We start from the raw sequence: 115,343 nt of genomic DNA, 5'->3' as shown, positions 1-115,343 counted from the left end.
TCGACCTTAGTGAAAGAAGTAGCGCTACATCATGGTGATGTACGGCAGTTTACTGATACCCGTGTCGCGAACGCATTGAATGAAAAGATAAAATCGCTATAAGCGTGCTATATAGCGGGGTAATACGGCGCTTGAACTACCAATTTTTATGATTTCGGGTTAGAATCGCGACCCAAAATTCGTTTCTTTTTTCGTTTCTATCTTTTTGCTCAGACTAGACCCGCAGGAGTCCGCCACATGACTGATCTGGATTTAAGCCGTTACGGCATTACAGACGTCAATGAAATCATTCATAATCCTTCATACGACCAGCTCTACACCGAAGAAACTCGCAGTGATTTACAAGGCTACGAGAAGGGTGTTGTTACTCATCTTGGCGCTGTCGCAGTCGACACTGGTATTTTTACCGGTCGCTCGCCGAAGGATAAATATATTGTGCGCGATGAGACAACCAAAGACACACTTTGGTGGGCTGATCAGGGCAAAAACGACAATAAAGCGATTTCGCCAGAAATATGGGTGGACTTAAAAGCAACGGTTACCGAGCAACTTTCAGGTAAGCGGTTATTTGTCGTCGACACCTATTGTGGTGCCAATGAAGATACCCGTTTGTCTGTGCGTTTTATAACTGAAGTGGCGTGGCAAGCGCATTTCGTGAAAAACATGTTTATCCGTCCTTCGGCAGAAGAGTTGAAGACGTTCAAGCCTGACTTTGTAGTGATGAATGGTGCCAAGTGCATCAATTCAAAGTGGCAGGAGCATGGTTTAAATTCTGAGAACTTTGTCGCTTTTAACCTCACCGAGCGAATTCAGTTGATTGGTGGTACGTGGTACGGCGGCGAAATGAAGAAAGGCATGTTCTCGATGATGAACTACTTTCTGCCACTACAGGGTATTGCCTCAATGCATTGTTCGGCCAACGTTGGTGAAGACGGTGATGTCGCTATTTTCTTTGGCTTGTCAGGTACCGGAAAAACCACCTTATCTACGGATCCCAAGCGTGAATTAATCGGCGATGATGAGCATGGTTGGGACGACGACGGAGTGTTCAACTTTGAAGGCGGTTGTTACGCGAAAACCATCAATCTGTCGCAAGAAGCTGAACCAGATATCTACAATGCGATTCGCCGTGATGCCCTATTAGAAAATGTGACGGTACTTGACGATGGTAGGATAGACTTTAACGACGGCTCCAAAACTGAGAACACCCGAGTCTCGTATCCGATTGATCACATCGAGAATATTGTAAAACCTGTATCAAAAGCGGGTCATGCGAAAAAGGTTATTTTCCTGACTGCCGATGCTTTTGGTGTGCTGCCGCCAGTTTCCAAGTTAACGAAAGAGCAGACTAAATATCACTTTTTGTCCGGTTTTACCGCAAAGCTAGCAGGTACAGAGCGCGGCATTACTGAGCCAACCCCGACATTTTCCAGCTGTTTTGGTGCGGCTTTCTTAAGCTTGCATCCAACTCAGTATGCAGAAGTATTGGGTAAACGGATGGAAGATGCTGGCGCCGAAGCATACTTGGTCAACACCGGTTGGAATGGAACAGGTAAACGTATTTCGATTAAGGCTACGCGTGCGATTATCGATGCGATTTTAGATGGCAGTATTGAAGATGCGGAATTTGTAAACCTGCCTTATTTTAATTTGGCGATACCGTCTCAACTGGCAGGCGTAGAAGATACGTCAATTCTTGATCCGCGTAACACTTACGCCGACGCAACAGAATGGGATTTAAAAGCTAAAGACTTAGCCCGTCGCTTTGTCGCGAACTTTGAGAAGTTTACCGATAACGATGAAGGTAAAGCACTGGTTGCTGCTGGACCGCAACTATAAGCTAGTATTACCCAGCGCGTTAGCAATGAAGACCCGCTCATTGTGGATGATGGAGCGGGCTTTCTTTATTCTTGGTGGGCGTCACTAACGGTGCAGTTGCGGCCTTGTGCTTTGGCCTCGTAAAGAGCCTTATCGCCCCGTCTGATAATGCTGGAGGCGTCATCCTTGGCGCGATAGCTGGCGACGCCAAAACTTGCCGTTATGTGGATGCCATCGTGGAATTCAAACGCCGCGATGGTGTTACGGATACGTTCGGCATGCAGCACTGCCTGTTGACGCGTCTGCTCAGGCAGTACCAAGAGGAATTCTTCTCCACCCCAGCGCCCCGCGACATCGGTGTTACGAACATTGCCACGCAATAACTGGGCGAGCTCGATCAAGATCTTATCGCCAATCTGGTGGCCGTAGGGATCATTTACTTTTTTAAAATGATCGATGTCCAATAGTATGATGGAAAAATCGCGTTGCTCACGCTGAGCACGGCCTAGCGCACCACTTAACGCATGATCAAGTTTGGTACGATTGAAGAGACCGGTCAGGCGATCGGTAACCGCCATATATTCTAACCGTTGGCTATGTTTTTGCAGGAAGTGAAAAGCTTCAGCTCGGGTGCGTTCAATATGCCGTAGAATAATGATGAGCGCTGTTGTTGCTATCAGAATGTTCAACAATGAGTGAATAGAAAAGGGTGCAGTAGTCCAACCTGTTGATGCTTGTAAAAGGTAGAAAAAAATACCGCTAACGAAGCTTACACTGGCGATCAAACCCCATTTTCCCCCGAGTAAAAAGTAAGCAACTGGTGGGAAGGTAGCGAGCCAATAGAGAGCGTACGCTTGTCCTTGACTAAGAACTACATAAACGCAGATGACTAACGCAAAAATCCCAGTTACTAGCCAACTGATGACAACCACTGCGTTAGGCCCGCGTCGCAACCAGATGTAAAGACCGACTCCACAAACGAACAACAGGTATTCGAGTGCGACCATGATCGGATGCTGTTCGAAAAACTGATTAATGAGTGCGAGTAAAGGCGCCACCACCATGATCACCCATAGTAACGACTTTAGGAATTGGACCCGCCGGTAACGCGGGTCCAATGGTGAGTCAACGTTAGTTGATTTGTGCTGCATGTGGTAGCTCGTGTGCTGGTGCTTCAGTAGCACCCTCTTTCAAAAAACCATCCATCCAACGCATGAGGCGCATACTGTAATCGAGTTGTGCAGCCACGCGGCGGTTGCCGTGACCTTCACCCGGATAAAGCACGAGTCGGACAGGAACGTTGCCATGAGTTTTGAGATAGCGATAGAGCTCCATCGATTGACTTGGATGAACTCGGGTGTCTTCTTTACCATGCATAATCAAAATCGGCGTGCGAGCTTTTTCTGCATGATAAATTGGGCTGCGTTCCAGATACCACTGCCATTTCTCCCACGGATAACTCCGCGCGTGCACGGCATGCATTTCTTTGGCAATATCGGTGGTACCAAATTTGGAAATGTTATCGCTGATGCCAACGAACATGACGCTCGCCGCCCAGTGTTCGGTTTGTGCTGTGGCACCCCATGCTGAGGCGAAACCACCGTATGATCCGCCGGTGATACCGGCACGCTCGCCGTCAACGATGCCACGTTCTACGAGGTGACTTTTACCGTCAACAATGTCGTCAAACTCTTTACCGGCGTAATCGTTTTGGCCAAGTTTGGAAAACTCGACGCCACGACCAGTACTACCTCGGTAGTTCGGGAAGAAAAGCGCGTAACCCTGTTGCGCGGCGTACGTAACCGGGCTTGAATAACGATCCAACCAACCGTTGCTGTAATGTGATTCAGGACCGCCATGCACCACGGTGATTAGCGGATATTTTGATTCTTCCTGATAATCAGTGGGATAGACCAAAATACCTTCTAACTCGAGTCCATCACGTGCGTTATAACGGATGGTTTCCTGCTTTGGCATGGTGACTTCTGCTAACCACGGATTCGAGTCAGTGAGCCGGATCAGGTTTTGCATTTGCAAACGGAATAATTCCGTTGGATGTTCCGGTCGATGAGCTCGGGCGTAAACAGCTGACTGTCCTACGGTAGCCTCGATATCTACAACTATAGCTTTACCTGCTTCTAACAACGGTCGTGTTTCGAGCCATTGCATGGTGATTGCGTGAACTTCGGATTCGGTACCAATGTGCCCAAGATAAATAAGTTCATCATTATTGCGCCAATCGATGTCGCGTACATGACCCGGGTAATCAGGTAGAACGTTACGCACGGTGTTGGCATTTTGCAGGTCAAACACGAGTAGGCGTCCGGTCGCTGGGTCATTGTAATCAGCCGCAGCGATAACGGCCAGATAACGGCCGTCTGGAGAAAACTCGGCTTTACCTAATTTACCCACAGTAGCGAAGCTCGACTCTTCTACACCCGCGAAGGATATCAGCTGGTACTGACTACTCATGTAACTATCATCAACTAAAGATGTCGGAGCAGTTCGGAGTAACAATTGTTCTTGGTTTGGGCGGAAGGCTACCGAGAACACATGACGGTCATCGGTTAATTGCGCAGCGATTTGACTTTCAGCGCTGAGGTCAACGAACCAAGCGTGGGTAAACTCATTTTCTTCCTCGTAAACTTCAGCTTTAAAGCCCTTTTCCGCGAGCTCCTTTGCTTTTTTGTCGGCAGCGGTGCGGCCGGTAAAAGCGAGGTAGCGACCATCGGCACTCAGGGCATAGTTGTAAATGTTATTCTCATGCTCGAATACTTTTTGCGCCTCACCACCGTTCAGTGAAATTTTATACAGACTCGTGTGGTCATCATCATCGCGTTTACTGGTGAAATAAATCGTCTCACCGTGAATACTGACATCACTGATACCTTGTTTGTCAGTGATGAAAGGTACCGGCTTATTCTCGCCACGAACCACGTAAAGCTCAACGAAATTACCACCATCTTCGTCAACATAAGGGGTACGCGGTGTAACTTTGGTAAACGCGGCGACTTGACCATCTTCGCTGACCGCAAAACTACTAATCGACTGTGTGGTTACCGTTTCTTGCAGCGAGATGTCGCGCGCTGAAATGCTGAAACTTAATGCCGCACAAAGTGCTGTGAGACCTATCCGAAGGAACATCGTTTTCTCCTATACATGTTGTTTTTCTTCAACATAGTAGCAGTAAAATAGTTGACTTCCCACGAAATCAAGCCACTCTAACCTTTACCTAATTTAGTGAGGAAACATTACATGGCGGATCAAATCTGGATTGGCATTATTCTGATCACAGCTTTGGTACTTTTTGTGGTGGATCGCTGGCGCTACGACTTTGTCGCCATGGGTGCTTTGTTTGCTGCCTACATTGCTGACCTAGTGCCGCGCCAGGAGGTGTTCTCGGGGTTTGGTAACGCTGCTGTGATCACTGTGGCTGCCGTATTGGTTATTAGTCATGCACTATGGCGCTCCGGAGTCGTTGACTCGATGGCCGCTAGTGTAAAGAAAGTCGGTGACCGGGTCTGGCTACAGATGATCGTGCTTACTGGATTAACCACAATTGTGTCGGCTTTTATCAGTAACACTGGGGCTATGGCGATTATGATCCCAGTCGCCTTGCAGCTGTCGCGCAATGGCGCTGGACATGCGTCGTTGATGCTAATGCCTATGGCCTTCGGCTCACTGTTAGGTGGTACCATTACCATGATCGGTACGCCACCAAACATCATTATCGCGGATATTCGTGCCAGTCACGGGGCTGAACCCTTCGGCATTTTTGACTTCACTCCGGTTGGTTTGAGTGTTGCTGTCGCTGGTCTAGTGTTGATGTGGCTCACCGCTCACTTTTTGGTGCCGCGCAACAAGAGTCGCGACACCTCAAGTTCGCCCTATGATGTGAGTGCATATTTAACTGAGTTGTACCTACCCGAGGGCGCCAGTTTAATCGGTCATACGCTGTTTGAATTCGAATCTAAAATCAAAGAAAACTTTGCTGTGGTTGCGTTAAAACGTGGCAAACAAATGATTACTGCACCGCCACGCTATCAACGATTGAAGGCTGAAGATGTGCTTATTGTCGAGGCGGATGCAGAAACGCTGCAGCAAATAATTGATATTACTAAATTTGAACTCAACGCTGAGGAAGAGCTCGATACGCGATTTCTGGTCTCGGATGAGATAAAAGTCATCGAGGGTATCGTCGGCCACGATTCGCGGTTGATTGGTCGTTCAGCTTCAGATCTGCGCTTACGTCATCGGTTTGGCGTTAACGTTTTAGCGGTTGCGCGCGAAGGCCAACCCTTACAACCAAGCCTGTCAAATGTTCGGTTTAAACCTGGCGATGTATTGCTACTGCAGGGTGATGCCGAAGTACTCAATGATGTGTTCAATCGGTTTGGCTGTTTTCCGCTGGCACAGCGGAGCCTGCGGCTTGGCAGTAAACGAAAACTGATTTTACCCTTGGTAATTTTTGCGGCAGCAATAGGGTTAAGTGCATTTGGTTTGTTGAGTGTACCCGTCGCATTTTCGATGGCAGCAGGGGTGATGGTGTTAGCCAATGTTATCCCTATTCGTGAGCTTTACGAGCACATCGAATGGCCGATTATCGTATTATTAGCCGCGACCATTCCTCTGGGTAGCGCGTTGGAGCGGAGTGGGGCAGCAGACACCCTGGCAAATGTGGCGCTATCGATCAGTCAAGGTGCGCCCAACTTCGTAGCCTTAAGTTTGTTGTTGGTGGTCACTATGTTGCTGTCAAACATTATTAATAATGCCGCAGCTGCGGTTCTAATGGCGCCGATTGGTATCAGTATGGCCGAGACTCTTGGCGCTTCAATGGACCCATTTTTGATGGCGGTTGCAATTGGTGCGGCTTTACCGTTTTTGACCCCTATTGGTCATCAGTCGAACATTCTGGTTATGGGGCCAGGCGGTTACCGGTTTGCTGACTACTGGCGTTTGGGGTTACCACTATCGATAGTGATGTCGGTGGTCGCCGTGATTATGATTTCGTTGACTTGGCCAATGCACGGGTAGTTTCGGCACCCCGCGCGACCAGACGAACCTGAGCGATGGTCATTTCCAGTAGTTGCTGCCGCTCAGTGACTGAAGCATCGAGGACATCGGCACCAGCGCTGAATACAATACGCACAATGGCGTCCGCTTGCAGTTCAGCGAGTTCATGGCTGAACTGTTGCTCAGCCACTAAATAATCAGCGAGTTCGGCAGTAAAATGCTCAACCTCACGCTGCACAGCCAAACGGAATTCTTTGGAATTCCCTGACTTTTCCTGCAGTAATAAGCGAAAAATAGCCGTATTGTTGGCTACGAACTCCATAAAGGTTGTTACTGAGGCGCGCACTATGGAGCCGCCTTTTGCAATTTGCTGGCGCGACTGCCGCAGCAACTGACGCAGGGCTAAGCCACCTTCATCGACTAAAGTAAGTCCCAGTTCTTCCATATTTTGAAAGTGTCGATAAAACGAGGTCGGTGCAATTCCCGCTTCTCGGGTGACCTCACGCAGGCTTAGCGATGCATAGCCGTGTTCAGCACTAAGCTGATTCATCGCAGCTTGAATTAATGCGCGACGGGTTTTTTCTTTTTGCGCAGCGCGAATACCGGCCATAGATTGAACTTCCTCATCAGTTACGTTGCCTAACGTTTGCTAGCTGAATCGATTATGTCAGTGAACGTGTGTTCACGCAATTCATCGCTTTTTACCAAATAAACATTGCACCTTGAGTGGAATATCGGTAAATTCAGCGTACACATGTTCGCTAAATTAGATGATGCGCAACATGCCGATTTTTTTAGGTAGGTATTTTATGTCGAAGTCTCAGTCTGCTAAGCCAAGTATCATTTGGTTAAACACCCTCGTATTTGCCATCACCTTTACCGTCGCCGCCATCGGTGTGCCTTGGTATGGGTTGACGCACGGCTTCTCTTTCGGTTTATGGTTGGCGTTGATCGGCACCATCGGCTTCGCTGGAATCTCTATTACTGCCGGCTACCATCGCCTGTGGGCCCATCGTACCTATGACGCGCATTGGTCATTGCGCCTATTGTTCGCGTTGGGTGGTGCATTAGCTGTACAAAACAGTGCCTTGCATTGGTCATCAGACCATCGGGAACACCATAAGCACGTTGATGACAACGACAAAGACCCGTATTCGGCGAAGCGCGGATTCTGGTATTCGCACATTGGCTGGATGCTCCGTGAGTATCATGCATCGCGCTACCACGACTACAATAATGTGAAAGACTTACAAAAAGACCCGATCGTGATGTGGCAGCATCGCCACTATTTAGCACTAACGCTGCTGACCAGCATTGGTTGGCCCATTGCTATTGGCTTGATGCTGGGTGATGTCTGGGGGGCAGTCATTTTAGTCGGATTTGCCCGCTTAGTGATTAATCATCACACCACATTTTTCATTAATTCGCTGGCGCACATCTGGGGTAAGCAACCCTACACTGACCGCAACACAGCGCGCGACAACGGCTTTCTTGCTTTCCTTACCTTTGGTGAGGGCTATCACAACTTCCATCATATTTTTTCGGCAGATTACCGTAATGGTATTCGCTGGTGGCAGTTTGATCCGACCAAATGGTTAATTCGAAGTTGTTCATGGTTGGGTCTGACGCACAACTTAAAGCGCACTCATGGTTATCAAATTGAAAAAGCCAAAATCGAGATGCAGTTTAAAAAGCTGACCGCAAGAACGCCAATTCGCTGTGAAACAACCTTGCAAAAGTTACATGACGAGTACGATGCGTTGTTGCTACGTCTACGTGAGTACTATCAGGCGCGTAAACAGCTCCTCGATAATCGAACCAAGGCCTTGACTGAGCAAATGCCAACCTTGGACGAGATGCAAATCAAGGTCGCTGAATTACGTGCGGCGTTTCTTGAGCATAAGCAGCATTTCAAGATGTTATTGCGGCGTCCACAAGCAAATTAACCGTGTTATCATGCGGGCATCAGTTCCTCGTTAGACGAAATGGATGCTCGCATGGTTACAATCCGCCCCGCACAACATGATGATATTCCGGCCCTTCACGCGTTAGCAGAAAGCTGGCTGTTGAAGAACTTGCCGCATCCGGAAGATACCGGTTTTCTCATCTCGAACTTTTCTCAAGATAAATACCACGCCTACATTGATAGCGCCGAGTACTTCTGGGTTGCTGAACAAGACGGTAAACTTGGTGGTTTCCTGCTTGCGTACAGTAGTGAAGCTATTCAACCGGATGAAATCATTAACTCATGTCTACGCTATTCGGTCGCTGACCCCTTTACTTTGATTAAGCAAATTTGTGCCACGGGCGAAGTTCGGGGCGCAACGCGAGCGCTTTATGAGAAACTTTTTGCTGAGATGCGAACGGACGTGGCGTTGGCAGCGGTAGTTAACGAACCTTTGAATACACGGTCGATCGAGTTTCATCAAAAAAGTGGCTTTAACCATCTTTGGGATCTGCAGCCGCCGGCTGATTATGATGGCGTGGTACGCACCCGTTCAATCTGGTATTTCAGCAAGCAGCGCAAGCATCCACAAACCCGCATGGCGCAGTGCGATAAACATGAGTTGGTGCAGCACTTGATCGAAAAAGAGCAGGGCATTACCGCACTCTATACGCATGAGGATAATCTGAACTGGACGAAGCTGGGAATGCTGGTCACTTTTATGACAGCATTTATGACAGCCTTTGCGTTTCTGATTGAACGGCCACAAACACCGACCAACACCTGGACCGCGGTGATGCTGATCGCGTTCGGTTACGTTATCAACTTTTTGTTTTATACCAAGTTAAAATCGGGTCTGAAGTTTTTTGAGCGCCACAAGAAGACCTTGCGTCGATTTGATGAGGCTATAAATGCCATTATACCTTCGCTGCCCCACTTTCTTGACACCACCACCCGTAATCGCTCAGCGACAGTGCGGGTGATGGTGGCTTTACCTATTTTCAGTCTGGTTTTATGGACCGTATGTTCGGGCCTGCTAACCTACCGGTATTTTTTCAGCTAAGCGCTATTTCTTTGCTTTTTCGAAAGCATCAGCAAAGGCTGAGCCCATAGCTGAATTGCCTACCGGCGGCTGTTTTTTCGCTGGTGGACGCTTGCTAGCGGATTGCTGCTTCGGCTTGCTGGCGGTTTTGCCAGCGGCACCTTTGGCTTCAGTACCGGCGGCGCTGGTCACCTCGTCATGCAGACGCATGGAGAGGCTTATGCGTTTGCGTTGCACATCCACCTCAAGCACTTTTACTTTGACGATATCGCCGGCTTTCACCACTTCCCGTGGATCGCTGATAAAACTATCGGACAAAGCACTGACGTGCACTAAGCCATCCTGATGTACGCCAACGTCAACGAATGCGCCAAAGGCAGCGACGTTCGAAACAACTCCCTCAAGTGTCATGCCCGGACGTAAATCCTGCAGCGTATCAACACCGTCTTTGAAGCTTGCGGTTTTAAACTCAGGGCGTGGGTCGCGGCCTGGTTTGTCGAGTTCACGAATAATGTCGCGTACCGTAGGTAAGCCGAAGTTGTCATCGGTATAGGCTTGTGCATCGAGAGTTTTGAGAAACGCGCTATCGCCAATCAGCTGTTCAACTTGCTTGCCGTGATCAGTAGCCATGCGCTCGACCAATGGATAAGCTTCTGGGTGCACCGCAGAGCGGTCCAGAGGTTGTTGGCCATCCATAATGCGTAAAAATCCAGCAGCTTGCTCGAACGACTTTGGGCCCATGCGGCTAACTTTCAGTAGGCTTTTGCGCTCGGCAAAACGGCCGTTAGCGTCACGGTGAGTGACCATGTTCTGGGCGAGGGTTTTATTTAACCCGGCAACACGGGCGAGCAAGGCAACAGATGCAGTATTGACGTCAACACCAACGGCGTTAACACAGTCTTCAACTACAGCATCAAGGCTGTGGGCAAGCTGTGCTTGACTAACATCATGCTGATACTGGCCAACACCAATAGATTTAGGTTCGATTTTTACTAATTCAGCCAAGGGATCTTGCAAACGTCGCGCGATTGAGACCGCACCGCGTAGGGAAACGTCTAGATCAGGGAATTCCTGTGCGGCAAGTTCTGACGCCGAATAAACCGATGCTCCAGCCTCGTTGACAATAACTTTGCTGGCTTTCAGATCTTTGTCTGCTTTAAGTAAATCGGTGACCAACTTGTCGGTTTCCCGTGAATGCGTGCCGTTACCAATGGCAATAAGTTCAACTTTGTGTTGTTTACACATGCCGGCAATGGTTCGCATTGCTTTGTCGACTTGGTTTTGCGGCTGGAACGGAAATACGGTGTTGGTGCCTAGCACTTTGCCGGTGCTATCTACAACTGCAACTTTGATTCCGGTACGCACCCCAGGATCTAACCCCATGGTGGTTTTCGCGCCGGCTGGTGCGGCCATTAACAGGTCTTTCAAATTGTCGGCAAAGATCTTGATGGCATCAGCTTCGGCGCGTTCGCGCACGGTACCAAATAACTCGGTTTCCATGTGCAACAACAACTTGATGCGCCAAGTCCATTGAATGGTTTGCGTCAGCCATGCATCTGCGCCACGTGACGCCGGGCTGAACTGTAGATGGTCAGCGACGATTTGCTCACCGTAGCTACGGGCTTTTGGATCTTCCTGCTGCGGATCAGCATTTAGCTTGAGCTGCAGCATGCCTTCATTACGACCGCGGAACAGCGCCAAGGCACGATGTGAGGGGATTTTTTTAATGGCTTCACTGAACGCAAAATAGTCACGATATTTGCTGCCCTCGTGCTCTTTTTGGGGGGCGACAACGCTAGTGATTTCTGCATTATTCCACAGGTAAACGCGAACTTTCTTAAGTAAGCCAGCATCTTCCGCGAAGCGTTCCATCAAAATGAAGCGTGCGCCATCTAATACCGCTTTACTATCAGCAAAACCGGCATCAGCGTTGATATAATCAGCTGCGAGTGATTCGGGATCTTGTTCAGGGTTTGCGAACAGGCTGCTCGCTAATGGTTCTAGCCCAGCTTCGATGGCTATCTGGCCTTTGGTGCGACGCTTGGGTTTATATGGCAGATATAAATCTTCGAGTTCAGTCTTCGACTCAGTGCTGCGAATTTGTTGTTCGAGTTCTGGCGTGAGCTTTTCCTGATCACGGATGCTGGCCAAAATGACTTCACGGCGATCATTTAGCTCGCGCAAATAAGTTAAGCGCTGTGCGAGATTACGCAATTGGGTGTCGTCGAGGCCGCCGGTGGCCTCCTTCCGATAACGTGCGATAAAGGGTACGGTTGCGCCGTCATCGAGTAGCGCGATAGCAGCTTGAACCTGTTGCGAACTGACTGCTAACTCGTTCGCGATTTGCTGGGAAATCGAGCTCATGAATTCTCTCTCGTTTTGTTGAAAGCAAAAATGTGCGCGCCAGTATAGCAGTCATTGCGCGGACGGTGCGACCTCTAGATAGTCTCTGATTTGGTTCGTTGGTAAATAATAGCAGTAATGTGCCAAATACGAGTACCGGTCGGGGTGTGTACCTGAACTTCATCGTCAAGTTGTTTGCCTATGGCGGCCCGTGCCATCGGGGCATCGATTGAAATAACGAATTTATCATCGTAAATTTCATCAGGCCCGACGATGGTAAATTGTTTCTCGTTGCCGTCGTCATTCTGAATGGTAACCGTAGCGCCAAAAAATACTTTGCCTTCTTGCGCTGGTGCATAATCTACAACTTTTAAAGCTTCCAGACGTTTCCGCAAAAAGCGGATGCGTCGGTCAATTTGCCGCAACTTTTGCTTGTTGTACTTGTAGTCAGCATTTTCCGAACGGTCACCGAGACTCGCTGCCCAGGTAACTTTTTCTGTGGTTTCGCGGCGCTCGACACGCCATAAATGGTCGAGCTCCGCTTGTAATTTAAAATAACCTTTACGGCTAATCAGGTTGGTTCGCGCCATAGTGGACTTAACTTTGTGGACCAAACGCGAATATTAGCACTTATTCTTTGCCGTGCCCAAGCCGAGCAAAATGCCGAATAGCACCTAGCACGTGCAATACTAACAGGGTACTAAGAACTGGTACGGCAAGTGTTTTGTGAACAGTTTCTGCTGTTTCGTGCAGGGTCTCGAGTTCGCCGCTAAAAGGTGAGGGAATCGTGAATAACTGAAACACTGGGATACCTTCGCCTTCGGTAAACAAGTACATCGGGCCGCTAATAACCAGACCCAGTAGGGTTAGCAATAAAGCGATATGCACCACACGACTAAGAACACGTTCCCAAAATTGTTGATGTGAGGGTGCTTTGGCGAATCCTTCAAAAATTCGAACCCCAGCTCGCCAGAATACAAATACAGCAGTCAAAAAGCCAAAACTAAAATGCCAGGGCATGATGTAGTTTTCGGCTGCGTCGGTCGGTGCGTGATTGCCGACCAGTCCCAATGTCAGCATAATTGTAACCAGAATAAGTGTTATCCAGTGATTGATAATACTGTGTGTACTGTAGCGAGTTGCGGTTTTCATAACGACGTCCTTTGCGTTGGAGCATTATTTACGTGAGTTTAACCATGGCCGAATTTTTAAATTAAGCCAAACTTAACTTAGACTTTTAGTTGAATACTCACTATCTTGTTGACCTATATCAACTGGTCAGATGAGTTAAGGGTTAGTCGAGGTGATGTATGACGAATTGGCAACAAGCAGAACGTTTTATGGCAACGACTCACGAGGTTGAGAACCAGCCGCCAGCATTGGAAAACTATAATCTGTTTACTCGCGATACAGCGTTGCAAGAGGCACTAAAACGGGAAGGAGCGAGCTGGGCTGAGGCTTCGGTTTACTCGGTGGGGGAGTTGGCAGGTCGGGCGGACACCATTCGGTTAGGGTTCCAGGCCAATGCCAACACGCCACAGTTTGAGCCTCAGGATCGCTTTGGTCATCGTGTCGATCGGGTCGACTATCATGATGCCTATCACCAGTTAATGACTGTTGCGACGGAGCATGGCTTGCACGCCTCACCTTGGGCTGATCCTAAATCTGGTGCTCACGTCGCACGAGCAGCTAAGTACTATCTACATACACAGGTTGAAGCTGCCCACGGCTGTCCTATCACTATGACGTTTGCTGCGGTACCGGCATTGCAACATCAGCCGGATCTGGCGAAGTATTGGCTACCCAAAATTTTGCACAACAGCTACGATCCACGCAATGTGCCGGATACCGAGAAACAAGCGGTAACTATTGGAATGGCCATGACGGAGAAGCAGGGCGGTTCTGACGTTCGTGCGAATACCACTCGTGCCTACCCAGTGAAAAAAGGAGGACCGGGGCAGCCCTATGAGTTGGTGGGACACAAGTGGTTTGTTTCAGCTCCCATGTGCGATGCGTTTTTGGTGCTGGCGCAAACCAACGCAGGTCTCAGCTGCTTTCTATTGCCGCGTTGGCGCCCAGACGGCGGTAAGAATCCATTACAGATTCAGCAACTCAAAGACAAAATGGGCAATGTCGCCAACGCTTCCAGTGAGGCCGAGTTGCGCGGTGCCATGGCGTGGATGGTGGGTGAAGAAGGTCGGGGTGTACGGACGATTATCGAGATGGTGGCGATGACTCGCTATGACTGCATGATCGGCTCTGCTGCTGGAATGCGTCAGGCCACGGTACAAGCAATGCACCACTGCCAACATCGTGCTGCGTTTGGGGCGCAGCTAATTGATCAGCCCCTGATGCAAAATGTGCTCGCTGATCTAGCCTTAGAAAGCGAAGCCGCGATGACACTGACGATGCGCATGGCACGTGCCATGGATAATCAGCAAGATGAACATGAACGTGCATTAGCGCGTATCGCCGTGGCAGTGGGGAAATATTGGATCTGCAAGCGCACTCCGGAACATGCCTATGAAGCGATGGAAGTGATAGGCGGCAGCGGTGTCATGGAGAACTGCATTATGCCGCGCTTGTATCGGGACGCGCCAATTAACGCAATTTGGGAAGGTAGCGGTAACGTTCAGTGCTTAGATGTATTGCGTGCCGTACAAAAGCAACCCGAATGTTTCGCGGCGTTATTAACAGAGCTAAATCGTGCTAAGGGCAGCCACGCGCGACTTGATGCCGCAATAGCTGTTTTACCGCAGCGTCTGGAACAAGCGCAACAGCAACCATTTTTTGCGCGTCAATTGGTCGAGCTTATGGCCCGTTGCATGCAAGGAGCACTATTGCAGCAACATGCGCCAATTGCGGTAGCCGACGCTTTTTGCAACTCGCGCTTGGGCGCCAGCGAGCACCTGGGGTATGGCAGGTTAACTGATGCAGCAGCTGCCAAACAGATACTGGTGCGGGCCTGGCCCCAGTAACCAGCAAAGTTGAAGAGCGAGGTCCATTTGCCCAATAAAGCTGCACAGACATGGGTGTTAAGCATCGGACTAAAAAAACATTTGGATACAAAAACTAGACCGCAGCTGACCGTCGTTCGTTGGCAAAGTGTGACGCTTCTTTTATAGTTGCAACATTATTATGGCCATTGGAGCAGCTCAGGCATGGCGCAAGAGACCTTTAAAATACTAGTCGTAGATGACGATGCACGGTTACGCAGCTTATTGGAACGTTACTTAACGGAGCAAGGATTTTATGTTCGTTCAGCGGCAGAAAGTGAGCAAATGGATCGCTTGCTTGAGCGCGAAAACTTTCATCTTATGGTACTCGACCTGATGCTCCCGGGAGAGGATGGTTTATCGATTTGCAAGCGTTTACGTCATGCCAATAATGACATTCCTATCGTCATGTTGACGGCCAAGGGTGATGAAGTCGATCGAATTATCGGACTCGAATTAGGCGCTGATGACTACCTGGCGAAACCATTCAATCCGCGTGAGCTGTTAGCGCGGGTTCGTGCAGTATTGCGGCGTCGTGGAAAGTCCATTCCTGGAGCGCCATCAGCCGATGACGAAGAAATAACATTTGGCGAGTTTCGACTGAACTTAGGCACACGGGAGATGTTTCGCGGTGATGAACCTATGCCGCTTACCAGCGGTGAGTTTGCGGTGTTAAAAGCTTTGGTTACGCATCCGCGTCAGCCGATGTCGCGAGACAAGTTGATGAACCAAGCCCGCGGCCGTGACTACAGTGCACTTGAACGCAGTATTGACGTGCAAGTGTCACGTCTGCGCCGGATGTTGGAAGTGGATGCCGCGAATCCACGCTATATTCAAACGGTGTGGGGTCTGGGTTACGTGTTTGTGCCGGATGGCAGCAAAAAAGACAGCTAATGCGCATTCTTCCGCGTTCCGCATTTGCCCGCACGGTCGCGTTAATCGCGATGCTGTTGCTGATCAACCAAGTGGTTTCTTACGTAATGGTGGGGGTCTATGTTGTTAAGCCCACCATGCAGCAGATCAGCTCTGTGGTTTCCAAACAAGTGCAAGGGATTATTGTGCTTGATCAGTGGCTGAGCAGCCACGAAATGTCTGCATTAGAAAAGCGTTCACTGGCCGAAAGCTACACTCAAGCTGTTGGTATTGATGGTTTCTCCGAACCGGAAGCGATCGCTAATGGGCTTGATCAAGCCACCACCTATAACTTCCTCTCAAACCAAATGAGTCAGCAGCTGGCGGCGAATACCGAAGTACGGATTTCGCAGCAGGGCGTTTACTATGTTTGGATCCGTACCGAATCACTCGCAGGCTACTGGCTGCGTGTCGAACTTGAAACCTTTGATGAAGCCCGATTTTCGCCATTGTTGTTCTATTTGTTTTTAATAGGTGCACTTAGCGTACTAGGTGGAATGCTTTTTACGAACTGGCAGAATAAGCCATTAAAGTCGCTTGAAGCGGCGGCATTGCAGGTGGGGCGGGGCGACTACCCAGAAGCCCTGCCTGAGCGCGGCTCCACGGAAGTTATCGCGGTAACTAAGGCTTTTAATCAGATGGCGCAAGGGGTGCGGCAGTTAGAACAGGATCGAGTCTTGCTGATGGCTGGAGTGTCACACGATTTGCGCACACCATTGACGCGGATCCGACTTGCGACCGAAATGATGCCGCCTAGTGAAGATTCATTAGCGGAAGGTATTATCAGCGACATTGAGGACATGAATGCCATTATTGATCAATTTATCGATTATGTGCGGCTCGATACCTTGGCGGATAGCGATTGTGAAAACCTAAATTACTTGATTGAAGATGTGGTTGGTCATGTGCCAGAGAGCTGGCATGCGAAAATCGATGTGCGTTACGGCGAGATCCCAAAAATACCTGTTCGTGCTATATCGATAAAGCGGGTGTTACTCAACTTACTGGAGAACGCGGAGCGCTATGGTGGCGATCGTATTGCTATTGAGACAGGCTACAACACTAGCCTGCAGCATGTTTGGATAACTGTAAGTGACAACGGTGAGGGAATTGCAGCCGGTCAAATTGAACACGTACTGCAGCCGTTTACGCAAGGTGATAAAGCGCGGGCCTCGAAAGGTTCAGGGTTAGGGCTAGCGATTGTAAAGCGTATCGTGGAACGTCACGGTGGACGTATTTCATTTGGCCGTAGCCAGAAACTTGGCGGCTTAGCGGTTCGTTTCGAACTGCCAAGCGCCAAACCTGAATGACCTAGTCGCGAACCCGGTTGAGTCCGTTGAGCGCAGCAACGCGATAAGCTTCTGCCATGGTCGGGTAATTAAATGTCGTATTGACGAAATACTCGATAGTATTGCCGCCATTCTTTTGTTCCATAATGGCCTGGCCGATGTGAATAATTTCGGCCGCACGCTCACCGAAGCAGTGAACACCAAGTACTTCTTTGGTTTCACGATGGAACAACAATTTCAAACTTCCCACTGCCATATTAGAAATCTGTGCCCGCGCCAAGTGCTTAAATTGGGCACGTCCGACTTCGTACGGCACTTTCTGCTGGGTCAGTTCTTCTTCGGTTTTGCCGACGGAGCTGATTTCCGGAATGGTATAAATACCCGTAGGAATGTCGCTGACCAAGCGCTGTGCACAGTCACCAAAGAGCATCGCGGTTGCGCAAATGCGGCCTTGATCGTAGGCGGCTGATGCGAGTGACGGATAACCGATGATATCGCCTACAGCGTAAATATTTTCCACCTTAGTTTGGTAATGTTTCGAAACGTCGAGCTGGCCACGAGAGTTCGGTTTCAAGCCTAATACCTCGACCTTGAGGTCCTCAATATTACCTGAACGACCATTCGCATAAAGCAAACAATCGGCATCAAGGCGTTTACCCGATTGTGTGTAAAGCGTCACGCCGTCTTCATGCCCTTCAATGCGGTCGTATTCTTCATTATGACGAATCACTACGCCATTATTGCGTAAATGGTAGCTGAGTGCGTCTGACATCTCGGCATCCAAAAACGACAATAAACGATCGCGGGTATTAATCAGATCGACTTTCACGCCTAACCCGCGAAAAATACTCGCGTACTCACTACCCACCACACCCGCACCGTAAATGATGATGCTGCGCGGTTCATGATTCAATGAGAGTACGGTATCTGAATCGTAGATACGTTCATGATCAAAATCGACATCTGGGGGATGGTAGGGGCGCGAGCCCGTAGCGATCACCACCTGTTTGGTGCCAACATATTCGGTGGTGCCATCTGCTTGAGTGATTTTAATGGTGTTTGCGTCTTCAAACGTGGCAGTGCCATGCAGTACGGTGACGTCATTGCGCTTATAAAAACCGCTGCGCATTTGTACCTGTTGCTGGATCACGCCCTGGGCATGCTGCAAAATATCTGCAAAAGATAAACCACGCTGGATGTTCTGACCGGAAAATAGAGGATTACTGTTGAACTCGATTAAGCGGCTAACGGAGTGTCGAAGCGCTTTCGACGGAATGGTGCCCCAATGGGTGCAACCACCGCCAATCGACTTGTGCTTTTCGATAAGAGCGACCTTGCGACCATTTTTTACCAGTTGCATCGCTGCGCCTTCACCACCTGGTCCGCTACCGATGACGACTGCGTCAAACTGTGTCGTTGTTTCGCTCATGAAAAGCTCCTCTGTGTTGTACCGCTAGTTACAAGCCGTTATAGTAACCGAAACAGCAGTTCGGAAGCCAGTAACCTAGGTTTATTCTGGATATCAGTTTGGCAGATTCCAAGTGGTGGCGAGTAAATGGCGCGACAACCTATCCCAGAGATCCTTCAACGACAAATTGTAGCTCGAAGCCGACTGCTGCGCATTGAAGCTATCGATTTGCGGTTCAGTAACGGTGTTGAACGCCAATTCGAACGCATGCAGAGTAGTGGCCGTGGCGCTGTTATGATTGTGCCTTTCGTTGATGATGAAACGCTGATGCTAGTGCGCGAGTACGCTGCGGGTCTCCACAACTATCAGCTCGGTTTCCCCAAGGGCTTGATTGATCCTGGTGAAACGCCAGAAGAAGCCGCCAATCGAGAATTAAAAGAAGAGATTGGATTCGGTGCCCGACAACTTATTCCGCTGAAAAGTGTGACCATGGCGCCGCAATTTTTCTCCGCCACCATGCATATTTTTATCGCTCGCGATCTCTACCCTGAGCAACTTGAAGGTGATGAGCCAGAGCCGCTAGAACGGGTGCCTTGGTTGCTAAGTAAAGCTGAAGCTTTGCTGGCTCAGGATGACTTTACCGAGGCTCGTAGCATCGCGGCACTACTCATGACACTAAGGAAGATTGCTCGTGAGCCCAGCTAAGCAACTGCAGGAATGGTTGGAAGGCGCAGCCGCGATCGCTCAGCAGGCCGGCGACTTGATAATGGAGTTGTACGAAGAGCAAGCTTATGCGACCTTTGAAAAAAGTGATAACTCCCCGGTCACTAGCGCCGATTTAGCTGCGCACAAGTATATTGTTGGCAAGCTACAAGAACTGACGCCAGACCTGCCGATTTTATCCGAGGAAGGTGCGCATCTCTCATTAGAAGAGCGACGGCATTGGCCGCGTTATTGGTTGATTGATCCCATCGATGGTACGCAAGAGTTTATTGCGCGTAGTGGTGACTTCACCGTGGTGATTGCTTTAGTAGAGCAACATCAACCTACGCTCGGAATCATCTATTGGCCCGCGGGTGACAAGCTGTATCTCGCACAAAAAGGCGCAGGCGCGTTTCGCCGTGACATCAATGGTGAACAGCAGCTCGCCGTACGTAAGTTACAGGATCCCGCCAATGACCCGGTGATTCTTGCGATTAGTCGGCGGCAGCCCCGCGAGCGGGTACTGCAACGGATGAATCCTGACCGCGAACTGAGCACGGTACCTGCTGGTAGTTGCTCGTTGAAAGCTTGCTTGATTGCTGAAGGGCAAGCGGATTGTTTTTTGCGCGTCGGCCCCACGGGCGAATGGGATACCGCAGCCGCGGATGTGATTGTCGGCGAAGCTGGCGGCTGTATTTTGAGCGAGCATTTTCAACCGATCACGTACAACGAAGAAATGGAGTTAGGTAATCCAAATTTTTTGATTCTTGGTGATGCTGAGGTCTCTTGGCGCGATGTGTTTATTCGTCATCGAACCCATCCCGAGGCATGATATTGACCGTTTCATGCAATTCAGACCAAACTAAAACAGCGTCACCGCGTTCCAGTTGCTCCCGTACATCTGAGACTTTTTCTGCCAGCGATTTTTCTTCTAACCCGTAATCAGTGCCTTCACGTAAAACAAAGGCTTCGATAATGTTATCGAGCAGTTCTGCATCAAGTTGCTGCCATGGAATCTGCATAATTTGGTGTTAATCCTCCACTTCTGCTTGCTGTAGCGCTTCTTCTGCAGCCATCCAATTTTCTTCTGCTTGCTGTAATGCTTGTTGCGCGCGCGTTTGTTGTTGTAATAATTCTTGTAGGCGTGGTTTATTGGCATCCTCGTATAAACTACTGTCACCCAGAAGCTCATTGAGCTCAGCCAGTTTACCTTCGTTCTTGTGTACCTCGCGCTCATGCTGCTGGACCGCATCCTTAAGCGGTTTTAGCCGCTTGCGGCGTTCTGCGGCCTCCCGCTTCTCGGCCTTACGATCGGCTTTGCCTGAGCTTACCTCGGAAGTTGCTTGGGAGGGACGTTGACGATCCTGCAACCAGCGATGGTAACCATCTAAGTCATCGTTAAATAAGCTAACTGTGCCATCGGCAACCAGGAAAAAGTCATCCACTGTTGTGCGTAACAAGTGTCGGTCGTGCGAGACAATCACCATAGCTCCCTCGAAATCTTGTAACGCAAAAACCAACGATTCACGCATCACGCTGTCGAGATGGTTAGTGGGCTCATCTAACAATAATAAGTTGGGCTTCTGGTAGACAATGATAGCTAACACCAGACGTGCTTTTTCGCCACCTGACATGGGTGCGACCAACCGAGTTGCCTGATCGCCGGTGAAACCGAACCCACCCAGGAAGTCGCGCAGTTGCTGTTCAGTTGCGTGCGGGTCGAGTCGTTGAATGTGCTGCAAGGCGCTGGCTTTTAGGTCGAGGGTTTCAAGTTGGTGCTGTGCAAAGTAGCCCAGCTTTACCCCTGAATTAAGCTCCACGGTGCCATTTTGTGGCGCGAGCTCACCGGCGAGTAACTTGACCAGGGTGGACTTACCCGCACCATTGCGACCGAGCAAACCAACGCGACTGCCGGGCACCAGGTCAAATTTTATTGAACGCAGCACGACCGTATCGCCATAGCCGGCTTGCACGTTCTCGAGAGTGAGTAAGGGGTTGGGCAATTGCATGGGCTGGCGAAAGCGAAATTGGAACTGACTATTTGCCACTATTGGCGCACTCGCTTGCAGACGTTCAAGTGCCTTTATGCGGCTTTGTGCCTGTTTCGCTTTACTAGCTTTATAACGGAAGCGGTCGATGTACGTTTGTAGATGCTTACGCTGTGCCTGCTCTTTTTCGAATTGCGCCTGTTGCTGTGCTATTTGTTCAGCTTGCTGGCGCTCAAAGCTGCTGTAGTTACCGTTGTAAGAGGTGGCTGTTTGCTGCTCGATATGAATAATTTGCTGGCAGATAGCGTCTAGAAAGTCGCGGTCGTGAGAAATCAGCAGCAAGGTACCGGGGAAGCGTTGCAACCAGTCTTCGAGCCAAAAGATCGCATCAACATCAAGGTGGTTGGTGGGTTCATCCAGTAGCAGTAAGTCGGCTCGCGAAATCAAGGCTTGGGCGAGGTTAAGGCGCACTCGCCAGCCACCGGAAAAAGCTTTCACTGGCTGTTGAAATTGCGCATCAGTAAAACCAAGTCCCGCTAACAGCGATGCTGCTCGCGAAGGAGCCTCGTACGCACCGATGGTGGCAAGCTGGTCATGTAAGCGACCGATAGCATGACCGTCATCAGCTTGCTCTGCGTTTGTCAGTTGATCTTCGAGTTGGCGCAATTCCGTATCACCATCGAGTACATAGTCAAGCGCACTTCTATCTAAAGCTGGTGTTTCCTGCTTTACACTGGCGATGCGCCATTGCTGTGGCACATCACATTCGCCTTGTTCCACTTGTAACTCACCACGCAGTAAGGCAAACAATGACGATTTACCAGTGCCATTACGACCGACAATACCGACATGATGACCAGGGAAAATAGCTAAATCAGTGTTCTCGAGCAAGACGTTGCCGCCGCGCATCAGCGCCATGCCACGGATTGAAATCATGACTAACCTTGTTGTGCTTGGTGTTGATGAATGAATCTGCGACAATTATACCTGAAGCGAGACGAGGTGAATATGGCACGGACACGTAAACGTTTTATCGCTGGCGCGGAATGCCCAGCTTGTCAGGCAATGGATACGCTGATGTTGTTAATCACCGAAAATAAGCAGGGTGAACAGCTGGAGCTGGTGGAATGTGTTGCCTGTCATCATCGCTTCAGCGAACAAGACAAACAGCAACAACCTGCCACAGAGCCGACTAAAGTAGTAAAAGATGACAATGTGATCGGCATTTTTAAACCCGAATAACCGACCTGGTTGGTCAGAACACTAAAAGGGGTAAGGTATGCAAACAGATATGACGTTGGTCTTCATTGGTATATGGATAATTATCGCAACCTGGCTTTTGCAATGGGCGGTGGCCGCTGCGGTAAAAGCAAAACAGCCAGGCGCAATTCCTGGCAAAGTGCCAGAAAATATTAGCCACGATTCGCCAGTATTTCGTTGCCACCGAACCTTTATGAATACGCTCGAAAACGTACCTATGTTTCTTGCAACGGTTTTTTTAGGCCTGTTTTTGGGGCTTGAAAGTGACTGGTTCGGCTATTGGGTAATGCTGTTCGCCATTGCGCGTATCCTACACATGGCGCTTTACTATGCCATCGCGACCGAGAAAAACCCAAGCCCACGCAGCTGGTTTTTCGTATTAGGAGCGGTTGCTAACGTGGCTGTATTAGTTCAATGCGCAATGCAGCTGTGGTCATTCTAGTGGAACAATCAGATACACGCTTTTAATACTACGTTAAGCCGGCATTGTTGGCTGGAGACGAAGCGCCAAATAGCCTAAACTTAGTCATCATTTCAAAGTCATTCATCTGTTTTGAACGTTGAGGGAGTAGTCGAGCATGACCCAGCAGTACCCTATTGGAACCCCAGGGAAGCCCTGGAAAGATGCCGAGAAAAAGGCATGGTTCGAACAGCAGAGCAAACAACGTGATTATGGTAATGACGTCATTCGCCGCATCGATCATCTGCGCGAACAGTTCGATGTTGAAACCTATGGTGAATTAAATTACCACGGCCGCAGTTTCCCTTTGTTCGTCGTACGCAGTCGCAACTGGCATGTTGATCGTCCGACAGTGTTGGTGACCGGCGGTGTGCATGGTTATGAAACTAGCGGTGTGCATGGGGCTCTGTATTTTTTGGAAACGGAAGCGGTGAATCATTTATCGCGCTTTAATATTCTGGTAGCGCCCTGCATTAGTCCTTGGGGCTATGAAACCATCAACCGTTGGAATCCTGATGCGGTGGACCCAAATCGTTCCTTCGTCGAAGGTAGTCCGGCGCAAGAGACGGTGCTAATCATGAACTATTTAGTGAAACACAAAATTGCGCCAGCGGTGCACGTTGATCTGCATGAGACCACCGACACTGATAACTCGGAATTTCGTCCAGCGCTAGCCGCTCGCAATGGCACCAGCAATGACAACTGGAATATTCCTGACGGTTTTTATCTGGTTGCCGATAGCTCACGGCAAGAGCCGGAATTTCAGCGCGCAATTATTGAAACAGTGAAACCGGTAACGCATATAGCTCCGCCTGACGCCAGTGGGTGTTTAATTGGTGCACCGATGATGCAAGAAGGAGCTATTGAATATGACGCCAAGCCGCTTGGTTTATGTATGGGTATGACTGACGCGAGATTTGTCACCACCACCGAAGTTTATCCGGATAGTCCTAACACCAATCCGGTGGAGTGCATTGATGCACAAGTTGCCGCTGTACGCGGTGCACTTGAGTATGCCGCCGGTAAATGCTGAGGTGTTATTAGCCGCGTGAGTACTCAGAATAAAACTCTAACACCTGCTTGTGAGGCGGTAAGGCAATGGGTAGAGCGGGTGGTGATTGGTCTGAATTTTTGCCCGTTCGCGCACCGCGAAGTTGAACGACAAGCCATCGTCTACCGCGAGTGTGCGGCGGGCGACATAGCCGGTGCGTTGGAGGACCTCGCAGACGCGGCTCAACAGCTCGTCGCAGATGACAGTACTGAAACGACATTGTTGGTGCTAAGTAATGGCTTTGACGAATTCGATGATTATCTGGCGTTATTAGATTACGCCGATGTGTACTTGCATAAGGGAGGACTCGAAGGAACGCTGCAGATAGCAAGTTTCCATCCGCGTTATCAATTCGCTGGAACAGCTTTGGATGCTGCGAGCAACTACACTAACCGTGCACCTTATCCAGTTTTGCATTTGCTCCGCGAGGCCAGCTTGGCACGAGTGCTTAAGCGTTACCCAAATCCGGAGTCTATTCCGGAAAACAATTGTGAGGAAGCGGAGAAGCAAGGAGCTGCTTACTTCGAAGCCATTCTCGCGGAATGCCACGCGCGGTCGAAAGCGAAAGAATGAAGCAAGCTAAGCGTCGCGCGGCAGGCCTTTTTCAACCGCCCGCGTTAGCCTGAGTACCTGTTTACTGGTGGTTGCAGCTTTATTGCGTTGACGTGTCAGGGCCCAGTCTATGTGTTCATCGACCATTTCGTTTACCTCTCCTCGTTGCGCTTCCAATGCTTGGATGATCGCAGGGTCATGCGGCGCATTACCTAACGCGACAGCTAAATTGCGCTGCCAGGAGGCAAAACCAATGCGGCGAATCGGCGAACCTTCGGTGGTTTTTAAGAATGTGGGTTCGTCCCAACGCCATAGCCTTAATAATTCCGGCGCATGTAAGTCTTTTCTTGGCGCAAAGTCATCCTCGTCGGTGAGTTGCGCGTAGCGGTTCCAGGGGCAAATCAGTTGACAGTCATCACAGCCATAAATTCGGTTACCGATAAGCGGGCGGAATTCCTCTGGTATCGCCGACTTTAACTCGATAGTGAGATAGGAAATGCAGCGCCGTGCGTCCAGTTTGTAGGGTTCAACAATGGCCTGCGTTGGGCAAATGGTAATGCACGCGTTACAGGTTCCGCATTTTTCCGCGACCGGCTGATCTACGGGCAACGGCAGATTGACCAGTAATTCGCCGAGAAAAAACCAAGATCCGCCTTGCTCATCCAGCACAAGGGTATGTTTGCCAGTCCAGCCTAAACCCGCTTTGACCGCCAAAGGCCGCTCGAGGATGGGGGCGGAATCAACAAAGGGCCGGTAGTCGAGTTCAGTGCAGGCGCTTTTGATTTTTTCCCCTAACTGCTTAAGGCGCTTACGCATAAGCTTGTGATAATCGCGGCCCAAGGCATAACGGCTGATGTAGCCAAGTCGTGGATTCTTTAAGGTTTTGGCAAAACCAGCTTCTGCCGGTAAGTAATTCATCCGCACAGAAATTGCCCGGACACTGCCTTCGTGGAGTTGGTCTGGGCGCGTGCGTAGTTCAGCATGACGCTCCATGTAGTTCATTTCACCGTGCATGCCAGCGGCTAACCATTGTTGCAAGGCGTCCCGCTCTGCGCTTAAATCAAGGTCAGTAATACCGACTTTTTGAAAGCCAAGCTCGTGACCCCAACGTTTAATATCTGCAGCAAGTTGGTGGAAATCCATACGATTCGTCTTATGCTTAGGGGCAAGGGGACAAAATAACAAAAAACACAGGGAGATGCACCGATGCCGGTTAATATGCAACATCTTGTTTATCGTACCGCCCAAGTTCGAGAGCGTGAGCTTGAGGCTGCAGAATCACTTTCCGTATCTGCCGGGCAATTAATGCAACGGGCGGCGCAAAGTTGTTTAGCAGCTTTAGAACGGCAACACCCCGCACCCGCTCGGGTAATGATTTTATGTGGTGCAGGTAACAATGGCGGTGACGGTTGGGTGTTGGCGCGTTTGGCACATGCCCAAGGCTATCGCGTACAGGTGGTTGCGGCTCAGCCGAAAACGGATCTTGCTAAACAAGCCGCAGCCGCATGGGAAGATGAGCACGGTGCGGTGGAGCCACTCGAACAACTGGATCGTACCCATGTTGCGGAATATGACGTTATTGTGGATGCCATGTTGGGCACTGGTTTGAGTCGCGACCTCGATGAGCTCTACTGCCGCGCGGTTGAAACTCTGAATGATGCAAAAAATTTCCACAAGCTCTGGGTTCTCAGCATTGATTGCCCAACCGGGCTGCAGAGCGACCACGGGGTTGCTATTCCGGTCGCGGTTGAAGCCGACTACACGGTAACTATGGTGGCGCTGAAGCCTGGTTTACTCACAGCTCAGGCCGCACGTTATGTAGGCCATCTTGAGTTGGCCGAATTGGGTATTGCACCGGCTTTCCGTCAGCTTGAACAGCCGTTTGCCACGCTGATAGAGCAAGAAGAGGTCGCTCGGCACCTACCACCACGCAGTCCGAGTAGTCATAAAGGTAGTCATGGACATGTGGTGGTGGTGGGTGGTGCAGCTGGCATGTCCGGGGCGGTCGTTCTGGCCGGACGCGCCGCATTGCGCGCCGGAGCCGGTAAGGTTTCGGTGTTAACCCATCCTGATAGTCACAGCATCATTGCCAGTGCGCAACCAGAATTAATGGTATCAAGCAGCGCCGCCGATTCTGCCGCGGAAGTGACGGAGTTTATCACCCGTGCGTCAGCGGTAGTGCTGGGTCCTGGCCTAGGGGAAAGCGAATGGGGGCGGAAATTGTGTGAATGGATTCTCGCTAGCGACGTACCGGTTGTGCTGGACGCAGATGGCCTCAACTGGTTAGCGAAAAATCCCTCATGGGCGAAACGTTCAGCGCCGTTATGGATAACACCGCATCCCGGTGAGGCGGCCAGGCTGTTGAGTTGCAGTATCGCAGAGGTTGAACAGGATCGCTGGGCAGCAGTGAAACAGTTAGCGCAACGGTTTGAGGCGCAGGTGCTATTGAAAGGGCCTGGCTCATTGGTCGCACCGCCTGACTCAGCACGAATCCGTATTTGTCGTCGTGGTACACCCGCGCTCGCTGTAGGTGGTGCCGGTGATGTGTTGAGTGGCATTGCTGGTAGCCTTGTTGGTCAAGGGCTTGCCACTGAAGCAATCTTGCCCTGCGCCGCTTGGTTACACGGTGTCGCTGGAGAACACGCGGCAATTTCAGGGGAACGTGGTACACTACCGAGCGATTTAATGGAGCCGTTGCGGAAGTTAGTTAATCCATGATTGAGAAACATTTTTTTCTTGCTGATGAAGCTGCGTTACTAGCGCTGGCAAAGCGTTTGGCGATCGAGGTAGATGAAAGTAGAGGGCCCCATCAAGACGCCCTTGCGGTGTATTTGTTAGGTGAATTAGGTGCTGGTAAAACCACTTTTAGTAGAGGCTTTATCCAAGCTTTAGGGCATGAAGGTAAGGTGAAGAGTCCGACCTACACACTGGTTGAGAGTTATCAACTGGGCCGTTGGCAGGTTCATCATTTCGATTTATATCGACTGGCCGACCCTGAAGAACTTGAATTTATGGGTATTCGTGATTACCTTGACAGTAATACAATAATTCTGGCCGAGTGGCCGCAGCGCGGAGCTGGGGTCTTACCAGAGCCAGATTTGAAAATTGTCATCGATTACGTAGATACATCGCGGTCGCTGACGCTTGGTGCGCTAACAACAAGAGGTCGGGAACTTCTCGATAAACTCTAATGCAACGCTTGATCGCTGTTCTATTTACACTCGTGCTAGTGTGTTTTGCTGTACCTGCTACAGCGAAGAACACCATTGAAAACATTCGTATGTGGCCGTCTCCCGACCGCACCCGAGTGGTCTTCGATATGGGTGAGGAGCCAGTGTTCAGCTATTTCCATTTAAACCAATCACATCCGTATCGTTTGGTTGTTGATTTTCCGGAGACCGATCTCAACTTTAACATCGACCAATTTGAATCTAATTCCTTACTGGTAAAAACCATTCGCACCAGCACGGCGAAGGATGCTGGTAGTACGCGGATCGTATTGGAACTGGATAAAACCATAGAACCACAAATTCAATCACTTGGGCCGCAAGGTAACTATGGTCACCGTTTGGTGATTGATTTACCAGGGACCTCGTTAAAGCGCGATAGCACAGCACTTCGGGCAGAAGATCTACAAGAGCGCAAAGTAACCGTTGCCATTGATGCCGGGCATGGCGGTGAAGACCCCGGCTCAATAGGTCCCCGGGGAACCTATGAAAAAGATGTTGTGTTGAAAATTGCGCGGGCGCTAGCGAGCATGATCAATTCAGACCCAGCTATGCAGGCGTATCTGATTCGTTCTGATGACTACTACGTCGATGTTAATGAACGACCGCGCAAAGCGGAGCGAATCGATGCTGATTTATTTGTTTCTATTCACGCCGATGCCTTCGTTAGCCCACAACCGCGGGGCGCCTCGATTTGGGTGCTGTCAAACCGCCGGGCAAGTACAGAAATGGGGCGGTTATTAGAAAATAAAGAGCGCCTGTCTGATGTGCTTGCTGGGGTTGAACCTGCGGCCGATGAACAAGAGTTTCTGAACGAGACTCTGGTTTCAATGAGTATGGACCATGCAATGTTAAGTGGCTATGAAGCCGCGACAGAGGTTTTGGCCGAGCTGAAGCGCATCACCAAAATGCATAAAACCAAACCGCAGCATGCGAGTTTGGCGGTATTAACTTCGACAGCGATGCCTTCCATGTTGGTTGAAACTGGATTTATTTCGAACCCAACTGAAGAACAATTATTGCGTAGCAATCAGCACCAACAAAAGCTTGCTCGTGCTATTTATCAAGGCGTGCGCGGATTTTTCATGCGCCGACCACCGGATGGCACCATGTTTGCTTCGAACCGTGCTAGTCGCCATGTGGTCAGATCGGGTGAATCGTTGTCAATTCTGGCGCAACGTTACAATACCTCGGTAACAGCAATTAAAACGCGTAATAACCTGAACAGCTCGGTCATTCAAATTGGGCAGGTTCTCGAAATCCCTTCTCCTGAATAGGCGCAACCATGCCCATCCGTTTGTTACCTATTAGTTTGGCGAACCAAATCGCCGCCGGTGAAGTGATTGAACGGCCCTCATCAGTGGTAAAAGAGCTCGTTGAAAACAGCTTGGATGCTGGCGCGCTGCAGTTGGTGGTGGACATCGAAAAAGGCGGTCGTCGCCGCATCCGCATCCGTGATAATGGCAGCGGCGTCAGCAAAGACGAGCTACCACTGGCGTTGGCGCGCCATGCAACAAGTAAAATAGCATCGCTTAACGATCTGGAAGCCATTCAAAGCTTGGGATTTCGCGGTGAGGCGTTAGCGAGTATCAGCTCGGTGTCGCGCTTGACGCTCACCTCAAAACCAGCAGATCAGCAGCAGGCCTGGCGGGCCTGGGTTGAGGGACGAGATATGCAAGCAGATCTTGCGCCCGCAAGTCATCCCGATGGCACCACGGTGGACGTCGAAGATCTGTTTTTTAATACGCCAGCGCGGCGTAAGTTTTTACGCACAGATAAAACCGAGTTCAACCACATTGATGAAGTACTAAAGCGTATTGCGCTGAGCCGGTTCGATGTGCGGTTGACGTTGAACCATAACCAAAAACTGGTGCGGAATTATCCGGCGGTAACCGCAGAACATGCAGTAGAAAGGGTCGCACGGGTGATGGGCTCACAATTCACCGATCACGCAGTAGCGCTTGAGGTTGAGCATCTTGCCTTCCGCTTAAGGGGCTGGGTTGCACCGCCCCATGGCTGCCGTCATCAGGCCGACGGCCAGTATTTTTATGTGAATGGTCGCATGATGCGTGACCGCATGTTGAATCATGCGATTCGCCAAGCTTATGGCGATAGGTTGAACGATGAACGGGTACCAACCTACGTTCTCTATTTGGAACTGCCAGCAACAGATGTTGATGTTAACGTGCATCCAGCGAAACACGAAGTAAGGTTCCAGCAAGCTCGAGAGGTGCATGATTTTGTCTTGCAAAGCGTGCGCCAAGCGCTGCAGGCGAAGAGTTCGGCTACAGCGATGCCAAGTCATAGTTACCAGGCATCGACGAGCGACCTACAGCAACAAGTTGCCGAGCTACAACCACGCAATACACTGCCATTACCAGGTGTTATGGGGGGAAGCGGGGGCGCCAAGCCAATGCCTCCACCAGTATCGTCTGGCGAAGTGACAACTGCTGGAGAGTCGCCGTCGCCGATAGTGTTAACTGTTATTGATCAACGCATGGCATTGCTTAAGCATCGCGGCAGGTTGACGCTGCTGCACTTGCAGGCCATTGAGCAGGCGTATTTAGTAGCGCAACTGGAACGCCAGCACGCGACTGGATTGGCTGGACAACCATTACTTATTCCAGTCAAGTTGACCGACCAGGAAAGTCTGAAACGGCTACGTTCGATTGCAACAGAGCGACTTGCACGGTTGGGTATTTTGCTCAAACAAGAGGGGCGAACGGTAGTCGTCATGCAGGTTCCAAGCGCACTTCGGCACACGGATATCAATGTGAGCCTTGCCCGGGTGACGCGGGTGCTGAATGAACACACTGAACTACCGAGCGCATTCTGGCAATGGTTAGCACAGCAACAGCTCAGCACTAGCTACACGAAGATTCAGGCGGAACATTGGTTGGCTATTTGGCTGCAGCAGTTAGACGGAAATATGGACTATTGCTTACCCCTGGAATTACCGGAACTGCCGGAGCGGCTACGATGACAGAGCCTTATGTGATTTGTCTTTATGGGCCGACCGCCGCCGGAAAAACGGGGCTTGCTATTGAATTAAGTCAACGCCTTAATGCGGATATCGTTTCTGTCGATTCAGCACTAATTTATCGTGATATGGATATTGGTACGGCGAAGCCCACCGCGGCAGAACTCGCCAAGGCGCCACATCGGTTGATCAATATTTGCGACCCCGCCGAGCGTTACTCGGCCGCGCAGTTCGCTATTGATGCGCGGCGGGAAATCGAAGACATTCTTGCGACCGGACGCGTGCCACTGCTCGTCGGTGGCACCATGATGTACTTTAAAACCTTGCTGGAAGGTATGTCGGAATTACCTGAAGCGGATGCGCAAGTGCGTGCGCAGTTGACGGCTGAGCTGGAACAACATGGTAGCCCAGGGCTGCACAAAGAATTGCAGCGCGTCGATCCAGTCAGTGCCGCACGAATTCATCCGAATGATCCACAGCGGTTAGTTCGTGCACTAGAGGTTTATCGACTTTCCGGTAAGTCGTTAACGGAACTTAGCCAGACCAGATCAGGCGCTCTACCTTACCCAGTGGTGCAAGTGGCGGTCGCGCCGCATGAGCGAAAACTCCTGCATGATCGAATTGAATTGCGGTTCAGACAGATGTTGACCGAGGGATTTGTGGATGAGGTAAAGCAACTTCGTCAACGCGGTGATTTGCATCTTGACCTGCCGGCGCTGCGTTGTGTGGGCTATCGTCAGGTGTGGCAGTATCTTGACGGTGAGTGCGATGAAGCAACAATGGTGGATCGTGGAATTTTTGCAACGCGACAGTTAGCGAAACGACAGCTGACATGGTTGCGTAAATGGCCAGGGGTAAAATGGTTTGATAGTTTAGACGAAGAGCTATTTGCAAAGGTCTTGGACTATTGTGAGCAGGTGCCAGAAAACTTTACGCGATTCAAACCTTGAAAGAAGGTGATTTGGCCTTATAGTTAACGTGTAGAAGATCAATAACAACAAAAAAGCACATCTAGCACTGCTGGTAAATTGTACGTGTTAGACTATAGTTGAGCGGACTGGCACCTGTGGTCTGAAGTAAACTGCCGGACTCAAAACAATAAAAACAAAGGATGCAAACTAATGGCTAAAGGGCAAACATTACAAGACCCATTTTTGAACGCTTTGCGTCGGGAGCGCGTACCGGTTTCAATTTACTTGGTCAACGGCATTAAACTGCAGGGGCAGATCGAATCTTTCGACCAGTTCGTAATACTATTGAAAAATACTGTTAGCCAAATGGTTTATAAACACGCCATTTCAACTGTGGTACCCGCCCGGATTCCACAAAATTACCTCCCGCAACAAGAAGCGGGTAGTGAAGAGGCTATTGATTAATAAAAGATTCTTGAAGGAGCAGTGGTAGCTTGTTTGATAGATTTGAAAGCGGTGAACAGGCTATCCTGGTGCACGTTGATTTCCCAGTCGAGACTGACCGGGAAGACCTCCCTGAACTTAAATTACTGGTGTCGTCGGCGAGAGTAGAAACGCTGGCCGTGATTACTGCTGCACGTTCGACGCCAAGTTCGCGTTATTTTGTTGGCAGTGGTAAAGCTGAAGAGATAGCGGAGGCCGTTAAACTCTACAACGCCAACATTGTTATTTTTAATCACAGTTTATCACCGACGCAAGAGCGTAACTTAGAGAAACTGTGTCAATGCCGTGTACTTGACCGCACAGGCCTGATCCTTGATATATTTGCTCAGCGCGCTCGTACGCATGAAGGTAAGTTGCAGGTTGAACTGGCACAACTGCGCCACATTTCAACACGATTAGTGCGTGGTTGGACCCACTTGGAGCGACAAAAAGGTGGTATCGGTTTGCGCGGTCCGGGTGAAACACAGCTTGAGACTGACCGGCGGTTAATTCGTGGCCGTATTAAAAATATTTTAGGACGCCTTGAGAAGGTGCAAAAGCAACGCCAGCAGGGGCGTCGAGCGCGTCAGCGCGCCGAGATACCGACGGTATCGCTAGTGGGTTATACTAATGCTGGTAAATCGACCTTGTTTAACCGCGTTACAGAGTCCAAGGTTTATGCGGCGGATCAATTGTTCGCGACTCTGGATCCAACCCTTCGTAAAATTGAACTGGAAGATGTTGGTGTAGTTATTTTAGCCGATACGGTAGGCTTTATTCGCCATTTGCCACATGAACTTGTTGCGGCATTCAAGGCGACACTACAAGAGACGCAAGATGCAGATCTTTTGCTGCATGTTATCGATATAAGCGATGAACGCCAGCAAGAAAATGTGGAGCAGGTGACCGAAGTACTGGAAGAAATAGGTGCTGACGAAGTCCCGCAGTTGTTAATTTGTAATAAAATCGATCAGCTTGCAGATGGCAATGCGCGCATCGATTATGACGATAATGAACGACCGATTCGAGTATGGCTGTCAGCACAGACAGGCGACGGCATCGAGTTACTTGAACAAGCATTAGTGCAGCGCCTGCGACCTGAAATGGTTAATTTAGCGTTGCGCATACCGCCGTCAATGGGTAAGTTACGCGGGCGTTTATACGCTATGAATAGCGTGACCGATGAAGAATCCTGTGACGACGGAGTGATGGCATTAAAAATACGAATGTCAGCAGTCGATTGGCGCCGATTGTGTAAACAAGTTGCCGAAGAGTATGGCGATAGTTTGCAAGGCTTTGTAGAATAGGTACCAACGAGAACGTAATTACACCTTAAATTCGATCCAAATTTGGAGTAGTCAATGGCCTGGAATCAACCGGGAAACGGTAATAATAACGACCGTGATCCATGGAAAAATCAAGGTGGTCGCGACCAAGGTCCTCCTGACCTTGATGAAGCGGTCAAAAATTTATTAGGTAAACTTGGCTTTGGTGGCAAAGGCAAGAAAGGCGGTGGTAAATCGAGCGGTGGCGGTTTCCCAGGCAAAAGCGTCGGTATCATCGCGGTGCTTTTGGTTGTGGTATGGTTCATCGCTGGCTTCTACACGGTGAAAGAAGCAGAACGTGGAGTTGTGCTACGCTTTGGTAACTTTTACAACTTGGTCGAGTCAGGTCTTCATTGGCGTCCGATTTTTGTTGATAGTGTGGAAACCGTCGATGTTAGCAATATTCGCCAGTTCCAATCTGAAGGCTTCATGCTGACACAAGACGAAAATGTCGTGCATGTTGAGCTTGATGTTCAGTACCGAGTGATCAATCCGCGTGATTATTTGTTCGCAGTAGAAGACGCAGATCGCAGCTTGGCTCAAGCAACTGATAGCGCATTACGTTATGTCGTGGGTCATACCACCATGGACGAAGTGCTTACTGTTGGACGGGAAAATGTTCGAGCTAATACTTTAGAGCTGTTAGAGAACATTACTGCTCCATACCAACTCGGTATTCAAATTGTTGACATTAACCTGTTGCCAGCACGTCCGCCTGAGGCGGTGAAAGACGCATTTGACGATGCGATCGCTGCACAAGAGGATCAGCAACGCTTTATTCGTGAAGCCGAAGCCTATGCGCGTGAACGTGAGCCAACCGCTCGTGGTCAAGTGCGTCGTATTCTGCAGGAAGCGCAAGCTTATCGTGAGCAGCAAATCTTGAAGGCGCAGGGTGAAATCGCGCGGTTCAACGAATTACTGCCGCAGTATCAAGCTGCACCGCGGGTAACTCGAGAGCGTCTATATATCGAAACGGTCGAGAAAATCTACTCAGAAACCGCGAAGGTTATGCTTGATGTAGAAGGCAGTAATAACATGATGTATTTACCGCTAGATAAGATTCTTGAGAAGCAGCGCCGCAGCATGAGTACGAGCGGTATGGAAGCTGCCGATGGGCAAAGCCAGAATTCGACCTCGAATAGCGGTCAAAACAGCACTCAAGGCACGACAACAAACTCAACGGGCCGCACTAGCGACCGTTACAATGGAGGTCGGGGCTAAAACATGAAAAATTTAATTGCAGTATTAGTTATTATCGCCGCCTTGTTAGGGTTTTCATCATTATTTGTGGTGAAGGAAGGGCAACGTGCAATCGTTATCCAATTCGGTAAAGTTCAGCGTGAGGCAGACACTGGTATGCCATCGGTTTACCAACCAGGTTTGCATTTTAAGCTGCCTTTTATCGAGCAGGTTAAACGCTTAGATGCACGCTTTAAGACACTTGATGGTGATCCTGACCGCTTTATCACTAGCGAGAAAAAAGACCTTATCGTTGATACCTATGTGAAATGGCGTATCTCAGACTTTGCGACCTACTACCTGTCGACTAACGGTGGTAATCAAATGCAAGCTGAAGCGTTGCTTACGCGTCGGGTAAACAGTGGTTTGCGTGCTGAGTTTGGTAGTCGCACGATTAAGGAAATCGTATCTGGTGAGCGCGATAACCTGATGCGTGAAGCCTTGATCCGCGGTGCTGATAGCGCTCAGGAACTGGGTATTGAAGTTATCGACGTACGGGTAATGCAAATTAACTTGCCGGCCGAAGTCAGCCAATCAATCTTCCAGCGTATGCGTGCCGAACGTCAGGCGGTGGCGATGGAGCACCGTTCTGAAGGTCGTGAACAAGCTGAGTTTATTCGCGCGGATGTTGACGCTCGTGTGACGGTCATGCTGGCAGATGCGACACGTGAATCACGTGAACTTCGTGGTGAAGGTGATGCAGAAGCAGCTGGCATTTATGCTAAAGCGTATCAACAAGATCCCGAGTTCTTCTCGTTTATCCGTAGCTTGCAGGCTTATCAGAAAAGCTTCGAGCGTGGCAATGACGTGTTAGTGCTCGAGCCCGACAGCGACTTCTTCAAATACTTGAAGAGTATGTCAGGTAACTAAACAAAAAAGCCGGCTCGCGCCGGCTTTTTTTATAACCCCGCTATTCGCTGTTCGCTGTTCGTTGAAAACGTTATAGTGTTTATCAGACAGCTAACAGCGAATAGCGAACAACGTATTATGAGTTACAAAAAACATTATCAGCACTTTCTTAATCAGCATCCAGGCAAGTTGCACTGTGCGCCCCATAGTCACCACTATTGGCCTGATGTAACGCGGCAGGCACAGTTGGATTATTGGGACGACAGTGCGAAAGGTGTGGACCATAAATGGGATACCATTTTCGGCGAGCGTATTCCGGCGGTACAACAACACTTAGCTAAGCTACTCGACCATCCCGCGCCCGGGCAGTTCGTCTTCGCGCAGAATACCCATGAGCTGCTGTATCGCGTGATCAGTTGCTTTGATCCCCAACAGCCGTTGCGAATTTTAACCACCGATGGCGAGTTCCATAGCTTTTCACGCCAGGTGAGGCGCCTTGAAGAACGCACGAACGTTGTTGTTGAACGTATTGCATGTGAACCCTACGATGACTTTGCGTCACGTTGGGAAACCGCATTAAAAGCTCAGTCTTATGATTTAGTCTTTATTAGCCAAGTGTTTTTTAATTCAGGCATCGTGGCGCCGGCGGTGGATACCTGGCTAGGGCTAGTGCCAGAATCTACGGTGGTGATGATTGACGGTTATCATGGTTGCGGCGCGTTGCCGACCCGTTTGCGTGATATCGCCGATCGCGTTTTTTATGTCGCGGGGAGTTATAAATATTTACAGGCGGGTGAGGGCTGTTGCTTTATGACTGTGCCATGCAACTGCGATCTCCGTCCGGAGTACACTGGGTGGTTCGCTGATTTTGCCAATTTAACAAAACCGCAGCAGGGGCAAATTGACTACGCTGATGATGGCTTACGCTTTGCTGGTGCAACCATGGATTTCACTGCACTGTATCGACTGGAGACAGTTCTGGACTGGTGGCAACGCGATGCTATTACGGTTGAGAAAATGCATGGTTATGTGCAAAATTTGCAGCGCCGATTTTTGCAAGTTATTGACGAACTGAAGCATCCATTACTTCATCGCGGCGCGCTGTTAGCGCATAACTTAGCGCAACATGGACATTTCCTCACCTTTGAACTGGCAACGGCAGAGCAGGTCGTTCAGTTAGCGACGGCGTTGCGTGATGCTGGAGTCGAGACGGACTATCGAGGACGGCGCTTGCGCTTCGGCTTTGCGCTGTATCATGATGCAGACGATTACCAACAATTGAAAAAAGCCTTCGCTGTGCGCTGAACGGGCTACCGAAGGAGGCGAATTCCTGTTAAAATCGCCGCCTGTTTTTTCAACAGTAAAGCTGGTGACACGTATCATGGGTAAAAACGTCGTAATTCTCGGCACGCAATGGGGTGACGAAGGTAAAGGTAAGATCGTTGATTTACTTACCAACAAGGCTTCGTTAGCCGTTCGCTATCAAGGTGGCCACAATGCTGGTCATACCTTGGTGATCGATGGCGAAAAAACCGTTCTACATTTAATTCCATCGGCCATTTTGCGTGAGAATGTAAAGTGCGTAATTGGTAATGGCGTGGTGTTGTCGCCAGAAGCATTGATGGAAGAAATAGCGATGCTGGAAAAACGCAACGTACCAGTGCGTGAACGCTTATTGATCAGCGAAGCCTGCCCGCTTATTTTGCCGTATCACATTGCGCTTGACCAAGCTCGCGAAAAAGCTCGTGGTAACAAAGCTATAGGCACAACAGGCCGGGGCATTGGTCCTGCATACGAAGATAAAGTTGCACGTCGCGGTCTACGGGTAGGCGATTTGTTCAATTTTGCCCGCTTTGAAGAAAAATTACGTGAAGTTGTCGAGTTCCATAACTTTACCTTGACCAACTACTACAAAGTCGAGGCCGTCGACGTCGAACAGGTACTTGCGTATTGCAAAGAAGTGAGTCAGCAGCTGCAAGGTATGGTGGCAGATATTCCATCGTTACTTGATGATGCGCGTAAAGCCGGTGAAAATATTATGTTTGAGGGTGCACAGGGCACCCTGCTTGATATCGACCACGGGACCTACCCGTACGTAACCTCATCGAACACAACGGCCGGTGGCGTTTCCACAGGCGCCGGATTTGGTCCGCGTTATATCGATTATGTGTTGGGCATTGTCAAAGCTTACACGACCCGTGTAGGCAGTGGCCCGTTCCCTACGGAACTTGATTGCGAAGTAGGGCAACACTTAGGTGTTAAAGGTCATGAGTTTGGTGCTACCACTGGCCGCAAACGTCGTACCGGTTGGTTTGATGCTGTTGCGGCACGCCGTGCAGTGCAGTTGAACTCGGTAAGTGGTTTTTGTTTGACCAAACTGGATGTGCTCGATGGCTTAGAAGAATTGAAAATTTGTATTGGCTACAAACTCCCAGATGGTAGTATTACTGAGTATCCACCCATGGCAGCGGAAGATTACGATACGGTCGAACCGGTATACGAATCGATGCCAGGTTGGAATGACAGCACAGTAGGTATTACTGAGCACAAAGATTTACCGACAGCAGCGCTTGCATATATCAAGCGTATTGAAGCACTGACTGGTGTTCCTGTGGATATTATTTCAACAGGCCCAGACCGCACTGAAACGATTATTTTGCGCCATCCGTTCGCAAATTAACCAATCAGTTGCGGAATAGTAAAAAAATCGGCATTTCCTATTGCATCATCAAAATCGATACAATAGAATGCGCTCCACCTAACCGGGGTGCCGGCATAGCTCAGTTGGTAGAGCAACTGACTTGTAATCAGTAGGTCCCGAGTTCGACTCTTGGTGCCGGCACCAACTCAAAATTTGTTCGGAGGGGTTCCCGAGTGGCCAAAGGGATCAGACTGTAAATCTGACGGCTCAGCCTTCGCAGGTTCGAATCCTGCCCCCTCCACCAATTTGCATTTCTAAAGAATGCGGTGAGTCCCGAATGGTTTGAGGTGGCCCGATTCTAGGCATGCGGGTATCGTATAATGGCTATTACCTCAGCCTTCCAAGCTGATGATGTGGGTTCGATTCCCACTACCCGCTCCACATAATCTGTCGTGCTGATATAGCTCAGTTGGTAGAGCGCACCCTTGGTAAGGGTGAGGTCGGCGGTTCGAATCCGCCTATCAGCACCATTTCTTCGGTCCATCCCCTCAGGCATTCACTCGGTTGCGTAATTAATTTATTCTATTAGGTGTTTAACCACCGTACGTTGTCTAAAGAGAGGCTGTCATGTCAAAAGAAAAATTTGAACGTTCGAAACCGCATGTGAACGTCGGTACAATCGGCCACGTTGACCATGGTAAAACTACTCTGACTGCTGCCATTACAACAGTATTGGCAAAAACTTACGGTGGCGCCGCGAAAGACTTTGCAGCCATCGATAACGCGCCAGAAGAGAAAGCGCGTGGTATCACCATCTCAACGTCACACGTTGAGTATGATACGCCAGTGCGTCACTACGCACACGTTGACTGCCCAGGACACGCTGACTATGTGAAAAACATGATCACCGGTGCTGCGCAGATGGACGGCGCGATCTTGGTTGTAGCAGCGACCGATGGGCCAATGCCACAAACACGTGAGCACATCTTGTTGTCACGTCAAGTAGGCGTTCCATTCATCGTAGTCTTCATGAACAAATGTGACATGGTAGACGACGAAGAGCTGTTAGAGCTGGTTGAGATGGAAGTTCGTGAACTTCTTTCAGAATACGATTTCCCAGGTGACGACTTGCCAGTGATCCAAGGTTCAGCGCTGAAAGCGTTGGAAGGCGAAGAGCAGTGGGAAGCGAAGATCATCGAACTGGCAGAAGCGCTGGATTCTTACATTCCAGAGCCAGAGCGTGATATCGATAAGCCGTTCATCATGCCAATCGAAGACGTATTCTCAATCTCAGGCCGTGGTACGGTAGTCACCGGTCGTGTAGAGCGTGGTATCGTTCGCACGGGTGACGAAGTTGAAATCGTAGGTATCAAAGACACCACGAAGACTATCGTAACGGGTGTTGAGATGTTCCGTAAGTTGCTTGACGAAGGTCGTGCAGGTGAGAACATCGGCGCGTTGTTGCGTGGTACTAAGCGTGACGAAATCCAACGTGGTCAGGTATTGGCGAAGCCAGGTTCAATCACTCCGCACACCAAGTTCGAAGCGGAAGTTTACGTATTGAACAAAGAAGAAGGTGGCCGTCATACGCCATTCTTCAAAGGCTACCGTCCACAGTTCTACTTCCGTACCACTGACGTAACTGGTGCAGTACAGTTGCCAGAAGGCGTAGAAATGGTCATGCCAGGCGACAACCTGAAGTTTGTTGTTGAGCTGATCCACCCAATCGCGATGGACGAAGGTTTACGCTTCGCAATCCGTGAAGGTGGCCGTACAGTCGGCGCCGGCGTAGTATCGAAAATCATCGATTAATACGCTGGGTAGCCCGTAGTTTTACTACGGGTCCAGTTTGAAAAGGGAGCTTCGGCTCCCTTTTTTAATGGGCAAAGCAAAGAGCGCTGTTGGCTATTCGCTGTTGGTTGTTGGTTTAAAGCCGAGACAAGAGACAAACATCGCTGTTGTTTTATATCACTCTTGTTTTACAGCGCTTGATCGGTATAATACAGCGTCCATTTTCCGATGAACAAATCGGGGAATTTTAGGGGTGTAGTTCCAATTGGTAGAACAGCGGTCTCCAAAACCGACGGTTGGGGGTTCGAATCCCTCCACCCCTGCCAACATTTGGCTGTTTGCTATTCGCTATTTGCTGTTAGTTTAAACCAACAGCGAACAGCAAACAGCAAACATCAGTTTTTATTAATTTAGGATTGAATAATGAGTGCAACTTCCGAAACGCAAAGCAGTTCTTTCGATAGCATCAAGTGGATTGTCGCTATCGCGCTTTTGGCTGCAGCTGTGCTGGGCAACTACTATTATGGCGAAACAGTTTCTGTATTGTATCGTGCGATTGCGGTTGTCTTGTTAGTTGCGGTAGCCGGTATTGTCGCGGGCATGACTGGTAAAGGTCGTCGTTTCCGTAGCTTCGCAAAAGAAAGTCGCACCGAAGTACGCCGTGTTGTATGGCCAAGTCGCCAGGAAGCCACTCAAACCACCATCATCGTGGTCATCGCAACAGCGGTCGTAGCATTGATTCTATGGGGTATGGATGCCATTCTAGTACGTGTTGTTGGCTTTTTCACCGGACTGGAGTTTTAAATAATGAGCGATAAAAAACGCTGGTACGTTGTGCAAGCATTTTCTGGTTACGAAGGTCGCGTCGCGACTTCGTTACGCGAGTACATCAAAATGCACGGCATGGAAGAGAAGTTTGGTGAAGTGCTGGTACCAACCGAAGAAGTGGTTGAAATGAAAGCTGGTCAGCGCCGCAAGAGCGAGCGCAAATTCTTCCCTGGCTACGTATTGGTCGAAATGATCATGGACGAAGAAACTTGGCACCTGGTGAAAAGCATTCCACGCGTACTCGGCTTCATTGGCGGTAAACAAGATCGCCCAGCAGCCATCTCGCAAAAAGAAGCCGATGCTATTCTGAACCGCTTGCAAGAGTCGGTTGACAAGCCAAGGCCGAAAACCTTATTTGAACCGGGTGAAGTAGTGCGTGTCAACGATGGGCCATTCGCGGATTTCAACGGTACGGTAGAAAGCGTTGATTACGAAAAGAGCCGCTTAACTGTGTCGGTATCAATTTTCGGCCGCGCGACTCCAGTAGAACTCGAGTTCGCCCAAGTCGAAAAAGCCTAGACCCCCAAGAGCGCTGTTAGCTATTTGCTATTCGCTGTTTGTTGAATGGCAAGATAAATAACGAACATCGCTCTTGCTGTTATGTATTGCATTAGGGTGCGAATACAGCTATACTTCGCGTCCTTTTTTCCGTAGGGGAGCCGTTTGAGTAAGTCACCCCTTGGTTTTCGAAATCAGTTGCTGATAGCGGAAATTGAAGACTTACAAGGCGTTAGACCCAAACCAAGAGGTAAAGAACATGGCTAAAAAAGTAAGTGCTATCATCAAGCTGCAAGTTGCAGCTGGTGCAGCTAACCCGTCGCCTCCTGTTGGTCCAGCACTTGGTCAACACGGTGTGAACATCATGGAATTCTGTAAAGCGTTCAACGCGGCAACTGACCAGCTTGAAAAAGGCGCGCCAGTTCCTGTTGAAATTACAGTATTTGAAGATCGTTCTTTCACGTTTATCACTAAGACACCTCCAGCGGCCTTCTTGTTGAAGAAAGCAGCAGGTATCAAGAGTGGTTCAGGTCGTCCTAATACTGAGAAAGTGGGTACAGTTACCCGTGCTCAGCTAGAAGATATTGCCAAGGTAAAAGAGCCAGACTTAACAGCGGCTGACCTTGATGCAGCAGTACGTACTATCGCCGGCTCTGCTCGTGCGATGGGCCTGAATGTGGAGGGTCTGTAAGATGGCTAAATTAAGCAAGCGCGCTCGCCTAATTGCTGAAAAAGTTGAAGCTCGTGATTATGAAATCAACGAAGCGATCAGCCTATTGAAAGAATTAGGAACTGCAAAATTCAAAGAAAGCGTTGATGTTTCAGTAAACCTCGGCATCGACGCTCGTAAATCCGACCAAAACGTACGTGGTGCAACTGTACTGCCAAACGGTACTGGTCGTGATGTTCGCGTCGCAGTGTTTACTAGCGGCGCAAACGTAGAAAAAGCTAAAGCAGCTGGTGCGGATCTAGTGGGTATGGAAGATCTTGCTGAGCTAGTAAAGAAAGGCGAAATGAACTTTGATGTTGTTGTCGCCTCACCTGATGCAATGCGTGTTGTTGGCCAATTAGGTCAAATCTTAGGCCCACGTGGCCTGATGCCAAACCCGAAAACGGGCACGGTAACACCTGACGTTGCAACTGCCGTACAAAACGCGAAAGCGGGTCAGATTCGTTATCGTAACGATAAAGCGGGTATCATCCATGCGACTATCGGTAAAGTTGATTTTGATAACGACAAACTGAAAGAAAACTTAGAATCGTTATTGGCTGCGTTGAAGAAAGCAAAACCTTCTTCAGCAAAAGGTCAGTACATTAAGAAAATAAGCTTGTCGACGACTATGGGCGCTGGCGTTGCCATTGACCAAGGTTCGTTGGATAACAGCAAGTAAAGGTTTGTGGGTTGGGGTCGCCACTTCAGTGTAATAGCTAAGTGAATGTGGCTCCCGTCCAAGACCGCAGGTGTCTCGCGGTAGTTTCTGAGAAGAAACGATAGCGACACTTAATTTCCTGCGCAGATGGTGTAATCCGGCTCAGACTCTCTGGGTAAGAGATTCACCGTGACAACGTGGTAGATGCAATTCCGGTCTACCAATTTGTAACGATAGTCCGCGGCTTTGCCAAGGACTAAAAGAAGAGGTGATGTCAGTGGCACTAGGTTTAGCAGCAAAAAAAGCAATCGTTAAAGAAGTTAGCGAAGTTGCTTCAAACGCTCTATCCGTCGCTGTTGCTGAGTATCGCGGAATGGAAGTTGCGGACATGACCGTCCTGCGCCGTCAAGCTCGTGAACAAGGTGTATATCTGAAGGTTATTCGGAATACTCTTGCGAAACGTGCTTTTGAAGGTACGCAGTTTGCGGACATGGACGAAGTACTTAAGGGCCCACTTGTTTACGGCTTTTCTTTGGATGCACCAGGCGCTTCAGCGCGTCTTTTCAAAGATTTCAGCAAAAACAATAAGCACCTGAAAGTGACTGCACTACATATCGGTAACGGTGTGATGGGTGCAGACAAGCTTGATGCAGTTGCATCACTTCCGACGCGTGACGAAGCATTGGCGAAATTGCTAGCCACCTTCAAAGCACCTGTTAGTAAGTTCGTTCGTACAGTTAACGAAGTGCCTACTAAGTTTGTGCGTGTGTTGGCGGCAATTAAAGACGCTAAATAGAAGCGGTTTAATTAACCAATTTTTTGTAATTTTTAACCCAGGAGTTTAGAGTTATGGCTCTTACTAAAGATGATATTTTGAATGCAATCGCTGAAATGCCAGTTATGGAACTGGTTGAGTTGATTGAAGCTGCAGAAGAAAAATTCGGCGTTGACGCATCTGCTGCTGTTGCAGTAGCTGCTGGTCCAGCTGCCGCAACTGAAGCTGCAGAAGAGCAAACTGAATTTGACGTAGTGTTGAAAGCAGCTGGTTCAAACAAAGTTAGCGCTATCAAAGCAGTTCGTAGCGCAACTGGTCTTGGCCTGAAAGAAGCGAAAGCTATGGTTGAGTCTGCACCTGTTGCCGTTAAAGAAGGCATCAGCAAAGACGACGCTGAAGCACTGAAGAAGCAGCTTGAAGAAGCTGGTGCAGAAGTTGAAGTTAAGTAAGCAACTGCATAGAAAAAACTTGGCCGTTTAGGCCTGGGCCTGGTGACTTTTTGAGTCACCAGGCTTTTTGCGCTGTTAAGCATGTATCATTTTTGCCCGTTATTGGGATACATGCTCGCGGTGACAAAAACGGGAACGACAAGCCGTAACAAGCTTGTTTTTAACCATCGACTCCCCGGTGGTTAGGGTCATCAATCAGCTAGCTGAGGAACCCCATGGCGTACTCCTACTCTGAGAAAAAACGTATTCGCAAGGATTTTGGTAAGCGGCCTCATGTACTTGAAGTGCCTTACCTGCTGTCAATCCAATTAGATTCATTTAAAAAATTCATTGAGCTGGATCCAGAAGGCAACAACGGTCTGGAAGCAGCTTTTAGCTCAGTATTCCCTATTACCGCTTATTCAGGTAATTCGGAATTACAATATGTGAGCTATCGTCTTGGTGAACCGGTGTTTGACGTTCAAGAATGTCAAATTCGGGGTATCACCTATTCTGCTCCTTTGCGAGTAAAACTGCGTTTGGTTCTTTATGATAAAGAAGCAGCCGCAGGAACCGTTAAAGATATGCGCGAGCAAGAAGTGTACATGGGTGAAATTCCACTCATGACCGAGAATGGTACTTTTGTAATTAACGGTACCGAGCGCGTTATCGTTTCTCAGTTACACCGTTCGCCGGGCGTGTTCTTTGACCATGACAAGGGTAAAACCCATTCGTCAGGCAAAGTACTCTACAACGCACGTGTAATTCCTTACCGTGGTTCGTGGTTAGATTTTGAATTTGACCCGAAAGACAACGTATTCGTGCGTATTGACCGCCGTCGTAAATTACCGGCGTCGATCATTTTGCGTGCCTTGGAATACAGTACTGAAGAGATCCTTGAGATGTTCTTCGATACCACGTACTTCCAGTTCCGTGGTAAGAAAGTATTTATGCAGTTAGTGCCAGAGCGTTTGCGTGGCGAGACTGCGAAGTTTGATATTAAAAACGACGATGGCGAAGTGATCGTTGATAAAGGGCGTCGTATTACTGCACGTCATATCAAACAGATCGAAAGCTTGAATCAGCCAGAAATGGAAGTTCCATTAGAATACCTGGTTGGCAAAGTGCTAGCAAAAGGATACGTCAATAAGAAGACCGGCGAAGTTGTAGCTGAGGCTAATGCAGAGTTGACCCTTGAATTATTGGCCGAGTTACGTGAAGCAGGCTTCAAGAAATTTGAAACCTTGTTCGTGAACGACCTCGATCATGGCCCGTACATGAGCGAAACTTTGCGTATCGATCCAAGCAGCAATCGTATGGAAGCTTTGGTCGAAATCTATCGGATGATGCGCCCAGGCGAGCCACCGACAAAAGAAGCGGCGGAATCATTGTTCGAGAATTTGTTCTTCAATGAAGACCGTTATGACTTGTCAGCGGTCGGTCGCATGAAGTTCAATCGTCGTTTGAGTCGTGATGACTTGACGGGTTCGGGTACCCTAGCCAAAGAAGACATCGTTGAAGTCATGCGTAAGCTGATTGAAATTCGTAACGGTATCGATGAAGTGGATGATATTGATCACTTGGGTAACCGTCGTATTCGTTCAGTTGGCGAAATGGCTGAAAACCAATTCCGTGTTGGTCTGGTGCGTGTGGAGCGTGCAGTTAAAGAACGTCTAAGTCTAGGCGATCTCGATGCGATAATGCCGCAAGACTTGATCAACGCGAAACCGATCAGTGCCGCGGTGAAAGAGTTCTTTGGCTCGAGCCAGTTGTCGCAGTTTATGGACCAAAACAACCCGTTGTCAGAAGTTACGCATAAACGTCGTATTTCTGCCTTAGGTCCGGGTGGTTTGACCCGTGAACGTGCCGGCTTCGAAGTCCGTGACGTTCACCCAACGCACTATGGTCGTGTTTGTCCGATCGAGACCCCTGAAGGTCCGAACATCGGTTTGATTAACTCGTTATCTACCTTTGCACGTACCAATGAGTATGGTTTCCTTGAGACTCCTTACCGTCGGATCGACAATGGCGTAGTGACTGACGACGTTGATTACTTATCAGCGATCGAAGAAGGTCAATACGTGATTGCTCAGGCAAACGTGGTGTTGAACGACAACGGAGAATTGGTTGATGACTTGGTTCCTTGTCGTCACAAGAACGAATTCACCTTAATGTCAAAAGAACAAGTTCAATATATGGACGTCGCGCCACAACAGATCGTATCGATCGCGGCGAGCTTGATTCCATTCCTTGAACACGATGATGCTAACCGAGCCTTGATGGGTTCGAACATGCAACGCCAAGCCGTACCAACGCTGCGTGCTGACAAGCCGCTAGTAGGTACAGGTATTGAGCGCACCGTGGCCGTTGACTCAGGTGTAACTGTAGTCGCGAAACGTGGTGGTGTGGTCGATAAAGTCGATGCGAGTCGCATTGTGGTAAAAGTTAACGAAGAAGAGATGGTGCCCGGTGAAGCCGGCATCGATATCTATAACCTTGTTAAGTACACCCGTTCGAACCAGAACACTTGCATTAACCAAACCCCAACAGTCAATGTTGGTGAGCCAGTTATGCGTGGTGACGTTCTGGGCGATGGTCCGTCAACGGACATGGGTGAACTGGCATTAGGTCAGAACTTGCGCGTCGCATTTATGCCGTGGAATGGTTACAACTTCGAGGATTCAATCTTGATCTCGGAGCGAGTGGTAGAAGAAGACCGCTTAACCACCATTCATATTCAAGAACTGAACTGTGTTGCTCGTGATACCAAACTGGGTGCGGAAGAGATCTCTTCGGATATTCCAAACGTCGGTGAATCAGCACTGAACAAACTTGATGAGTCAGGGGTTGTTTACGTCGGTGCTGAAGTTAACGGTGGCGATATTCTGGTCGGTAAAGTTACGCCAAAAGGTGAAACCCAACTGACACCAGAAGAGAAACTGTTGCGAGCTATTTTTGGTGAGAAAGCGTCGGACGTAAAAGACAGTTCACTACGGGTGCCAAATGGTGTCACGGGTACTGTCATCGACGTGCAAGTTTTCACGCGTGATGGCGTTGAGAAAGATAAACGCGCACTTGATATCGAAAGCATGCAGTTGGAACAGGTCAAAAAAGACTTAACCGACGAATTCAAGATTCTTGAGCGTGGTATCTACGAGCGTGCCCGTAGCCTGTTGCTGGCCAACGGTTTTGATGAATCAAAACTTGCCGGCCTTGAACAAAGCAAATGGTTGACGCAGAACTTGAAGAAAGAAGACGCACAGTTACAGCTTGAGCAAATTGCTCAACAGTACGAAGAACTGCGCACTGATTTTGATAACAAGTTTGAAAACAAGCGTCGTAAGATCACTCAAGGTGATGACCTCGCGCCAGGCGTTTTGAAGATTGTTAAGGTTTACCTCGCGGTTCGCCGTCGCATTCAGCCAGGCGATAAGCTTGCTGGTCGTCACGGTAACAAAGGTGTTATTTCAACCATCCAACCGGTTGAAGATATGCCTTACGACGCTGATGGTAATCCGGTCGATATCGTACTTAACCCGTTGGGCGTACCGTCGCGTATGAACATCGGTCAGATCCTTGAAACCCACTTAGGTTTTGCGGCTCGCGGTATCGGTACCAAGATCGAAAAAATGATGAAGCAGCAGGCGAAAGTAGCTGAAATGCGTGAGTTCTTACAAAAGGTCTATGACCTTGGTTCGACACGCCAAGACGTGGATATCAGCGAGTTTAGCGATGACGAAGTTATGCGTCTTGCGACCAACCTGAAGAAAGGTCTACCGACGGCTACGCCAGTATTTGATGGTGCTGTAGAAAGTGAAATTAAAGAACTCCTGAAACTGGGTGATTTGCCAGAGTCTGGCCAAATTACCTTGTATGACGGACGTACTGGTGAACGCTTTGAGCGTGATGTAACCGTCGGTTACATGTACATGTTGAAACTTAACCACTTGGTTGATGACAAGATGCACGCACGTTCTACCGGTTCGTACAGCTTGGTTACCCAACAGCCGTTGGGTGGTAAAGCGCAGTTCGGTGGCCAGCGCTTCGGTGAGATGGAAGTTTGGGCATTGGAAGCATACGGTGCTGCGTACACCTTGCAAGAAATGTTGACGGTGAAGTCGGACGACGTAAACGGTCGTACGAAGATGTACAAAAATATCGTCGATAACGACTTGCGAATGGAAGCAGGTATGCCGGAGTCCTTCAACGTATTGCTGAAGGAAATCCGCTCACTCGGTATCAACATTGAGTTGGACCAAGACTGAGACCACACCGGACGCTAATTGCCAGGAGATAAATCGTGAAAGACTTATTAAAGTTTTTAAAACCGTTAAACCAGACTGAAGAGTTCGATGCGATTCGCATCGGACTTGCTTCTCCGGACATGATCCGTAGCTGGTCTTTCGGTGAAGTGAAAAAGCCAGAAACGATCAACTATCGTACGTTCAAGCCTGAACGCGATGGTTTGTTCTGTGCGCGCATTTTTGGCCCGGTAAAAGACTATGAGTGTTTGTGCGGTAAGTACAAACGCTTGAAGCACCGTGGCGTAATCTGTGAGAAGTGTGGCGTTGAAGTCACACTGACTAAGGTTCGTCGTGAGCGCATGGGTCACATCGAATTAGCTAGCCCAGTTGCGCACATCTGGTTCTTGAAATCATTACCAAGCCGTATCGGCTTGATGCTAGATATGACCTTGCGTGATATCGAGCGGGTATTGTATTTCGAATCTTATGTCGTTACCGAAGGCGGGATGACTACGCTTGAGCGTGGCCAGATCCTCACTGAAGATGAGTATCTTGACTCGCTAGAAGAAAATGGCGACGAATTCGAAGCCAAAATGGGTGCCGAAGCGGTACTCAGCTTGTTGAAGCATATTGATATCGAAGCCGATATCAAAACCTTGCGTGAAGAGTTACCTGAAACCAATTCAGAAACCAAGCGGAAGAAAATCAGCAAACGTTTGAAGTTGCTCGAATCATTCCACAACTCTGGTAACAAGCCTGAGTGGATGATTTTGAAAGTGCTGCCGGTATTGCCACCAGACTTACGTCCGTTGGTACCACTTGATGGTGGCCGCTTTGCAACCTCAGATTTGAACGATTTGTATCGCCGTGTCATCAACCGTAACAACCGTTTGAAGCGTTTGTTGGACTTGGCGGCACCAGACATCATCGTGCGCAATGAAAAGCGTATGCTGCAAGAAGCTGTGGATGCACTGCTAGATAACGGTCGTCGCGGTCGTGCAATTACTGGCACCAACAAGCGTCCATTGAAGTCACTTGCAGATATGATCAAAGGTAAGCAAGGTCGTTTCCGTCAAAACCTATTGGGTAAACGTGTCGACTACTCAGGCCGTTCAGTAATCACTGTTGGTCCTAAGTTACGTTTGCACCAGTGTGGTCTACCGAAGAAAATGGCGTTGGAATTGTTCAAGCCATTTATCTACGGCAAGCTTGAAGGACGTGGTTTAGCGACCACCATTAAAGCTGCGAAGAAAATGGTAGAGCGCGAAATCCCAGAAGTATGGGACGTGCTTGACGAAGTGATCAAAGAGCACCCTGTGATGCTAAACCGTGCACCAACTTTGCACCGTTTGGGTATCCAGGCGTTCGAACCAGTACTGATCGAAGGTAAAGCGATTCAGTTGCACCCATTGGTGTGTGCGGCTTACAACGCCGACTTCGATGGTGACCAAATGGCCGTTCACCTGCCGTTGACTCTAGAAGCACAGCTGGAAGCGCGGGCGTTGATGATGTCAACGAACAACATTTTGTCACCTGCTAGTGGTGAACCCATTATAGTACCTTCACAGGACGTGGTCTTGGGCCTCTACTATATGACGCGCGAAAAAGTTAATGCCAAAGGCGAAGGCATGATCTTCAAAAACGCTAAGGAAGCTGAAAAAGCTTACCGGACCGGCGCAGCTGAACTGCATGCGCGGGTGAAAGTGCGTTTAGATGAAGTGCTGATCAGCGAAGAAGGCGAGCGTAGCGATTTGACGACGATTTATGACACTACTGTTGGTCGTGCCATTTTGTCGTTAATCCTGCCAGAAGGTATGCCTTTTGAGATGATTAACCAGTCCATGGGTAAGAAGCAGATCGGTCGCTTGTTGAACCGTTCTTACCGTGACATTGGTTTGAAGCCTACAGTTATTTTCGCCGACCAAATCATGTACACCGGTTTCCATTACGCAATGATTGCTGGTGCATCCGTTGGCATTGATGACATGGTTATCCCTGCTGCGAAGAAAGTGATTATCGACTCAGCGGAAGAAGAAGTTGCTGAAATCCAAGAACAGTTTGAACAGGGCTTGGTAACAGCAGGCGAGAAATACAACAAAGTTATCGATATCTGGTCGACCGCGAACGAAAAAGTTTCGAAGGCAATGATGGAAAACTTGTCGAAAGAAACAGTTATTAACGCGCAAGGCGAAGAAGAAGAGCAAGACTCGTTTAACTCGGTTTACATGATGGCTGATTCAGGCGCTCGTGGTAGCCCTGCTCAGATTCGTCAGTTGGCGGGTATGCGTGGTCTGATGGCGAAGCCGGATGGCTCCATCATCGAAACGCCAATTACGGCAAACTTCCGTGAAGGTTTGAACGTACTTCAGTACTTCATCTCAACGCACGGTGCGCGTAAAGGTTTGGCGGATACGGCATTGAAAACAGCGAACTCAGGTTACCTGACACGCCGTTTGGTTGATGTTGCGCAAGACGTCGTTATCGTTCAGGAAGACTGTGGTACCCACGATGGCCTCTTCATCAAACCTTTGATTGAAGGCGGTGATATCGTTGAGCCATTGCGTGAGCGCGTACTTGGCCGCGTTGTCTGTGATGACGTGTTAGAGCCGGGTAGCAACGAAGTCTTGATTCCACGTAACACCTTACTCGACGAGAAAATGTGTGACGTGTTAGAACAACACTCGATTGATGAAGTTAAAGTACGCTCGGTGATTACCTGTGATACGGACTTCGGCGTTTGTGCAAACTGTTACGGTCGTGACTTGGCACGTGGTCACTTGGTTAACCAAGGTGAAGCAGTCGGTGTTATCGCTGCACAGTCTATCGGTGAACCGGGTACCCAGCTGACCATGCGTACCTTCCACATCGGTGGTGCGGCATCGCGTGATTCTGCAGCCAACAACATCCAGGTGAAAAACAAAGGTACGTTGAAGTTACATAACGCTAAGTTTGTTACTAACAGCGACGATCATATTGTTATCACTTCGCGTTCAACAGAAATGACGTTGATTGACGAGTTTGGTCGTGAACGCGAGCGTTACAAAGTGCCTTATGGTGCAGTTCTCACGAAGAACGAAGGCGACAGCGTTGAAGCTGGCGAAATCGTTGCTAACTGGGATCCGCACACGCATCCAATCGTTACCGAGGTAGCGGGTCGTCTGAAATTTGTTGATTTGATTGATGGTGTCACTATGACCCGTCAAACTGACGAATTGACCGGCCTCTCAAGTATCGTTGTGTTGGAAACAGGACAACGTACGAGTGCCGGTAAAGACATGCGTCCAATGGTTAAACTGGTCGATGCCAAAGGTAAAGATGTCAACATCGCTGACACGGATATGCCAGCACAGTACTTCTTACCAGGTAACGCGATCATTAACCTTGAAGATAATGCTGAGGTGAAAGTCGGTGATACCGTCGCGCGAATTCCACAAGAAGGATCGAAGACGCGGGACATCACCGGTGGTTTACCACGGGTTGCCGACTTGTTCGAAGCACGTCGTCCGAAAGAGCCTGCTATTTTGGCAGAGGTCACAGGTACGGTGAGCTTTGGTAAAGAGACCAAAGGTAAACGTCGTCTACTGATCTTGCCACACGATGGTGATCAGTATGAAGAGATGATTCCTAAGCATCGCCAGCTGAACATCTTCGAAGGTGAATCGGTAACCAAAGGTGAAGTTATCGCCGATGGTCCAGAGGCGCCGCATGATATCTTGCGTCTACGTGGCGTCAGCGCCCTAGCGAACTATATCGTGAATGAGGTTCAGGAAGTTTATCGTTTACAAGGTGTTAAGATTAACGATAAGCACATCGAGACGATCGTACGTCAGATGTTGCGTAAAGCGATTATCTTAAACCCAGGTGAGACGGAACTGCTTGAAGGCGAAATGATGGAACTGTCAGACGTGCTTGCGGCCAACGCGAAAGCTGAAGCTGACGGCAAGCTGCCAGCGACTTATGAACGTCAATTGCTGGGTATCACCAAGGCTTCATTGTCGACCGAGTCGTTTATTTCAGCAGCGTCGTTCCAGGAAACGACACGCGTACTGACCGAGGCTGCCGTACAAGGCAAGCAGGATCCATTACGTGGTCTGAAGGAAAACGTTATCGTGGGTCGCTTGATTCCTGCCGGTACCGGCTTTGCTTACCATCGCGAACGTGCGCGTAAGCGTATGGAAGCTCTTGGCCAAGTTGATGCGCCGAAATTGACCGCAGAAGAAGCTGAACAGCAACTTGCTGATGCACTTAACTTCGGTAATGAAGAGAGCGGTAATAAAGCAGAATAAGCGTAAGCACATGCTTTGAGTAAAAGGCCAGTCGCTAGGCGACTGGCCTTTTTTATTGAGCGAGCACTAGCTTTTTGTGGCATAATAGACGGACCGCAGGATTCTTGAGCTTTGTCGGATTTTATCTAAAAGATTTGCGCGCGGTCGTAGTGTTGAATAATCAGCCGATCGATATTAATCCTCATACGAAACGCTTACTTACTCGTCCGACAGGCGAAAATTAAGGCAGCGCTGCTGCCGGCAATTGTCGCTTTTCCTTGACAGTCCAATTATTGACCATTAAAATTCGGCCTCCCCATATTTAGGGCATTTAGCCCGTGGTGTGAGGAAACTTGGATTTTCACCCTGTTGAGCGACATCAACAAAATCAGGAGTAATGAATGGCAACAGTTAATCAGCTGGTGCGCAATGGTCGTCAAAAGCCGGTTGTTAAAAGCAACGTTCCGGCGCTTGAGGCTTGCCCACAAAAACGCGGTGTATGTACCCGTGTTTATACAACCACCCCGAAAAAGCCAAACTCAGCGCTACGTAAAGTATGCCGTGTGCGTTTGACGAACGGTTACGAAGTATCTTCGTACATCGGTGGTGAAGGTCACAACCTGCAAGAGCACTCTGTCGTATTGATTCGCGGCGGCCGTGTAAAAGACTTGCCAGGTGTTCGTTATCACACAGTGCGCGGTGCGCTTGACTGTGCCGGCGTAAACGATCGGCGTCAAGGCCGTTCGAAATATGGCGCGAAGCGGCCGAAGTCTTAACGGTTCTCCGTTAGTAAGGCCAAACACTGTAATTTTTATGTTTTGGGGAAACCCTGAATTAATCGGAGAATATTAAGATGCCTAGAAGACGCGTCATTGGTCAACGTAAAATCCTGCCGGATCCTAAGTTCGGATCAGAGTTGTTGGCTAAATTTATCAATGTCGTCATGGTTGACGGCAAAAAATCTGTCGCAGAACATATTATCTATGGTGCTTTAGATATCATGGCTGAAAAGTCTAGTAAAGAGCACTTAGAAGTATTTGAAACAGCATTGGACAACGTACGTCCTACAGTTGAGGTTAAGTCGCGCCGCGTTGGTGGTTCAACTTACCAGGTTCCTGTAGAAGTTCGTCCGGTGCGTCGTAATGCACTGGCTATGCGCTGGTTAGTTGATGCTGCGCGTACTCGGGGTGAAAAATCCATGTCTCAGCGCCTGGCAGGTGAAATGCTAGACGCATCTGAAAATAAAGGCTCTGCTGTGAAGAAGCGTGAAGACGTCCACCGTATGGCCGAAGCGAACAAAGCGTTCGCCCACTATCGCTGGTAAATTCACAGTTAACCTAAAGAGGAATTTATGGCCCGTAAAACTTCGATTGAGCGCTACCGTAATATTGGTATCTGTGCTCACGTAGACGCAGGTAAAACAACCACAACAGAACGTGTGTTGTTCTACACCGGTCTATCTCACAAAATTGGTGAGGTACATGACGGTGCAGCAACCACTGACTGGATGGAACAGGAACAAGAGCGCGGTATTACAATTACCTCAGCTGCAGTAACCTGTTTCTGGCGTGGTATGGATGCGCAGTTCCCAGAACACCGTGTCAACATCATCGACACCCCAGGACACGTTGACTTCACGATTGAAGTTGAACGTTCTTTGCGTGTACTCGATGGTGCTGTTGTGGTTCTGTGTGCCTCTTCAGGTGTGCAGCCGCAAACAGAAACTGTTTGGCGTCAAGCTAATAAATATGAAGTACCACGTATGGTCTTCGTCAACAAGATGGACCGCGCTGGCGCGGACTTCTTGCGCGTAGTTAAACAGATTAAATCTCGTTTAAACGCGACTCCAGTGCCAATTCATTTGGCCATCGGTGCTGAAGATCACTTCAAAGGCGTCGTCGACTTGATCAAAATGAAAGCGATCAACTGGAACGAAGAAGATTCTGGTATGACCTTTACTTACGATCCGATCCCAGAAGATTTGGTTGATGAAGCAGAGCAGTATCACAGCGAGTTAGTAGAAGCAGCAGCTGAAGCCAACGAAGAGCTGATGAACAAATACCTTGAAGAAGGTGATTTGAGCGAAGCTGAAATCAAACAAGGTTTGCGTGAGCGTACCTTGAACAACGAAATCGTTCTCTGCTTGTGTGGTTCTGCCTTTAAGAACAAAGGTGTACAAGCTGTACTTGACGCAGTTATCGAGTACTTGCCGGCACCAACAGAAGTTAAAGCGATTCGTGGTATTTTGGATGATGAATCTGAAGGCGTACGTAAGTCTGATGATGCTGAACCATTTTCAGCATTGGCATTCAAAATCGCTACTGACCCGTTTGTCGGTACCTTAACGTTCTTGCGCGTCTATTCGGGCGTCGTGAAACAAGGCGACACGGTTTATAACCCGGTTAAGAGTAAGCGAGAGCGTATCGGGCGTATGGTTCAGATGCATGCTAACGATCGTCAGGAGATCAAAGAGATCTTGGCGGGTGACATCGCTGCAGCTATCGGTCTGAAAGACGTAACTACCGGTGACACCTTGTGTGACCCGAACAACATTATTACGCTTGAGCGGATGGAATTCCCTGAGCCGGTAATCTCTGTTGCTGTAGAACCACGAACTAAAGCTGACCAAGAAAAAATGGGTATTGCTTTAGGTAAGTTGGCTGCAGAAGATCCGTCTTTCCGGGTTAAAACTGACGAAGAGTCAGGTCAAACGATTATTTCTGGTATGGGTGAACTTCACCTGGACATCATCGTTGACCGTATGAAGCGTGAGTTTAAAGTTGAATGTAACGTAGGTAAACCTCAGGTTGCTTACCGTGAAACTATCCGTCAAGCAGTGGAAGTTGAAGGTAAGTTCGTACGTCAATCAGGTGGTCGTGGTCAATTTGGTCACGTTTGGTTGAAACTTGAACCTATGGAATTCGACGCTTCTGACGACGAGACCGCTAACTACGAATTTGTTAACCAAATCGTAGGTGGTGTGGTACCGAAGGAATACATTCCTGCGGTAGACAAAGGTATCCAAGAGCAAATGCAAAATGGTGTGCTTGCTGGTTACCCTGTACTTGGCGTTAAAGCAACGTTGTATGATGGTTCATACCACGATGTTGACTCATCAGAAATGGCATTTAAAATCGCGGGTAGCATGGCGTTCAAGAAAGGCGCATTGCAAGCTCATCCAGCGGTTCTTGAGCCGATGATGAAAGTTGAAGTTGTTACTCCTGAAGATTTCATGGGTGACGTAGTTGGTGACTTGAACCGTCGTCGCGGAATCATCGAAGGCATGGAAGATGCTCCAGGTGATTTGAAAGAAGTACGCGCGCAAGTTCCATTATCAGAAATGTTCGGTTACGCTACTGACCTGCGTTCGCAGACTCAGGGCCGTGCATCTTATGCAATGGAATTCTTGAAGTACGCTGAAGCACCAAACAACATTGCTGAGCAGGTTATTGCTGCTCGTCAAACTAAAGATTAAGTAGAGTCTGGTCCGGTTCTCTAAGGGACCGGACTTTTAACTTAAGTTAAGGAAAAGTCATGTCAAAAGAAAAATTTGAACGTTCGAAACCGCATGTGAACGTCGGTACAATCGGCCACGTTGACCATGGTAAAACTACTCTGACTGCTGCCATTACAACAGTATTGGCAAAAACTTACGGTGGCGCCGCGAAAGACTTTGCAGCCATCGATAACGCGCCAGAAGAGAAAGCGCGTGGTATCACCATCTCAACGTCACACGTTGAGTATGATACGCCAGTGCGTCACTACGCACACGTTGACTGCCCAGGACACGCTGACTATGTGAAAAACATGATCACCGGTGCTGCGCAGATGGACGGCGCGATCTTGGTTGTAGCAGCGACCGATGGGCCAATGCCACAAACACGTGAGCACATCTTGTTGTCACGTCAAGTAGGCGTTCCATTCATCGTAGTCTTCATGAACAAATGTGACATGGTAGACGACGAAGAGCTGTTAGAGCTGGTTGAGATGGAAGTTCGTGAACTTCTTTCAGAATACGATTTCCCAGGTGACGACTTGCCAGTGATCCAAGGTTCAGCGCTGAAAGCGTTGGAAGGCGAAGAGCAGTGGGAAGCGAAGATCATCGAACTGGCAGAAGCGCTGGATTCTTACATTCCAGAGCCAGAGCGTGATATCGATAAGCCGTTCATCATGCCAATCGAAGACGTATTCTCAATCTCAGGCCGTGGTACGGTAGTCACCGGTCGTGTAGAGCGTGGTATCGTTCGCACGGGTGACGAAGTTGAAATCGTAGGTATCAAAGACACCACGAAGACTATCGTAACGGGTGTTGAGATGTTCCGTAAGTTGCTTGACGAAGGTCGTGCAGGTGAGAACATCGGCGCGTTGTTGCGTGGTACTAAGCGTGACGAAATCCAACGTGGTCAGGTATTGGCGAAGCCAGGTTCAATCACTCCGCACACCAAGTTCGAAGCGGAAGTTTACGTATTGAACAAAGAAGAAGGTGGCCGTCATACGCCATTCTTCAAAGGCTACCGTCCACAGTTCTACTTCCGTACCACTGACGTAACTGGTGCAGTACAGTTGCCAGAAGGCGTAGAAATGGTCATGCCAGGCGACAACCTGAAGTTTGTTGTTGAGCTGATCCACCCAATCGCGATGGACGAAGGTTTACGCTTCGCAATCCGTGAAGGTGGCCGTACAGTCGGCGCCGGCGTAGTATCGAAAATCATCGATTAATACGCTGGGTAGCCCGTAGTTTTACTACGGGTCCAGTTTGAAAAGGGAGCTTCGGCTCCCTTTTTTAATGGGCAAAGCAAAGAGCGCTGTTTTTTGCAGGCTTGACATTCGTCAGGCTGCGAAGGAAGATAATTCCAACTTAAGACATGCTGAGACCGCTTTGCGCCAGACCCTTTTCTGCTTCATTATTGTTGTTGCCAGTATCAGTGCTGCTAGCCGTGCCGCGGAACGCGTGGTGGTAGCCGCGTACGATTTTCCACCTTATTTCTCTGCCTATCAAGAGCAACACATCGTTGGTGACCTGTTACAGGCCCTCAATCGCCGTCAGAGCAACTATAACTTCATACTCGAGGATGTACCTTCCAAAGCTCGTTTCCGTGCTCTTAGCGAGCTTGGATGCTGCCAGATGATTCTTTTTGAATCGCCTAAATGGGGTTGGCCACAGCAACTTCCGTCGGTGACTTCGGGTGCCGTCCTGGTGCTGGGGGCCGAACGCTTGGTCACAGTGAAGAAAAAAAATCGGGATCAAAGATTTTTTAAGCGCGACGATTTACGGTTTGGCGGGTTGACCGGTTATCACTATCCATTTTTAGAAAATCGTACCGATCAAGGATTCTTGGAAGATCGCTACAACGTTTATTTATCGTTAAGTCACGAGGTTAACATTAAGATGTTGCTGAATGGCCGATTAGACGTAGTAATGCTGCACGACGAATATCTGCACCAGCTACGGGACCAACCATGGTTCGGAAAGTTGTTGTTGAAACACGAACCGTATGACACTTATGATTTGCGAGCCTTAGTAAATCCAGCTAAAGGTTTTACCATGGAAGAATGGCAGGCAGTACTACAACCGCTGATTGATGATGGCACCTTTGCTAAAATTCTTGGTAACTATGGCCTACCCTGGCCTCCAGAACCACTAGATGTTCTAGTAGACACTCAGGCCTAGTTGGTTAGCTAGGTTGCGAATCATCGCCATGCTTCGGGCTGAATTACCATAACTATTTAACGGCGGTGACCACGCAGCAATTACCCCATAGTCAGGTACGATGGCGACAATTCCACCGCCAACACCGCTTTTTGCTGGCAGTCCCACGGTAAAAGCAAACTCACCAGATTGATCGTACATACCGCTGGTACTTAGCAAGGCATTGATGCGCTGCGCGTTACGGTGGGGGGTGATCTGCTTGCCGCTGCGTGGGCATTGTCCGCGGTTTGCCAGGAAAGCCAGACTTCGCGCAAGATCTTCGGTGCTCATGGTAAGTGCACATTGCCAGAAGTAATGGTCGAGAACCTCTTCGACATCCGCTTCGATATTACCAAAGCTTTTCATCAGGTAGGCCAGCGCGGCATTACGTGAGCCATGCTCGCGTTCGGATTCATGTACGCGGGTGTCGGCGCTAACCGCATCGCTATTGCAAAGTCCACGGACCATGCTAAGTACGGCTGACTTACTTGCGGAGTAATGACTGACCAAGACATCACTAACGAGTATGGCGCCGGCGTTGATCATCGGGTTACGCGGAATACCGCGTTCCCACTCGAGCTGTACTATAGAGTTGAAGGGCTGGCCCGAGGGTTCCATTTGTACACGTTCCCACAAACTTTCTCCAGTGCGCTCCATAGCCAGCATCAAACCAAAGATCTTAGAAATCGACTGAATCGAAAATGCGGTATTGGCGTCACCGACCGAGGTAACTTTACCATCGAGGGTAGCGACGGTCAGTGCACAGTAGTCCGGCTTTACTTCCGCAAGTACCGGAATATAATTCGCGACTTTACCGTCAGTCACACTCAATGCTTGCTGCAAAATCTTTTGCAGCAAGGGTTTTAGGTTGTCAGGGGCATGTATTGACTGCCCGCCGCTAATCACATCATTGGTCATACAATCACTTTAACATAGGAGCCAGAAAGCGCGCAGTGTGTGAGCGGTCACTCGAGATGATTTTCTCTGGTGCGCCCTCGGTGAGGATTTCACCACCGCCGGCACCGCCTTCGGGGCCAAGGTCGACGATCCAATCAGCGGTTTTTACGACATCCAAATTGTGCTCAATAATCACCACGGTGTTGCCATGGTCACGCAACCGATGCAGCACGGTAAGCAGCTGCTGAATATCATGGAAATGCAGACCTGTGGTTGGTTCGTCAAGAATATAAAGGGTCTTACCCGTGTCGCGCTTCGATAGCTCGCGGGAAAGTTTCACCCGTTGAGCTTCCCCTCCCGACAAGGTAGTTGCTGATTGGCCTAAACGAACGTAACTGAGGCCAACATCCATTAACGTTTGTAGTTTGCGAGCTATCGCCGGTACTGGGGCAAAAAAATCATGAGCATCTTCAATGGTCATATCTAACACTTCGTGAATACTTTTGCCTTTGTACTTAATTTCCAAAGTCTCGCGGTTATAGCGTTTGCCTTTACAAATATCACAAGGGACATAAACGTCGGGTAAAAAGTGCATTTCGACTTTAATAACACCATCACCCTGACATGCTTCACAACGTCCGCCGCGCACGTTAAAACTGAAGCGACCAGGTTTGTAGCCGCGCGAACGTGCCTCTTCAGTACCCGAAAATAACTCGCGAACTGGAGTAAATATACCGGTGTAAGTCGCCGGATTAGAGCGTGGTGTGCGGCCAATCGGACTTTGATCGATATCAACCACTTTATCGAGGTATTGCATACCGTCGATGGCGCTGTATGGCGCCGGTTCGATTGCCGTGGCCTTGTTCAGATCACGATGGGCAATACGGAACAAGGTATCGTTGATAAGCGTCGATTTACCTGAACCCGATACGCCGGTTACACACGACATTAAGCCAATCGGCAACTTCAGCGTGACATCTTTTAAGTTGTTGCCACTGGCTCCGCTGAGCGTAAGCCATTTATCACCAGGCTGATGACGCTGTGCTGGAATTGCAATTTCTTTCCGCCCAGATAAGTAATCTGCGGTTAGCGAGCGCTCACTTGCGAGAATATCATCAATACCGCCCTGGGCGACTATTTCACCACCGTGAACACCGGCACCCGGGCCAATGTCGATGATATGATCAGCTGAACGGATAGCATCTTCGTCATGCTCCACGACTATGACTGTGTTACCTAGGTCGCGTAAGCGGGTCAGGGTACTTAACAGACGTTCATTATCACGCTGGTGAAGGCCGATTGAAGGCTCATCAAGCACATACATGACGCCAACAAGCCCGGCACCGATTTGGCTGGCCAAGCGAATACGCTGGGCTTCACCGCCCGATAGGGTGTCGGCGCTACGTGACAGACTTAAATAATTAAGCCCGACGTTGACGAGAAATCCCAGCCGGTCATTGATCTCTTTTAAAATCTTTTCCGCAATTTGTGCGCGTTGACCATCCAGCTGCAGGCCTTCGAAAAAATCCAGCGCCGCACCAATCGATTGATCCACCACTTCAGGTAATGTGGTGTCATTCACAAATACATTACGTGCTTCTTGACGTAACCGAGCGCCACCGCAAGTTTTACAGGGTTGTGAAGCAAGGTATTTCGCTAATTCTTCGCGCACCGCAGTTGAATCGGTTTCGCGGTAGCGGCGTTGCATGTTGGGAATGATGCCTTCAAAAGCGTGCTTACGGACAACCCGATCGCCGCGGTCATTCATGTAAGTAAACTGAATCTCTTCACGACCACTGCCAGATAAAATGACGTGACGGTGTTCTTCACTTAAAGCGTTAAACGGCTGATTGAGATCAAAGCCATAATGTTTGGCCAGCGATTGCAGCATTTGATAGTAGTAGAAGTTGCGCTTATCCCAACCACGGATAGCACCGCCGGTGAGACTTAACTCATCATTATTGATGACCCGTTGTGGGTCAAAAAACTGCTCGATACCTAAACCATCACATGAGGGACATGCGCCCGCAGGGTTGTTAAAGGAAAACAAACGGGGCTCAAGTTCTTGCATGCTGTAACCGCACTGCGGGCAGGCAAAGTTGGCTGAGAAAATCATTGCCTGCAATTTTGAATCTGCATCAAGTGGCGCAACGATTGCAGTACCGCCACTGAGTTCAAGCGCGGTTTCAAACGATTCGGCGAGGCGCAGCTCAAGCCCTACACGAACTTTGATACGATCAACGACAACTTCTATCGTGTGCTTTTTTTGTAGTTCAAGTTTGGGTGGATCACTGAGGTCACATAGCTCGCCATCAATGCGGGCGCGGATGAATCCTTGAGCCGCAAGATTCTCGAGAACTTTATTATGCTCGCCTTTACGATCTTGGATTATTGGCGCCAGGATCATGAGCTTCTCGCCTTCCGGTAACTGCAGTACCTGATCGACCATTTGCGATACGGTCTGTGCCGCAAGCGGTTGGTGATGGGTTGGACAACGCGGTTCGCCTACGCGGGCGTACATCAAGCGTAAATAGTCGTAGATTTCGGTAATGGTACCGACGGTCGAACGTGGGTTGTGCGACGTTGATTTTTGTTCAATGGATATCGCGGGTGACAAACCCTCAATACTATCGACGTCGGGTTTTTCCATCAGTGATAAAAACTGTCGTGCATACGCTGAAAGTGATTCGACGTAGCGACGTTGCCCTTCTGCGTAGAGCGTGTCGAACGCCAACGAGGATTTTCCGGACCCTGAGAGGCCGGTGATCACGATAAGCTTATCGCGAGGGATCGTCAGCTGCAGATTTTTTAGGTTATGGGTGCGTGCGCCGCGTACTTCAATAAAGTCCATAGTTGTAACCTGTAACTCCGTTGGCGAAAATGAATCGAGCATTATCGCACAGTGACCACCTTCTGGTACAATCACCAGCGAATTTTTCTAGCAAAGCCGAGAGATAAATGCCTAAGTTTTCGAACGATCAACGTCTTACTGCCGTAGAACGCCGTGCTTCGGGTGCTCTAGCTGCCGTTTTTGGATTACGGATGTTGGGTCTGTTTCTGATCATGCCGGTGATGGCAATTTATGGGAAAAATTACCCGGATTACACGCCATTGTTGATTGGTCTGGCGATTGGCGCCTATGGTTTGACGCAAGCATTACTGCAAATTCCTATGGGCATGCTCTCGGATCGTATTGGTCGGCGACCGGTGATTATCGGTGGCCTGGTGGTCTTTATTATCGGTAGCTTGGTCGCCGCTTATGCGGAAACCTTGACCGGGGTAGTGATCGGCCGAGCAATGCAAGGTATGGGAGCTATTGCCGCGGCTATACTCGCACTTGCAGCGGATATTACCCGTGATTCACAGCGACCTAAAGTAATGGCTATGATCGGTATGTGTATCGGTCTTTCGTTCGCCTTGGCACTGATTCTTGGGCCCTTACTCGGACAGTATATCGGCCTATCTGGATTATTTCTTTTCACGGCAATTACTGCGGTGTTCGGCCTGTTGGTGTTTGCCTTTGCCGTGCCCAAAGTTGAGATACGCGCGGCGCGCGGGGACCTCCTCCCGAACTTGGCAGAGCTAGGACAAATTGCGAAGCATCCGCAGCTGGCCCGATTAAATGGTGGGGTTTTCATTCTGCACTGCCTGTTGACGGCATTTTTCGTCGTCGTACCAACGCAATTAGTGGCTGGTGGGTTGGCGAGTGAGCAACATGCATGGTTGTATCTTCCTACACTTTTCGCGTCATTCATTTTTATGATCCCGATGCTTATTTGGGCCGAAAAGCGACGCCAACAACCACTATTTTTTCGTATCGCGATTCTATTACTGATAACCGCGGTAGTCATTATCGGATGGGCGCAAGGAAGTTGGCTGATTTTTAGTATCGCTATCATCCTATTTTTTACCGGCTTCAATTTTTTGGAAGCGACACTACCTTCTAGTTTGACTCGTTTTGCGCCGGCGGGGCGTAAGGGCAGCGCTAGTGGTGTCTACGCTACAGCTCAGTTCGCTGGAGCTTTTGTTGGCGGTCTAGCCGGGGGCGCGTTACTGCAAGTTTATGGTTTGAGCGGCGTTGTTTGGTTTAGTGTTATCTTGCTAGTATGTTGGTTTGTGATCTCTTTCGGCATGCAAGCGCCGCCGCGATGGCAGAACGTTAGCTTTAAATTACGCGCGCTGGGTAATGATGAAATTCAACAGCTTGCTGATAGTCTGGCTGGTGCCGAAGGGGTGGAAGAAGTTCGAATTGTGACTACTGAGCAAACCGCCTATTTAAAAGTTCACAAAACCGATTACAATGAACAAGCGATTACGGCACTAGTAGCGTCGTACCAATAGACAAGATAGGAGCAGGGCATGGCCAGTCGTGGTATTAATAAAGTTATCCTTATCGGCAATTTAGGCGCCGATCCAGAAATTCGTTACACGCAAAATAATACAGCGATTGCCAACCTGTCGATTGCCACCAGTGAAACATGGAAAGATAAGCAAACTGGCGAACCGCGCGAGCAAACTGAATGGCACCGTTGTGTTGCTTATCGTCGATTAGCCGAGATTGCCGGTGAATATTTGAAAAAAGGCTCAAAAGTTTACGTTGAAGGTCGCTTGCAAACGCGTAAGTGGCAAGGTCAGGATGGGGTAGAACGTTATACCACTGAAATCGTAATGAATGAGATGCAGATGCTCGATGGGCGCCCGGGTAGTGGTCAAGGTGGCGGCTATCAAAGCCAAGGCCAAAGTGAGAATCAAGGGCAAAACCAAAATCAGGGCGGGCAAAGTGGCAAGTTTCAGCAGGGTGGGCAGCAACAGCGACAACCAGCGCCACAGCAGTCGCAGCAACGTCCAACGCAGCAACCTGAACCAGAACCTTTTGTACCAGACCAAGAGTTCGACGACGATATTCCATTTTAAATGATATAAAGCTCGAAAACGAAAGCGTTATTTCCTAAACTGTTAAACCATATGCGTATAATTTTTTAGGGTTAGCGCTTTCGTAATGAGATTTCTACTAGCTAGTTTACTCGCTGCTTTTCTTATTGGGTGCAACCCCCCGCAGGACGATGTGGTCATTGTCGGTAGCTCGTGGATGGGCGCAATGCCAATCTATACCATAGCCGCGACAGATCCGCAGGCGCTTCCTGATGGCTTAAAGACCATTATGCTGGTTTCCGACAATAGTGTGATACACATGCTCGGAATCGAAACTGTGGGTGGCGCCTTCGTTACTTTAGATAATGCTTTAAGTGTGAATACTTTCACCGGAGGAGATTATTGCGTTGCGATGGTACTTGACCGTTCTGTGGGCGCGGATGCGGTAATCGTAAGCGATAGCTGGGACTGGCAGGCCGGTGAAACACTTTCCGTCGGTTTGGAGGAGAGTACCGTCGCTCGTTATATGTTGTCACGCTGGCTTCTGGACGCACAGATTCCTAAAGAAGCTGTCACCACACAAGTTTTGTTGCCGACCCAACATATCGAAGCTTTTACTAGCGGTAAAATTGACGCGATTGTGACCTACCAACCCTTTATCGAACACTTACGCAACGTGGGCGGAAAAGTGATTTTCGATTCCGCTGTGACGAATATTTCGGTAGTAGATGTTCTCATTCTTCGTAAAGCGGTCTGGTCAGCCGCCGCACCGTTAGTTGAAGAACTTAAAGAGCGGGTATGGCCACAAGCCTTAAAACGTTTACAGCAACGCGACGAACCATTTTGGCAAGGACTGAAAACCTTGACGGGCATCTCCGGCAAGGATCTTGAGCGAGCGCTTGCAGGGGTTGAATTCGTACACTTGTCAGGCCAAGAAGCTGCGCTGGACCAATTGTTTGCTAGTGATATCCCGGCAGTATCCAACTATCTCGTTGCGAGTGGTATGCAAGACTCTGTGGCGCCCCTATCAAGGTGTGGGGGAGAGCGGTGAAACGGCTAGTCTGGTGGAGCAGACTATCAGTGCAATTGACAGTGCCGATAGTAATCGCAATGTTTGCGCTTGCAGCAGGTTTAATTTACTTGCTTATCAATGCTCAACAAGATAGTGCGTTTCGCGCTGCACGACTTGATTTATTGAGTAGCCTGACTATCGCACAAAGCTCCTTTAATCGAATGTATACCGCGAGTCGAGAAGTGGCTGTTCCTGAGCTCATTAGTGAAATGCATGTCCATTCGCGTGTTGCCAATGCCGCTATTATTGATACTCAGGGTAAAGCGATTGCCAGCTATGAACCTCATCGTGTTAGCGGGGAGCTGCACCGATTTTTGCGGTGTATGGATAGCAAAATTCTGAAGCAAGCAGCAGATAGCGGGAAAACGCTTATTGCATTTCACTCTGATCACAACCATTTCGTTGCAATTGCTCCTATCATTGAAAGTATTGATACTCTGCAAAGAACACAGCGCAATTTGCTGGTGGTCGAATATCGTCATTCTGCGGATTGGTACCATTTAGAAAGTTTGCCATGGTTACCCCTTGGCATATTGTTGATTCTGTTTGCCAGTGTAGGTTTCTTTTTGTGGTGGGCGTTGCAACGATTTGTGGCAAAACCGGCACAGCAACTGGCTTACGCTGTGACTCAATTTGGCGCCGGCGAATCTCAGCTTATCCCTTTACCGACACGGTTACCTAACGAGTTCGGATTCCTTGCTCAGCGCTTAACGTTAGCCGTGCGGGAAAGAAAGAACCGCGATGCGCAGTTACGCAAGCTTTCAGCAGCCGTTGAGCAAGCCAGTGAGAGCATTATGATTACCGACCTCGATGGTAATATTGAATATGTGAATCCGGCTTTCGAACGTACGACCGGCTATAGCGCTGCGGAAGTAAAGGGAGAAAACCCGCGTATACTTGCCTCTGGCCGCACGCCTGATGAAGAGTACGAACAACTCTGGCAGCAAGTTTCCAACGGGAAAACATGGCAGGGTGAGCTTTACAACCGAACCAAAGATGGGGTCGAATTTCGCGAGTGGGCTACTATTTCACCGCTTCGAGATGAGACAGGTAAAATAACGCATTACTTAGCCAGTAAAGTGAACATTACTCAACGAGTTGAAGCTGAAGCAAAAGTTGAATATCTGGCTTACTATGATGCGTTGACCGAGTTACCAAATCGAATCAGCTGCATACAGCACCTCGGGCAACGTTTGCAGCAACACCCAACGGACAGTTTTGCCGCGGTTGTACTACTTGACCTCGATGGTCTGCAACGGATTAATGATGTGCGCGGGTTTGAATTTGGCGATGAAATTTTAAAAACGGTGGCAAATCGACTTCGCGGATTACAGGCAAACGAAAACGATACCTTCATTGCCAATTTGGGGGGAGATCTGTTTGCTTTGTTATTACCTGCAAAAGCAGAGACGCACGAGACGGTTTTGGCCGACACGCAATTCTTAGTGAAACTCATACTCTCTGAAGTTGGGCAATCAATTCTGATTCACGGTGAACGGGTTTCAGTGACGGCCAGTGCTGGTATCGTGATTTATCAACAAAATGCGGAATCTGCAGATGCCATTATCCGTCATGCTGAAACTGCAGTGCACACAGCAAAAGACGAGGGTGGAAATCAGACCGCTGTTTATGATGTGTCCTACAGTACGGAACTTGAAAAGCGCTATGAAATTGAGCGTGAACTGCGTTTAGCCCTGAGTGAAGGCGGCTTAGAACTTTATTTGCAGCCTAAAGTGACGTCGGCAGGAGGATTGCTTGGCGCTGAAGTGCTGATCCGTTGGCACCACCCAAAGCGTGGTACCATTTCACCAGTAGACTTTATTTCGGTTGCCGAACAAACGGATCTTATCGTCGACCTTGGGAAGTGGATTGTGCACGAAGCTTTATTGCAGCTTAAGCGGCTTCCAGATCCGCTCACACTGGCCATCAATATTAGCCCACGGCAGTTTCGTAAGTTTGATTTTGTTTACTTTATCGAGTATGAACTGGAGCAAAGTGGAGCAGATCCCACGCGGTTGATTCTCGAGGTGACGGAAAATCTGTTGGTCGAAGATATTCTGGATATCGTCAGTAAAATGGAGGCTTTGCAGGAGAGCGGAGTACAGTTTTCCATAGATGACTTTGGTACTGGATATTCGTCTTTGTCTTATTTACAGCGCCTGCCACTACAAGAGCTGAAAATTGATAAAAGCTTTGTACAAGCGATTGGTGATCATGAGCAACAAGCCATCATTGACTCGATCGTTGCTATCGCGCGTAACCTTAAACTACGTGTTGTGGCGGAAGGCGTGGAGACTCAGGCGCAAGTGGACTACCTGGCGCAACAGGATGCTGACATTGTGTTGCAAGGATTCAAATTCGACAAACCTTTAGCTATCGATAAGTTTCATCATAAATATTGTCAGGACTAGCGGAATTACCGTTTTAAACTAGCGGTAATTCCGCTAGTCGTTGACATTATGTTCGTCTGCTACTTTGTCGAAATACTGCAAGGCGTGCTTGGCATAAGCTCGTTTTTTCAGGTAGTCGCCAGGGAAAAAGTTCTTTTTAAAGCCGTAAGCAACGATATCTTTCAAGCGTTTCAACGGGATGTCGGCAGTTTGTAGAGCAAGCTCATATTCGCGGGTGACCGTGGTGCGAGATACTAGCCGATTATCGGTGCAAATGACTGTCGCCAGACGATGGGCGTACATGTGTTTGAAATTATGGTTGCGCACCTCACCGATGGTCGGATTGGTCTGCAAATTACTGGTTATACAGACTTCCACAGCAATGCGACGGTCGGCAATGAAAGATGCCAACTGACTCGCGTAAGCTTCTTTATCTGTAATGTTTTTATCCTGAATCATTTCTGGCGAAAATAACGAGTAGCCATGGCCTAAACGGTCGGCGTAGCATTGGGTAAGTGCTTCAAAGATGCTTTCAGCGCCGTAAGCTTCACCTGCATGCACAGTCTTTAATAAAAAGTTCTGATGCGCATACTCATAGACCTCTTTGAATTCGTGAGCAGGGTAACCCATTTCTTGTCCCGCGATATCGAGACCAACAATTGGCAAGCCTTCTTCATCACGTAAACGAATACTGGCGCGAATCATTTCCATGGCCGCAATTTTAATGACATGCTTGGGCTGATGATCGCGTAAAGTTTGGAACAATTGGGTGTAGTAAGGAGAAAATCCTTTTTTGCCGAACATACGCATTGCACAGTTAATAATGCCGTAATCGAAAGGTGGTTTATCTCCGTTACGCACCGCTGGTTGGTTGTTGTACTCGTCTTTCGCTCGCTTAAGACCTGCGTTAGTGGAGTGCATGACGCGGTCGAAATCAATACCGCGACTGGGGTCCATCATAAGCTGTGGCGCGAAGCGGACTTCAATATAGATAACGCCTTCGGCGAGGTTGTCCATCGCTAGCTCATAGGCCGCTTGTTCCAAGTTTTCCATATCCCGGAGCACTGCGCAGGTGTATTGGAAGCCGTTCAAGTATTCGCCAAGGTTATTGTAACTCTCCTTAAACACCTGTTCGTAGAGACCTTCTACAGTATATGACGGTAACTCAACGTTACTGCGCTTGGCCATTTCGATAAGGCCATCCGGCCGCAAACTGCCATCAAGGTGTAAGTGCAGATCTGCCTTTGGCATAGCTTTTAAAAACGCTTCGGTGTAACGCTGTGTCATAACGACTCCCTCTATGAATTTGCACGATTATAGCAAAATTGGCCTTTGCATTCAGCGCCTAAACTCAGTATAACCCTGAAATACTGAACGTAAAAAACCAATTAGACGATCAACCTATGGCTTCACTTTATTACACTTACTCGGCTATGAACGCTGGCAAAAGTACATCGTTACTGCAAGTTGCACACAATTACGAAGAGCGGGATCAGCGTGTACTGCTACTCACTCCAGCGGTTGATGAGCGTGCCGGGAAAGGGAAAATTGCGTCACGTTTAGGCATCGACCGGCAAGCATTGGCATTTACCAGTGGGACCGACCTTGCTGCGCTGATTGAAGCCCGCGATAGTCAAACTTCTATCGATTGTGTACTCATAGATGAAGCGCAATTCCTCACTGAAGCGCAGGTCTGGCAACTTACCGATGTTGTCGACCGCATCGATATTCCAGTCATGTGCTACGGCATCCGTACCGATGCGTTTGGTCAGGCTTTTCCTGGTAGTGCTGTTTTGTTAGCCGTCGCCGACAAAGTGAATGAAATGAAAACCATTTGCTATTGTGGGCGTAAAGCAACAATGAACCTGCGAATAGATGAACGTGGTGAGGCTGTAAAAGTCGGCGAACAAATTGCTATTGGGGGGAACGAACGCTATATCTCCTGCTGCCGTAAACATTGGAAAGAAAAACTCGGACTTTGCTAAACCTTAAAAGGTATTTCGTTACTTACGTACATCGTTTTAAACGATGTCTGCTATGCTAGAAGAGTAGCAAAAAATCAGGAGATTATAATGAGTTCAGTGCCGCTGCCGAAAAATGAGCAGGCCCGTCTGCAACTCCTGCATGAACTTGAGCTTCTTGACACTGAAGCGGATCCGATTTTTGACAGAATTACACTGTTGGTTAAAGATATTCTCGGTGCTGATGCAGCATTAATCACCTTAGTTGATGATGAGCGACAGTGGTTCAAAGCAAAAGTTGGCTTTGAGGAACCTGAGACTCACCGTGACGACTCTTTTTGTACTCATGTTGTTGCCGCGGGTAAAACCATGGTGGTCGACAACGCGCTCGATGATGTGCGTTTTAGTAGTAATCCGTATGTTCTGGCCGAGGGCGGCATTCGCTCCTACGCTGGCGCCCCAGTTACGTTATTCGATGAATTCCATTTAGGCACCTTGTGCGTGCTTTCGCAGTCACCGAATAAATTCTCATCCTCCCAAGTTCGCTACCTTGAAGTGCTGGCGGATTGGTTGTCAGAAACCATCGCCGATCGCTATGAAATTGATAATTATCATGCCGAACGGGAAGTTTTGGCCCAAGGTCCGGTTTGCGCCGTGGTATGGCGGATTGAGCCCAACGCTCACCTCAGTTATGTGGCTGAGAATGCTGAGCGGGTGCTGGGCTATTCCAACGAATATTTGCTGCGCGATGATGTGAGTTATGAGTCCATAGTGCATCCTGATGAACGTGATGAATTGCTTGCGCGCATGCACGGGGTGCTCGATGGAGAAGAAGAATTTCTGGAAATGGACTACCGCGTTGTGCGCAAACACAACGATCAGGAAACTCTTCATTGGATTCATCACTACGCCCGTGCAGACAAAGATAAAGCTGGCAACGTTTTGCGTGTGCGCGGTTATTTACTCGATGATAGCAAAGGTAAACAGTTCGAGCTGGCGTTGCGCGAGGCAAATCAAAACTTTGAATTGGCGTTGGCTGCAGGTGAGTTTTTCACTTGGTCGTGGACGATTCCGAATGATCGTCTGGCAGTCAGTCATCCTTGGTCGATGATGGCTGGGTACAGCGCGGAAGAAGAGCAACAACTCGATTGGCAGGCGCTGGTACATCCCGATGATTTGATCACTATGGGTGAGCGCCTGAGCGACCATGCGCGAGGTAAAACAGACCGTTTTGATATTCGTTTTCGTATTCGTCACAAAGAGGGACATTACCTTTGGTTGCATAGTGTTGGTAAAATTGTCTCGCGTGATGCTTCCGGGCGTCCACTGTGCATGACTGGTCTTCATCACGACATCTCGCAGCAAGTGGCGAATGAAAACTTTCTGGAGCAGCAAGCCGAGGTACTAGAGCTGGTTTCTCATGTGCAGCATGAATTTCTGTTGGCTAAGGATTTTAGTGAGGTTTGCGACCATGCATTACCTAAACTGATGACCATGACCGCCAGTAAAGTTGGTTTTGTCGGCGAATTGCCGCCCGGCTCCAGGCAGCGAAATCTATTGTTGGTTCACGGCTTGCGTGTCGGTAGTGACCAACATGAATCAGAGTCACTACAACAACTGGTGAAACAGTCATTAGAGGTAGAGGTTGATGGTGATGTGATCCGCTCAGTTTTGTTGCGGGGCGAGCCAGAGTTCTGCCATGAACCTTTGTCACCACTTGAAATGACCCTCACGCCAATTACTTTACCTGAACTGAAAAATGCATTGATTATGCCGTTGTACTTTAAACGTGAAGTTATAGGTTTGATGATCCTGGCGAATACCGAGGGGCATTTTGGTCGCAAATACCTGGGATTGTTGCGGCCAATGCTCGACACTTTAGGTACATTGATTCATATGCGTCGTATGGATGAGGAACGTCAGGAGGCCGTTGACGAGCTGCGAAAACTGGCAAGCGTAGACGAGTTGACCGGTATTACCAACCGGCGGGTATTCTGGGAAGCGATAGAACAGCGGTATGACGAATTTATGCGCTACGACGTGGTGATGACGGTGGCGATCATCGACCTGGATGATTTTAAACAAGTGAATGACACCTATGGTCACGCAGCAGGTGACGAGGTACTTCGAGAATTCTGTAAGCGTACGCAAGCGGAGCTGCGCGATATGGATTTATTTGGTCGCTTAGGCGGCGAAGAGTTTGCGATACTATTGCCCTATACTGCTACAGACAAGGCCGTTTTGGCGTTGGAGCGGATTCGTAAAGCAATTGCTGATAAACCCATTGCGGTAGATGATGAAGAAATTACACTTACCATGAGTGCGGGCATCACCGAAGTACGTGAAACCGACGCCAAGCTAGATCATTGGTTGGCGCGCGCCGATGAAGCGTTGTACAAAGCGAAAGACAATGGTCGAAATCAATGTGTGACTGCATCTGAACACTAGAGCAGGTATACTCAAGCTAACAATAGAGCGATGTTTTTAAGAGGTTTTCATGCAGCAATTATCCCTTCCGCGCCCTGACGATTGGCACCTCCATGTGCGTGATGAAGAGCTTCTCGCGACCACGGTCCCTGCGACAGCAAAAGTTTTCGCGCGCGCTGTCATCATGCCCAACTTAGTGCCACCAGTGACCAGCGTTGCACAAGCTATGGCGTATCGTGAACGGATCTTACAACAAGTGCCAGCGGGCGTAAGTTTTCAACCGTTAATGGCGTTGTATCTGACTCAGGAAACTTCAGTCGATACTGTAAGAGCTGCTGCAGCAGAGACCGAGGTGATTGGCTTTAAACTGTACCCTTCAGGTGCAACAACCAACTCTGCTGCCGGCGTTACCGATATTGAAGCTTTGGATAACGTGTTCGCGGCTATGGCGGAACATCAAGTCCCTTTATTAGTCCATGGTGAGGTTACCGCCGCAGAAATCGATATATTTGACCGTGAGAAAGTGTTTATCGAGAACAAATTACGCCCGTTGATGGCGCGTCACCCAGAACTAAAATTGGTGCTGGAGCATATTACCACCAGCGATGCTGTGACTTTTGTTGAGAGTATGGGGCCCAATGTTGCCGCGACAATTACGCCACAACATTTATTAATGAACCGTAATGATCTGTTGATCGGAGGTATACGGCCGCATAATTATTGTTTACCTATCCTGAAACGACGTGAGCATCAACTGGCGTTACAAAAAGCGGCTGTGTCAGGTAGCCCTAAATTCTTCTTAGGCACCGATTCTGCACCTCACGCTCAATCTAAAAAAGAAGCAGCGTGTGGTTGTGCCGGTTGTTATTCCGCACCCGCAGCGCTGCCGCTTTATGCTGAATTTTTTGAACGGATGGAAGCGCTCGACAAGCTTGCTGATTTTGCCAGTCATTTTGGCGCTGATTTTTATGGTTACCAGCGGTCGTCTGAATCCCTAACTCTTAGGCGTGAGCCGTGGCAAGTTCCAGCTACCGTTGATACTGCGGTGGGTCCCATGGTGCCCTACTGGGCGAATGAAAAATTGAATTGGCAAGTTGTAGAATAAAACAAAAATAAAACAAGTTAACCTGATAGATGGTAGCGCTTGTTTTTCAGGCGAAAAGTGTCAAACTTAAGTTAAGAAGTCGAGTTCAGACTTTAATAAAAATTATAAAATGAACAGGGACAGAGATTTGCTTAATTTTCTCCGTGCGCACAAGTCAAATCAGTTCATCGTTACCTTCGCCGTACGCAAGGGAGCGGTGCATCTGGTGGTTGTCGAACCTCATACTGAGGCAATGCCAAGCCTGGTGGTTTCCGACGAACGAGAAGTGAAAGAAGATGATTTTGCAACTGCCATCAGACAACTCGCTCACGAATACTCGCGCTATTGCCGCAATCACCCGCAGGTCTCACTGGTTTTAGGTAGCGGGCTGTATCAAAGCGTCGCGCTCGATCGACCCAACTTGCCTGAAGAAGAAATTGCCACAAGCTTACGCTATAACCTCCGTGACCTTGTTGAATTCCAACCTGAAGATTGTATTGCCGACTACTATGAGTTGCCGGTGCAACTGCCGGGGCAAAATAAAATTACTGCGGTAGCCGCCAGCAAGGAGCAGCTTGAAGGCGTGTTGCAAGCGGTGCACGAGGTATCTGATAACGTCTGCGCTATTATCGCCGAGGAACAAGCGGTGACCGAAATGTTTCTCTCGCTGTCCGAGCCTACGGTGGTGGTTTACCAACAAGCCAATCAGCCGGCTTTGCTACAGGTTTACCGCGAAGGTTTGCTGCAGGTAAACAGATCAGTGCGCGCTTTAGAAAAAATTAGTGAATTGAGCGTTGAGGAGGTCCGTATGGGCGGGTTACAGCCACTAAGTGTGGAAGTTCAACGTTCTGCGGATTACTTTGAGCGTCAATTACGACAAAGGCCGGTTACCGATGTTGTTCTCGCGGTGGCGATTACCAAACATGATGATGTGCTAGCAAAGTTACACGAGGATTTGGGTTTAACCGCAAGCTGGGCAGACTACCCTGACTGGGCACAAGAGCTCGGTGCTGGTGATTACAGTGACTTTGCCGCATTAGGTGGCGCGTTGATCACGCTTAAAATAACGGAGGACAGCAAATGAAGACATTTGCCAACCTCTATCTGAGCGAACTACAACCTAACCGACAATGGTTGACCCTACGACGTTTTGTTGCCGTTAACGGTGCCCTGGTTATAGTTGTATTGGTGGCATGGTTGCTCATTAAGCTGGTTGCCGGGCAGCAACAAGCCGAATTCGTTGCTAGTGCGGCTGAGGCTAACCGCGTTGAGACTGCGCTGCGGCAACGCCAGGCAACACTGGAGCAAGCGTTAAATAATAGCTCGCTAAATGGTGACTTAGACAGGGTACAACAAACGTTGACTTTACGGCAGCGACTGTTGGTGCAAATGCAGCAACTTACCGGTCGCAATAACGTGAGCTTTTCGCAGCTTCTGGCAGACTTATCAGAAGCCGATAAAAATGCGATTTGGTTGCAGCGAATTTTGATGCAAGACGATGCGCTGACCCTGCAAGGCCATACTATCGAGCCGCAACAGCTGCCGGCTTGGTTAGCTGAATTCAGCCAGTTTTCAACTCTTAAAGACCGGCCGTTTGGTGTGTTTGAATTGCGTGAAGAAGGCGACCAAGGTTTGCGCTTTGTGGTGGGGCATTTACAACATCGCCGTGATGTTAGCGCGAGCTCAGGGAGCGGCCAACGATGACACAGTGGCAGCAATTACAGTTAAAGTTTAACGAAATGGCATTAGGCCGACGCAAGTTTTGGTTTGCTTTAACCGTGGCATTTGTGCTTTATTTTGGGCTTTGGGTAGTGCTGCTACCGAGCTGGCAGAACTATCAGACGGAAAAAACTAAACTTACCCAGCAGCAGTCGCGGGTCGACTTATTGCAACAACAGCTGCAAGCGCTAGATAGTCGTTTGTCCGGTGATCCGCAAGCACCGTTACGAAATAAACTAAGTGATTTACAGGCACGCCTTAACGAGCTCAATCAGCGCTTACAAGCAGAAACTAACTACGTCAGTGCAACGGATAATCGTGAACTGTTGAAATCTCTGTTAGGTAATGCTGGTGCACTTGAGGTGCAGTCTGCATTGGCTATGCCAGCGGAGCGCGTTTATGGTGACGGTGATGCGACTGCTGGCGCAATCTATAAACATCGTTTACAACTGATATTCAGCGGCAATTACAACGAAATCTATAACTACTTTCAACGGCTAGAGCAGTTGCCATGGTCATTTTATTGGCAGCGCATGGATTATGAAGTTAAAGAGCATCCCAATGCCGAAGTGCTGCTCGAAATCTACACCCTGAGTCTGGAGCGCGATTATGTGGCGAGTTAAAGTAGTGCTCATAGTTTTTTGCTCTTTTGTGGCGTCAGCGCAAGCTCAGGAATTGCGAGATCCAACTGCACCTCCGCAGTACCGGATGGCGGCAGAACAACAGACGCAAGTCACCGATTTACGGCTAACTGCGATTCAGCAGCGCAGCACCGGCATCACAGCTTACATCAACGGTCAACGCGTGCAGCCGGGTGAACAATTACCACCTTATACAATAACCAAAATTACAATGGACCATGTCATCGTGCGCCATGCCGAAAATGGCGGCGAATTAAAACTATCACTCTATACTCAGAGTCCATTAGTGAGTGACACTAAGAAGGGTTCAGGGGGACAGAACTAATGCGGATCGCCACTCTTATTGCAGCAACGCTAATACTCTCAGCGTGTGCGCATCAACCTGAGCGTAAACCGGTAGAGGCACAACAAGCCTTGAATCAAGGTGCGCAAGTAAAGATGACTGAACGGCCACCGCTGCCTGAATCTGTTCGTGCAACTCTGCGGCCTTCAGCACTGGAAAGTAGTCGCGCAAGTGAGCAGTTACTTGCTCAACCGCGTTTTTCCGTCAACGCGAATGGTATCGCGGCGGGTGATTTCTTTGCCGGTTTAGCGGCTGATTCCCCCTACAACATTGTGGTGCATCCGGACGTTAATGGCACCATAACGCTGAGTCTAAAAGACGTGACTCTAACCGAAGCCCTTGAGGTTATCGGCGATATTTACGGTTATGAAATCAAGAGTGAAAACCGCATGATTCGCGTATTTCCTGCCGGTTTGCGCACCGAAACCATGACCTTGGATTATTTGGCGCTGCAACGCATGGGCTTGTCTCAGACCAGCGTAAGTTCTGGTGGTGTAAAAGAGAGTGACGACCAAAATGGTGGTTTAAATGGCGGCGGAAACAATTACAGCAATTCGCTGCTAGGAAACCAAGGCGGGATTTCCGGGCAAGGTAATTTATCCAACAGCGGCATGAATGGTATGAATAGTGGTATGCAAACCAATGGTTCGTCTATTTCTACGCAATCACAAACCGACTTGTGGGGCGGTCTGAAGGAGGTTGTTCAAGGTATTGTTGGTGAAGGCGAAGGTCGGCGTGTGGTAGTTTCTCCGCAAGCGGGTCTGGTAACTGTAACGGCATTACCTAGCGAGTTGCGTGCTGCCCGTGAATTTCTGCGCTCGGCGGAAGAACGTCTGCAACGCCAGGTTATTTTAGAGGCGCGAATCGTCGAAGTGGCGCTTAATGACGATTACCAGCAAGGTATCAATTGGAGCGACCTATTTAGTTTAGGCAATGCTAACGGCAGTATTGGTTTTTCTGGCGGTAGCGTAACGGGTACTAATGGCGTATTTGGGATGTCACTCGATGTTGGTGATTTTAGCGGAGTTTTAAACTTGCTGCAGGACCAAGGTAACGTGCAAGTTCTGTCAAATCCTCGAGTCAGTGCAAGTAATAACCAAAAAGCCGTGATTAAGATTGGTGAAGACGAGTACTTCGTGACCGACGTTTCGACCACGACGGTGACCGGTACGGCCACTACGTCAACACCTAATATTGAATTGACGCCATTTTTCTCAGGTATTTCACTCGATATTACGCCGCAGATAAGTAATAACGGCGAGGTGATTCTGCATGTACACCCATCAGTTGTTGAAACCAGCGAACAGAATAAAACGATCACACTGAATCAAGAATCGTTTGTCCTGCCATTAGCACAGAGCAATATTCGTGAGAGTGACACTATAGTTCGCGCTCGCAATGGTGAAATCGTAGTGCTTGGCGGTTTAATGCAAACCAGCTATACCGAAAACGAATCCAAAGCTCCCGTGTTGGGAGATATTCCAGTGGTGGGAAACCTATTTAAAAATAAGCGTCGCTCGGAACAGAAAAAAGAGCTGGTGATACTCATTCGCCCTGTAGTTGTAGGCGTCGATACCTGGCAACAAGAGCTCGAGCGTTCGAGTGACCTGTTAAATCGCTGGTACAACGACTAGCACCTAACTACGCAACGAGTAACGATAAATCACTATGTATCAAACGCATTATGGACTGACAGAATTGCCATTTACGTTGACCCCGAATACCAGTTTTTACTGTGATCTCGAGGGCCATCGCTCGGCATTTGAAGTTCTGCTGACCGCGCTTGAAGCTGGTGAAGGGTTTATTAAGGTCGTCGGAGAAGTTGGCACGGGAAAAACCTTGCTATGCCGGAAGTTGTTACACGAACTTCCCGAGCACTACGTTACCGCCTATATTCCGAATCCATATCTGAATCCGCGTGAAATGCGTGCCCACATCGCACGAGAGTTACAAGTGGAGGCGCCTGCCGAGCAAAGTGAGCAATTACTAACTCAGGCTATTCAAGAGCGTTTAGTTGAAATTAGTCGTGCCGAACAGATTGCCGTTATCGTGGTTGATGAAGCTCAAGCGTTACCAGCGGAAAGTCTTGAAGCATTAAGGTTAATCTCGAATTTGGAAACGGAAACGCGAAAATTACTGCATATTGTTTTATTTGGGCAGCCGGAACTAGATGAACGTTTAGCTACACGTGAGCATCGTCAATTGCGGCAGCGGATCACGTTCAGTTATACCTTGCAGGCAATGACGGTCGTTGAACTTGCACGTTATATTTCGCATCGGTTACACATTGCGGGCTATCAGGGAGCACCGATGTTCTCTGGACGCGAAGTGAAGATGTTACACCAAGCAAGTCGCGGGATACCGCGACTTGTAAATGTACTGTGTCATAAAGTTTTATTGCTTTGTTATGGTGAGGGGTGTTACCAAGTGAAGCCGCGACACGTGCGCTACGCGGTAGCTGACACCGAGGATGTGACTCTACCGTCGCATACACTGTTATGGTGGGGCGCAGTAGGTGTCGGCGGTGTGATAATCGCCTTGCTATGGTCTTGGCAACAAGGTTGGTTGACGGAGTATCTGTCATGAGTGTTATCAACCGTATGTTACGTGATTTGGATAAGCGCCAACAACAAGAGCGCAAAAACGGCTTCACTCCAGCTGCCGCTGCGCCATCAGGATTCCCTTGGGCATGGTTACTTGGTGCGTTTGTGGTTGCTGCTATTGCTGTAGTAGCGTTTATGGTCATTTACCAGGGAATGAGTAAATCTGAACCAGAACTACGTGAGCAATCAACACCGACACGGATAAAAGTCACACAACCCGAGACAGTGACCACACCCGATGGGGGCGAAACCGCAGCGGAAACTGTGTCAGCAAAACCGACAGCACAAGCATCACAACCGCAACGACGACTTGACCCACGGCCGGTGACAGCAACGCCAGATTCAGCAACAACATCAGAGGCAGTTGCAACACCAGAGCCAACTGCAACATCAGAACCAACATCAGCACCGAGGCCGACCGTAACGCCAGGACCGACAACCGAGGCTGGACCTCAGGTGAGCAAGGTAACTGACACAACGGCCGCGAGCGAGCCGCAACAGCAAGCACAAGAACAAACGCAGCAACCAAACCCGCAGCCAGCTAAAACCAGTGGCACGATGGAAGTGACTCGCGTTGAACTAAGTGCCGAAGAATTAGCGGAGGTTAAGTTAAAGCAAGCGCGCGAAGCCGCACAAAAGGGCGAGCGAGAACGCGCAGGCAGCTTGTTGGAACAGGTCATCGCTTTGGCACCTGAGCATGTCAACGCTCGTAGTGAACTGGCTGCTTATTGGTATGGTAGGGGGCGTGTAACAGCAGCACTGGCTGTGCTTGAAGAAGGGTTGCAGAGGCGTCCACAGGAACCGAATTGGCTCGTTCTTTACGGTAAAATATTACTTGAGAATGGCGCTTATGAGCAGCTAATGAGGGCCTTAGCCCAACTGCCTGAGGATACCGCGGAAACGTCTGACTTACTGCAAATGCGTGCCACCGCAGCGAGCGAACTTCGCCGCTTTGCGCATGCGGCAGTAGATTATGAGCGTTTAGCTGAGCGCACGCAGCAAGGTCGTTGGTGGATAGCAGCTGCGGTGGCTCATGAAGATGCGGAACAACCACAACAAGCATTGCGAAGTTATCAACAGGCACTGCAAGATGACGATTTGAGTCAAGACGCACGGCGCTACGCAGCGCAACGGCAACAAGCTTTAGGAGGCCAATAGCGATGCGCCCTCGTTTAAAAATGCGCCTTGGTGACCTTTTGGTGCAAGAAGATATTATTACTGAGTCGCAACTGCAGGAAGCACTTGATGACCAGCGGTCCAACGGCCGTAAGTTGGGTGTGACCTTAGTTGACTTGAACTTCATTAGTGAGCAAGAGTTACTGGAGTTTTTGGCTCGCCAGTTGAATATTCCGTTTGTCGAATTAGGTGATCGCAAGATCCCAGACGATGTCGTGACTTTACTACCTGAGATTCAAGCGCGTCGTCATCGTGCTTTGGTGGTGGAAGCCAGTGACAGTGAAGCATTGGTGGCAATGAGTGACCCGGCTGATTTGGGCGCAGTGGATGCGATCAGTCAGATCCTTCAGCCGCGTTCGATAAAATTGGCAGTTGCACGTGATCACGAATTGCTCGAAGCGTTCGATAATTTGTATCGACGGACGAAGGATATTGCCGACTTCGCTAGCCAGTTGCAGACTGAGTATGAACAGGACGAAACGGTCGACCTTGCTGCTTTGTCACTGGAAGATGAGGGTGATGATGCGACGGTTGCCAAGCTGTTACAGTCCATTTTCGCTGATGCTGTGCAAGTCCGTGCCTCAGATATTCATATTGAGCCTGATGACCGTGCCTTGCGCATCCGTATGCGGGTCGATGGCATACTGCAAGAAAACGTGTTGACCGAGACGACCATTGCCAGTGCGCTGGTGCTGCGGTTGAAGTTGATGGCAGGTCTGGATATTTCTGAAAAACGTATGCCACAAGATGGCCGCTTTCACATCAAAGTACGAGACCATTCCATCGATGTGCGGATGTCGACCATGCCGGTGCAGTATGGTGAATCATGTGTCATGCGGTTGCTGGATCAGTCCGCTGGCCTTCTTGAGCTTAAACAAACTGGGTTACCGGCGAATTTGCTCGAGCGAGTGCGTAACCTGATTCGTAAGCCTTATGGCATGCTCATTGTTACCGGGCCGACAGGTTCAGGTAAAACGACCACACTGTACGGTGCACTGAATGAATTAAATAAAGCTGAGAAAAAAATTATAACCGTAGAAGACCCGGTGGAATATCGACTTCCGCGCATTTCGCAAGTGCAAGTGAATAGTAAAATCGGCTTGAGTTTTTCGCGGGTGTTGCGCACCACCCTACGGCAGGATCCAGACATTATTATGGTCGGTGAGATGCGTGACGGAGAAACTGTGGAGATTGCTCTGCGCGGTGCCATCACCGGTCATTTGGTACTTACCACATTACACACCAATGATTCGATTACCAGCGCATTGCGCTTAATCGATATGGGGGCTGCCCCTTATCTGGTTGGTGCAGCTGTGCGCGGAGTGTTGGCGCAACGCTTGATCCGTAAGGTCTGTGATAACTGTAAAGTTGAGACAAAGATTGACGCAGGTGATTTAGCCTTGCTTCGCCGTATGGCGCCCGATATTCCAGCAGATGGTAGTGGCTTTTTTAAAGGTAAAGGTTGTCGTAATTGTAATCACACAGGTTACAAAGGACGGCTTGGTGTGTTTGAGCTGCTGGAATTGAATGATGCCATGGTTAATGCCCTGCGTGACGCTAATATGCGAGAGTTTGCGGGGGCTGCCCGTGCTGCTGAGAATTTCCGGCCGCTGGCTTTAGCTGCATTGGACTATGCCCGTGAGGGTATTACCAGCGTTGATGAGGTATTGTTCTTAGCCGAGACGGTTGAGGAGGAAGAGTTACGCGGCACGCTAGTTGAGCCAGAGGAAGAAACCCATGGCTGAGTTTAGCTACCGCGGTCGGGATGCGGCTGGCGAACTTATTACCGGCGCGCTAGAGTCAACCTCAGAAAAAGCTGCTGCGGACACATTAATCCGCCGCGGCGTTACACCTCTTGTGATTGAACAACGCAGTGATGCCGTTAAACGTCAGTCAGGCTTTCGCCTGTTCCATGAGAAAGTAACGCTTGATGATTTAATTGTTTTCACCCGACAAATGTACTCGTTAACAAAGGCGGGTATTCCTTTATTGCGGGCAATCGAAGGTCTGGCAGAAAATAGCTCGAAACGGCGCATGCGTGAGGTTCTCAACGATGTGGTTGAACAACTTGAACGCGGTCGTGAGCTATCATTAGCGATGGGGGCGCACCCAAAAGTATTCCCACGACTACTTATAGCGGTGGTCCATGTTGGAGAAAATACAGGTCAGCTGGAAGAAGCCTTTGAACAGCTTTCCGATTATTTGAGTAGAGAACAAGATACTCGTAAGCAGGTGAAGTCGGCATTGCGTTACCCAATGTTTATTGTTTCGGCCTTGGTTATTGCAATGTTCATTTTGAACATTTGGGTAATACCGACCTTTGCGCGAATGTTTGAGCAGTTTAATGCTGAGCTGCCGTTGCCGACACGAATTTTAATCGGTGTCTCAGATGTTTTTGTGACCTGGTGGCCGGTGATGATTCTTGCAATTATTGGTGCGCTATATGGTGTGCATAGGTTTAAAACGAGTGAAGCTGGTCGAGTGCGATGGGATCGGTGGAAAACTCAAATGCCGATTTTTGGTGATATAGTTTTTCGCAGCCTACTTTCTCGTTTCTCGCGCAGCTTTTCGGTGATGTTGCGCGCAGGGGTCCCGCTTACCCAGGCATTGAGCTTAGTTGCTGATGCCGTTGATAATTATTGGATGCATGACCGTATTGAAGATATGCGGCGTACGATTGAAAAAGGTGAAGGTTTAACGCGAGCTGCGCAGGGGACTGAGCTGTTTACACCGTTAGTGATGCAAATGATTAGTGTAGGCGAAGAAACAGGTCGGGTTGACGAATTATTAAATGAAGTGGCTGACTACTACGAACGAGAAGTCGATTATGATTTGAAAAGTTTGACCGCGCGCATTGAGCCGATTTTATTAGTGCTTGTTGCGGTTATGGTGGCAGTAATGGCACTCGGAATATTTACTCCGATGTGGGATATGATGGATGCCTATAAAGGGCGTTGAACGAAATTTCGATGAACAACAAAAACGCGGAAGAGGACATTATTATGAATGCCGAGCAAGTGAAGCAGCAGCGCGGCTTTACCTTAATTGAGCTGATTATTGTTATTGTCATACTGGGGTTGCTAGCAGCCTCGGCCTTACCTCGTTTTACTCGGGTAAGTGCCGACGCTGAAGACGCCGCCTTAGAAGGCGTTGCCGGAGGCTTTGCCAGTGCTGTGAGCCTGGTTCGGGCGGAGTGGGAGCTACGCGGTAGACCGAAAGGAACTGCTAATGGTTCTGGCGCGGTGATCGTGATGGACGGTGTGCCCGTAAATGTCGATGGTGATACTGGTTATCCAGTGAGTGGCAATAGCAATACCGAAGCACATGATCAGAATTTAACCAGCGAGGATTGCCGAACCATTATGCAGGCAATACTGCAAGGGGCGCCAACAGCTACAGCGAATTATGGGTTACTGAGTCAGAATCGCTACTATGTGACGCGAGAAAACAATGGTACCAATGATATTTGTGTTTATTATTTAGCAAATACTATTAAGAATTTGACGGCCACACCTGCGGGTAATGATTACTTAAGTGTCGGCAATGTCTTCGTTTACAATCCGCGCACTGGTGGCGTGAGCATTTTCAGTAATAATTAAGTCACTGGTAGTGATGGGTTTAGGAGAGTACAATGAATGGACAAAAAGGCTTCACGCTAATTGAGTTGATTATAGTTATCGTCGTACTTGGTATTCTCGCGGTAACTGCGGCTCCACAATTTATAAACTTTTCGAGTGATGCGCGCGAGAGTACGTTAAAGGGGCTGGAAGCTAGCATGAAGTCTGCCATTGAATTAAGCTATGCGAAGGCAGCAATTGATGGTGGTTTATCCGGTGAGGCGACAGTTCCAACTAATTCTGCAGCGGTAACTATTGCAATTGTTAATGGTTATCCGAAGGCTAGCGAAATCGGTAAGGCTGCAGGTGCGGGTAGCGACTGGACGTTTGCGGAGAAAACCGCCGGCAGCTATTCTGGGACGGTGGTCAATGGTGTGTATGTGGGTACTTTGGCGAGTTTAGCTGCCGCTGGTTCAACCGCGACACAAATTGAAGCGACAAACTGTTATATTACATACGAAGATAACGCAGACGATACAGGAAAACCGCGACCTGTTGCGACCGTTTCTGATTGTTAAATTGAATTTCGGGAGAAGTGTTTATGAAACGCCAACAAGGCTTTACATTAATTGAGTTAATCATTGTGATTGTTGTGCTCGGTATCTTAGCGGTTACTGCTGCGCCACAGTTTATTAATTTTTCATCAGACGCACGTGAGTCTACTGTTAAAGGTGCCCAAGCTTCTATTCAAGGTGCGATGCAGTTGGTCTATGCGCGTAGTTTAGTTAATGGTACTGAGGATGACTCACCAGCAACAGTGACAACAGAAGGTGGTACGGTGACAACCTCTTACGGTTATCCTGACGCCGATGTTGGTGGTATTGATGTTGCAGCAGGTTTAGGTAGTGACTGGTCACGTTACGACAGCACGACTACTCCGGTGACAGCATCGGTTGCTGAAGCAGCTTTTGCGCCTGCCGGCGTTACTCCTGATTTTACTTCAGGAAACGACAGCTGCCATGTGCTCTACACTGAAGCTGCGGACGAAGATACTCCGGCGACAGTTGCCGTGAACACCGCTGGTTGCTAAGTCGATATAAGTTAAGCAAAAGCTAAAAAAGCGCTCCTAGAGCGCTTTTTTTATTGAGTAAGATCTTTCTCAGTGGTCTTACGCGTATTACCGCGGTATAACCCAAACCCGCCGAACGCTCGTGGGTCGTTGAAGTTGTTACCGTCGGCATCCTGCCACGGGTACTCTAAATAGTCTGGGGCGTTGTATTCAAAGATAAACTCACCTTGTGCTGGAGTACCTGTTGGTGCCTGCCAGAACAGCGGGCTGGTTCCGATGGTACCATCGACAAGGCTGCCGGCTGCGCCGTCCGCAGAGGTGGTGATTGGGTCGATGTAACTAACGATGGCAAGTTCAGTCGGAGCGTATCCAGTGCACTGGTCGAGAGTGTTGGTGGTAAATAAATCACCATTCCAGTACTCAGCGCGCAGTGAGACCGGTAAGTTCTCAGTTTCTGGACCGTAGCTATTATCTACTACTAAACGGCCATACCGAAGCTCGACCGAACCCGTCAACGGTACGGCATCACCACTAAGAGTGACTAATGTCTTAGCACTAGCCGGGAAGTCACGAGCATCCATTTCACTGGCTACCTGCAAACCAACTTCGACTTGCTCAAACGGGCCGTCAGGCTGATCATCGCTGCGCTTACCAAGACTTGCGTCAGTGGTTGAAGTGAGTAGCTGTCCCGCCGTCCAGACCTCCGGTAAGGTCGCTTGCCACCGGGTGGCAAAGGCATCAACGGCTTGGTCTGTTGGTGTGTTGCGCGCCACGGATTGCAGTATCGCAGTGCTCGCATAGTTGGCACCATCGTTATCATAGTTACGTAGCCGTTGGCCATTGAGCGCCTGCGCTTCAACTAAGAAATCCAAGCCCACAGCCGCCTGGCTCATGTAGGTAAATGCCGTGCAACTATTGGTCAGGTTACTGTTTATAAGAGCAAAATGATGTGGGTAAAAGCGGCCTACTGGGCTGGCAGGTCGCTGCAATGCATCGCCGCCACCAAGATAATCATTACCGGGTAGAGCCGCTTGCAAATTCACCGTGCCGGCCTCTAACCAAGTAGCGCCATCGGTTTGATAAGCACCAGCAATGGTAGAGCTGGGTGAAAATGACTGAGTGAGCGCTAATTTACTAGCGTCTGAGTTTACATCGGCCGGTAGTGGATAAGCCATAGATACAAAACCTGCGCTTATTCCTACCGGGCTAACCTCGTTGCCGAAATTGGGCGTCACGTTACCTGCCGCATTACGACTTTGTACCACCATACTAAAGGCTTCACCAGCGGCTACGTAGCCTGGACCTGTGGCTGTGGTTGCGTTCCACAGCTGGTCACTCGCGTCGAGCGCGACGACGGTAAGTGTATGGGGCTTAACAACGTAGTCGTTTAGACTAGTGCCAACCAAGGTCGTGCTGGGATCATTAATGTTGCCAGCTTCGGCAGAAGGCTCAGCAGCAAGATCCAACCGCGCGTGCATTTGTAACAGGCCGACATCGGAATAGTTGTTGGTAAGCGTTGCAGCACCCGAGTTGTCAAACGTTAGATTTACACTGGAGTAATTTACTGCACTGCCAGCATCATTTAGTGCCACGGTACTACCGTTAACGGAGTAGACTTGGCCTGATTGACAGGTCAACGGATTGGTACATTCGACCGCGAGTTCTACTAAGTGATCGCCGCTGACACGCGCTTCGCAGGCTCCGGTTGTAGTATTGGTCTCTACGGCACGCAATACGGTACTAAAATTGACAGCTGCATGCTGACCGGGTATCACGCTTAGGCCATCGGCGGCAGTGATAACCAACCCAGTTGTATTAAAAGTTAAGCTGCAATCTGTCGCAACCGTACCGCTGCTATTTACGCATTGGGTCGTTGCCGCAGGTGCGGGGGAACTCGCCGGTGCTGATAACGTTGCGGTACCCCCAGCGGTCCACCGCAGGCCTGCCACACCACTACCATTTACAAAGTTAAGAGTTGCGCTCTGGCCGCTGGTGCTGGAGACATTACCACCTTGCCAAGTCGGACCGCTTACCCCAGCGTCAAGATCAACGGCGACATTGCCGGAATAGAGCTGCGAGCAGCTTGCATTGGCGCAAGCGAGAACTTCAATCACAGCGCTGTAGCAGCTAACAACTGCTGCGGAGTGACGAATACGTAGATGATGAATACTGGCAGTCGGTTCACAGCCAATTGCCTGGTATACATCGTCCTGCACTTCTGGGCTGTAACTCAAGTTTGTATTTGCGCCAACAGAAACGGTTCCTGGAGTCAAAATGGCGCCTTGGTAATTATTATTGTTACCAAGAGTGACGGAAGTCGATGGATACGGACTATAAATTAAACCATTGAAATTAATTACGGTATTACTCGCCCCCCCTTCATTAAAGTTCCCCAAATTTACGTAAGCGTTATCATAGAGGTAAACCAACATATCGCTCACCGGACCGTTGCTATTTACGTATATATTGTTGTCGCCAATTAGATAATCGCGAACATATAAACGCACTTGACCTTGTGGAACGATGTTGATGTAGGAGTTATTGTCGAGGTTCAGACGTTCAATAAAATAATCACCCGGTGCCAACTCGGCGGTGGAGTTACGACCATTAAAAGTGAGCTCTTCGATGTAATAGGTGCCGCCAGAAAATGAGACTAAAGGCGTAGCATTGCGGCGGGTATCGGTTTCTATGGTGCCGTAGCTACCGGGGGCTATGCCGGTCGCATTAGTTAGATCCGGACCTCCGGTTTGCGCGCTCGGGAAAGTGCTTGGATTAAGTGGTGGAAAGGTTAAATCGACCGTATCGACTTGTCCGTCAGGTGTCGGCGTGTTGCCGGAACCGTCAATCGGATTGCCGTTAATTTCCGAGTTGTTGCCGTAATTAAAACCGGTTTCACCAATGATTCCGTAGTCGAGCAAGTCGCCAAACTGATCACATTGAGTAGGAGATGGGCTGTTTTGCGCATAAGCTGGCTGTGGTACAGACGAAAGCATGAACCATAGAATTGTACTCGTTAGTCCAATAAAACCAGAGCGCATCGACCTATTTAATCGCATCAGCGACCTCCACCAAAATGCGTTTTGAGTAAACCATTGTACCACCTTCGCAACTACCCTCGGCAATGATTCGGATATGTGAACCATTATACGGGTCGCTTAAGTCGAGTTGATTGCAACGTATTTGTGCCGTGCACTGCGTTAATCCGGGCGCGGTATAGTTGTAGTTGCGCACCACCGGAGGGTCGTTTGAAGTGCGTGCTGGGCACACGGAATCATCGAAGTTTGTATCGAGCGGGTAGAGTTCTACCATAATGGCTTGAATGCTACTTGTCGCGGCAAGCTGCGCACGCGTTCCTAATACATCACTGGCGACTGCGCTGGCTGTATCATTCAGTGAGCGTACGAGAGTGAGCCCAACTAAGCTCATCACTAATAATACGAATAAAGCGATAGCAAGGGCTGCACCTTTCTCTCTGGGCTGTGAGTGTGACAAGTTAAGGTACATTAGGAATATAAACCTCATGCGTGATTTCGATAGGTTTTGCTGCTCGCTCAGAAGAGGCCAAGGCGAGAAATAAGCGCACTAAATTGTTGCGTTGTAAGGTAGGTGCAATCGCCTGGAATGGCTGTTGACCTAAACTTAAATCATTGACCACATCAACTGCCATTACCTCTTGGCTGGCTGCAGCTACACTCAGCGTAGTAAAGTCAGGCTGATTACTCAACAAACCATAGTCTGCAAAACGTACCAGCGTTTGGTTTACGGTATCCACACACCAACTTACGGGGTTTGTACCTAAATAAAATGTACGAGATGGACTATCGGTAAAGAAATTAGCGGGTGAAGCAGACAGCGATAAGGTGCTTAAACCTGTTTGTGGTGCGTCATTGCTCACCCCAGTAATTAACTTACGGCGCTGCTGGTTACTGCTGTAAATGTAGCTTGGGTCTGTGGCGTAAACCAATACGTAACTACCTACCATGTCGCCAAGTTGCAAAAAGGGGGTAACAACTACCATTGGGTCGCCCGCTCCGGGGCCAGGCTTAGGTAGTGATAAATAAATATTTGTGCCAATCATTGGCATATACTCGAGACAAGCAGCGTTGCTACGAGAACTGCGTGGTACGGAAGAGCGAATTTCGCGATTGAGTCGTTCGATAGCAAAACGCTGTTCCGCGACAAGCTGGTTGCGCGCATTAACTTGTACAACCATGTCGCTACCTAGACCAAGAAAACCAAAGGAGTAGATGGCCAGCGTGGCGAGTAGCAAAATGACGATGATAACTTCAATAAGTGTAAAGCCGAGGTTGAGGGAAAGACGTGACTTTGGCATCAGAAATTTCCCTTAATAAATGAAAAGACAAAATCCTGCGATTGCGAAGTGGCTAGCGAGACTTGAACCCGTTTAAAGCTGCTGACCCCAGCAACGCAGGTTCCTTGAACATCACTATAACAAACGCTTATTGAGTAGTTAAAACCGCGATAATCGTCTTCCAAATTGGTGCCAAATACGTCAGCAAGACTAGGTTGGCTCAGCTGTAGTTGGTGGTAATCATCGACATCATCAAAGCGATCACGCGTTTCACCGTCAGGACCGAAAGTAGTACTGCAGGCAGGAGCCCCGGATTCCCCGCAGCGCAAAGTGCCGCCACTGTGATCGCTGTTTTCGTCAAACGATTTACCTTGTATCTCTTCAACAAAGGCGTGCGCTAAATTTGCCGCACGAACCTGTAGTACTGGTTCGGCGCTGCGAATAGCCTGAGGAAAAATAAGAGTGGCGATAAGAGAAAAGGCAAAGGCAAGAACCACCACGCCAATGATCAACTCGATCAGTGTAAAACCGGTTTTACCCAGTGACTGCTGGTAATGTTCAGAATGAGTTGAAAGTCGCATTCGCAAGCTCGATAGTGGTTGCACACAGATTAATTTATCGTCAGTTTATCAACAATCTTTAACTTGTTAAGTCAATACTATACTCTTTTTATATATTGTGCATCGCAACCTAGGCGTGGTCATGAACAAATCTGCAAGTGTAAAGAAATGGCAAGGCTTCTCGGTAATCGAGTTAATTGTCGTTATCATCATTCTGGGCATTCTGGCGGTTACCGCAGCGCCGGTATTTTTGGCGGATGATGGCGTTGATGAGCGTTTATTAGAGGTTGAACTCATCAGTGCGTTAAGGTTAAGTCAGGAACGCGCCATGCAAGATGTCCAGCGGCGTTGTTATGGCATGTCGATAACCACTACTGAGATTTCGCCAGTAGAATGCGGAGCTAGTATTGCTTCGGGGCGAACCATTATTATTCCGAATGGTGTAAATTTGACCGTGAGCTCAAGTTTGTCTTCGGCTACGAGTGGTTTCTTATTTAACAGTTGGGGTTGCCCTGTTTCGGCGCAACATACATCTATAGCGGAACCCTGTGGACAAAGTAGTATTGAATTCGCCATTAATGGAACAGCTTTGCGTTACGTTTGTGTTCAGAGCCAGGGCTACATTCGTGCGGGTGCTTGCAGCTAATTTTTTAGAAAGCATGCGATGGTGTAAATCTCTAGTAAAACCATGAAAAAAATATGCAATAATACGCACAAACTAAGGCGAGTCGGCTTGCTCGAAATATCTTCAGTTGCTAAAGTTAGCGCGACTCTCCCACCAACCAGACGAAATTAAAGACCAGTAAAGGGAACACCCCTGATGTTTAAGAAATTGCGCGGAATTTTTTCCAACGATTTGTCCATCGACTTGGGAACAGCAAATACACTTATTTACGTAAAAGACGAAGGTATCGTCTTGAACGAGCCTTCTGTAGTCGCGATTCGTCAAGAACGCTCAGGCGGCCCGAAAAGTGTTGCTGCAGTAGGTCAGGCGGCAAAACAAATGCTGGGGCGTACGCCTGGCAACATTAAAGCTATTCGACCCATGAAAGATGGCGTAATCGCTGACTTTTATGTTACCGAAAAAATGTTGCAGCACTTTATTAAGAAAGTGCATGACAGTCATTATTTTCGTCCAAGCCCACGTGTTTTAGTCTGCGTCCCGTGCGGTTCAACGCAGGTTGAGCGACGCGCGATTCGCGAATCGGCGTTAGGAGCAGGTGCTCGCGAAGTGTATTTGATCGACGAACCCATGGCTGCGGCAATTGGGGCTGGACTGCCAGTATCTGAAGCAACCGGCTCCATGGTGGTTGATATTGGTGGCGGTACCACAGAAGTCGCAATTATCTCGTTAAACGGGGTGGTTTATTCGTCGTCAGTACGTATTGGTGGTGACAAATTCGATGAAGCTATCGTTAATTATATTCGTCGTAACTTTGGCTCGTTAATTGGTGAAGCTACGGCCGAGCGTATCAAGCACGAAATTGGTTCGGCATTCCCAGGCGATGAAGTGCGTGAAATTGAAGTCCGTGGCCGAAATCTTGCTGAAGGTGTGCCGCGCTCTTTCACACTGAACAGCAACGAAATTCTTGAAGCCTTGCAAGAACCTTTAATGGGCATTGTTAGTGCCGTGATGGTCGCGCTAGAGCAATCGCCGCCGGAACTTGCTTCAGATATTTCTGAGCGTGGAATGGTTTTGACTGGTGGTGGCGCGTTGTTGCGTGATCTCGACCGGTTATTGATGGAAGAAACCGGAATTCCGGTAATTATTGCCGATGACCCACTGACTTGTGTTGCCCGCGGTGGCGGTAAAGCCCTTGAAATGATCGATATCCATGGTGGTGATCTGTTTAGTTATGAGTAACCCCGCATGAAGTCGCTGTTCGAACACGGCCCTTCATTACGAACTCGATTGTTGCTGGCGCTAGTTGTTGCTGGCAGCCTGATGTTCCTCGACCACCGGCTGCAGACCATGCAGCCGGTGCGTTCGTTTTTGAGTACCGCAACAGCGCCGGTGCAATATCTGGCGATTCTACCTGAAGAAGTGTTGGATCGGCTGGTTTACCTAGCCACTACGCGATCGGCATTACGGGAAGATAATCAACGGTTACGCGACGAGTTATTAGAACTGCAAATGGCGGTGCAACGACTTAACTTCCTGGAAAATGAAAACGCTCGTCTACGACAATTACTCGGTTCCGATGTGCGTGCTGCCAGCCGGCGCATGGTAGCTGAAGTGGTGGCCGTAGCAACCGACCCCTTTTCGCATCAAGTGGTGATCAATAAAGGTTATGCCAACGGGGTTTACGATGGTCAGCCGGTGCTCGATAACCGCGGCATCGTTGGGCAAATTGTTAGTGTCGGCCGTACCACCGCGAGAGTACTGCTGATTTCCGACCAAAGTCACGCACTGTCGCTGCGTGCCGAACGTAACGATATTCGGGTTATTGCTAAAGGTATCGGCGACCTCAACCGGCTTGAACTCAGCTTCATTCCGCACAGCACTGAGCTGGAAGAAGGCGACGTACTGATGTCGTCTGGCCTGGGAGGAGTTTATCCCGAAGGCTATCCAGTGGCACAAATAACCGCCATTGACCGCGATGAGCGGCTGCAATACGCTAATGTTACTGCAACGCCATTTGCCCAGCTTGATCGAATTCGAACCTTGTTACTGTTATGGCCAGCTGATGCCACTGAAACGCCAGTTTTTGATAACGAGGTGACCGATGTGGATTAAGTCAGGGTTACTACCCTTGTTGCTAACTTACATCATCGCTTTGGTGTTGACCGTTACACCTATCCCGGCGATGTTTGAGCCGTGGCGACCCGATTGGGTGAGTTTAGTTTTGATCTATTGGCTGATCGCAATTCCGCATCGGGTAGGTTTTGGCACGGTACTTGTTATCGGGTTGCTCACCGATATCTTGATGGGCACCACCTTTGGTATTTACGCAACAGCCTTGGTGTTGGTGGCGTATCCGGCATTGCGTCACTTCCAGCGTATTCGGAATTACTCATTAACCCAACAATTAGTGATTGTTGGGGTGCTCATCCTAATTAAGCGAGTGTTGGTCTACGAATTGGAGCATGTATTGAACGATGCTGCATTCAACTGGCCATACTTTTATCCGGTACTGTCATCGGCAGTGATTTGGCCATGGGTGTTTTTAATCATGCGTAAATACCGCCGGCGTTATTTGATTCGCTAATTTTGTTAGGGTAATTACAAGGAATTCGTTATGCAGCTCGTTCTTGCTTCAGGTTCACCGCGTCGTTATGAGCTGTTGCAATTATTGGACCGCCCATTCAGCGTGATTAAACCCGAGGTGCGGGAGCAACAGCGAGACGGCGAAGCGCCGGAAAGCTACGTGGCTCGATTGGCGATAGATAAAGCGTTGGCCGGAGCAAAAGTAAGTGCTGCTGATGCCGCAGTTATCGGCTCCGACACGGTTGTGGTGTGCGATGACAAGGTACTCGAGAAGCCCATCGATAAAAACGATTTTTGTGCAATGATGAAGCAGCTTTCCGGGCGTGACCACCAAGCGTTAACCGCGGTTGCCTTGCACTATAATGGTGCAACAAACGTAAAAGTGGTGTCTACCGTAGTGCACTTTAAGCCGTTGAGTGACACCGAAATAAGTACTTATTGGCAGTCTGGTGAGCCTACCGATAAAGCGGGTGGTTATGGGATCCAAGGGCGCGCAGCGAAATTCGTAACGCATATCGAGGGTAGCTATCTCGCAGTGGTCGGTCTACCGTTATATGAAACTGAGCAATTGATACAAACAGCGGAGCGTAGCTAATATGAGCGCTGAAATTCTGATGAACGTTACCCCGACTGAAACACGGGTGGCGTTAATTGAAAATGGTATCTTGCAAGAAATTCATATTGAACGCCAGGCTAAACGCGGCTTGGTAGGCAACATTTATGTTGGTAAAGTGGCCCGGGTTTTACCCGGGATGCAAGCGGCTTTTGTGGATATAGCTCTAGATAAAGCTGCGTTCTTACACGCTTCAGATATTGTTTCACCGCTATCTGCCGCGGAAGGAGTGACACCGCGACCCGATTTAGCTCCAGACATCGCAACCTTAGTGCGACCCGGGCAGCAAATTTTAGTGCAGGTGGTAAAAGATCCATTAGGTACAAAAGGCGCGCGGTTGACTACAGAAATCACGATTCCATCACGCTATATGGTGTTAATGCCGCAATCTCCACATGTTGGTATTTCACAGCGTATCGAAGATGACAGCGAGCGCGAGCGCTTGAAGAAAGCCGCTCAGCCATACTGCGACGAAGAAAGCGGCTTTATTGTCCGCACCGCAGCGGAAGGCGCCAGTGACGAAGAATTGAAGCGCGATGCGGCATTCCTGCGGCGGCTCTGGGATACCCTAGAAAAACGTCGCAAAGGCATGCGAAAAATTGGTTTGGTTTATGAAGATCTTAATCTGTCCTGCCGCATCTTGCGGGATTTTGTTGGCGACGAGATCGAGCGCATTCGCGTTGACTCTAAAGTTACCTTTGAACTGTTACATGAATTTGTTACCCAATTTATTCCTGACCTAGCCGACGCGCTTGAATACTATGCTGGCGAACGTCCGATTTTCGATATGTTCGATGTCGAAAACGAAGTTCAGCGTGCGCTTGATCGGAAAGTGGAGTTGAAATCAGGTGGCTCTATTATCATCGATCAAACTGAGGCGATGACCACCATTGATATCAACACCGGTGGTTTCGTCGGTCATCGTAACCTGGAAGAAACGATATTTAACACCAATATTGAGGCAACGCAGGCCATAGCCAGACAGCTGCGTTTACGCAATCTAGGTGGCATTATCATCATCGATTTTATCGACATGCAGAATAACGATCATCGGCGGCGCGTGCTGCATAGCCTAGAGCAGGCGCTGGGGAAAGATCGTGCGAAAACCTCGATTAATGGTTTCACCTCGTTAGGTCTGGTTGAGATGACGCGTAAGCGCACGCGGGAAAGCCTCGAGCATGTGCTGTGCTCAGAGTGTCCCGTTTGTGGTGGCCGTGGCAGTATGAAAACCGTTGAGACGGTTTGTTATGAAGTTATGCGTGAAATTGTTCGTGTTAACCGTGCTTACGCAGCTGACCACTTCGTCGTTTATGCTTCTGCCGCCGTTACCGACGCGCTTCTCAATGAAGAATCTCATGCGCTTGCTGAACTCGAAGTTTTTATCGGCAAGCAAGTCAAAATTTCTGTTGAGCCGCTCTACCATCAAGAGCAGTTCGACGTAGTTATGATGTAACCAGCATGTGGCAGATGTCAGCGAAAGTAGCTTACCGAACGTTCCTGTACACGGCAGCAACAGCTTTAGTGTTGTTTGCTGTGATGCTGAGCGTCTTGCGGTACCTACTGCCGCAACTTCCCGATGTCACCACTAACATAGAAGAATTTCTTAGCCAAAACTACGCTGTTGAAGTCACCATTGACGAGTTAGGCGCCGATTGGAATACCGCCGGCCCACAATTGATTTTACGCGATATTGCGGTTAGCCAAATTGACGCTGAAGATGTCCGTCTGCAGCTGAATGAGGCGCGTGTGGTGTTCAATTTCTGGCGTAGCCTGCGCACTTGGTCAGTGCAGTTTGAACAAGTGACCTTAGCGGACTTGCACGTCACCTATGATTTGCGTGACTCATCACTAACAAGCAACATTGGTCTCGGTGACCAATTACCGCGGTTTTTTCTCAATCAACTTGATCACGTTACCATCGAAAATAGTACCTTAGAGTTGGTCAATTTAGTGGGTGTGCGCCGCGCAGTGGTGATTGAACGCCTGAGTTGGAGCAATCAAGGTCGTTCGCACCAAGGTATTGGCAGCTTTCGTATCGATGGTTTAGCGAGCAACGCGCTGGACGTAATGATTGAGGTGGAGGGTAACGATCCTGCCGATTTAGATGGCCAAATTTACGTACAAGCATCGAACCTGGATATCGCTGCATGGCTGCAGCAAAAGGTTGTCGATTCACAGGTCTTGCAAGCTGAATTTAATTTCACCATGTGGCTTAACTTTGCCGCCAGTGACTTCCGCAATGGTACCTTGCAACTGGCGCGTAATGAGTTGCACTGGCAAGTCGGTGAACGTAAACATCAATTGGTTATTCCGAAAGGATTGTTGCGGTTACGACCACAAGAAAACGGGTGGCTGGTAAATAACAATCCGATTACTTTTGTGCAAGATAGCATGACTTGGACCTTACCCACGGTAAGTTGGCTGCAAACCCCGGAGTTATATGCTTTAAGTGTCGAAGATGTACCCATGGCACCGTTTTTTCAACTTGCCAGCTTGGCTGGCGCCAAAGGTCAGTTATTTGCCGATGCGATGAAACAAGGCGAGCTTGCTGGACGGGTTGCCTTCCGCTTGCAACATCAAATTCAAAGTTCTCCGCAGTGGCAGATCAGCGCGCAGGATGTGGCGTGGCAGCAGACCAACGGTGTCCCTGGTCTCGAGCAGATAGAACTCGACGCTATCGGTATAGGATCAGCAGCGCGTTGGTCGGTTCAGGGAACACAGGTCAGCATAAACAGCGAGTTATTAAGTGATAGTAAGCCATGGCGCTTGCAGGAGCTTCGTCTCGCAGGAGACTTCTCCTGGCAAAAAGGGGCCTGGGATCTACGTATCGACGGCGATAGTCGTGCAGATTTGGAAGGGCTGCCATTAGCGTTGCGGGCACGGATTCGTCAGGGCGAAAACCTGGATATTGCGGCACGAATCAATGATACCAGCGCGGCGCCAATTCCCGCGGAGGTATTACGGCGTTATTTACCCAACGCTATGGGCGGGCAATTATATGATTACTTACAGACATCGCTTATTGCCGGTGACGCTGACGATCTGGCAATGGTGTGGCGCGGCTCGGCGGCAGACTTCCCTTATCAAGGAGGAGCGGGAGTATTCCAGGCACAAGCGAACCTGCGGAATTTAGTCTATCGCTTTCAACGCGGCTGGCCAGCCGTAACCGATGCCACATTACATCTAAATTTTGCTAACGAACGTATGCATATCGTCACCACCGAAGCTAAACTCGGCGAGATTAATTTAACGCGGGTGGATTCTGTTATCCCCAACCTTCTTGCCACGCCAGCGACGTTGCTGATCACCAGCGGGATTGCTGGTGACGCTGCCGGCTTACAGCCGATTTTTGCTGCTAGTTCTATGGCGTCGAGTCTCGGTACTACGTTCACACAATTACAGTTGAGTGGTCCCATCAAAGGTGAATTAAAACTAACAGTACCGCTTAATAACTCTGATGAGGTGATCGCTGAAGGTGTTACAGAGTTGCTTGGAAACGAACTTTTTGTGAGTAGTCTTAAGCAGCAGTTTTCTGATGTGCAGGGCAAGGTGCGTTTTCGCAATGATGTGATTCAAAGTGAGCAACTCAACTTTACCTGGCAACAGTTGCCGATAGTTGCCGAGTTAGATGCCAGCGCCCGTGCGGATGATTATCATGTGCAGATTAATACGCGTGGTGATTGGTCGATGGCACAGTTAAATGAGCGCGTGCCCCGGACGGGGCAATTAGCCCGTGGGGACTTTGTTTGGCATGGCAAGCTAGCCTTATCGCTCCCAGACGCTGGTGGTTATTCGTTTCACTGGCAACAGCAATCTGATCTAAACCAGCTTGCTTTGCACTTTCCTGCTCCGCTGGGAACCTCTGTGGGGCAAACGTTACCCTGGCAGCTACAAGTTTCAGGCGGTCCAGAGAGTCTTCTAATTAACAGTAGTTTAGGTGATGACAGTTTGATGGAGCTGCAATACAACGGCGATGCTAGCGAACTGCAGCAGGGCTATGCGCGCATCGGTGATACAGTACGGCAAGCACCGAATCCAGATTTGCTTGGGTTGAATCCCCGCTTTCCGTTAGAAGTCGGGCTTACTAAGATGGATGCGGGTACGTGGTTACGGCAATTAGCGACGGCCACCCAATGGTTTGCGGATGCGCGCGCAGGTTCAGAGGTTCCCGTGAGTGCGTCGGCACTGACTTTTGCTGCGCCGATACCGGATTTGATTGAGCTGCGTGCAGAGCGGCTGATGCTTGGCGGACATGAGTTGACCGATAACGCTGTGGTCGCATGGCGCCAAGAGGAGCCTACAGAAGAGTCAATTCTTACCTCCTGGCGCTATCGCTGGCGTGCAGATCAAGCTGTTGTCGCGGGAGTTTTCTGGCCTGAACATGACGAACAACGGACGCGTTTAGAGATCGATGCGGACTATCTCGAGCTCGGTATGCCACCCTCGGCAGAGCAGCAACTGGTAGCAGAGGTCGAACAAGCACAAGATTACAACTTGTGGCCCACCATCGAATTCAACTGTAAACGCTGCCAATACGGAACCTATCCACTGGGTGAAGTCGCTTTTCGGCTGCAACCCAGTAGCAAAGTGTTGCGGTTCGAAACTATAGAAGTTAGTAGGGGTGAGCATCAACTGTCGGCGAGGCTTGATTGGCAGGTTGCAACCGAAACTAGTGATGCAGAGACACGATTTGAAGGCACTTTTAACAGTGGCGACCTTGGAGTGTTTTTAAATGAGTACAACATCACCTCAATTATTCAGGATAGCCCGGCAGATTTTGACTTTCAGCTTGCCTGGCAGGGTAGTCCAGAAGAGTTTGACGTGGCGAGCCTGAATGGCGAAATGGATTGGCAATTAGGGCAAGGTTACTTAAACGATGTTAGTGATGGTGGCGCGCGGCTGTTTTCGCTATTAAGTCTGGAAGGGATTTTACGTAAGCTGCGTTTTGATTTCCGTGATATTTTTGCAAACGGCCTTTTCTTTACGGAGTTTGCGGGGCGTTTCGATATTGAAAATGGCGTGGTTACCACGCGCAATGCTAAGATGAATGGCTCCGCAGGCGATATGGAGATCAGCGGCACGAGCAACCTGGTTACCGAAACGATTGATTATCAGTTATTTTATGTACCGAAAGTTACATCAAGCCTGCCGGTCATCCTGGCATGGATGGTCAACCCACCATCGGGTTTAGCGGCATTATTGATTGACCGAATGTTGCAAGATGCCCAAGTAATTAGCCGTCTTGAATATAAAATTACAGGCACTATTGATGAGCCGGTAGTTGAAGAGGTTTCACGGGCTAGCCGTGAAGTCACCATTCCCGTTGAAGACTTACCGCAGGAGGAAAGCAATGACAGCAACCAAGACAGTGCAACTGACAGCGGTACAAATGACCAGCCTGCCAACTCCCAGGGACAACCTGCAAATAATTGAGCAGCTGCTCGGGCAATTGCCGGCAACGCGTCCCCAGCTGGTGGTTTTGCCCGAGGCGTGTCTATGTTTCGGCGCGGGGGATAAGCGACAACGCGAGTTGGCAGAAATTTTCGCTGAAGGAGAGCTACAGCAGCGACTCAGTGACCTCGCCAAATTACATAACATCTATTTAGTCGCTGGCACCGTACCTATTATTGACGGTCCGGAAGATGAGAAATTTTCTGCCGCGTCGCTGGTATATGGACCCAATGGCAATTGCCTGGCGCGCTACAACAAGATTCACTTATTTGATGTGGATGTTGCCGATAATACCAAACAATACCGTGAATCTAAGTGGACCGAAATGGGTCGTGAAGTGGTTACCGTGGCGACGGAATTTGGCGTGCTAGGTTTGGCGGTATGCTATGATGTACGCTTCCCGGAACTGTTCCGGGCATTGCGTTCTGCAGGAGCTGAGGTGATTGCCTTACCTTCCGCCTTTACTAAAGTTACCGGTGCAGCGCATTGGGATGTGTTAACTCGAGCGCGGGCGATTGAGCAACAATGCGCCCTGGTTGCAGGCGCTCAGGTAGGTACCCATGCAAACGGTCGTGAAACCCACGGGCATGCCTTAGTCATTGATGGCTGGGGCAAAGTGCTTAGTGCTTGCGATGGACAGCAGAGTCCATGTTTAAGCAGCGCTAGCGTCGATTTAAAGAAGCTCGACAAGATTCGAACAAATATTCCTGTGGCAAAACACTTTGCCAGTAGTAAGAAGGTCATACATGAGTCATCACAATCAGGTCATTGAACATCTACTGACCGCCAATAATCTCGACGTTGACGCGCTGCATAAGCGCTTAACGAAGCTCTATAGCGGCGTTATCGATTACGCGGATATTTACTTACAGCACAGCACCAATGAGTCCTGGGTGCTAGAAGACGGCATCGTAAAGTCCGGTAGCTTCCATATCGAGAGCGGTCTTGGCGTGCGTGCTTTACACCAGGAAAAAACCGGTTTCGCGTATGCGGATGAAATAACCGCGGCATCGTTACAGAGTGCGGCTGATGCTGCACGAGGTATTGCTGGCGCAGGGCAAGCGAAGCAGGTACAGATTCCAACTAGAGTTGAGAATACCTCGCGGTATCAACCTAACAATCCTTTAGCCAGTCTCGACGAAGCCGCTAAGATAGATCTGCTGCGGGAAATGGACGCTTACGCACGTTCACTCGATCCGCGCATTACCGAAGTGATAGCCAGCGTAAGCGGTAGCTACGATGAAATTCTGGTGCTCGCCACGGATGGTACATTGGCAACCGATATACGGCCGTTAGTGCGGGTAAATTGCACCGTACTTGCCGAACAAGATGGGCGCCGCGAGCGCGGCAGTGCCGGTGGTGGTGCCCGCGTCGATTATCAGTATTTTTTTGCGGCCGAAGCCAATGACGCGTTACCGCGCTGGCAGACCTACGCAAAGGAGGCGGTCCGACAGGCCTTGGTTAATCTGGATGCTCGTCCGGTTCCGGCAGGCACAATGCCGGTTGTTCTTGGTGCGGGCTGGCCGGGAGTGTTACTACATGAAGCTGTAGGCCACGGACTAGAGGGTGACTTTAATCGTAAAGGTGCATCGGCTTACTCCGGCAAAATGGGCGAGTTAGTGGCCTCCGAGCTATGCACCATCGTTGATGACGGTACTCTGGCAAATCGCCGTGGCTCATTGAGTGTCGACGATGAAGGAACGCCAGCGCGCAGCAACGTACTGATTGAGAAAGGTCGGCTGGTTGGTTACATGCAAGACAAAATGAATGCACGTTTGATGGGCGTTGCGCCAACGGGCAATGGTCGGCGTGAATCCTATGCGCACTTGCCGATGCCGCGCATGACCAATACCTACATGCTGGGTGGTGATTCCGCACCGGCAGATATTATCAGCAGTGTTAAGCGTGGTATTTATGCACCGCAATTCGCCGGTGGGCAGGTTGATATTACCTCGGGCAAGTTTGTCTTTTCAGCTTCCGAAGCCTATTTGATCGAAGACGGTAAAATTACTGCGCCGTTGAAGGGTGCCACCTTAATCGGTAACGGACCTGACGCCATGCGCCAGGTGTCAATGGTTGGTAATGATCTGGCATTGGATACCGGTGTTGGTGTTTGTGGTAAAGATGGACAAAGTGTGCCGGTCGGCGTCGGGCAGCCGACGTTAAAACTGGATGCCCTGACTGTCGGTGGCACCGATTAAACGGCAGCCACCTCACGTAAGTATTTGAACAGCTCGCGCGCCGCTGCTGGCGACTTGCCTTGCTGTTGTTGTTTTTGCGCCTGGCGGTAAAGCTGCCGCAATTTTTGCCGATCCGCAAGTGGATGGTCGGTCAAGAATTCTTGGATGGCACTATCACCGTCCGCTAATATTGCGTCGCGGTATTTTTCGAGCTGATGAAATAATGCATTTTGCTCATGATGCACATGCTCGATTTCGTGCAGCGCTTGCTCAATCGGCGCGGTGTCCCGATGGCGCATCATTTTACCAATGTGCTGCAGTTGTCGACGAAAACCTTCGCGTTTATTGCGAATGCGCTGCGCTAAGAAAATAGCGGCGAGTAACTCTTCGTCGAGTGGCATTTTGTCGAGTTTACCGACAGAAAGATCGACAAGTTTTCTGCCGAGATCTTGCTGCGCTTCTGCATCACGTTTGAGTTGTGATTTACTGACGAAATCGTCGTCTTGGTCGTGGTCTTGGCTATCGTGCATGGTTTTCCCTCTGTGCAATAGCGTTATTTTAACAGGCTAGTGAGCAAGCAACCAATGGAGTTTACTTTGAAACCAGATCTAAATGAATTACAGGCCGAACTTGTTGACGTAAAACAGGCTGTTGCGGAGGCCTTAGAGTATGGCAGAACCCTAGGCTCAACAGCGATGGAGTGTTCGCTGTCGCGCAGTCGCGGGATCAGTGTGGAAACTCGCTTAGGTGAAGTGGAAACGGTGGAATTCAATCAAGATGGTGCGTTAGGCATCACTCTTTATCAGGGTCAGCAAAAAGGCTCAGCGTCAACCACCGACTTATCGCCACAGGCGATTCGTGCCAGTGTTGAGAAAGCTTTTGATATTGCGCGGTTTACTTCTCCAGACCCACATGCAGGGCTTGCTCCGGAAGCTTTAATGGCTTACGACAACCCTGACCTGGATCTTTGCCATCCAGGTGATCAGTCCGCTGATTATGCGCTCGAACAAGCGCTGCAGTGTGAACGCCATGCGTTAGCGCTGGATAAACGAATTGTGAATTCTGATGGCGCAAGTTATAGCAGCCACGTTGGCTATCGGGTATACGGCAATAGTCATGGTTTTCTCGATGGCTACTTGCAGTCGCGGCACGCGATAAGTTGCGCGTTGATTGCTCAACATGGCGATGCCATGCAGCGCGACTATGCCTACACAGTTGCTCGGGCAACGGGTGACCTGGATAGTCCGAAGCACGTTGCGGAGCAGGCAGTTCATGAAACAGTGGCGCGTCTGGAAGGACGAAAAATTGATACCGCAAAGGTACCCGTTATCTTTCGTGCGGATGTGGCAAATAGCCTGTTTGGTCATTTCGTCGGTGCTATTAGTGGTGGCAACCTCTACCGCAAGTCGAGTTTCCTGCTCGACCAATTGGGAAAATCAGTGTTACCGGATTGGTTGACCATTAAAGAAACGCCACACTTGCAAGGTGCACTGGCGAGTTCGCCATTCGATCATGAAGGGATTGCCACCCAAGATCGGGTTATCGTCGATCAGGGTGTGCTGCAAAGCTACTTGTTAACCAGTTACGCGGCACGGAAAATGCAAATGACGCCAACTGGGCATGCGGGAGGCATTCATACCTGGCAAGTGACCCAGCAACAGCAGAGTTTGGCGGACCTTTGTAAAACCATGGGTACAGGTTTGTTGGTAACTGAACTGATGGGACAAGGGGTAAATCTGGTCAACGGCGATTACTCACGCGGTGCCGCAGGTTTTTGGGTAGAAAATGGCGAGATTCAATATCCGGTCGAAGAGATTACCATTGCCGGTAATTTACGCGACATGTTGCGCAACATCGTGGCCATCGGTAACGATACCGATTTGCGTCATGGCGTACGCACCGGTTCAGTATTACTGGAAAGTATGCGCGTCGCCGGAAACTAGATTACTCAACTTACTTAGCTTAACAGCAAGGTCGCAGTGCCAAGGAAGGCAAAAATACCGACCACGTCAGTTACCGTGGTAAGGATAACGCCACCTGCCAACGCTGGGTCGATATTGTACTTTTTCAGAATCAGCGGTACGGTCACCCCGGCTAAACCAGCCGCGAGTAGGTTGGCCATCATCGCAAAAGCGATAATCCCGCCAATCAACAGATCTTGCTTCCAGACCGCCACCACTACGGCGATAAGCAGTGCCCAAATGACACCGTTGAGGGCTCCGATGGCAAGTTCTTTGCCGATCAGCCAGCGTTGGTTGCTGGCGCCAATATGACCTAATGCCATGCCGCGAATAACGAGAGTGAGCGTTTGCGACCCAGCGATCCCGCCCATGCTGGGTACGATCGTGTTTAAGATGGCTAAGATCGCCATTTGCGCCAAAATATCTTCAAATAATGAGCTGACGGCGGCAGCGAGTACCGCTGTAGCAAGGTTTACCGCGAGCCATACGGAACGGCGGCGGGTACTTTTCAAAACTGGGGCGAAGGTGTCTTCGTCATCATCAAGACCGGCCATGCTGAGCATTGAGTGTTGCGCATCTTCACGGATAATATCGACCACGTCATCGATGGTGATACGACCAAGTAGGCGATTCTCGTTATCGACCACAGGTGCCGAAATCCAGTCCTGGCGTTCGAACAGCTTGGCGACCTCAGTTTCGTCCATATCGACCGGTATACCTTGCACATCTGATTCCATGACATCGATAACCAGTTTAGCCGGGTCGACAGTGACTAAACGGGAAATTGAAATCTCACCGATGAACTGATCTTCACGACTAACGACGTAGAGTTTATCCGTGGCCTCTGGCAGCTCACCTTTTAAACGTAGGTAACGTAACACCACGTCTATAGTTACGTCGGGGCGCAAGGTAATGGTGTCGGTGTTCATGATCGAACCGGCGGTTTCGTCCTCATAGGACAAAGCTTTTTCCGCTCGGTGTCGATCCTGTTCGTCCATCGACTTCAGAACTTCTTGGTAAACCTGCTCAGGAAGGCCTCTAAGGACGTAAGCCAGGTCATCGGTATCCATGCCTTCAGTGGCTGCCGCCAGCTTCTCTGGAGCCATTTGACGGATAACGGATTTCTGCACTTCTTCAGAAAGTTCTTCGAGGATGTCACCGTGCTCGTCAGCATCGACCAGCTGCCAGATAATGGCCCGTGCTTTGGGTGGTGAGGATTCGAGTAGAAGTGCAACATCCCACGCCGGCAAGTTATGCAACTGCCGACGAGCTTGCACGTACATGCCACGCGCAAGTGCTTCGGTCACGTCTTGTAGCCGTTGTTCGGCAAATTCTTTTTCAGCGACTTCTGGAAGCATAATGAAAACTCCTATGAATATGAGGAGTTTATCGCATTAAACGGATTTCGTCATGCGTCTTTGCTAGGCATCTTCGTCAAAACGGGCTTCAATAAGTGTCGCTACGGCGTCTACAGCTGATTGCGCTTCACTGCCACGTGCGACCACTTCAATTTCTTTGCCTTGCCCGCTAGCAAGCAAGAGTAAGCACATGACGCTAGAAGCATCGACTTCTTTACCATCTTGCACAATGGCAACTTTAGCATCGAACTGTTGGGTAAGTTTTACCAGCTTGGTTGCAGCTCGCGCGTGTAAGCCTAACTTGTTCTTGATGATGACAGATTTGCGGGCTTCCTGGCTCATTTGCGACGAAACCCTTCACGGTGGCGAACTTGCACTTTAAACTCATAATCCTGAAAGCGTTCCGCCAGTTGGTCGGCGATGTAAACCGAGCGGTGTTGACCGCCGGTGCAGCCAATCCCGATGGTGAGGTAACTACGATTACTACGTTGAAAATAGGGTAGCCAGGTTGCCAGGAATGTCTCTAACTGATGAATAAACTTGGTGACCAAGGGTTGCTGGGCAAAGAAGTGCTGTACCGCAGTGTCCGAACCTGTCAGTGGTTTTAACTCCGGCTCCCAATGCGGATTCGGCAAGATTCGCGCATCAAACGCATAATCTAAATCTGGTGGTAACCCGTATTTGTAGCCAAAGGACTGAAATACTACGATTAACCTAGATGCGGCGCGGCCCAGTACGCGCTCGCTAACCTGTTCACTTAACTGATGTACACTAAGCTCGCTGCTTTCAATGCGCCAAGTGGCGCGTTCCGCGAGCGGTTCTAGCAGCTTAGATTCTACCTGTAACGCTTCGCTAAGCGGCATTTCATTGCGCGACAAAGGATGCAGTCGGCGCGTCTCGCCAAAGCGCTGCAACAGCACTTTATCGTTCGAGTCGAGGTACAAAATCTCGGGCTTGATGTTGTCAGGTAAGAAATCGAGGGCATCACTCAGATCATCGTGGGAGTCAGGAAGGTTACGCACATCAACACTGACCGCTACGGTGGCATATCGATCCTGAATGGCATGCACCAGGGTAGGCAACAACATGATGGGTAAGTTATCGACACAGTAGTAGCCGAGATCCTCGAGCACCCGCAGTGCAATAGTTTTTCCTGATCCGGAACGGCCGCTAACGATGATGAGTTGCATCACTTACCCACATTTGTTTTCGGTGAAAAGATCGAACAACTCCTGATCGTCATGAGCTTCACGCAATGCACGTGTACAGCTCTTATCATTAAGACGTTGTGCTACTGCAGCTAGAGTTTGCAAATGCTGTTCGTGTTCTTCTTCAGGCACCAGCAGGGCAAAAACAATGTCGACGGGTTGATTGTCGATGGCATCGAAATCAATCGGTTCGGCCAGAGTCATCAATATAGCTACAGGTTTGTTGGCGCTGCTTAATCGGCCATGCGGAATAGCGACACCTAGCCCAATACCAGTGCTGCCAAGCCGCTCGCGATTGAGTAGGCTTTCAAACACATCGAAACTTGTAGTTCCAGATAAACGTGGCGCAGCGAGCTGACCAATGAGTTCGAGAACTTTCTTTTTACTTGAGCCCGAGACTGCACGACGTGTGCAGTCTGGGCTTAACAGTGAGGATAAATCCATGATTTAGTGACGTTTCATCTTTTCTTTGTGTTTAATCACTTGACGGTCGAGTTTATTGATCAAACCATCGATCGCCGCGTACATATCTTCGTGCTCGGATTCGGCAAAAATTTCGCCACCACTTACATGCAACGTAGCTTCCGCTTTTTGGGTTAACTTTTCAACATTTAAAATCACATGGACATTACTTATGTGGTCAAAATGACGCTCGAGCTTGGCAAACTTGGTATTGACATAATCTCTTAGCGCGTTAGTAATTTCGGTATGATGACCAGTCAGATTAATTTGCATAACTTCTTCCTTCTTTTGTCCAAGTTTTAAATAAGACGCTTGCGTTGGCTCGAAGGCGGTATTTGTAGCGCCTCTCGATATTTAGCAATCGTCCGTCTAGCAACCTGAATACCCTGTTCCGACATGAGGTTAGTGAGTTTACTGTCGCTCAATGGCTTTTTGGGATTTTCGGCGGCAACTAACTTTTTCAGCAACGCGCGGATCGCGGTAGATGAGCAATCTTCTCCACGGTCGGTGCTGAGCTGACTTGAGAAAAAATATTTCAGTTCGAAAACACCGCGTGGCGTATGCATGTATTTGTGGGATGTTACTCGAGAAACGGTGGATTCGTGCATCTCGATGGCTGCAGCGATATCGGCCAGTACCATCGGCTTCATCGCTTCTTCGCCAAGCTCAAAAAATGCTTGCTGACGTTGCACGATCGAGGTCGCGACTTTCAGCAGAGTTTCATTGCGGCTTTCAATGCTGCGAATGAACCATTTTGCTTCTTGTAAATGTTGGCGAATGTAGCTCATATCGTCGCTTGGTCTGGCATCCTGTATAAGTGCAGCGTAACTACTATTTACTTTAAGTCTAGGCAAACTTTGTGGATTTAGCTCAACTATCCAGCGACTATTTTGCTGTCGCACCACCACATCAGGGATAACATAGGCTTCATCACTCTGCTCAAAGCGTTCTCCCGGGTGCGGTTGCAGTTGCTGGATAATCATTAAGACCTCAGTCAATTGCGATTCGTTCAGTTTTAGGTGGCGAGAGAGTGACCGATAATCGCGTTGGCCGAGCAGTTCGACGTATTCAGCAACCGCGCGCTTGGCCTCGGCTAAAAAAGCGGTGTCTTCGGGAAGTTGCTGTAGTTGTAGTAGTAAGCATTCACTAACGTCACGAGCGCCCACGCCGAACGGGTCGAAGTGCTGAATGCGCTTTAACACCACAGCAACTTCATCTTCTTCGATGGGTTCATCGAATTGCGCAGCGAGTGCCTGGGCCAGTTCGCTGATAGAGGTGGTCAAATACCCTGCAGGATTGATGGCATCGATAACAGCCAGGCCAATTTCTTCGTCAATGAGAGAAAAGTGAGAAAGCTGGAGCTGCCAACGCAGATGGTCATGCAGTGTCTCATGGCCGCAACCAAAGGTCATGGCGTCGTAGTCAGCATCGTTTTGACCCACTACACCCATTAACTCAGCGGTGTAGTTTTGATCCCACTCTTCTACATCTGCGGTGTTAATCTCGTCGCCATGCTCGCGCAATGGGTCGTCGATTTCTTCTTGCTCGAGCAGAGGATTCTGCTCGAGCGCTTGCTGAACTTCTTGTTGCAGCTCAAAACTTGAAAGTTGAAGCAAACGGATAGCATGCTGCAACTGCGGTGTCATCGACAGTTGCTGGCTAAATTTGAGTTGCAAGCCTTGCTTCATAGGTAACCACCGAAAGTTGCGGTTGTGCGCTTACAGGGTGAACTGCTCGCCGAGGTAAACGTCTTTCACCTGTTGGTTACTTAGAATAGTATGGGCGTCGCCCGCTGCAATCAACTCCCCATGACTAACAATATATGCATGCTCACAAACCGAGAGGGTTTCGCGTACATTGTGATCGGTAATCAAAACCCCAATGCCTCGGTTACGCAGGTGTTCGATGATTTTTTTAATATCGATTACAGAAATAGGATCAACACCGGCAAAGGGCTCGTCTAGCAAAATGAACGCCGGTTCGGCAGCCAAAGCGCGGGCAATTTCTACGCGTCGCCGCTCGCCACCAGACAAACTCATACCAAGACTGTTGGCGATATGGCCGATGTGAAACTCTTCAAGCAGACTATCGACTTTCTCTTCTCGAGCGTTGGCATCCAGCTCTTTCCGTGTCTCCAGAATGGCCATGATATTGTCACGGACGGTAAGTTTGCGGAAAATCGAAGACTCCTGGGGCAAATAGCCGATACCTCTACGAGCACGTTCATGCATGGGCAACAACGAAATATCTTCGTCATCTAGTAAGATGCGCCCTTTGTCGTGCCCAGCTAAGCCAACGATCATGTAAAACGTGGTGGTTTTCCCCGCACCGTTAGGGCCAAGTAAGCCAATAACTTTACCGGACTCAACCGTGAGGCTTACGTCTTTTACGACCTGACGTTTTTTGTATGACTTAGCGAGGTGTTCAGCGATTAATTGGCTCATCGTTATTCTTTTTGTTGGGCTTAAAAATAGTGGTGACACGGTCACTTTTGTCATCGCCACGGCTGGCTCGTATCTGCTGCGTGCCGAAATTATAAACGATTTCGTTACCTTGAATTTCGCTGTTGGCTTGGGTGACTTTAACCTCACCTAACAAGGTAAGCAGTTGGGCTGTTTCATCGTAACGAATGATTTGTGCTTGTGCCTGAATCAGGCCGCCGTCTTCTAATTCTTGCTGATAAGTTGCTGGTGAACCTTCGGCGGTAAAGGTTCGCACGCCGTTTTCACCTTGTTGCGCTACTTCTAAATGATCTGCGGTGATTTTCAGCGTGCCTTGGGTAATCACTGCATTATCTTCAAATATTGCAATTTTATTCTGGATATCAAACCACTCGCGCTCTGAGTCAATGATGATATCTTGCTTGAAGTCGACTTTTCCTTGTGCGGCAGCCAGCGGGCTCCACACTATTACGCTTAGTAACAACAGGCTGTTACCGACCAGTTGTTTAAGGATTGTGCGTGAAAATAGTTTGTACATGCTCATTCAATTCCAATGTTTCGGCGCGAAGGTCAGCGAACATGCCGTTACCGCGCACTAAGAAATTCTTGCCGTAAATAGTTACGGGCTGATCCGTCACCATGGTTTCTGCCAACGTATCAATAGTTAAATAACTCGTTTCAACGCGCTCAAGATAATCGTCAGACGACAAATAGGTCATTACAATACCACGCTCGAGTACAAGTGTTTTATCATCGTAAAACGAACCTTGCTCGGCCACTACCTGCCATGTTTCTTGTTTGCCGTCAGTACGAACCTGGTACACGGGTTGATCTAGTTCAGTTAATCCAATTGGACTGTAATGCGTCATTTTGGTTGCATTAATTCGGTGTTCGAGCTGCCCTGAGCTATTGTACACGCGAGTGGCTAAGCCTTCAGCAATAAAGTCCGGAGGGATTTCACGAAATTGCGGATCGGTCGCTGTCGTTTCGTCCGTTTCAAATGGACGCCAGATTAACAGCGCACCGAGCAGAAAAATAATCGCTAATATCCAACTAAGCTGCCGGTTCATAAGCTGACGCCGCCTTGCAATTGCAATTGCCCCTGGCTTAGTAAAATGAGGTCGCTAAGTTCCCGCACTGCACCAAAGCCTCCGCGCATACTAGTGACGTAATCTGCCTGCTGTTGCACCCAAGGGTGGGCATCTTGCGGTGCAACTCCAAGGCCGGAGTGCTGCAACATGACAACATCGGGTATGTCATCACCAATACTGGCAATTTGTGAGTTTTCCAGCTGGTACTTTTCGGCGAGCTGATGATAAATCGCTAGTTTTTCTGTACTGCCCTGAAAGATATCTCTCACACCTAAGGCATGCATACGTTGTTCGACAATCTTTGATTGCCGTCCGGTGACAACCGCGACGGCAATACCGTTATTGAGCAGGGCTTTCACACCGAGGCCGTCGCGAGTGTGAAAAGCTTTTAGCTCTTCACCGGAATTGCCTAAATAAATGCGGCCATCAGAAAACACCCCGTCGACGTCGCAGATAACCAACTTAATGGCCTTCATACGGGCAAATAAAGCTTCGTTGATATCACCGTACCAGGTACTGACGGTCGCTAATGCCATTACATGACTCCCGCTTTTAACAGATCGTGCATGTTAAGTGCGCCAAGTGGGTTGCCTTGCTCATTGACGACAAACAGGCCGTTGATCTTGCGGTCTTCCATCAGTTTTAAACCTTCTGCGGCGAGCACGTCAGCGTGAATGGTAATTGGGTTTTTGGTCATTACCTGGGCAATACTGGCTTGATGCACATCAATTCGTTGATCGAGAACGCGTCTTAGGTCACCATCGGTAAGAAGTCCGACTAATTTGCCATCGGCATCGGTGACCCCTGTCATACCCAGTCCTTTACGCGACATTTCTAACAACGCTTCGCTTAAACTTGCCGATTCCGCCACCAGCGGCATACGCTCAGCGCTATGCATCACATCGTGAATGTGAAGTAACAGGCGTCGACCAAGACTGCCACCTGGATGCGACATTGCGAAATCATCGGCGGTAAAACCGCGTGCATGTAGCAGGGCAACGGCAAGAGCGTCACCCATGGCGAGGGTTGCAGTCGTTGATGAGGTCGGTGCTAAGCCAAGCGGACAGGCTTCTTGCTTAACCGCGATACAAATATGGACATCGGCAAGATCGGCCAACGTCGAATGCGGGTTGCCGGTCATACTGATAAGATGCGCGCCACGACGTTTAATCAGCGGTGCGATACTCAACACCTCGGCAGTTTCACCTGAATTAGATAGTGCTAAGACGACATCGTCTGCGGTGATCATTCCCAAATCGCCATGGCTCGCTTCGCCAGGGTGAACGAAAAATGCTGGCGTACCAGTGGAGGCAAGTGTGGCCGCTATTTTGCCGCCGATGTGGCCTGACTTACCCATCCCGATGACGATGACGCGACCTTTGCAGGCGAGTAAGTACTCACAGGCTTGATTGAAGTTGGCATCAAGAAAGCGTTTCAAATCGCTCACCGCTTGCGCTTCAATATCAAGTACACTTGCGGCTAAAGAGATAAAAGAGTCGGTTTTGGCAGCAGTCATAGCAAACCTTTAATAGCCGAAAAATATGAATGAGTGCAATCATAACCGATCGATTCTGCAAATGCAGACGTAAAATGCTGGACAACTCATGATTTGTCACAAATTTTACCACCCGGTGCTAGGGAAAAGCCCTGATTTCAGGTAAACTAGGCGATCTGTAAAAAAGGGAAGAGCCAGCTATGACAAGCGCTGACGTCGACGACCTCGTCGTTATTGAAAATCTGGATTTTGCCCATGCCTATGGGGCGCACAAGGTCTATAAGGGCCTGGAAATGCGGATCCCGCGTGGCAAGATCACAGCTGTGATGGGCCCCAGCGGTATCGGTAAAACGACACTATTACGGCTCATAGGTGGGCAACTTAAACCGCAGCGCGGCAGTATAACCTTTGCCGGGCACGATATTCCGCGGCTCTCCCGCAGTGCACTGTACGAGCAACGCAAACGAATGAGTATGTTGTTTCAAAGCGGTGCTTTGTTTACCGATATGTCGGTATACGAAAATATTGCGTTTCCAATACGCGAGCACAGTGACCTACCGGAAGAAATTATTAAAACCATCGTGCTGATGAAACTTGAAGCGGTTGGTTTGCGCGGCGCGCGCGATTTAATGCCGGCGGAATTATCAGGTGGTATGGCCCGTCGTGCTGCACTTGCCAGGGCGATCGCACTGGATCCCGAACTGATTATGTATGATGAACCGTTTGCCGGGCAGGATCCCATCTCGATGGGCGTTATCGTCAAACTCATCAAATCGTTGAACACCTCGCTAGGTATTACCAGTGTGGTGGTTACCCATGATGTCGCGGAAGTTTTAACTATCGCCGATAAGGTGGTGATTATCGCCGATAAGAAAGTCGTAGCGCAAGGTACACCAGATGAGTTAAAGGCCTCCGACGATGCCCTGGTACAACAATTTTTATCCGGTGAAGCTGACGGACCAGTACCGTTTCACTATCGTGCTAAAAGTTTTGCTGAAGATATTTTAGGTGAAGAGCTTGAGTCAGCGGAGCAAAAGGGGAATGGCAATGCTTGATAAAGTCGCAGCGCTTGGGAAATCTGTTCTCGACAGTATTGCCGGTGCCGGTCAAGCCTTGGTAATGCTGTTGCGTGCGCTAATTGGCAAACCACAACTACGCAAATCCTGGCCGCTGCTGATGCAGCAGATGTACTCCGTCGGTGTGCTCTCCCTGGTTATTATTATTGTTAGTGGTCTGTTCATTGGAATGGTTCTTGGTCTGCAAGGCTATACTATTTTGGTGGACTTTGGTGCAGAACAAAGCCTCGGCCCTATGGTGGCGTTATCGCTATTGCGCGAGTTAGGCCCGGTAGTTACGGGGTTATTGTTCGCTGGTCGAGCGGGCTCAGCACTGACAGCAGAAATTGGTCTGATGAAAGCGACGGAACAACTTTCGAGCCTGGAAATGATGGCAGTCGACCCATTACGTCGGGTTATTTCACCACGTTTTTGGGCTGGGTTTTATAGCATGCCGCTGTTAGCTGTTATTTTTTCTGCAGTTGGTATTTATGGTGGCTACCTAGTCGGCGTGCGTTGGCTGGGGGTTGATGAAGGCGCCTTTTGGTCAGTGATGCAATCGAATGTCGAGTGGGGACAAGATATCCTCAATGGCATTATCAAAAGTTTAGTTTTCGCCTTTGCAGTGACTTGGATTGCACTGCACAAAGGTTTTCACTGTACTCCAACCTCGGTCGGGATTAGTCGGGCAACGACATCGACCGTGGTGACAGCTTCGTTGGCTGTTTTGGGGTTAGATTTTGTTCTCACCGCACTGATGTTTGGGTAACAGATTATGGAATCAAGAAATACACAGTTAGCTGTTGGTTTTTTTGTCATTATTGGTGTTCTCGCACTACTGTTTTTAGGCTTGCGTGCGGCCAATACCACCATCGGCGGTAGTGGCGAAACCTACAAGCTCTACGCGAAATTTGACAATATTGGCGGCTTAAAAGAACGCTCACCAATAAAAGTTGGTGGTGTCGTGGTCGGACGCGTTAGTCGCATCACACTTGATGGTGATTATTACGAACCGCTGGTTGAGATGACAATTAGTGCACAATACGATGAATTTTCTAACACATCATCGGTCTCAATATTAACTTCGGGCCTGCTTGGTGAACAATACTTAGGGCTAAGCCCTGGATTCATTGATGACACTGTAGAGATGTTAGAGGACGGCGATTACATTCAAGACACAAAATCTGCTTTGGTGTTAGAAGATTTGATCGGACAGTTCTTATTTAGCCAAGGTAATGATTAAGGAGTAGTGATGAAAACCTGGTATGCATTCTTGATGACAGCGCTGTTGGTGGTCTCTGGAACAGCTGTGGCGAACTCTGATGTAGTTCGTACTGGAAACCCTTATGAGTTACTTGAGCAAGTGGCGAATAAAACGGCGAAACGAATTGAAAACGATCGTCCAAAGATCAATGAGGATATCGATTATTTACGCGTGATTATTCGTGAAGAGTTGATGCCTTATGTGGATTCTACCTATGCCGCTAAACGTGTATTGGGACGAAACCTGAAAGACACTAGCGAAGCACAACGGCAAGAATTTTACGCGGTATTTCGTGAGTATTTGATCGCAACTTATGGTCGCGCATTTACTCAATATGATGAAAAAAAACACGAGTTCGAATTTGAACGAGCTCGTGAGTTGGCACCAGACGATCGCATGGTGGAAGTGAAGACACGCTTGATGGAATCAGGGCGTCCACCCATTCGTCTCGATTTCAAGATGCGCTACGATGAAGATCAAAAAATCTGGAAAGCATACGACTTAGTGGTTGAAGGTGTCAGCTTACTGAACAGTAAAGCGGCCGAGATTTCTTCTGTGATTCGCAGTAGCGGTATAAATGGCACTATCGAGTTGTTACGTGAAAAAGGCCAAGAACCCATTCAGCCCTACAACAACGGTAATAGTTAAGCTTATGTTTGCGGAATTAAGTTGGGAATTAGCTGACCAACGGTTAACCTTCAGCGGTGAGCTGACTCGGGCAACCGTGGCACGGGCCTGGCGCCAACGCGATGACTGGCTTGACAAAGATCAAGGTAAATTGACGGTAGACTTAGCTGCGGTTGACCATGTTGACTCTGCAGGTGTGGCAATGCTGTTGCAGCTGAAAAAATATTTAATGCAACACCGATGTGAACTTGTTATTAGTCATCCGAGTCAACAGTTTGACGCAATCGCAGAAGTTAGCGGTGGCGCCTCGTTGTTAACGCATGTTTAAATGGTAAATCAACCCAACAAGAATTTAGTTTAATGACAATTGATACGATTAAAGAACTTATCCAAGCTGCTCTGGTGTTAGAAGAACTCATTGTTAAAGTTGATGGTAGCCAAGCTTCGATTACTGCCGTCAGTGAAGAATTCGCTGATTTAAGCAGGGTCAAGAAGCAGCAGCTCGTGTACGCACCGCTGAGAGAAATCATTGCTAGCGGTGAGCTACATGCTGTTTCAATTAAAACTTATACCCCAACTGAATGGCAGCGCGAGAAAAAACTCGCAATGCTGAGTTAGAGCGAGTCGCGAGCGATGCAAAAATTTGTAATTAAAGGTGGCCCAGCGCTACACGGTGAAGTACGGATATCTGGTGCTAAAAACGCAGCTCTGCCAATACTAATGGCGAGTTTGTTGGCTACAGATGATGTTGAAATTCATAATGTTCCAGCCCTACAAGATGTGCAAACTTCGCTAAAACTATTGGCAGATTTGGGCATCAGCAGTGACGCGTTGGACGCCAACAGTTACCGAATTCATCCCCAAACCATCGCTCATCACATCGCTAGCTATGAGCTTGTGAAAACCATGCGCGCGTCTATTCTGGTTTTAGGTCCACTGTTAGCACGGCAAGGCAAAGCTCAAGTGTCCTTGCCCGGCGGCTGTGCCATAGGTGCACGCCCAGTTAATTTGCACATCGAAGGCTTACGCCAAATGGGCGCCGAGATTAGCGTCGAAAATGGTTACATAAATGCCCAAGTCGAGGGGCGTCTGCAAGGTGCTGCTATCTTGCTCGACACGGTAAGTGTTACCGGCACAGAAAACTTGATGATGGCAGCAACCTTAGCTGATGGCGTGACCACCATTGAAAATGCTGCGCGCGAGCCAGAAGTTGTCGACCTGGCAAACTTTCTGAATACGCTAGGTGCTGATGTACGTGGTGCAGGCAGCGATACCATCGAGATTCATGGGGTTGAAAAATTGCATGGTGGTAGCTACTCAGTACAGCCGGATCGTATCGAAACGGGCACCTTTTTGGTCGCAGCTTTAGTTACTGGCGGTGATGTTACATGCCGCAACACTGATCCAAGAATGCTGGATGCAGTATTGAAGAAATTAACTGAAGCTGGCGCCACTATCACCAAGGGTGATGACTGGATACGCTTGCAAGCGCCGTCACGGCCTCGCTCAGTGAACGTGATCACAGCGCCACACCCAGCATTTCCAACCGATATGCAGGCACAGTTTTGTACACTCAACGCGATTGCAGAAGGTACCGGTTGGGTGCGTGAAACTATTTTTGAAAATCGCTTTATGCATGTGCCTGAATTGCAGCGTATGGGTGCGCAAATCGAGTTGGAAGGTAACACTGCTATCTGTAAGGGCACTGACCGTTTGGCTGGAGCACAGGTGATGTGTACCGATCTTCGTGCTTCCGCCTCGCTGGTTATTGCTGGATTAGTTGCTAGTGGTGAAACCACGGTGCAACGCATTTACCATATTGATCGCGGTTACGAGACCATCGAGAAGAAATTATCTGCGCTGGGTGCACAGATCGAACGTCAGGATTAGTAACGTAATTTCGCTATGGTCACCGTGGTAGTGA

The 115,343-nt window shown here is 49.1% G+C and carries 105 protein-coding genes and 5 tRNA genes (2 of these 110 cut by a window edge); 80 read left to right on the top strand and 30 right to left on the bottom strand.

What is annotated here, in order from left to right; translation table 11 throughout:
- Window positions 1-102 carry the final stretch of a pantetheine-phosphate adenylyltransferase gene (gene coaD, locus ACQ5ES_RS06925; protein WP_445015195.1) on the top strand. The gene continues 384 nt to the left of window position 1, outside the view, so the window shows 102 of its 486 coding nt (coding positions 385-486); the start codon falls outside the window, past its left edge; it ends in the stop codon at window positions 100-102.
- 135 nt (window positions 103-237) lie between these two features.
- A complete protein-coding gene (gene pckA / locus ACQ5ES_RS06920) occupies window positions 238-1,839 on the top strand; it encodes a phosphoenolpyruvate carboxykinase (ATP) (RefSeq protein WP_445015194.1) in 1,602 nt (533 codons plus the stop codon).
- A 65-nt stretch (window positions 1,840-1,904) separates the two neighbouring features.
- On the opposite strand, the gene ACQ5ES_RS06915 is transcribed toward pckA, so the two are convergent.
- Together ACQ5ES_RS06915 and ACQ5ES_RS06910 are read right to left on the bottom strand one after the other, a co-directional pair.
- Window positions 1,905-2,969 carry a GGDEF domain-containing protein gene (locus ACQ5ES_RS06915; protein ID WP_445015193.1) on the bottom strand — a complete coding sequence of 355 codons (1,065 nt, stop codon included), beginning with the start codon at window positions 2,967-2,969 and terminating at the stop codon, window positions 1,905-1,907.
- Window positions 2,950-4,962, bottom strand: coding sequence for a S9 family peptidase (locus tag ACQ5ES_RS06910; RefSeq protein ID WP_445015192.1), 2,013 nt, complete (start codon window positions 4,960-4,962; stop codon window positions 2,950-2,952). Before ACQ5ES_RS06910 ends, ACQ5ES_RS06915 begins: the two co-directional genes overlap by 20 nt.
- A gap of 111 nt (window positions 4,963-5,073) precedes the next feature.
- Between ACQ5ES_RS06910 and ACQ5ES_RS06905 the strand changes: the two genes are divergently transcribed.
- Window positions 5,074-6,852 (top strand): SLC13 family permease, encoded by a 1,779-nt coding sequence (locus ACQ5ES_RS06905; RefSeq protein WP_445015191.1) that lies wholly within the window; start codon window positions 5,074-5,076, stop codon window positions 6,850-6,852.
- On the opposite strand, the gene fabR is transcribed toward ACQ5ES_RS06905, so the two are convergent.
- Window positions 6,818-7,441, bottom strand: a complete 624-nt coding sequence (gene fabR, locus ACQ5ES_RS06900; protein WP_445015190.1) for an HTH-type transcriptional repressor FabR — start codon at window positions 7,439-7,441, stop codon at window positions 6,818-6,820. The two genes, ACQ5ES_RS06905 and fabR, sit on opposite strands and share 35 nt — an antisense overlap.
- 199 nt (window positions 7,442-7,640) lie before the next feature.
- Here fabR and ACQ5ES_RS06895 point away from each other — a divergent pair, with 199 nt between their 5' ends.
- Window positions 7,641-8,777, top strand: coding sequence for an acyl-CoA desaturase (locus ACQ5ES_RS06895; protein WP_445015189.1), 1,137 nt, complete (start codon window positions 7,641-7,643; stop codon window positions 8,775-8,777).
- 51 nt (window positions 8,778-8,828) lie between these two features.
- The gene (locus ACQ5ES_RS06890; RefSeq protein WP_445015188.1) at window positions 8,829-9,839 is read left to right on the top strand and encodes a GNAT family N-acetyltransferase; all 1,011 of its coding nucleotides are present in this window, start codon (window positions 8,829-8,831) and stop codon (window positions 9,837-9,839) included.
- 3 nt (window positions 9,840-9,842) lie between these two features.
- On the opposite strand, the gene ACQ5ES_RS06885 is transcribed toward ACQ5ES_RS06890, so the two are convergent.
- The 3 genes from ACQ5ES_RS06885 to ACQ5ES_RS06875 all read right to left on the bottom strand — a co-directional run bounded on the left by ACQ5ES_RS06885 (window position 9,843) and on the right by ACQ5ES_RS06875 (window position 13,313).
- The gene (locus tag ACQ5ES_RS06885; RefSeq protein ID WP_445015187.1) at window positions 9,843-12,182 is read right to left on the bottom strand and encodes a Tex family protein; all 2,340 of its coding nucleotides are present in this window, start codon (window positions 12,180-12,182) and stop codon (window positions 9,843-9,845) included.
- Window positions 12,183-12,256: 74 nt separating this feature from the next.
- Window positions 12,257-12,751, bottom strand: coding sequence for a transcription elongation factor GreB (gene greB / locus ACQ5ES_RS06880; RefSeq protein WP_445015186.1), 495 nt, complete (start codon window positions 12,749-12,751; stop codon window positions 12,257-12,259).
- Window positions 12,752-12,791: 40 nt separating this feature from the next.
- Window positions 12,792-13,313 carry a cytochrome b gene (locus ACQ5ES_RS06875; RefSeq protein WP_445015185.1) on the bottom strand — a complete coding sequence of 174 codons (522 nt, stop codon included), beginning with the start codon at window positions 13,311-13,313 and terminating at the stop codon, window positions 12,792-12,794.
- Between the two features lie 158 nt (window positions 13,314-13,471).
- On the opposite strand from ACQ5ES_RS06875, the gene ACQ5ES_RS06870 reads away from it, so the two are divergent.
- The 3 genes from ACQ5ES_RS06870 (at window position 13,472) to envZ (ending at window position 17,379) form a co-directional block, all read left to right on the top strand.
- Window positions 13,472-15,139, top strand: coding sequence for an acyl-CoA dehydrogenase family protein (locus tag ACQ5ES_RS06870; protein WP_445015184.1), 1,668 nt, complete (start codon window positions 13,472-13,474; stop codon window positions 15,137-15,139).
- Between the two features lie 183 nt (window positions 15,140-15,322).
- Window positions 15,323-16,051: an osmolarity response regulator transcription factor OmpR gene (ompR, locus tag ACQ5ES_RS06865; protein WP_445015183.1), complete on the top strand. Its 729-nt coding sequence runs from the start codon at window positions 15,323-15,325 to the stop codon at window positions 16,049-16,051.
- A complete protein-coding gene (gene envZ / locus ACQ5ES_RS06860; protein ID WP_445015182.1) occupies window positions 16,051-17,379 on the top strand; it encodes a two-component system sensor histidine kinase EnvZ in 1,329 nt (442 codons plus the stop codon). The genes ompR and envZ overlap by 1 nt, the downstream gene beginning before the upstream one ends.
- Window position 17,380: 1 nt before the next feature.
- Here the strand turns inward: envZ and sthA are convergent, their stop codons facing one another.
- Window positions 17,381-18,787, bottom strand: coding sequence for a Si-specific NAD(P)(+) transhydrogenase (sthA, locus tag ACQ5ES_RS06855; protein ID WP_445015181.1), 1,407 nt, complete (start codon window positions 18,785-18,787; stop codon window positions 17,381-17,383).
- A 126-nt stretch (window positions 18,788-18,913) separates the two neighbouring features.
- Between sthA and nudE the strand changes: the two genes are divergently transcribed.
- Both nudE and cysQ read left to right on the top strand, forming a co-directional pair.
- A complete protein-coding gene (nudE, locus tag ACQ5ES_RS06850) occupies window positions 18,914-19,471 on the top strand; it encodes an ADP compounds hydrolase NudE (protein ID WP_445015180.1) in 558 nt (185 codons plus the stop codon).
- A complete protein-coding gene (gene cysQ / locus ACQ5ES_RS06845) occupies window positions 19,458-20,300 on the top strand; it encodes a 3'(2'),5'-bisphosphate nucleotidase CysQ (RefSeq protein ID WP_445015179.1) in 843 nt (280 codons plus the stop codon). Before nudE ends, cysQ begins: the two co-directional genes overlap by 14 nt.
- On the opposite strand, the gene ACQ5ES_RS06840 is transcribed toward cysQ, so the two are convergent.
- On the bottom strand, window positions 20,269-20,490 hold the full coding sequence (locus tag ACQ5ES_RS06840; RefSeq protein ID WP_445015178.1) for a YheU family protein: 222 nt from the start codon (window positions 20,488-20,490) through the stop codon (window positions 20,269-20,271). The genes cysQ and ACQ5ES_RS06840 overlap by 32 nt on opposite strands.
- Window positions 20,491-20,499: 9 nt before the next feature.
- Window positions 20,500-22,392 carry an ATP-binding cassette domain-containing protein gene (locus ACQ5ES_RS06835; protein WP_445015177.1) on the bottom strand — a complete coding sequence of 631 codons (1,893 nt, stop codon included), beginning with the start codon at window positions 22,390-22,392 and terminating at the stop codon, window positions 20,500-20,502.
- Between the two features lie 30 nt (window positions 22,393-22,422).
- Here ACQ5ES_RS06835 and ACQ5ES_RS06830 point away from each other — a divergent pair, with 30 nt between their 5' ends.
- The 4 genes from ACQ5ES_RS06830 to ACQ5ES_RS06815 all read left to right on the top strand — a co-directional run bounded on the left by ACQ5ES_RS06830 (window position 22,423) and on the right by ACQ5ES_RS06815 (window position 24,800).
- A complete protein-coding gene (locus ACQ5ES_RS06830; RefSeq protein WP_445015176.1) occupies window positions 22,423-22,698 on the top strand; it encodes a YheV family putative zinc ribbon protein in 276 nt (91 codons plus the stop codon).
- Between the two features lie 37 nt (window positions 22,699-22,735).
- The gene (locus ACQ5ES_RS06825; protein ID WP_445015175.1) at window positions 22,736-23,158 is read left to right on the top strand and encodes an MAPEG family protein; all 423 of its coding nucleotides are present in this window, start codon (window positions 22,736-22,738) and stop codon (window positions 23,156-23,158) included.
- A gap of 136 nt (window positions 23,159-23,294) precedes the next feature.
- Entirely contained in the window at window positions 23,295-24,209 is a 915-nt protein-coding gene (locus ACQ5ES_RS06820; protein WP_445015174.1) for a M14 family metallopeptidase, read from the top strand.
- Window positions 24,210-24,224: 15 nt separating this feature from the next.
- On the top strand, window positions 24,225-24,800 hold the full coding sequence (locus ACQ5ES_RS06815; protein ID WP_445015173.1) for a DUF1415 domain-containing protein: 576 nt from the start codon (window positions 24,225-24,227) through the stop codon (window positions 24,798-24,800).
- 6 nt (window positions 24,801-24,806) lie between these two features.
- Here the strand turns inward: ACQ5ES_RS06815 and queG are convergent, their stop codons facing one another.
- On the bottom strand, window positions 24,807-25,922 hold the full coding sequence (queG, locus tag ACQ5ES_RS06810; RefSeq protein WP_445015172.1) for a tRNA epoxyqueuosine(34) reductase QueG: 1,116 nt from the start codon (window positions 25,920-25,922) through the stop codon (window positions 24,807-24,809).
- Between the two features lie 63 nt (window positions 25,923-25,985).
- Between queG and ACQ5ES_RS06805 the strand changes: the two genes are divergently transcribed.
- The 30 genes from ACQ5ES_RS06805 to ACQ5ES_RS06660 all read left to right on the top strand — a co-directional run bounded on the left by ACQ5ES_RS06805 (window position 25,986) and on the right by ACQ5ES_RS06660 (window position 58,304).
- Window positions 25,986-27,497, top strand: a complete 1,512-nt coding sequence (locus ACQ5ES_RS06805) for an NAD(P)H-hydrate dehydratase (protein WP_445015171.1) — start codon at window positions 25,986-25,988, stop codon at window positions 27,495-27,497.
- Window positions 27,494-27,970 carry a tRNA (adenosine(37)-N6)-threonylcarbamoyltransferase complex ATPase subunit type 1 TsaE gene (tsaE, locus tag ACQ5ES_RS06800; RefSeq protein WP_445015170.1) on the top strand — a complete coding sequence of 159 codons (477 nt, stop codon included), beginning with the start codon at window positions 27,494-27,496 and terminating at the stop codon, window positions 27,968-27,970. Before ACQ5ES_RS06805 ends, tsaE begins: the two co-directional genes overlap by 4 nt.
- Window positions 27,970-29,283 carry an N-acetylmuramoyl-L-alanine amidase gene (locus ACQ5ES_RS06795; RefSeq protein WP_445015169.1) on the top strand — a complete coding sequence of 438 codons (1,314 nt, stop codon included), beginning with the start codon at window positions 27,970-27,972 and terminating at the stop codon, window positions 29,281-29,283. Before tsaE ends, ACQ5ES_RS06795 begins: the two co-directional genes overlap by 1 nt.
- An 8-nt stretch (window positions 29,284-29,291) precedes the next feature.
- Window positions 29,292-30,989 (top strand): DNA mismatch repair endonuclease MutL, encoded by a 1,698-nt coding sequence (mutL, locus tag ACQ5ES_RS06790; RefSeq protein WP_445015168.1) that lies wholly within the window; start codon window positions 29,292-29,294, stop codon window positions 30,987-30,989.
- Entirely contained in the window at window positions 30,986-31,936 is a 951-nt protein-coding gene (gene miaA / locus ACQ5ES_RS06785; RefSeq protein ID WP_445015167.1) for a tRNA (adenosine(37)-N6)-dimethylallyltransferase MiaA, read from the top strand. The genes mutL and miaA overlap by 4 nt, the downstream gene beginning before the upstream one ends.
- Window positions 31,937-32,107: 171 nt before the next feature.
- Entirely contained in the window at window positions 32,108-32,362 is a 255-nt protein-coding gene (gene hfq, locus ACQ5ES_RS06780; RefSeq protein WP_034733993.1) for an RNA chaperone Hfq, read from the top strand.
- A 29-nt stretch (window positions 32,363-32,391) separates the two neighbouring features.
- Window positions 32,392-33,687: a ribosome rescue GTPase HflX gene (hflX, locus tag ACQ5ES_RS06775; protein ID WP_445015166.1), complete on the top strand. Its 1,296-nt coding sequence runs from the start codon at window positions 32,392-32,394 to the stop codon at window positions 33,685-33,687.
- A 54-nt stretch (window positions 33,688-33,741) separates the two neighbouring features.
- Window positions 33,742-34,926 carry an FtsH protease activity modulator HflK gene (gene hflK, locus ACQ5ES_RS06770; protein ID WP_445015165.1) on the top strand — a complete coding sequence of 395 codons (1,185 nt, stop codon included), beginning with the start codon at window positions 33,742-33,744 and terminating at the stop codon, window positions 34,924-34,926.
- Between the two features lie 3 nt (window positions 34,927-34,929).
- Entirely contained in the window at window positions 34,930-35,814 is an 885-nt protein-coding gene (gene hflC / locus ACQ5ES_RS06765; RefSeq protein WP_445015164.1) for a protease modulator HflC, read from the top strand.
- Window positions 35,815-35,931: 117 nt separating this feature from the next.
- The gene (locus tag ACQ5ES_RS06760) at window positions 35,932-37,098 is read left to right on the top strand and encodes an aminotransferase class V-fold PLP-dependent enzyme (protein WP_445015163.1); all 1,167 of its coding nucleotides are present in this window, start codon (window positions 35,932-35,934) and stop codon (window positions 37,096-37,098) included.
- A gap of 76 nt (window positions 37,099-37,174) precedes the next feature.
- Window positions 37,175-38,473 carry an adenylosuccinate synthase gene (locus tag ACQ5ES_RS06755; RefSeq protein WP_445015418.1) on the top strand — a complete coding sequence of 433 codons (1,299 nt, stop codon included), beginning with the start codon at window positions 37,175-37,177 and terminating at the stop codon, window positions 38,471-38,473.
- An 89-nt stretch (window positions 38,474-38,562) separates the two neighbouring features.
- Window positions 38,563-38,638: transfer RNA gene (locus ACQ5ES_RS06750), tRNA-Thr, on the top strand.
- 15 nt (window positions 38,639-38,653) lie between these two features.
- Window positions 38,654-38,738, top strand: a tRNA-Tyr gene (locus ACQ5ES_RS06745).
- 62 nt (window positions 38,739-38,800) lie between these two features.
- Window positions 38,801-38,875 (top strand) — tRNA-Gly (locus tag ACQ5ES_RS06740).
- 13 nt (window positions 38,876-38,888) lie between these two features.
- A tRNA-Thr gene (locus tag ACQ5ES_RS06735) sits at window positions 38,889-38,964 on the top strand.
- A 97-nt stretch (window positions 38,965-39,061) separates the two neighbouring features.
- Window positions 39,062-40,246, top strand: a complete 1,185-nt coding sequence (gene tuf, locus ACQ5ES_RS06730; protein WP_445015151.1) for an elongation factor Tu — start codon at window positions 39,062-39,064, stop codon at window positions 40,244-40,246.
- 228 nt (window positions 40,247-40,474) lie between these two features.
- Window positions 40,475-40,551 (top strand) — tRNA-Trp (locus ACQ5ES_RS06725).
- 97 nt (window positions 40,552-40,648) lie between these two features.
- Window positions 40,649-41,029 carry a preprotein translocase subunit SecE gene (gene secE, locus ACQ5ES_RS06720; RefSeq protein WP_445015162.1) on the top strand — a complete coding sequence of 127 codons (381 nt, stop codon included), beginning with the start codon at window positions 40,649-40,651 and terminating at the stop codon, window positions 41,027-41,029.
- 3 nt (window positions 41,030-41,032) lie between these two features.
- Window positions 41,033-41,572 carry a transcription termination/antitermination protein NusG gene (gene nusG / locus ACQ5ES_RS06715; protein ID WP_445015161.1) on the top strand — a complete coding sequence of 180 codons (540 nt, stop codon included), beginning with the start codon at window positions 41,033-41,035 and terminating at the stop codon, window positions 41,570-41,572.
- Between the two features lie 238 nt (window positions 41,573-41,810).
- Window positions 41,811-42,242: a 50S ribosomal protein L11 gene (gene rplK / locus ACQ5ES_RS06710; protein ID WP_445015160.1), complete on the top strand. Its 432-nt coding sequence runs from the start codon at window positions 41,811-41,813 to the stop codon at window positions 42,240-42,242.
- 1 nt (window position 42,243) lies between these two features.
- Entirely contained in the window at window positions 42,244-42,942 is a 699-nt protein-coding gene (gene rplA / locus ACQ5ES_RS06705; RefSeq protein ID WP_445015159.1) for a 50S ribosomal protein L1, read from the top strand.
- A 256-nt stretch (window positions 42,943-43,198) separates the two neighbouring features.
- Complete coding sequence (gene rplJ / locus ACQ5ES_RS06700) at window positions 43,199-43,717, top strand: 50S ribosomal protein L10 (protein ID WP_445015158.1); 519 nt, start codon at window positions 43,199-43,201, stop codon at window positions 43,715-43,717.
- A 53-nt stretch (window positions 43,718-43,770) separates the two neighbouring features.
- On the top strand, window positions 43,771-44,145 hold the full coding sequence (gene rplL / locus ACQ5ES_RS06695) for a 50S ribosomal protein L7/L12 (protein WP_445015157.1): 375 nt from the start codon (window positions 43,771-43,773) through the stop codon (window positions 44,143-44,145).
- A 215-nt stretch (window positions 44,146-44,360) separates the two neighbouring features.
- The gene (gene rpoB, locus ACQ5ES_RS06690) at window positions 44,361-48,389 is read left to right on the top strand and encodes a DNA-directed RNA polymerase subunit beta (protein WP_445015156.1); all 4,029 of its coding nucleotides are present in this window, start codon (window positions 44,361-44,363) and stop codon (window positions 48,387-48,389) included.
- Between the two features lie 35 nt (window positions 48,390-48,424).
- Complete coding sequence (rpoC, locus tag ACQ5ES_RS06685) at window positions 48,425-52,654, top strand: DNA-directed RNA polymerase subunit beta' (RefSeq protein ID WP_445015155.1); 4,230 nt, start codon at window positions 48,425-48,427, stop codon at window positions 52,652-52,654.
- A 380-nt stretch (window positions 52,655-53,034) separates the two neighbouring features.
- Window positions 53,035-53,409: a 30S ribosomal protein S12 gene (rpsL, locus tag ACQ5ES_RS06680; protein WP_445015154.1), complete on the top strand. Its 375-nt coding sequence runs from the start codon at window positions 53,035-53,037 to the stop codon at window positions 53,407-53,409.
- A 77-nt stretch (window positions 53,410-53,486) separates the two neighbouring features.
- The gene (gene rpsG / locus ACQ5ES_RS06675; RefSeq protein ID WP_445015153.1) at window positions 53,487-53,957 is read left to right on the top strand and encodes a 30S ribosomal protein S7; all 471 of its coding nucleotides are present in this window, start codon (window positions 53,487-53,489) and stop codon (window positions 53,955-53,957) included.
- Window positions 53,958-53,984: 27 nt separating this feature from the next.
- Entirely contained in the window at window positions 53,985-56,108 is a 2,124-nt protein-coding gene (gene fusA / locus ACQ5ES_RS06670; RefSeq protein WP_445015152.1) for an elongation factor G, read from the top strand.
- Window positions 56,109-56,167: 59 nt separating this feature from the next.
- A complete protein-coding gene (gene tuf / locus ACQ5ES_RS06665; RefSeq protein WP_445015151.1) occupies window positions 56,168-57,352 on the top strand; it encodes an elongation factor Tu in 1,185 nt (394 codons plus the stop codon).
- 160 nt (window positions 57,353-57,512) lie between these two features.
- A complete protein-coding gene (locus tag ACQ5ES_RS06660; protein ID WP_445015150.1) occupies window positions 57,513-58,304 on the top strand; it encodes a transporter substrate-binding domain-containing protein in 792 nt (263 codons plus the stop codon).
- On the opposite strand, the gene glsA is transcribed toward ACQ5ES_RS06660, so the two are convergent.
- Both glsA and uvrA read right to left on the bottom strand, forming a co-directional pair.
- Window positions 58,284-59,240, bottom strand: a complete 957-nt coding sequence (glsA, locus tag ACQ5ES_RS06655; protein WP_445015149.1) for a glutaminase A — start codon at window positions 59,238-59,240, stop codon at window positions 58,284-58,286. The two genes, ACQ5ES_RS06660 and glsA, sit on opposite strands and share 21 nt — an antisense overlap.
- Before the next feature lie 4 nt (window positions 59,241-59,244).
- Window positions 59,245-62,070, bottom strand: a complete 2,826-nt coding sequence (uvrA, locus tag ACQ5ES_RS06650; protein ID WP_445015416.1) for an excinuclease ABC subunit UvrA — start codon at window positions 62,068-62,070, stop codon at window positions 59,245-59,247.
- Window positions 62,071-62,177: 107 nt separating this feature from the next.
- Between uvrA and ACQ5ES_RS06645 the strand changes: the two genes are divergently transcribed.
- The 4 genes from ACQ5ES_RS06645 to ACQ5ES_RS06630 all read left to right on the top strand — a co-directional run bounded on the left by ACQ5ES_RS06645 (window position 62,178) and on the right by ACQ5ES_RS06630 (window position 67,574).
- A complete protein-coding gene (locus ACQ5ES_RS06645; protein WP_445015148.1) occupies window positions 62,178-63,560 on the top strand; it encodes an MFS transporter in 1,383 nt (460 codons plus the stop codon).
- Window positions 63,561-63,578: 18 nt separating this feature from the next.
- Window positions 63,579-64,133: a single-stranded DNA-binding protein gene (gene ssb, locus ACQ5ES_RS06640; protein WP_445015147.1), complete on the top strand. Its 555-nt coding sequence runs from the start codon at window positions 63,579-63,581 to the stop codon at window positions 64,131-64,133.
- 85 nt (window positions 64,134-64,218) lie between these two features.
- Window positions 64,219-65,142, top strand: a complete 924-nt coding sequence (locus tag ACQ5ES_RS06635) for a type 2 periplasmic-binding domain-containing protein (protein WP_445015146.1) — start codon at window positions 64,219-64,221, stop codon at window positions 65,140-65,142.
- A gap of 29 nt (window positions 65,143-65,171) precedes the next feature.
- A complete protein-coding gene (locus ACQ5ES_RS06630) occupies window positions 65,172-67,574 on the top strand; it encodes a putative bifunctional diguanylate cyclase/phosphodiesterase (RefSeq protein WP_445015145.1) in 2,403 nt (800 codons plus the stop codon).
- 33 nt (window positions 67,575-67,607) lie between these two features.
- Here the strand turns inward: ACQ5ES_RS06630 and ACQ5ES_RS06625 are convergent, their stop codons facing one another.
- Window positions 67,608-68,840, bottom strand: coding sequence for an adenosine deaminase family protein (locus ACQ5ES_RS06625; protein WP_445015144.1), 1,233 nt, complete (start codon window positions 68,838-68,840; stop codon window positions 67,608-67,610).
- 116 nt (window positions 68,841-68,956) lie between these two features.
- Here ACQ5ES_RS06625 and ACQ5ES_RS06620 point away from each other — a divergent pair, with 116 nt between their 5' ends.
- The 15 genes from ACQ5ES_RS06620 (at window position 68,957) to ACQ5ES_RS06550 (ending at window position 84,154) form a co-directional block, all read left to right on the top strand.
- The gene (locus ACQ5ES_RS06620) at window positions 68,957-69,538 is read left to right on the top strand and encodes a thymidine kinase (RefSeq protein ID WP_445015143.1); all 582 of its coding nucleotides are present in this window, start codon (window positions 68,957-68,959) and stop codon (window positions 69,536-69,538) included.
- A gap of 87 nt (window positions 69,539-69,625) precedes the next feature.
- Entirely contained in the window at window positions 69,626-71,962 is a 2,337-nt protein-coding gene (locus ACQ5ES_RS06615; protein ID WP_445015142.1) for a sensor domain-containing diguanylate cyclase, read from the top strand.
- Between the two features lie 49 nt (window positions 71,963-72,011).
- The gene (gene pyrC, locus ACQ5ES_RS06610) at window positions 72,012-73,046 is read left to right on the top strand and encodes a dihydroorotase (protein ID WP_445015141.1); all 1,035 of its coding nucleotides are present in this window, start codon (window positions 72,012-72,014) and stop codon (window positions 73,044-73,046) included.
- Window positions 73,047-73,173: 127 nt separating this feature from the next.
- Entirely contained in the window at window positions 73,174-74,109 is a 936-nt protein-coding gene (locus ACQ5ES_RS06605) for a hypothetical protein (RefSeq protein WP_445015140.1), read from the top strand.
- Window positions 74,106-74,729 (top strand): PilN family protein, encoded by a 624-nt coding sequence (locus tag ACQ5ES_RS06600; protein WP_445015139.1) that lies wholly within the window; start codon window positions 74,106-74,108, stop codon window positions 74,727-74,729. Before ACQ5ES_RS06605 ends, ACQ5ES_RS06600 begins: the two co-directional genes overlap by 4 nt.
- Window positions 74,726-75,367, top strand: a complete 642-nt coding sequence (locus ACQ5ES_RS06595; RefSeq protein WP_445015138.1) for a hypothetical protein — start codon at window positions 74,726-74,728, stop codon at window positions 75,365-75,367. Before ACQ5ES_RS06600 ends, ACQ5ES_RS06595 begins: the two co-directional genes overlap by 4 nt.
- Entirely contained in the window at window positions 75,354-75,710 is a 357-nt protein-coding gene (locus tag ACQ5ES_RS06590) for a hypothetical protein (protein ID WP_445015137.1), read from the top strand. Before ACQ5ES_RS06595 ends, ACQ5ES_RS06590 begins: the two co-directional genes overlap by 14 nt.
- On the top strand, window positions 75,710-77,362 hold the full coding sequence (mshL, locus tag ACQ5ES_RS06585; RefSeq protein ID WP_445015136.1) for a pilus (MSHA type) biogenesis protein MshL: 1,653 nt from the start codon (window positions 75,710-75,712) through the stop codon (window positions 77,360-77,362). The genes ACQ5ES_RS06590 and mshL overlap by 1 nt, the downstream gene beginning before the upstream one ends.
- Window positions 77,363-77,396: 34 nt before the next feature.
- On the top strand, window positions 77,397-78,314 hold the full coding sequence (locus ACQ5ES_RS06580; RefSeq protein ID WP_445015135.1) for an ExeA family protein: 918 nt from the start codon (window positions 77,397-77,399) through the stop codon (window positions 78,312-78,314).
- Window positions 78,311-79,489: a tetratricopeptide repeat protein gene (locus ACQ5ES_RS06575; protein ID WP_445015134.1), complete on the top strand. Its 1,179-nt coding sequence runs from the start codon at window positions 78,311-78,313 to the stop codon at window positions 79,487-79,489. Before ACQ5ES_RS06580 ends, ACQ5ES_RS06575 begins: the two co-directional genes overlap by 4 nt.
- 2 nt (window positions 79,490-79,491) lie before the next feature.
- A complete protein-coding gene (locus ACQ5ES_RS06570) occupies window positions 79,492-81,252 on the top strand; it encodes a GspE/PulE family protein (protein WP_445015133.1) in 1,761 nt (586 codons plus the stop codon).
- Window positions 81,245-82,465, top strand: coding sequence for a type II secretion system F family protein (locus tag ACQ5ES_RS06565; RefSeq protein ID WP_445015132.1), 1,221 nt, complete (start codon window positions 81,245-81,247; stop codon window positions 82,463-82,465). The genes ACQ5ES_RS06570 and ACQ5ES_RS06565 overlap by 8 nt, the downstream gene beginning before the upstream one ends.
- A gap of 11 nt (window positions 82,466-82,476) precedes the next feature.
- Window positions 82,477-83,106, top strand: coding sequence for a prepilin-type N-terminal cleavage/methylation domain-containing protein (locus ACQ5ES_RS06560; RefSeq protein WP_445015131.1), 630 nt, complete (start codon window positions 82,477-82,479; stop codon window positions 83,104-83,106).
- A gap of 32 nt (window positions 83,107-83,138) precedes the next feature.
- Window positions 83,139-83,642: a prepilin-type N-terminal cleavage/methylation domain-containing protein gene (locus ACQ5ES_RS06555; protein ID WP_445015130.1), complete on the top strand. Its 504-nt coding sequence runs from the start codon at window positions 83,139-83,141 to the stop codon at window positions 83,640-83,642.
- A gap of 23 nt (window positions 83,643-83,665) precedes the next feature.
- The gene (locus tag ACQ5ES_RS06550; RefSeq protein ID WP_445015129.1) at window positions 83,666-84,154 is read left to right on the top strand and encodes a prepilin-type N-terminal cleavage/methylation domain-containing protein; all 489 of its coding nucleotides are present in this window, start codon (window positions 83,666-83,668) and stop codon (window positions 84,152-84,154) included.
- A gap of 50 nt (window positions 84,155-84,204) precedes the next feature.
- On the opposite strand, the gene ACQ5ES_RS06545 is transcribed toward ACQ5ES_RS06550, so the two are convergent.
- The 4 genes from ACQ5ES_RS06545 to ACQ5ES_RS06530 are packed head-to-tail and all read right to left on the bottom strand — an operon-like array spanning window position 84,205 to window position 89,026.
- Window positions 84,205-87,189 (bottom strand): DUF6701 domain-containing protein, encoded by a 2,985-nt coding sequence (locus ACQ5ES_RS06545; RefSeq protein WP_445015128.1) that lies wholly within the window; start codon window positions 87,187-87,189, stop codon window positions 84,205-84,207.
- Window positions 87,176-87,637 (bottom strand): pilus assembly PilX family protein, encoded by a 462-nt coding sequence (locus ACQ5ES_RS06540; protein ID WP_445015127.1) that lies wholly within the window; start codon window positions 87,635-87,637, stop codon window positions 87,176-87,178. Before ACQ5ES_RS06540 ends, ACQ5ES_RS06545 begins: the two co-directional genes overlap by 14 nt.
- Window positions 87,627-88,466, bottom strand: coding sequence for a PulJ/GspJ family protein (locus tag ACQ5ES_RS06535; protein ID WP_445015126.1), 840 nt, complete (start codon window positions 88,464-88,466; stop codon window positions 87,627-87,629). Before ACQ5ES_RS06535 ends, ACQ5ES_RS06540 begins: the two co-directional genes overlap by 11 nt.
- Entirely contained in the window at window positions 88,466-89,026 is a 561-nt protein-coding gene (locus ACQ5ES_RS06530; protein ID WP_445015125.1) for a type IV pilus modification PilV family protein, read from the bottom strand. Before ACQ5ES_RS06530 ends, ACQ5ES_RS06535 begins: the two co-directional genes overlap by 1 nt.
- A gap of 121 nt (window positions 89,027-89,147) precedes the next feature.
- Between ACQ5ES_RS06530 and ACQ5ES_RS06525 the strand changes: the two genes are divergently transcribed.
- From ACQ5ES_RS06525 to tldD, 9 genes are all read left to right on the top strand, one after another.
- The gene (locus ACQ5ES_RS06525) at window positions 89,148-89,651 is read left to right on the top strand and encodes a prepilin-type N-terminal cleavage/methylation domain-containing protein (protein WP_445015124.1); all 504 of its coding nucleotides are present in this window, start codon (window positions 89,148-89,150) and stop codon (window positions 89,649-89,651) included.
- Between the two features lie 174 nt (window positions 89,652-89,825).
- Window positions 89,826-90,869, top strand: coding sequence for a rod shape-determining protein (locus ACQ5ES_RS06520; RefSeq protein ID WP_126763616.1), 1,044 nt, complete (start codon window positions 89,826-89,828; stop codon window positions 90,867-90,869).
- 6 nt (window positions 90,870-90,875) lie between these two features.
- Window positions 90,876-91,742, top strand: coding sequence for a rod shape-determining protein MreC (mreC, locus tag ACQ5ES_RS06515; RefSeq protein WP_445015123.1), 867 nt, complete (start codon window positions 90,876-90,878; stop codon window positions 91,740-91,742).
- Entirely contained in the window at window positions 91,732-92,214 is a 483-nt protein-coding gene (gene mreD, locus ACQ5ES_RS06510; protein WP_445015122.1) for a rod shape-determining protein MreD, read from the top strand. Before mreC ends, mreD begins: the two co-directional genes overlap by 11 nt.
- Window positions 92,215-92,244: 30 nt before the next feature.
- Window positions 92,245-92,808: a Maf family protein gene (locus ACQ5ES_RS06505; RefSeq protein ID WP_445015121.1), complete on the top strand. Its 564-nt coding sequence runs from the start codon at window positions 92,245-92,247 to the stop codon at window positions 92,806-92,808.
- 1 nt (window position 92,809) lies between these two features.
- Window positions 92,810-94,279 carry a ribonuclease G gene (gene rng, locus ACQ5ES_RS06500; RefSeq protein ID WP_445015120.1) on the top strand — a complete coding sequence of 490 codons (1,470 nt, stop codon included), beginning with the start codon at window positions 92,810-92,812 and terminating at the stop codon, window positions 94,277-94,279.
- A gap of 14 nt (window positions 94,280-94,293) precedes the next feature.
- Window positions 94,294-98,259: a YhdP family protein gene (locus ACQ5ES_RS06495; RefSeq protein WP_445015119.1), complete on the top strand. Its 3,966-nt coding sequence runs from the start codon at window positions 94,294-94,296 to the stop codon at window positions 98,257-98,259.
- Window positions 98,177-99,049, top strand: coding sequence for a carbon-nitrogen hydrolase family protein (locus ACQ5ES_RS06490; RefSeq protein ID WP_445015118.1), 873 nt, complete (start codon window positions 98,177-98,179; stop codon window positions 99,047-99,049). Before ACQ5ES_RS06495 ends, ACQ5ES_RS06490 begins: the two co-directional genes overlap by 83 nt.
- A complete protein-coding gene (gene tldD / locus ACQ5ES_RS06485) occupies window positions 99,024-100,478 on the top strand; it encodes a metalloprotease TldD (RefSeq protein ID WP_445015117.1) in 1,455 nt (484 codons plus the stop codon). The genes ACQ5ES_RS06490 and tldD overlap by 26 nt, the downstream gene beginning before the upstream one ends.
- Here the strand turns inward: tldD and yjgA are convergent.
- Window positions 100,475-100,987 carry a ribosome biogenesis factor YjgA gene (gene yjgA, locus ACQ5ES_RS06480; RefSeq protein WP_445015116.1) on the bottom strand — a complete coding sequence of 171 codons (513 nt, stop codon included), beginning with the start codon at window positions 100,985-100,987 and terminating at the stop codon, window positions 100,475-100,477. The genes tldD and yjgA overlap by 4 nt on opposite strands.
- Window positions 100,988-101,041: 54 nt before the next feature.
- Between yjgA and pmbA the strand changes: the two genes are divergently transcribed.
- Window positions 101,042-102,400: a metalloprotease PmbA gene (gene pmbA / locus ACQ5ES_RS06475; protein ID WP_445015115.1), complete on the top strand. Its 1,359-nt coding sequence runs from the start codon at window positions 101,042-101,044 to the stop codon at window positions 102,398-102,400.
- Between the two features lie 14 nt (window positions 102,401-102,414).
- Here the strand turns inward: pmbA and mgtE are convergent, their stop codons facing one another.
- The 11 genes from mgtE to ACQ5ES_RS06420 form a co-directional block, all read right to left on the bottom strand.
- Window positions 102,415-103,776 carry a magnesium transporter gene (gene mgtE / locus ACQ5ES_RS06470; protein ID WP_445015114.1) on the bottom strand — a complete coding sequence of 454 codons (1,362 nt, stop codon included), beginning with the start codon at window positions 103,774-103,776 and terminating at the stop codon, window positions 102,415-102,417.
- A gap of 63 nt (window positions 103,777-103,839) precedes the next feature.
- Complete coding sequence (locus ACQ5ES_RS06465; protein ID WP_445015113.1) at window positions 103,840-104,118, bottom strand: HPr family phosphocarrier protein; 279 nt, start codon at window positions 104,116-104,118, stop codon at window positions 103,840-103,842.
- The gene (gene rapZ / locus ACQ5ES_RS06460) at window positions 104,115-104,966 is read right to left on the bottom strand and encodes an RNase adapter RapZ (RefSeq protein WP_445015414.1); all 852 of its coding nucleotides are present in this window, start codon (window positions 104,964-104,966) and stop codon (window positions 104,115-104,117) included. Before rapZ ends, ACQ5ES_RS06465 begins: the two co-directional genes overlap by 4 nt.
- Before the next feature lie 3 nt (window positions 104,967-104,969).
- A complete protein-coding gene (gene ptsN / locus ACQ5ES_RS06455) occupies window positions 104,970-105,428 on the bottom strand; it encodes a PTS IIA-like nitrogen regulatory protein PtsN (protein ID WP_445015112.1) in 459 nt (152 codons plus the stop codon).
- Between the two features lie 3 nt (window positions 105,429-105,431).
- On the bottom strand, window positions 105,432-105,719 hold the full coding sequence (gene hpf, locus ACQ5ES_RS06450; protein WP_445015111.1) for a ribosome hibernation promoting factor: 288 nt from the start codon (window positions 105,717-105,719) through the stop codon (window positions 105,432-105,434).
- Between the two features lie 26 nt (window positions 105,720-105,745).
- A complete protein-coding gene (locus ACQ5ES_RS06445; protein ID WP_445015110.1) occupies window positions 105,746-107,134 on the bottom strand; it encodes an RNA polymerase factor sigma-54 in 1,389 nt (462 codons plus the stop codon).
- A gap of 30 nt (window positions 107,135-107,164) precedes the next feature.
- Window positions 107,165-107,890 carry an LPS export ABC transporter ATP-binding protein gene (gene lptB / locus ACQ5ES_RS06440; protein WP_445015109.1) on the bottom strand — a complete coding sequence of 242 codons (726 nt, stop codon included), beginning with the start codon at window positions 107,888-107,890 and terminating at the stop codon, window positions 107,165-107,167.
- Window positions 107,871-108,425: a lipopolysaccharide transport periplasmic protein LptA gene (gene lptA / locus ACQ5ES_RS06435; RefSeq protein WP_445015108.1), complete on the bottom strand. Its 555-nt coding sequence runs from the start codon at window positions 108,423-108,425 to the stop codon at window positions 107,871-107,873. The genes lptB and lptA overlap by 20 nt, the downstream gene beginning before the upstream one ends.
- A complete protein-coding gene (gene lptC, locus ACQ5ES_RS06430; protein ID WP_445015107.1) occupies window positions 108,394-108,957 on the bottom strand; it encodes an LPS export ABC transporter periplasmic protein LptC in 564 nt (187 codons plus the stop codon). Before lptC ends, lptA begins: the two co-directional genes overlap by 32 nt.
- A complete protein-coding gene (kdsC, locus tag ACQ5ES_RS06425; RefSeq protein ID WP_445015106.1) occupies window positions 108,954-109,514 on the bottom strand; it encodes a 3-deoxy-manno-octulosonate-8-phosphatase KdsC in 561 nt (186 codons plus the stop codon). Before kdsC ends, lptC begins: the two co-directional genes overlap by 4 nt.
- Window positions 109,514-110,494 (bottom strand): KpsF/GutQ family sugar-phosphate isomerase, encoded by a 981-nt coding sequence (locus tag ACQ5ES_RS06420; RefSeq protein WP_445015105.1) that lies wholly within the window; start codon window positions 110,492-110,494, stop codon window positions 109,514-109,516. Before ACQ5ES_RS06420 ends, kdsC begins: the two co-directional genes overlap by 1 nt.
- 179 nt (window positions 110,495-110,673) lie before the next feature.
- Between ACQ5ES_RS06420 and ACQ5ES_RS06415 the strand changes: the two genes are divergently transcribed.
- From ACQ5ES_RS06415 to murA, 7 genes are read left to right on the top strand one after another with little or no spacing between them, the layout of a single operon-like run.
- Window positions 110,674-111,528, top strand: a complete 855-nt coding sequence (locus ACQ5ES_RS06415) for an ATP-binding cassette domain-containing protein (protein WP_445015104.1) — start codon at window positions 110,674-110,676, stop codon at window positions 111,526-111,528.
- Window positions 111,521-112,297, top strand: a complete 777-nt coding sequence (mlaE, locus tag ACQ5ES_RS06410) for a lipid asymmetry maintenance ABC transporter permease subunit MlaE (RefSeq protein ID WP_445015103.1) — start codon at window positions 111,521-111,523, stop codon at window positions 112,295-112,297. Before ACQ5ES_RS06415 ends, mlaE begins: the two co-directional genes overlap by 8 nt.
- A gap of 6 nt (window positions 112,298-112,303) precedes the next feature.
- Window positions 112,304-112,771, top strand: coding sequence for an outer membrane lipid asymmetry maintenance protein MlaD (gene mlaD / locus ACQ5ES_RS06405; RefSeq protein ID WP_445015102.1), 468 nt, complete (start codon window positions 112,304-112,306; stop codon window positions 112,769-112,771).
- Between the two features lie 9 nt (window positions 112,772-112,780).
- On the top strand, window positions 112,781-113,440 hold the full coding sequence (locus ACQ5ES_RS06400) for an MlaC/ttg2D family ABC transporter substrate-binding protein (RefSeq protein WP_445015101.1): 660 nt from the start codon (window positions 112,781-112,783) through the stop codon (window positions 113,438-113,440).
- A 4-nt stretch (window positions 113,441-113,444) separates the two neighbouring features.
- On the top strand, window positions 113,445-113,747 hold the full coding sequence (locus tag ACQ5ES_RS06395; RefSeq protein ID WP_445015100.1) for an STAS domain-containing protein: 303 nt from the start codon (window positions 113,445-113,447) through the stop codon (window positions 113,745-113,747).
- A 32-nt stretch (window positions 113,748-113,779) separates the two neighbouring features.
- Entirely contained in the window at window positions 113,780-114,037 is a 258-nt protein-coding gene (locus ACQ5ES_RS06390; RefSeq protein ID WP_445015099.1) for a BolA family protein, read from the top strand.
- Window positions 114,038-114,052: 15 nt separating this feature from the next.
- Complete coding sequence (gene murA, locus ACQ5ES_RS06385; RefSeq protein ID WP_445015098.1) at window positions 114,053-115,309, top strand: UDP-N-acetylglucosamine 1-carboxyvinyltransferase; 1,257 nt, start codon at window positions 114,053-114,055, stop codon at window positions 115,307-115,309.
- Here murA and ACQ5ES_RS06380 read toward each other — a convergent pair.
- Window positions 115,306-115,343, bottom strand: the 3' portion of a protein-coding gene (locus tag ACQ5ES_RS06380) for a trypsin-like peptidase domain-containing protein (RefSeq protein WP_445015097.1). 1,024 nt of this gene lie beyond the right edge of the window; 38 of the gene's 1,062 nt are visible here — the last part of the coding sequence; the start codon falls outside the window, past its right edge; it ends in the stop codon at window positions 115,306-115,308. The genes murA and ACQ5ES_RS06380 overlap by 4 nt on opposite strands.

It is taken from the genome of Pseudidiomarina xizangensis (assembly GCF_052541995.1).
This window is presented reverse-complemented; position numbering and strand designations above follow the sequence as displayed.

Bases quoted from the DNA above. Each gene is read 5' to 3' on its own strand.
- ACQ5ES_RS06445 (WP_445015110.1), bottom strand. From the start codon at position 107,134: ATGAAGCAAGGCTTGCAACTCAAATTTAGCCAGCAACTGTCGATGACA.
- ACQ5ES_RS06520 (WP_126763616.1), top strand. From the start codon at position 89,826: ATGTTTAAGAAATTGCGCGGAATTTTTTCCAACGATTTGTCCATCGAC.
- mgtE (WP_445015114.1), bottom strand. From the start codon at position 103,776: ATGCTTCCAGAAGTCGCTGAAAAAGAATTTGCCGAACAACGGCTACAA.
- ACQ5ES_RS06565 (WP_445015132.1), top strand. From the start codon at position 81,245: ATGGCTGAGTTTAGCTACCGCGGTCGGGATGCGGCTGGCGAACTTATT.
- ACQ5ES_RS06875 (WP_445015185.1), bottom strand. From the start codon at position 13,313: ATGAAAACCGCAACTCGCTACAGTACACACAGTATTATCAATCACTGG.
- ACQ5ES_RS06915 (WP_445015193.1), bottom strand. From the start codon at position 2,969: ATGCAGCACAAATCAACTAACGTTGACTCACCATTGGACCCGCGTTAC.
- ACQ5ES_RS06580 (WP_445015135.1), top strand. From the start codon at position 77,397: ATGTATCAAACGCATTATGGACTGACAGAATTGCCATTTACGTTGACC.
- tldD (WP_445015117.1), top strand. From the start codon at position 99,024: ATGAGTCATCACAATCAGGTCATTGAACATCTACTGACCGCCAATAAT.
- ACQ5ES_RS06415 (WP_445015104.1), top strand. From the start codon at position 110,674: ATGACAAGCGCTGACGTCGACGACCTCGTCGTTATTGAAAATCTGGAT.
- rpsL (WP_445015154.1), top strand. From the start codon at position 53,035: ATGGCAACAGTTAATCAGCTGGTGCGCAATGGTCGTCAAAAGCCGGTT.
- mreC (WP_445015123.1), top strand. From the start codon at position 90,876: ATGAAGTCGCTGTTCGAACACGGCCCTTCATTACGAACTCGATTGTTG.
- miaA (WP_445015167.1), top strand. From the start codon at position 30,986: ATGACAGAGCCTTATGTGATTTGTCTTTATGGGCCGACCGCCGCCGGA.
- mutL (WP_445015168.1), top strand. From the start codon at position 29,292: ATGCCCATCCGTTTGTTACCTATTAGTTTGGCGAACCAAATCGCCGCC.
- sthA (WP_445015181.1), bottom strand. From the start codon at position 18,787: ATGAGCGAAACAACGACACAGTTTGACGCAGTCGTCATCGGTAGCGGA.
- rplK (WP_445015160.1), top strand. From the start codon at position 41,811: ATGGCTAAAAAAGTAAGTGCTATCATCAAGCTGCAAGTTGCAGCTGGT.
- mreD (WP_445015122.1), top strand. From the start codon at position 91,732: ATGTGGATTAAGTCAGGGTTACTACCCTTGTTGCTAACTTACATCATC.
- ACQ5ES_RS06645 (WP_445015148.1), top strand. From the start codon at position 62,178: ATGCCTAAGTTTTCGAACGATCAACGTCTTACTGCCGTAGAACGCCGT.
- ACQ5ES_RS06560 (WP_445015131.1), top strand. From the start codon at position 82,477: ATGAACAACAAAAACGCGGAAGAGGACATTATTATGAATGCCGAGCAA.
- tsaE (WP_445015170.1), top strand. From the start codon at position 27,494: ATGATTGAGAAACATTTTTTTCTTGCTGATGAAGCTGCGTTACTAGCG.
- ACQ5ES_RS06505 (WP_445015121.1), top strand. From the start codon at position 92,245: ATGCAGCTCGTTCTTGCTTCAGGTTCACCGCGTCGTTATGAGCTGTTG.
- ACQ5ES_RS06595 (WP_445015138.1), top strand. From the start codon at position 74,726: ATGACACAGTGGCAGCAATTACAGTTAAAGTTTAACGAAATGGCATTA.
- tuf (WP_445015151.1), top strand. From the start codon at position 39,062: ATGTCAAAAGAAAAATTTGAACGTTCGAAACCGCATGTGAACGTCGGT.
- hflC (WP_445015164.1), top strand. From the start codon at position 34,930: ATGAAAAATTTAATTGCAGTATTAGTTATTATCGCCGCCTTGTTAGGG.
- kdsC (WP_445015106.1), bottom strand. From the start codon at position 109,514: ATGGCATTAGCGACCGTCAGTACCTGGTACGGTGATATCAACGAAGCT.
- mlaE (WP_445015103.1), top strand. From the start codon at position 111,521: ATGCTTGATAAAGTCGCAGCGCTTGGGAAATCTGTTCTCGACAGTATT.
- ACQ5ES_RS06760 (WP_445015163.1), top strand. From the start codon at position 35,932: ATGAGTTACAAAAAACATTATCAGCACTTTCTTAATCAGCATCCAGGC.
- tuf (WP_445015151.1), top strand. From the start codon at position 56,168: ATGTCAAAAGAAAAATTTGAACGTTCGAAACCGCATGTGAACGTCGGT.
- ACQ5ES_RS06420 (WP_445015105.1), bottom strand. From the start codon at position 110,494: ATGACTGCTGCCAAAACCGACTCTTTTATCTCTTTAGCCGCAAGTGTA.
- nusG (WP_445015161.1), top strand. From the start codon at position 41,033: ATGAGCGATAAAAAACGCTGGTACGTTGTGCAAGCATTTTCTGGTTAC.
- ACQ5ES_RS06465 (WP_445015113.1), bottom strand. From the start codon at position 104,118: ATGAGCCAGGAAGCCCGCAAATCTGTCATCATCAAGAACAAGTTAGGC.
- greB (WP_445015186.1), bottom strand. From the start codon at position 12,751: ATGGCGCGAACCAACCTGATTAGCCGTAAAGGTTATTTTAAATTACAA.
- ACQ5ES_RS06530 (WP_445015125.1), bottom strand. From the start codon at position 89,026: ATGCGACTTTCAACTCATTCTGAACATTACCAGCAGTCACTGGGTAAA.
- ACQ5ES_RS06540 (WP_445015127.1), bottom strand. From the start codon at position 87,637: ATGTACCTTAACTTGTCACACTCACAGCCCAGAGAGAAAGGTGCAGCC.
- ACQ5ES_RS06555 (WP_445015130.1), top strand. From the start codon at position 83,139: ATGAATGGACAAAAAGGCTTCACGCTAATTGAGTTGATTATAGTTATC.
- envZ (WP_445015182.1), top strand. From the start codon at position 16,051: ATGCGCATTCTTCCGCGTTCCGCATTTGCCCGCACGGTCGCGTTAATC.
- ACQ5ES_RS06755 (WP_445015418.1), top strand. From the start codon at position 37,175: ATGGGTAAAAACGTCGTAATTCTCGGCACGCAATGGGGTGACGAAGGT.
- ACQ5ES_RS06885 (WP_445015187.1), bottom strand. From the start codon at position 12,182: ATGAGCTCGATTTCCCAGCAAATCGCGAACGAGTTAGCAGTCAGTTCG.
- pmbA (WP_445015115.1), top strand. From the start codon at position 101,042: ATGGAGTTTACTTTGAAACCAGATCTAAATGAATTACAGGCCGAACTT.
- glsA (WP_445015149.1), bottom strand. From the start codon at position 59,240: ATGACCAATGATGTGATTAGCGGCGGGCAGTCAATACATGCCCCTGAC.
- rpoB (WP_445015156.1), top strand. From the start codon at position 44,361: ATGGCGTACTCCTACTCTGAGAAAAAACGTATTCGCAAGGATTTTGGT.
- ACQ5ES_RS06575 (WP_445015134.1), top strand. From the start codon at position 78,311: ATGAGTGTTATCAACCGTATGTTACGTGATTTGGATAAGCGCCAACAA.
- murA (WP_445015098.1), top strand. From the start codon at position 114,053: ATGCAAAAATTTGTAATTAAAGGTGGCCCAGCGCTACACGGTGAAGTA.
- yjgA (WP_445015116.1), bottom strand. From the start codon at position 100,987: ATGCACGATAGCCAAGACCACGACCAAGACGACGATTTCGTCAGTAAA.
- ACQ5ES_RS06395 (WP_445015100.1), top strand. From the start codon at position 113,445: ATGTTTGCGGAATTAAGTTGGGAATTAGCTGACCAACGGTTAACCTTC.
- ACQ5ES_RS06795 (WP_445015169.1), top strand. From the start codon at position 27,970: ATGCAACGCTTGATCGCTGTTCTATTTACACTCGTGCTAGTGTGTTTT.
- ACQ5ES_RS06490 (WP_445015118.1), top strand. From the start codon at position 98,177: ATGACAGCAACCAAGACAGTGCAACTGACAGCGGTACAAATGACCAGC.
- ACQ5ES_RS06615 (WP_445015142.1), top strand. From the start codon at position 69,626: ATGAGTTCAGTGCCGCTGCCGAAAAATGAGCAGGCCCGTCTGCAACTC.
- ACQ5ES_RS06545 (WP_445015128.1), bottom strand. From the start codon at position 87,189: ATGCGATTAAATAGGTCGATGCGCTCTGGTTTTATTGGACTAACGAGT.
- ACQ5ES_RS06535 (WP_445015126.1), bottom strand. From the start codon at position 88,466: ATGCCAAAGTCACGTCTTTCCCTCAACCTCGGCTTTACACTTATTGAA.
- ACQ5ES_RS06805 (WP_445015171.1), top strand. From the start codon at position 25,986: ATGCCGGTTAATATGCAACATCTTGTTTATCGTACCGCCCAAGTTCGA.
- ompR (WP_445015183.1), top strand. From the start codon at position 15,323: ATGGCGCAAGAGACCTTTAAAATACTAGTCGTAGATGACGATGCACGG.
- rplL (WP_445015157.1), top strand. From the start codon at position 43,771: ATGGCTCTTACTAAAGATGATATTTTGAATGCAATCGCTGAAATGCCA.
- ACQ5ES_RS06825 (WP_445015175.1), top strand. From the start codon at position 22,736: ATGCAAACAGATATGACGTTGGTCTTCATTGGTATATGGATAATTATC.
- rplA (WP_445015159.1), top strand. From the start codon at position 42,244: ATGGCTAAATTAAGCAAGCGCGCTCGCCTAATTGCTGAAAAAGTTGAA.
- ACQ5ES_RS06390 (WP_445015099.1), top strand. From the start codon at position 113,780: ATGACAATTGATACGATTAAAGAACTTATCCAAGCTGCTCTGGTGTTA.
- pyrC (WP_445015141.1), top strand. From the start codon at position 72,012: ATGCAGCAATTATCCCTTCCGCGCCCTGACGATTGGCACCTCCATGTG.
- lptC (WP_445015107.1), bottom strand. From the start codon at position 108,957: ATGAACCGGCAGCTTAGTTGGATATTAGCGATTATTTTTCTGCTCGGT.
- ssb (WP_445015147.1), top strand. From the start codon at position 63,579: ATGGCCAGTCGTGGTATTAATAAAGTTATCCTTATCGGCAATTTAGGC.
- hpf (WP_445015111.1), bottom strand. From the start codon at position 105,719: ATGCAAATTAATCTGACTGGTCATCATACCGAAATTACTAACGCGCTA.
- ACQ5ES_RS06910 (WP_445015192.1), bottom strand. From the start codon at position 4,962: ATGTTCCTTCGGATAGGTCTCACAGCACTTTGTGCGGCATTAAGTTTC.
- ACQ5ES_RS06905 (WP_445015191.1), top strand. From the start codon at position 5,074: ATGGCGGATCAAATCTGGATTGGCATTATTCTGATCACAGCTTTGGTA.
- ACQ5ES_RS06840 (WP_445015178.1), bottom strand. From the start codon at position 20,490: ATGCAGATTCCATGGCAGCAACTTGATGCAGAACTGCTCGATAACATT.
- secE (WP_445015162.1), top strand. From the start codon at position 40,649: ATGAGTGCAACTTCCGAAACGCAAAGCAGTTCTTTCGATAGCATCAAG.
- ACQ5ES_RS06835 (WP_445015177.1), bottom strand. From the start codon at position 22,392: ATGATTTCAATCCGTGGCATGGCGCTGATGCGCGGCGGCAACGTCTTG.
- ACQ5ES_RS06635 (WP_445015146.1), top strand. From the start codon at position 64,219: ATGAGATTTCTACTAGCTAGTTTACTCGCTGCTTTTCTTATTGGGTGC.
- mshL (WP_445015136.1), top strand. From the start codon at position 75,710: ATGCGGATCGCCACTCTTATTGCAGCAACGCTAATACTCTCAGCGTGT.
- ACQ5ES_RS06625 (WP_445015144.1), bottom strand. From the start codon at position 68,840: ATGACACAGCGTTACACCGAAGCGTTTTTAAAAGCTATGCCAAAGGCA.
- lptB (WP_445015109.1), bottom strand. From the start codon at position 107,890: ATGAGCCAATTAATCGCTGAACACCTCGCTAAGTCATACAAAAAACGT.
- uvrA (WP_445015416.1), bottom strand. From the start codon at position 62,070: ATGGACTTTATTGAAGTACGCGGCGCACGCACCCATAACCTAAAAAAT.
- rapZ (WP_445015414.1), bottom strand. From the start codon at position 104,966: ATGCAACTCATCATCGTTAGCGGCCGTTCCGGATCAGGAAAAACTATT.
- ACQ5ES_RS06400 (WP_445015101.1), top strand. From the start codon at position 112,781: ATGAAAACCTGGTATGCATTCTTGATGACAGCGCTGTTGGTGGTCTCT.
- ACQ5ES_RS06870 (WP_445015184.1), top strand. From the start codon at position 13,472: ATGACGAATTGGCAACAAGCAGAACGTTTTATGGCAACGACTCACGAG.
- rng (WP_445015120.1), top strand. From the start codon at position 92,810: ATGAGCGCTGAAATTCTGATGAACGTTACCCCGACTGAAACACGGGTG.
- hfq (WP_034733993.1), top strand. From the start codon at position 32,108: ATGGCTAAAGGGCAAACATTACAAGACCCATTTTTGAACGCTTTGCGT.
- ACQ5ES_RS06620 (WP_445015143.1), top strand. From the start codon at position 68,957: ATGGCTTCACTTTATTACACTTACTCGGCTATGAACGCTGGCAAAAGT.
- ACQ5ES_RS06550 (WP_445015129.1), top strand. From the start codon at position 83,666: ATGAAACGCCAACAAGGCTTTACATTAATTGAGTTAATCATTGTGATT.
- ACQ5ES_RS06570 (WP_445015133.1), top strand. From the start codon at position 79,492: ATGCGCCCTCGTTTAAAAATGCGCCTTGGTGACCTTTTGGTGCAAGAA.
- ACQ5ES_RS06495 (WP_445015119.1), top strand. From the start codon at position 94,294: ATGTCAGCGAAAGTAGCTTACCGAACGTTCCTGTACACGGCAGCAACA.
- ACQ5ES_RS06895 (WP_445015189.1), top strand. From the start codon at position 7,641: ATGTCGAAGTCTCAGTCTGCTAAGCCAAGTATCATTTGGTTAAACACC.
- pckA (WP_445015194.1), top strand. From the start codon at position 238: ATGACTGATCTGGATTTAAGCCGTTACGGCATTACAGACGTCAATGAA.
- ptsN (WP_445015112.1), bottom strand. From the start codon at position 105,428: ATGGATTTATCCTCACTGTTAAGCCCAGACTGCACACGTCGTGCAGTC.
- rpsG (WP_445015153.1), top strand. From the start codon at position 53,487: ATGCCTAGAAGACGCGTCATTGGTCAACGTAAAATCCTGCCGGATCCT.
- ACQ5ES_RS06525 (WP_445015124.1), top strand. From the start codon at position 89,148: ATGAACAAATCTGCAAGTGTAAAGAAATGGCAAGGCTTCTCGGTAATC.
- nudE (WP_445015180.1), top strand. From the start codon at position 18,914: ATGGCGCGACAACCTATCCCAGAGATCCTTCAACGACAAATTGTAGCT.
- ACQ5ES_RS06820 (WP_445015174.1), top strand. From the start codon at position 23,295: ATGACCCAGCAGTACCCTATTGGAACCCCAGGGAAGCCCTGGAAAGAT.
- ACQ5ES_RS06890 (WP_445015188.1), top strand. From the start codon at position 8,829: ATGGTTACAATCCGCCCCGCACAACATGATGATATTCCGGCCCTTCAC.
- fusA (WP_445015152.1), top strand. From the start codon at position 53,985: ATGGCCCGTAAAACTTCGATTGAGCGCTACCGTAATATTGGTATCTGT.
- ACQ5ES_RS06830 (WP_445015176.1), top strand. From the start codon at position 22,423: ATGAATCTGCGACAATTATACCTGAAGCGAGACGAGGTGAATATGGCA.
- lptA (WP_445015108.1), bottom strand. From the start codon at position 108,425: ATGTACAAACTATTTTCACGCACAATCCTTAAACAACTGGTCGGTAAC.
- fabR (WP_445015190.1), bottom strand. From the start codon at position 7,441: ATGGCCGGTATTCGCGCTGCGCAAAAAGAAAAAACCCGTCGCGCATTA.
- hflK (WP_445015165.1), top strand. From the start codon at position 33,742: ATGGCCTGGAATCAACCGGGAAACGGTAATAATAACGACCGTGATCCA.
- mlaD (WP_445015102.1), top strand. From the start codon at position 112,304: ATGGAATCAAGAAATACACAGTTAGCTGTTGGTTTTTTTGTCATTATT.
- ACQ5ES_RS06590 (WP_445015137.1), top strand. From the start codon at position 75,354: ATGTGGCGAGTTAAAGTAGTGCTCATAGTTTTTTGCTCTTTTGTGGCG.
- queG (WP_445015172.1), bottom strand. From the start codon at position 25,922: ATGGATTTCCACCAACTTGCTGCAGATATTAAACGTTGGGGTCACGAG.
- ACQ5ES_RS06600 (WP_445015139.1), top strand. From the start codon at position 74,106: ATGAAGACATTTGCCAACCTCTATCTGAGCGAACTACAACCTAACCGA.